The 115,343-nt window shown below is 35.7% G+C and carries 118 protein-coding genes, 2 pseudogenes and 1 riboswitch (1 of these 121 cut by a window edge); of the genes and pseudogenes, 76 read left to right on the top strand and 44 right to left on the bottom strand.

Features of this window, described 5'->3' with window-relative positions:
- Positions 1-1,114, bottom strand: the 5' portion of a protein-coding gene (locus RTP99_RS17905; RefSeq protein WP_000748681.1) for an MFS transporter. Its footprint begins 68 nt before the window's first position; 1,114 of the gene's 1,182 nt are visible here — the first part of the coding sequence; the start codon lies at positions 1,112-1,114; its stop codon lies beyond the left edge, outside the window.
- A gap of 140 nt (positions 1,115-1,254) precedes the next feature.
- Here RTP99_RS17905 and RTP99_RS17900 point away from each other — a divergent pair, with 140 nt between their 5' ends.
- The 3 genes from RTP99_RS17900 (at position 1,255) to RTP99_RS17890 (ending at position 3,028) form a co-directional block, all read left to right on the top strand.
- Complete coding sequence (locus RTP99_RS17900) at positions 1,255-1,716, top strand: MarR family transcriptional regulator (RefSeq protein ID WP_000386751.1); 462 nt, start codon at positions 1,255-1,257, stop codon at positions 1,714-1,716.
- Between the two features lie 127 nt (positions 1,717-1,843).
- Complete coding sequence (locus RTP99_RS17895) at positions 1,844-2,698, top strand: patatin-like phospholipase family protein (protein ID WP_000892678.1); 855 nt, start codon at positions 1,844-1,846, stop codon at positions 2,696-2,698.
- Between the two features lie 126 nt (positions 2,699-2,824).
- Positions 2,825-3,028 carry a hypothetical protein gene (locus RTP99_RS17890; protein WP_000432811.1) on the top strand — a complete coding sequence of 68 codons (204 nt, stop codon included), beginning with the start codon at positions 2,825-2,827 and terminating at the stop codon, positions 3,026-3,028.
- 97 nt (positions 3,029-3,125) lie between these two features.
- Here RTP99_RS17890 and RTP99_RS17885 read toward each other — a convergent pair whose 3' ends face one another.
- On the bottom strand, positions 3,126-4,427 hold the full coding sequence (locus RTP99_RS17885; RefSeq protein ID WP_000482726.1) for an NCS2 family permease: 1,302 nt from the start codon (positions 4,425-4,427) through the stop codon (positions 3,126-3,128).
- 201 nt (positions 4,428-4,628) lie between these two features.
- Between RTP99_RS17885 and RTP99_RS17880 the strand changes: the two genes are divergently transcribed.
- From RTP99_RS17880 to RTP99_RS17870, 3 genes are all read left to right on the top strand, one after another.
- Positions 4,629-5,495, top strand: a complete 867-nt coding sequence (locus tag RTP99_RS17880; protein ID WP_001136256.1) for an SDR family oxidoreductase — start codon at positions 4,629-4,631, stop codon at positions 5,493-5,495.
- A gap of 67 nt (positions 5,496-5,562) precedes the next feature.
- Positions 5,563-6,324, top strand: coding sequence for a L,D-transpeptidase (locus tag RTP99_RS17875; protein ID WP_000732021.1), 762 nt, complete (start codon positions 5,563-5,565; stop codon positions 6,322-6,324).
- Positions 6,325-6,428: 104 nt separating this feature from the next.
- On the top strand, positions 6,429-6,680 hold the full coding sequence (locus RTP99_RS17870; RefSeq protein WP_000834195.1) for a hypothetical protein: 252 nt from the start codon (positions 6,429-6,431) through the stop codon (positions 6,678-6,680).
- A 33-nt stretch (positions 6,681-6,713) separates the two neighbouring features.
- On the opposite strand, the gene RTP99_RS17865 is transcribed toward RTP99_RS17870, so the two are convergent.
- From RTP99_RS17865 to RTP99_RS17825, 9 genes are all read right to left on the bottom strand, one after another.
- A complete protein-coding gene (locus RTP99_RS17865; RefSeq protein WP_001115486.1) occupies positions 6,714-6,929 on the bottom strand; it encodes a DUF1540 domain-containing protein in 216 nt (71 codons plus the stop codon).
- A gap of 72 nt (positions 6,930-7,001) precedes the next feature.
- Complete coding sequence (locus tag RTP99_RS17860) at positions 7,002-7,421, bottom strand: thioredoxin family protein (protein WP_000721875.1); 420 nt, start codon at positions 7,419-7,421, stop codon at positions 7,002-7,004.
- 12 nt (positions 7,422-7,433) lie between these two features.
- Positions 7,434-7,853 (bottom strand): disulfide formation protein C, encoded by a 420-nt coding sequence (locus RTP99_RS17855; protein WP_000532254.1) that lies wholly within the window; start codon positions 7,851-7,853, stop codon positions 7,434-7,436.
- Positions 7,854-8,018: 165 nt separating this feature from the next.
- Positions 8,019-8,267: a YhdB family protein gene (locus RTP99_RS17850; RefSeq protein ID WP_001195458.1), complete on the bottom strand. Its 249-nt coding sequence runs from the start codon at positions 8,265-8,267 to the stop codon at positions 8,019-8,021.
- A 116-nt stretch (positions 8,268-8,383) separates the two neighbouring features.
- A complete protein-coding gene (locus tag RTP99_RS17845; protein ID WP_000761024.1) occupies positions 8,384-8,896 on the bottom strand; it encodes a PCYCGC domain-containing protein in 513 nt (170 codons plus the stop codon).
- A gap of 45 nt (positions 8,897-8,941) precedes the next feature.
- Entirely contained in the window at positions 8,942-10,051 is a 1,110-nt protein-coding gene (locus RTP99_RS17840) for a GerAB/ArcD/ProY family transporter (protein ID WP_000557314.1), read from the bottom strand.
- A 16-nt stretch (positions 10,052-10,067) separates the two neighbouring features.
- Positions 10,068-11,150 (bottom strand): Ger(x)C family spore germination protein, encoded by a 1,083-nt coding sequence (locus tag RTP99_RS17835; protein WP_000734944.1) that lies wholly within the window; start codon positions 11,148-11,150, stop codon positions 10,068-10,070.
- Positions 11,147-12,664 (bottom strand): spore germination protein, encoded by a 1,518-nt coding sequence (locus RTP99_RS17830; protein ID WP_046646345.1) that lies wholly within the window; start codon positions 12,662-12,664, stop codon positions 11,147-11,149. Before RTP99_RS17830 ends, RTP99_RS17835 begins: the two co-directional genes overlap by 4 nt.
- Before the next feature lie 125 nt (positions 12,665-12,789).
- Positions 12,790-13,386, bottom strand: coding sequence for a hypothetical protein (locus RTP99_RS17825; protein ID WP_000276995.1), 597 nt, complete (start codon positions 13,384-13,386; stop codon positions 12,790-12,792).
- Between the two features lie 232 nt (positions 13,387-13,618).
- On the opposite strand from RTP99_RS17825, the gene RTP99_RS17820 reads away from it, so the two are divergent.
- The 5 genes from RTP99_RS17820 (at position 13,619) to RTP99_RS17800 (ending at position 18,591) form a co-directional block, all read left to right on the top strand.
- On the top strand, positions 13,619-14,179 hold the full coding sequence (locus tag RTP99_RS17820; protein WP_000214810.1) for a nitroreductase family protein: 561 nt from the start codon (positions 13,619-13,621) through the stop codon (positions 14,177-14,179).
- A 114-nt stretch (positions 14,180-14,293) separates the two neighbouring features.
- Positions 14,294-15,712 (top strand): stage V sporulation protein SpoVR, encoded by a 1,419-nt coding sequence (gene spoVR / locus RTP99_RS17815; protein WP_001202715.1) that lies wholly within the window; start codon positions 14,294-14,296, stop codon positions 15,710-15,712.
- A gap of 109 nt (positions 15,713-15,821) precedes the next feature.
- Positions 15,822-17,093: a neutral/alkaline non-lysosomal ceramidase N-terminal domain-containing protein gene (locus tag RTP99_RS17810; protein WP_011040029.1), complete on the top strand. Its 1,272-nt coding sequence runs from the start codon at positions 15,822-15,824 to the stop codon at positions 17,091-17,093.
- 174 nt (positions 17,094-17,267) lie between these two features.
- Positions 17,268-18,239, top strand: coding sequence for a trypsin-like serine peptidase (locus tag RTP99_RS17805; RefSeq protein WP_000887283.1), 972 nt, complete (start codon positions 17,268-17,270; stop codon positions 18,237-18,239).
- Complete coding sequence (locus RTP99_RS17800) at positions 18,205-18,591, top strand: DUF2606 family protein (protein ID WP_000478580.1); 387 nt, start codon at positions 18,205-18,207, stop codon at positions 18,589-18,591. The genes RTP99_RS17805 and RTP99_RS17800 overlap by 35 nt, the downstream gene beginning before the upstream one ends.
- A 62-nt stretch (positions 18,592-18,653) precedes the next feature.
- Here RTP99_RS17800 and RTP99_RS17795 read toward each other — a convergent pair whose 3' ends face one another.
- Complete coding sequence (locus tag RTP99_RS17795; RefSeq protein ID WP_000372889.1) at positions 18,654-19,124, bottom strand: MarR family winged helix-turn-helix transcriptional regulator; 471 nt, start codon at positions 19,122-19,124, stop codon at positions 18,654-18,656.
- Positions 19,125-19,269: 145 nt separating this feature from the next.
- On the opposite strand from RTP99_RS17795, the gene RTP99_RS17790 reads away from it, so the two are divergent.
- The 10 genes from RTP99_RS17790 (at position 19,270) to RTP99_RS17745 (ending at position 25,130) form a co-directional block, all read left to right on the top strand.
- On the top strand, positions 19,270-19,854 hold the full coding sequence (locus tag RTP99_RS17790; protein WP_000247257.1) for a DUF3238 domain-containing protein: 585 nt from the start codon (positions 19,270-19,272) through the stop codon (positions 19,852-19,854).
- A 121-nt stretch (positions 19,855-19,975) separates the two neighbouring features.
- On the top strand, positions 19,976-20,560 hold the full coding sequence (locus RTP99_RS17785; protein WP_041184732.1) for a DUF3238 domain-containing protein: 585 nt from the start codon (positions 19,976-19,978) through the stop codon (positions 20,558-20,560).
- 191 nt (positions 20,561-20,751) lie between these two features.
- A complete protein-coding gene (locus tag RTP99_RS17780; protein ID WP_000456204.1) occupies positions 20,752-21,015 on the top strand; it encodes a metal-sensitive transcriptional regulator in 264 nt (87 codons plus the stop codon).
- 88 nt (positions 21,016-21,103) lie between these two features.
- On the top strand, positions 21,104-21,664 hold the full coding sequence (locus RTP99_RS17775) for a sulfurtransferase TusA family protein (protein WP_000023986.1): 561 nt from the start codon (positions 21,104-21,106) through the stop codon (positions 21,662-21,664).
- A 38-nt stretch (positions 21,665-21,702) separates the two neighbouring features.
- Positions 21,703-22,833 (top strand): MBL fold metallo-hydrolase, encoded by a 1,131-nt coding sequence (locus RTP99_RS17770; protein WP_001101326.1) that lies wholly within the window; start codon positions 21,703-21,705, stop codon positions 22,831-22,833.
- A gap of 27 nt (positions 22,834-22,860) precedes the next feature.
- Positions 22,861-23,091, top strand: a complete 231-nt coding sequence (locus tag RTP99_RS17765; protein WP_016716526.1) for a sulfurtransferase TusA family protein — start codon at positions 22,861-22,863, stop codon at positions 23,089-23,091.
- Between the two features lie 30 nt (positions 23,092-23,121).
- A complete protein-coding gene (locus RTP99_RS17760) occupies positions 23,122-23,481 on the top strand; it encodes a rhodanese-like domain-containing protein (protein ID WP_001092304.1) in 360 nt (119 codons plus the stop codon).
- A 14-nt stretch (positions 23,482-23,495) separates the two neighbouring features.
- Positions 23,496-23,792: a rhodanese-like domain-containing protein gene (locus RTP99_RS17755; protein ID WP_000661822.1), complete on the top strand. Its 297-nt coding sequence runs from the start codon at positions 23,496-23,498 to the stop codon at positions 23,790-23,792.
- 60 nt (positions 23,793-23,852) lie between these two features.
- The gene (locus RTP99_RS17750; RefSeq protein WP_000437732.1) at positions 23,853-24,332 is read left to right on the top strand and encodes a DsrE/DsrF/DrsH-like family protein; all 480 of its coding nucleotides are present in this window, start codon (positions 23,853-23,855) and stop codon (positions 24,330-24,332) included.
- A gap of 33 nt (positions 24,333-24,365) precedes the next feature.
- The gene (locus tag RTP99_RS17745) at positions 24,366-25,130 is read left to right on the top strand and encodes a sulfite exporter TauE/SafE family protein (protein ID WP_000060720.1); all 765 of its coding nucleotides are present in this window, start codon (positions 24,366-24,368) and stop codon (positions 25,128-25,130) included.
- 33 nt (positions 25,131-25,163) lie between these two features.
- Here the strand turns inward: RTP99_RS17745 and RTP99_RS17740 are convergent, their stop codons facing one another.
- The gene (locus RTP99_RS17740) at positions 25,164-25,604 is read right to left on the bottom strand and encodes a hypothetical protein (protein WP_000642359.1); all 441 of its coding nucleotides are present in this window, start codon (positions 25,602-25,604) and stop codon (positions 25,164-25,166) included.
- Positions 25,605-25,752: 148 nt separating this feature from the next.
- Positions 25,753-26,955 carry an LCP family protein gene (locus tag RTP99_RS17735; protein ID WP_000437424.1) on the bottom strand — a complete coding sequence of 401 codons (1,203 nt, stop codon included), beginning with the start codon at positions 26,953-26,955 and terminating at the stop codon, positions 25,753-25,755.
- 314 nt (positions 26,956-27,269) lie between these two features.
- On the opposite strand from RTP99_RS17735, the gene RTP99_RS17730 reads away from it, so the two are divergent.
- Entirely contained in the window at positions 27,270-28,268 is a 999-nt protein-coding gene (locus RTP99_RS17730) for a YhdH/YhfP family quinone oxidoreductase (protein ID WP_001016993.1), read from the top strand.
- 34 nt (positions 28,269-28,302) lie between these two features.
- Here the strand turns inward: RTP99_RS17730 and RTP99_RS17725 are convergent, their stop codons facing one another.
- Positions 28,303-29,958 carry a Na/Pi cotransporter family protein gene (locus tag RTP99_RS17725; RefSeq protein WP_000456263.1) on the bottom strand — a complete coding sequence of 552 codons (1,656 nt, stop codon included), beginning with the start codon at positions 29,956-29,958 and terminating at the stop codon, positions 28,303-28,305.
- A gap of 329 nt (positions 29,959-30,287) precedes the next feature.
- Entirely contained in the window at positions 30,288-31,490 is a 1,203-nt protein-coding gene (locus RTP99_RS17720; protein WP_000503267.1) for an MFS transporter, read from the bottom strand.
- A gap of 319 nt (positions 31,491-31,809) precedes the next feature.
- Between RTP99_RS17720 and RTP99_RS17715 the strand changes: the two genes are divergently transcribed.
- The 7 genes from RTP99_RS17715 (at position 31,810) to RTP99_RS17685 (ending at position 38,375) form a co-directional block, all read left to right on the top strand.
- A complete protein-coding gene (locus tag RTP99_RS17715) occupies positions 31,810-32,898 on the top strand; it encodes a DUF871 domain-containing protein (RefSeq protein WP_001253342.1) in 1,089 nt (362 codons plus the stop codon).
- Between the two features lie 76 nt (positions 32,899-32,974).
- Complete coding sequence (locus RTP99_RS17710; protein WP_000169844.1) at positions 32,975-34,915, top strand: BglG family transcription antiterminator; 1,941 nt, start codon at positions 32,975-32,977, stop codon at positions 34,913-34,915.
- 111 nt (positions 34,916-35,026) lie between these two features.
- Positions 35,027-35,347, top strand: a complete 321-nt coding sequence (locus tag RTP99_RS17705; protein WP_000131336.1) for a PTS lactose/cellobiose transporter subunit IIA — start codon at positions 35,027-35,029, stop codon at positions 35,345-35,347.
- Position 35,348: 1 nt separating this feature from the next.
- Positions 35,349-35,654 carry a PTS sugar transporter subunit IIB gene (locus RTP99_RS17700; protein ID WP_000275647.1) on the top strand — a complete coding sequence of 102 codons (306 nt, stop codon included), beginning with the start codon at positions 35,349-35,351 and terminating at the stop codon, positions 35,652-35,654.
- An 81-nt stretch (positions 35,655-35,735) separates the two neighbouring features.
- Positions 35,736-37,046, top strand: coding sequence for a PTS sugar transporter subunit IIC (locus RTP99_RS17695; RefSeq protein WP_001013055.1), 1,311 nt, complete (start codon positions 35,736-35,738; stop codon positions 37,044-37,046).
- A complete protein-coding gene (locus RTP99_RS17690; protein WP_000900026.1) occupies positions 37,022-37,300 on the top strand; it encodes a hypothetical protein in 279 nt (92 codons plus the stop codon). Before RTP99_RS17695 ends, RTP99_RS17690 begins: the two co-directional genes overlap by 25 nt.
- Complete coding sequence (locus RTP99_RS17685; protein WP_000440037.1) at positions 37,290-38,375, top strand: DUF871 domain-containing protein; 1,086 nt, start codon at positions 37,290-37,292, stop codon at positions 38,373-38,375. Before RTP99_RS17690 ends, RTP99_RS17685 begins: the two co-directional genes overlap by 11 nt.
- A gap of 150 nt (positions 38,376-38,525) precedes the next feature.
- On the opposite strand, the gene entC is transcribed toward RTP99_RS17685, so the two are convergent.
- From entC to RTP99_RS17665, 4 genes are all read right to left on the bottom strand, one after another.
- On the bottom strand, positions 38,526-39,911 hold the full coding sequence (gene entC, locus RTP99_RS17680) for a cell wall-binding protein EntC (RefSeq protein WP_041184644.1): 1,386 nt from the start codon (positions 39,909-39,911) through the stop codon (positions 38,526-38,528).
- A gap of 590 nt (positions 39,912-40,501) precedes the next feature.
- A complete protein-coding gene (locus tag RTP99_RS17675; protein WP_404841256.1) occupies positions 40,502-41,653 on the bottom strand; it encodes an ABC transporter permease in 1,152 nt (383 codons plus the stop codon).
- 26 nt (positions 41,654-41,679) lie between these two features.
- On the bottom strand, positions 41,680-42,354 hold the full coding sequence (locus tag RTP99_RS17670) for an ABC transporter ATP-binding protein (protein WP_000609103.1): 675 nt from the start codon (positions 42,352-42,354) through the stop codon (positions 41,680-41,682).
- Positions 42,351-43,454, bottom strand: a complete 1,104-nt coding sequence (locus tag RTP99_RS17665; RefSeq protein WP_000728821.1) for an efflux RND transporter periplasmic adaptor subunit — start codon at positions 43,452-43,454, stop codon at positions 42,351-42,353. The genes RTP99_RS17670 and RTP99_RS17665 overlap by 4 nt, the downstream gene beginning before the upstream one ends.
- Before the next feature lie 211 nt (positions 43,455-43,665).
- Here RTP99_RS17665 and RTP99_RS17660 point away from each other — a divergent pair, with 211 nt between their 5' ends.
- The 3 genes from RTP99_RS17660 (at position 43,666) to RTP99_RS17650 (ending at position 46,361) form a co-directional block, all read left to right on the top strand.
- Positions 43,666-44,400 carry a YwaF family protein gene (locus tag RTP99_RS17660; protein ID WP_000454446.1) on the top strand — a complete coding sequence of 245 codons (735 nt, stop codon included), beginning with the start codon at positions 43,666-43,668 and terminating at the stop codon, positions 44,398-44,400.
- Positions 44,401-44,488: 88 nt separating this feature from the next.
- Positions 44,489-45,355, top strand: coding sequence for an ABC transporter permease subunit (locus RTP99_RS17655; protein ID WP_016716541.1), 867 nt, complete (start codon positions 44,489-44,491; stop codon positions 45,353-45,355).
- A 1-nt stretch (position 45,356) separates the two neighbouring features.
- The gene (locus tag RTP99_RS17650; protein ID WP_000269937.1) at positions 45,357-46,361 is read left to right on the top strand and encodes an ABC transporter permease; all 1,005 of its coding nucleotides are present in this window, start codon (positions 45,357-45,359) and stop codon (positions 46,359-46,361) included.
- 44 nt (positions 46,362-46,405) lie between these two features.
- On the opposite strand, the gene brnQ2 is transcribed toward RTP99_RS17650, so the two are convergent.
- The 4 genes from brnQ2 to RTP99_RS17630 all read right to left on the bottom strand — a co-directional run bounded on the left by brnQ2 (position 46,406) and on the right by RTP99_RS17630 (position 49,009).
- Complete coding sequence (gene brnQ2, locus RTP99_RS17645) at positions 46,406-47,722, bottom strand: branched-chain amino acid transport system II carrier protein BrnQ2 (RefSeq protein WP_016716543.1); 1,317 nt, start codon at positions 47,720-47,722, stop codon at positions 46,406-46,408.
- Positions 47,723-47,939: 217 nt separating this feature from the next.
- Positions 47,940-48,509 (bottom strand): spore coat protein CotJC, encoded by a 570-nt coding sequence (cotJC, locus tag RTP99_RS17640; protein ID WP_000265273.1) that lies wholly within the window; start codon positions 48,507-48,509, stop codon positions 47,940-47,942.
- Positions 48,510-48,521: 12 nt separating this feature from the next.
- Entirely contained in the window at positions 48,522-48,785 is a 264-nt protein-coding gene (locus RTP99_RS17635) for a spore coat protein CotJB (protein ID WP_000194493.1), read from the bottom strand.
- Between the two features lie 8 nt (positions 48,786-48,793).
- The gene (locus RTP99_RS17630; protein WP_001046257.1) at positions 48,794-49,009 is read right to left on the bottom strand and encodes a spore coat associated protein CotJA; all 216 of its coding nucleotides are present in this window, start codon (positions 49,007-49,009) and stop codon (positions 48,794-48,796) included.
- Positions 49,010-49,042: 33 nt separating this feature from the next.
- Between RTP99_RS17630 and RTP99_RS17625 the strand changes: the two genes are divergently transcribed.
- Positions 49,043-49,471, top strand: a complete 429-nt coding sequence (locus tag RTP99_RS17625; protein ID WP_116733372.1) for a VOC family protein — start codon at positions 49,043-49,045, stop codon at positions 49,469-49,471.
- Between the two features lie 14 nt (positions 49,472-49,485).
- Positions 49,486-50,265, top strand: a complete 780-nt coding sequence (locus RTP99_RS17620; protein ID WP_000440981.1) for a DUF2935 domain-containing protein — start codon at positions 49,486-49,488, stop codon at positions 50,263-50,265.
- Between the two features lie 17 nt (positions 50,266-50,282).
- On the opposite strand, the gene ku is transcribed toward RTP99_RS17620, so the two are convergent.
- A complete protein-coding gene (ku, locus tag RTP99_RS17615; RefSeq protein ID WP_312366674.1) occupies positions 50,283-51,095 on the bottom strand; it encodes a non-homologous end joining protein Ku in 813 nt (270 codons plus the stop codon).
- Positions 51,096-51,435: 340 nt separating this feature from the next.
- Between ku and RTP99_RS17610 the strand changes: the two genes are divergently transcribed.
- The 4 genes from RTP99_RS17610 (at position 51,436) to RTP99_RS17595 (ending at position 53,159) form a co-directional block, all read left to right on the top strand.
- Positions 51,436-51,717 carry a YkvA family protein gene (locus tag RTP99_RS17610; RefSeq protein WP_000733844.1) on the top strand — a complete coding sequence of 94 codons (282 nt, stop codon included), beginning with the start codon at positions 51,436-51,438 and terminating at the stop codon, positions 51,715-51,717.
- A 10-nt stretch (positions 51,718-51,727) separates the two neighbouring features.
- Positions 51,728-52,333, top strand: coding sequence for a DedA family protein (locus RTP99_RS17605; RefSeq protein WP_000435017.1), 606 nt, complete (start codon positions 51,728-51,730; stop codon positions 52,331-52,333).
- A gap of 98 nt (positions 52,334-52,431) precedes the next feature.
- Positions 52,432-52,800: a DUF3992 domain-containing protein gene (locus RTP99_RS17600; protein ID WP_001277532.1), complete on the top strand. Its 369-nt coding sequence runs from the start codon at positions 52,432-52,434 to the stop codon at positions 52,798-52,800.
- A 20-nt stretch (positions 52,801-52,820) separates the two neighbouring features.
- A complete protein-coding gene (locus RTP99_RS17595; protein ID WP_000528442.1) occupies positions 52,821-53,159 on the top strand; it encodes a DUF3992 domain-containing protein in 339 nt (112 codons plus the stop codon).
- Positions 53,160-53,222: 63 nt separating this feature from the next.
- On the opposite strand, the pseudogene RTP99_RS17590 reads toward RTP99_RS17595, so the two are convergent.
- Positions 53,223-53,641: pseudogene (locus tag RTP99_RS17590) on the bottom strand (S-Ena type endospore appendage).
- 304 nt (positions 53,642-53,945) lie between these two features.
- Between RTP99_RS17590 and RTP99_RS17585 the strand changes: the two are divergent.
- The 3 genes from RTP99_RS17585 (at position 53,946) to RTP99_RS17575 (ending at position 56,872) form a co-directional block, all read left to right on the top strand.
- Complete coding sequence (locus tag RTP99_RS17585; RefSeq protein ID WP_000442462.1) at positions 53,946-56,405, top strand: LamG-like jellyroll fold domain-containing protein; 2,460 nt, start codon at positions 53,946-53,948, stop codon at positions 56,403-56,405.
- Positions 56,406-56,485: 80 nt separating this feature from the next.
- On the top strand, positions 56,486-56,689 hold the full coding sequence (locus RTP99_RS17580; protein ID WP_000391504.1) for a hypothetical protein: 204 nt from the start codon (positions 56,486-56,488) through the stop codon (positions 56,687-56,689).
- A 12-nt stretch (positions 56,690-56,701) separates the two neighbouring features.
- On the top strand, positions 56,702-56,872 hold the full coding sequence (locus RTP99_RS17575; protein WP_001174849.1) for a hypothetical protein: 171 nt from the start codon (positions 56,702-56,704) through the stop codon (positions 56,870-56,872).
- A 28-nt stretch (positions 56,873-56,900) separates the two neighbouring features.
- On the opposite strand, the gene bcaP is transcribed toward RTP99_RS17575, so the two are convergent.
- Positions 56,901-58,304 carry a branched-chain amino acid transporter BcaP gene (gene bcaP, locus RTP99_RS17570; protein ID WP_000838699.1) on the bottom strand — a complete coding sequence of 468 codons (1,404 nt, stop codon included), beginning with the start codon at positions 58,302-58,304 and terminating at the stop codon, positions 56,901-56,903.
- Between the two features lie 161 nt (positions 58,305-58,465).
- On the opposite strand from bcaP, the gene RTP99_RS17565 reads away from it, so the two are divergent.
- The 9 genes from RTP99_RS17565 to RTP99_RS17525 all read left to right on the top strand — a co-directional run bounded on the left by RTP99_RS17565 (position 58,466) and on the right by RTP99_RS17525 (position 66,249).
- Entirely contained in the window at positions 58,466-59,689 is a 1,224-nt protein-coding gene (locus tag RTP99_RS17565) for a cation:proton antiporter (RefSeq protein WP_373696334.1), read from the top strand.
- Between the two features lie 204 nt (positions 59,690-59,893).
- The gene (locus RTP99_RS17560) at positions 59,894-60,208 is read left to right on the top strand and encodes a hypothetical protein (RefSeq protein ID WP_000704954.1); all 315 of its coding nucleotides are present in this window, start codon (positions 59,894-59,896) and stop codon (positions 60,206-60,208) included.
- Positions 60,209-60,237: 29 nt separating this feature from the next.
- The gene (locus RTP99_RS17555) at positions 60,238-61,101 is read left to right on the top strand and encodes a MurR/RpiR family transcriptional regulator (protein ID WP_000648180.1); all 864 of its coding nucleotides are present in this window, start codon (positions 60,238-60,240) and stop codon (positions 61,099-61,101) included.
- Between the two features lie 154 nt (positions 61,102-61,255).
- Positions 61,256-62,140 (top strand): N-acetylmuramic acid 6-phosphate etherase, encoded by an 885-nt coding sequence (murQ, locus tag RTP99_RS17550; protein ID WP_000892335.1) that lies wholly within the window; start codon positions 61,256-61,258, stop codon positions 62,138-62,140.
- Positions 62,141-62,164: 24 nt separating this feature from the next.
- Positions 62,165-63,529: a PTS transporter subunit EIIC gene (locus tag RTP99_RS17545; protein WP_000711321.1), complete on the top strand. Its 1,365-nt coding sequence runs from the start codon at positions 62,165-62,167 to the stop codon at positions 63,527-63,529.
- A gap of 48 nt (positions 63,530-63,577) precedes the next feature.
- The gene (locus RTP99_RS17540; RefSeq protein ID WP_000901933.1) at positions 63,578-64,642 is read left to right on the top strand and encodes a DUF871 domain-containing protein; all 1,065 of its coding nucleotides are present in this window, start codon (positions 63,578-63,580) and stop codon (positions 64,640-64,642) included.
- Positions 64,643-64,802: 160 nt separating this feature from the next.
- Positions 64,803-65,207 (top strand): DoxX family protein, encoded by a 405-nt coding sequence (locus RTP99_RS17535; RefSeq protein WP_046646383.1) that lies wholly within the window; start codon positions 64,803-64,805, stop codon positions 65,205-65,207.
- 155 nt (positions 65,208-65,362) lie between these two features.
- A complete protein-coding gene (locus RTP99_RS17530; RefSeq protein WP_001123573.1) occupies positions 65,363-65,764 on the top strand; it encodes a nuclear transport factor 2 family protein in 402 nt (133 codons plus the stop codon).
- Positions 65,764-66,249: a PRK06770 family protein gene (locus RTP99_RS17525; RefSeq protein WP_000898004.1), complete on the top strand. Its 486-nt coding sequence runs from the start codon at positions 65,764-65,766 to the stop codon at positions 66,247-66,249. The genes RTP99_RS17530 and RTP99_RS17525 overlap by 1 nt, the downstream gene beginning before the upstream one ends.
- A 34-nt stretch (positions 66,250-66,283) precedes the next feature.
- Here the strand turns inward: RTP99_RS17525 and RTP99_RS17520 are convergent, their stop codons facing one another.
- Positions 66,284-67,195 (bottom strand): DMT family transporter, encoded by a 912-nt coding sequence (locus RTP99_RS17520; protein ID WP_001146281.1) that lies wholly within the window; start codon positions 67,193-67,195, stop codon positions 66,284-66,286.
- A 205-nt stretch (positions 67,196-67,400) separates the two neighbouring features.
- Between RTP99_RS17520 and RTP99_RS17515 the strand changes: the two genes are divergently transcribed.
- Together RTP99_RS17515 and RTP99_RS17510 are read left to right on the top strand one after the other, a co-directional pair.
- Positions 67,401-67,895, top strand: coding sequence for an Lrp/AsnC family transcriptional regulator (locus RTP99_RS17515; RefSeq protein ID WP_000446104.1), 495 nt, complete (start codon positions 67,401-67,403; stop codon positions 67,893-67,895).
- Between the two features lie 128 nt (positions 67,896-68,023).
- Positions 68,024-68,479 (top strand): N-acetyltransferase, encoded by a 456-nt coding sequence (locus RTP99_RS17510; RefSeq protein WP_000686654.1) that lies wholly within the window; start codon positions 68,024-68,026, stop codon positions 68,477-68,479.
- A gap of 66 nt (positions 68,480-68,545) precedes the next feature.
- On the opposite strand, the gene RTP99_RS17505 is transcribed toward RTP99_RS17510, so the two are convergent.
- Positions 68,546-69,316 carry an SDR family NAD(P)-dependent oxidoreductase gene (locus RTP99_RS17505; protein ID WP_000878069.1) on the bottom strand — a complete coding sequence of 257 codons (771 nt, stop codon included), beginning with the start codon at positions 69,314-69,316 and terminating at the stop codon, positions 68,546-68,548.
- Positions 69,317-69,454: 138 nt separating this feature from the next.
- On the opposite strand from RTP99_RS17505, the gene RTP99_RS17500 reads away from it, so the two are divergent.
- From RTP99_RS17500 to RTP99_RS17480, 5 genes and pseudogenes are all read left to right on the top strand, one after another.
- Positions 69,455-69,814 carry a MerR family transcriptional regulator gene (locus tag RTP99_RS17500; protein ID WP_000288057.1) on the top strand — a complete coding sequence of 120 codons (360 nt, stop codon included), beginning with the start codon at positions 69,455-69,457 and terminating at the stop codon, positions 69,812-69,814.
- 413 nt (positions 69,815-70,227) lie between these two features.
- Positions 70,228-70,572: a DMT family transporter gene (locus RTP99_RS17495; protein ID WP_000796013.1), complete on the top strand. Its 345-nt coding sequence runs from the start codon at positions 70,228-70,230 to the stop codon at positions 70,570-70,572.
- A gap of 2 nt (positions 70,573-70,574) precedes the next feature.
- Positions 70,575-70,890, top strand: a pseudogene (locus RTP99_RS17490) (DMT family transporter).
- A gap of 152 nt (positions 70,891-71,042) precedes the next feature.
- The gene (locus RTP99_RS17485; protein WP_041184468.1) at positions 71,043-71,621 is read left to right on the top strand and encodes a TetR/AcrR family transcriptional regulator; all 579 of its coding nucleotides are present in this window, start codon (positions 71,043-71,045) and stop codon (positions 71,619-71,621) included.
- Positions 71,622-71,833: 212 nt separating this feature from the next.
- Complete coding sequence (locus tag RTP99_RS17480) at positions 71,834-73,036, top strand: MFS transporter (RefSeq protein ID WP_000742972.1); 1,203 nt, start codon at positions 71,834-71,836, stop codon at positions 73,034-73,036.
- A 33-nt stretch (positions 73,037-73,069) separates the two neighbouring features.
- On the opposite strand, the gene RTP99_RS17475 is transcribed toward RTP99_RS17480, so the two are convergent.
- Complete coding sequence (locus tag RTP99_RS17475) at positions 73,070-73,408, bottom strand: winged helix-turn-helix transcriptional regulator (RefSeq protein ID WP_001059476.1); 339 nt, start codon at positions 73,406-73,408, stop codon at positions 73,070-73,072.
- A 169-nt stretch (positions 73,409-73,577) separates the two neighbouring features.
- On the opposite strand from RTP99_RS17475, the gene RTP99_RS17470 reads away from it, so the two are divergent.
- Both RTP99_RS17470 and RTP99_RS17465 read left to right on the top strand, forming a co-directional pair.
- A complete protein-coding gene (locus RTP99_RS17470; protein ID WP_000511567.1) occupies positions 73,578-74,117 on the top strand; it encodes an ester cyclase in 540 nt (179 codons plus the stop codon).
- Positions 74,118-74,140: 23 nt separating this feature from the next.
- The gene (locus RTP99_RS17465) at positions 74,141-74,689 is read left to right on the top strand and encodes an NAD(P)H-dependent oxidoreductase (protein ID WP_011040036.1); all 549 of its coding nucleotides are present in this window, start codon (positions 74,141-74,143) and stop codon (positions 74,687-74,689) included.
- Positions 74,690-74,761: 72 nt separating this feature from the next.
- On the opposite strand, the gene RTP99_RS17460 is transcribed toward RTP99_RS17465, so the two are convergent.
- Positions 74,762-76,501 (bottom strand): SgrR family transcriptional regulator, encoded by a 1,740-nt coding sequence (locus tag RTP99_RS17460; protein WP_000699847.1) that lies wholly within the window; start codon positions 76,499-76,501, stop codon positions 74,762-74,764.
- A 105-nt stretch (positions 76,502-76,606) separates the two neighbouring features.
- On the opposite strand from RTP99_RS17460, the gene RTP99_RS17455 reads away from it, so the two are divergent.
- Positions 76,607-77,863, top strand: coding sequence for an MDR family MFS transporter (locus RTP99_RS17455; RefSeq protein ID WP_000508216.1), 1,257 nt, complete (start codon positions 76,607-76,609; stop codon positions 77,861-77,863).
- Between the two features lie 44 nt (positions 77,864-77,907).
- Here RTP99_RS17455 and RTP99_RS17450 read toward each other — a convergent pair whose 3' ends face one another.
- The 4 genes from RTP99_RS17450 to RTP99_RS17435 form a co-directional block, all read right to left on the bottom strand.
- Complete coding sequence (locus RTP99_RS17450) at positions 77,908-78,111, bottom strand: hypothetical protein (protein WP_001063872.1); 204 nt, start codon at positions 78,109-78,111, stop codon at positions 77,908-77,910.
- Positions 78,112-78,350: 239 nt separating this feature from the next.
- The gene (locus tag RTP99_RS17445) at positions 78,351-78,866 is read right to left on the bottom strand and encodes a type 1 glutamine amidotransferase domain-containing protein (protein ID WP_000037556.1); all 516 of its coding nucleotides are present in this window, start codon (positions 78,864-78,866) and stop codon (positions 78,351-78,353) included.
- A 267-nt stretch (positions 78,867-79,133) separates the two neighbouring features.
- Positions 79,134-80,333 carry an ABC transporter permease gene (locus tag RTP99_RS17440; protein ID WP_000021411.1) on the bottom strand — a complete coding sequence of 400 codons (1,200 nt, stop codon included), beginning with the start codon at positions 80,331-80,333 and terminating at the stop codon, positions 79,134-79,136.
- 60 nt (positions 80,334-80,393) lie between these two features.
- Positions 80,394-81,818: an amino acid permease gene (locus RTP99_RS17435; protein WP_001186313.1), complete on the bottom strand. Its 1,425-nt coding sequence runs from the start codon at positions 81,816-81,818 to the stop codon at positions 80,394-80,396.
- 147 nt (positions 81,819-81,965) lie between these two features.
- A riboswitch (Lysine riboswitch) is annotated at positions 81,966-82,148 on the bottom strand.
- Between the two features lie 200 nt (positions 82,149-82,348).
- On the opposite strand from RTP99_RS17435, the gene racE reads away from it, so the two are divergent.
- Positions 82,349-83,176 carry a glutamate racemase gene (gene racE / locus RTP99_RS17430; RefSeq protein WP_000109660.1) on the top strand — a complete coding sequence of 276 codons (828 nt, stop codon included), beginning with the start codon at positions 82,349-82,351 and terminating at the stop codon, positions 83,174-83,176.
- A gap of 51 nt (positions 83,177-83,227) precedes the next feature.
- On the opposite strand, the gene gapN is transcribed toward racE, so the two are convergent.
- The gene (gene gapN, locus RTP99_RS17425) at positions 83,228-84,667 is read right to left on the bottom strand and encodes an NADP-dependent glyceraldehyde-3-phosphate dehydrogenase (protein ID WP_312366653.1); all 1,440 of its coding nucleotides are present in this window, start codon (positions 84,665-84,667) and stop codon (positions 83,228-83,230) included.
- A gap of 590 nt (positions 84,668-85,257) precedes the next feature.
- Between gapN and RTP99_RS17420 the strand changes: the two genes are divergently transcribed.
- From RTP99_RS17420 to RTP99_RS17400, 5 genes are all read left to right on the top strand, one after another.
- Entirely contained in the window at positions 85,258-87,018 is a 1,761-nt protein-coding gene (locus RTP99_RS17420) for an ABC transporter ATP-binding protein (protein ID WP_000493206.1), read from the top strand.
- The gene (locus RTP99_RS17415; RefSeq protein ID WP_000116626.1) at positions 87,015-89,015 is read left to right on the top strand and encodes an ABC transporter ATP-binding protein; all 2,001 of its coding nucleotides are present in this window, start codon (positions 87,015-87,017) and stop codon (positions 89,013-89,015) included. Before RTP99_RS17420 ends, RTP99_RS17415 begins: the two co-directional genes overlap by 4 nt.
- 272 nt (positions 89,016-89,287) lie before the next feature.
- Entirely contained in the window at positions 89,288-90,091 is an 804-nt protein-coding gene (locus tag RTP99_RS17410; RefSeq protein ID WP_312366649.1) for an amino acid ABC transporter substrate-binding protein, read from the top strand.
- A complete protein-coding gene (locus tag RTP99_RS17405) occupies positions 90,078-90,776 on the top strand; it encodes an amino acid ABC transporter permease (protein ID WP_014893277.1) in 699 nt (232 codons plus the stop codon). Before RTP99_RS17410 ends, RTP99_RS17405 begins: the two co-directional genes overlap by 14 nt.
- 28 nt (positions 90,777-90,804) lie before the next feature.
- Positions 90,805-91,539, top strand: a complete 735-nt coding sequence (locus tag RTP99_RS17400; protein WP_000623600.1) for an amino acid ABC transporter ATP-binding protein — start codon at positions 90,805-90,807, stop codon at positions 91,537-91,539.
- Positions 91,540-91,590: 51 nt separating this feature from the next.
- Here RTP99_RS17400 and sasP read toward each other — a convergent pair whose 3' ends face one another.
- On the bottom strand, positions 91,591-91,794 hold the full coding sequence (gene sasP / locus RTP99_RS17395) for a small acid-soluble spore protein, SasP family (RefSeq protein WP_000013338.1): 204 nt from the start codon (positions 91,792-91,794) through the stop codon (positions 91,591-91,593).
- Between the two features lie 355 nt (positions 91,795-92,149).
- On the opposite strand from sasP, the gene RTP99_RS17390 reads away from it, so the two are divergent.
- Complete coding sequence (locus tag RTP99_RS17390; protein ID WP_000510468.1) at positions 92,150-92,395, top strand: hypothetical protein; 246 nt, start codon at positions 92,150-92,152, stop codon at positions 92,393-92,395.
- Positions 92,396-92,411: 16 nt separating this feature from the next.
- On the opposite strand, the gene RTP99_RS17385 is transcribed toward RTP99_RS17390, so the two are convergent.
- Both RTP99_RS17385 and RTP99_RS17380 read right to left on the bottom strand, forming a co-directional pair.
- The gene (locus RTP99_RS17385; protein ID WP_000658080.1) at positions 92,412-93,872 is read right to left on the bottom strand and encodes a YheC/YheD family endospore coat-associated protein; all 1,461 of its coding nucleotides are present in this window, start codon (positions 93,870-93,872) and stop codon (positions 92,412-92,414) included.
- A 20-nt stretch (positions 93,873-93,892) separates the two neighbouring features.
- Positions 93,893-94,945, bottom strand: coding sequence for a YheC/YheD family protein (locus tag RTP99_RS17380; protein ID WP_000242720.1), 1,053 nt, complete (start codon positions 94,943-94,945; stop codon positions 93,893-93,895).
- A 134-nt stretch (positions 94,946-95,079) separates the two neighbouring features.
- Here RTP99_RS17380 and RTP99_RS17375 point away from each other — a divergent pair, with 134 nt between their 5' ends.
- Together RTP99_RS17375 and RTP99_RS17370 are read left to right on the top strand one after the other, a co-directional pair.
- A complete protein-coding gene (locus tag RTP99_RS17375; protein ID WP_116733330.1) occupies positions 95,080-96,216 on the top strand; it encodes a DUF445 domain-containing protein in 1,137 nt (378 codons plus the stop codon).
- 142 nt (positions 96,217-96,358) lie between these two features.
- On the top strand, positions 96,359-96,715 hold the full coding sequence (locus RTP99_RS17370; protein WP_000164605.1) for a YlbF/YmcA family competence regulator: 357 nt from the start codon (positions 96,359-96,361) through the stop codon (positions 96,713-96,715).
- Positions 96,716-96,755: 40 nt separating this feature from the next.
- Here the strand turns inward: RTP99_RS17370 and RTP99_RS17365 are convergent, their stop codons facing one another.
- Both RTP99_RS17365 and RTP99_RS17360 read right to left on the bottom strand, forming a co-directional pair.
- Positions 96,756-97,376, bottom strand: coding sequence for an NDxxF motif lipoprotein (locus tag RTP99_RS17365; RefSeq protein ID WP_000760458.1), 621 nt, complete (start codon positions 97,374-97,376; stop codon positions 96,756-96,758).
- A gap of 17 nt (positions 97,377-97,393) precedes the next feature.
- Positions 97,394-97,954: a DUF1700 domain-containing protein gene (locus RTP99_RS17360; RefSeq protein WP_001042961.1), complete on the bottom strand. Its 561-nt coding sequence runs from the start codon at positions 97,952-97,954 to the stop codon at positions 97,394-97,396.
- A gap of 388 nt (positions 97,955-98,342) precedes the next feature.
- Between RTP99_RS17360 and alsS the strand changes: the two genes are divergently transcribed.
- The gene (alsS, locus tag RTP99_RS17355) at positions 98,343-100,031 is read left to right on the top strand and encodes an acetolactate synthase AlsS (RefSeq protein ID WP_000103516.1); all 1,689 of its coding nucleotides are present in this window, start codon (positions 98,343-98,345) and stop codon (positions 100,029-100,031) included.
- 16 nt (positions 100,032-100,047) lie between these two features.
- Positions 100,048-100,806: an alpha-acetolactate decarboxylase gene (gene alsD, locus RTP99_RS17350; protein WP_000215033.1), complete on the top strand. Its 759-nt coding sequence runs from the start codon at positions 100,048-100,050 to the stop codon at positions 100,804-100,806.
- Positions 100,807-100,842: 36 nt separating this feature from the next.
- Here alsD and RTP99_RS17345 read toward each other — a convergent pair whose 3' ends face one another.
- Entirely contained in the window at positions 100,843-101,199 is a 357-nt protein-coding gene (locus RTP99_RS17345) for a hypothetical protein (RefSeq protein ID WP_001214378.1), read from the bottom strand.
- Positions 101,200-101,220: 21 nt separating this feature from the next.
- Positions 101,221-101,838 carry a DNA-3-methyladenine glycosylase gene (locus RTP99_RS17340; protein WP_001148789.1) on the bottom strand — a complete coding sequence of 206 codons (618 nt, stop codon included), beginning with the start codon at positions 101,836-101,838 and terminating at the stop codon, positions 101,221-101,223.
- Between the two features lie 134 nt (positions 101,839-101,972).
- Here RTP99_RS17340 and RTP99_RS17335 point away from each other — a divergent pair, with 134 nt between their 5' ends.
- Together RTP99_RS17335 and RTP99_RS17330 are read left to right on the top strand one after the other, a co-directional pair.
- Entirely contained in the window at positions 101,973-102,845 is an 873-nt protein-coding gene (locus tag RTP99_RS17335; RefSeq protein WP_000640423.1) for a Cof-type HAD-IIB family hydrolase, read from the top strand.
- A gap of 385 nt (positions 102,846-103,230) precedes the next feature.
- Positions 103,231-107,757 carry a SpaA isopeptide-forming pilin-related protein gene (locus tag RTP99_RS17330; RefSeq protein ID WP_225991146.1) on the top strand — a complete coding sequence of 1,509 codons (4,527 nt, stop codon included), beginning with the start codon at positions 103,231-103,233 and terminating at the stop codon, positions 107,755-107,757.
- A gap of 57 nt (positions 107,758-107,814) precedes the next feature.
- On the opposite strand, the gene RTP99_RS17325 is transcribed toward RTP99_RS17330, so the two are convergent.
- On the bottom strand, positions 107,815-109,554 hold the full coding sequence (locus RTP99_RS17325) for an S-layer homology domain-containing protein (protein WP_000728367.1): 1,740 nt from the start codon (positions 109,552-109,554) through the stop codon (positions 107,815-107,817).
- Between the two features lie 257 nt (positions 109,555-109,811).
- Here RTP99_RS17325 and RTP99_RS17320 point away from each other — a divergent pair, with 257 nt between their 5' ends.
- The 3 genes from RTP99_RS17320 to RTP99_RS17310 form a co-directional block, all read left to right on the top strand.
- Positions 109,812-111,302, top strand: a complete 1,491-nt coding sequence (locus RTP99_RS17320; protein ID WP_001998823.1) for a coproporphyrinogen III oxidase — start codon at positions 109,812-109,814, stop codon at positions 111,300-111,302.
- A gap of 273 nt (positions 111,303-111,575) precedes the next feature.
- Complete coding sequence (locus RTP99_RS17315) at positions 111,576-113,132, top strand: fatty acid--CoA ligase (protein WP_000281997.1); 1,557 nt, start codon at positions 111,576-111,578, stop codon at positions 113,130-113,132.
- A gap of 613 nt (positions 113,133-113,745) precedes the next feature.
- The coding region (locus RTP99_RS17310; RefSeq protein ID WP_396161192.1) for a Cna B-type domain-containing protein at positions 113,746-115,343 on the top strand (1,598 nt) is incomplete at its 3' end.

Raw genomic sequence — 115,343 nt, 5'->3', positions numbered from 1 at the left:
TAATTGCACCTATGAAGAAAATCCAAAAGTAATTTTGATTAAATAAAAGAAATCCACCTATAAGTGGCCCTGTGCCCATACCAAGATAGCGGATGAAGTTGTACATACCGATAGCAGTTGCGCGTTCTTGTACGAATTCTTCCGTTAATAAAGTAGTGTGAGTTGGCATAGAAAGGCCCATACTAAAACCGTACAATGATGTAACGATAATGATAAATGGGATATTGATGCTATATGTGAAAGAGAATAAAGTGACACATATAATATTGAAGAAACTAGTAATGAATAAAGTTTGCTTTGTTGTGAGGCGCTTTTGCAAAAACTTGTAGCAATAACTTCCTAACATAATAGAAAGGGACATCGGTACAAACATAAGACCAATTTCACTTGCAGTTAAGTGAAATAAATTTGTTAAAATGCTCGGTAAAAAAACGAGGAAGCAAAAGTAAATACAAAATTGAATAAAGCCAATAAGAGTAATAGAAAATCCAGTTTTATTTTTTAAGATAAACCAGTAATTCTTTTTTGATTGCGGTTGCTTACTTACAGTTGGTTTTGTTTCTGGAAGTAGTGAAATGTTTATCATTAATAAGAGAATGCCAAGTATAGATAAAAAGAGAAATACGGATACATGGCCGTTTATACTGCCGAGATAACCACCAATGAGGGGGCCAATCGCAGGTGCAAGAGCAAGTAACATTTGATAAAGGCTCATTGCTTCTCCTCGTTCTTTTCCTTCAAACAAATCACCAATAATCGTTGCTGAAACTACAGGTATAGCCGCTATTCCTATAGCTTGAATAGCTCTAAAAAAGAGAAATAAATAAATGTTTGCCGAAAAAGCACATCCGATTGAACCAATTGTACTAATGACTAAACTAGGGATAAGGACGGATTTTCTCCCTTTTGTATCAATTAAAGGTCCATATACGAGCTGCATAATTGCAAGAATGAATGTGAAAAGTGAAACTGTGACATTTACAAGATAAGGAGAAGTATGAAAAGAACCTTGAATCATGGGCAAGATAGGTGTGTAAATATTTTGAGCGAAGGAACCGAGTAAGGCACTAATACAGACAACATATAAAATGAAATGTAGTTTGGATTTTTTCATTATGTTAACCTCCTTCTTTTTTAGTTTCCTCGGAAACTAAATTTATTTTAACATGTTTTTCTAACTTGTAAATATGAAAAAATGATTTTAAAATGGTATATAGTTAAATTGTTTCTTTGGAAACTTAGGGGGCGAATAGATTGGATTATACAACGAAACAAATGGAAATACTTTCGAACATTCGTACACTTTTGCATAAAAGAGAAGAACATTTGAAAGGACAAAATGAGAAGTTTCTTCGTGAGACAGGTGTAAGTGGTATGTCTTTATCTGAGTTACATGTAATCGAGTGTATCGGGAAGAATGGTCTGATGAATGTAACGGCAATTACGATAGAAATGGGAATGACGAAGGGCGCAATCTCTAAAGTTTGTACAAAGTTGTTCCAAAAGAAATTCGTTGAGAAGATGCAAATGTTAGACAATCAAAAAGAAATTTTCTTCCGTTTAACGGAAAGCGGAAATGAAATATATAAAGCTCATGATAAATTGCATAAACAAGCTGAAGAAAAGTGGCTGTTACTCTTAGATAGATATACGAAAGAAGAACAAGATTTTATTCAAAGGTTTATAAAGGATGTCTCCAATCATTTGGAAATATAATTGGAAGAAAAAATTCCGTTTTCTCAAGTCTTTTAAATATAATTTCTGAAAGAACTCATATATAATAGAAACAGATACTTAACATGGTGAATAATTAAAGGGTCAATTATATAGAGGAGAGAGTAACATGCTTGAAAATACAGGGTTAGTATTAGAAGGCGGCGGTATGCGTGGTGTATATACGGGTGGGATATTAGAATACTTTATGGAACAAGATTTATATTTTCCATATGTAATCGGTGTATCAGCTGGTGCTTGTCATGCAGCGTCGTATCTTTCCAGACAAAGAAATAGAAATAAAACAGTAAATATTGATTATGCATCACATCCGAAATATTTATCGTATAAAAACTTATGGAGAAAACGTCAGCTATTTGATATGGATTTTATTTTTCATGAAATTCCAGAAAAGCATGTGCCGTTTGATTTTGAAACATACTTTAATAGCCCCGAGCGTTTCCTTGTAGGAACGACGGATTGTGAAACAGGGCAGTCTGTTTATTTTGAAAAAGAAGGAACGAATGACGATGCACTAAATTTATTACAAGCTTCTAGTTCATTACCTTTCATTGCACCAGTAGTAAATTATCGTGGTAAGCAATTATTAGATGGCGGGATTTCAGATCCAATTCCAGTTCGTAAAGCACAGGAAGATGGATTTAAAAAATCAGTCGTAATTTTAACAAGAAATCACGGTTACGCAAAGAAAAAATCAAGATTTGGGTGGATTGCTGCGAAGGCTTATAAAAAATATCCGAATCTTGTTAACACGATGCTAAATCGCTATGAAGTGTATAATGAAACACTTCACTACATTGAAAAAGAAGAACAAGCGGGTAATTTATTTGTTATTCGTCCAGAAGTACCGCTTCAAGTAGATCGTATGGAAAAAGATACAGCAAAACTACAAAATCTATATGAGCAAGGCTATGAAGATGCAAAGAGACAGTTTGCAGATTTAAAAGCGTTCTTGCAAAAATAAGTATTAGGCTGTGGAGAAGAAATTCTCTGCAGCCTTTTTATTATTGGTTTCAATGCTGAATGTTGGTTATACACGTTTTTAGATTATGGTATAATATGGATAAAAGTATGTGGAGAGGTGATACATATGGAAAATGTATATAAAGGGCTTAGACATACTGGATTTATTATGATGCTTATTTTTGGTGGGGTATTTTTACTGCGCTGGTTCATTCATGATGAAATGCTACTGGATCAGCTTATTGGATTTAGTGTAGGAATGGTAATGGTTGTTTCGTCAGTTTTCATTCAAAAGTATAGTAAAGAATTACAGGTAGAAGAGAAGTATTAAATGGTTATAAGCTCCTTCATATTTTGGAGGGACCGTTATAGTTTGAATGATTGTTATAAAAGAAAAGTAGAGCATCGGATTTCGATGCTCTACTTTTTTAATGTGGTAAGAAAATTAATTGATAAGCGAACAAGATTCCAAATACATACACAAGCGGGTGAACAGCACGGAACTTACCTTTTGCCACTTTCATAAGTGGGTATGAAATAAATCCAAGTGCGATACCTGTTGCGATACTTGATGTAAGTGGCATGCTTAAGATTACTAAGAATGCTGGGAATGCTTCATCAAATGCGTCCCAATCGATGTGGCGAACTGAACCCATCATAAGACTACCAACGATAATTAATGATGGTGCAGTAATAGCTGATACACCAGAAACGGCACTTACTAATGGTCCGAAGAATGCTGCTAGTGCGAATAAAACAGCTACTGTAACAGTTGTTAAACCAGTACGACCACCAGCTGCAACACCAGCAGATGATTCAATGTAAGCTGTTGATGGTGTTGTTCCGAACATAGAACCGATTGTTGCTGAGAATGAGTCAGATAGAAGAGCTCGTCCAGCTTTTGGAAGCTTTCCATCTTTCATAAATCCACCTTGTTGAGCAACGCCAAGTAATGTACCTGTTGTATCGAATAATGTAACAAGGAAGAATGAGAATACAACGCCGTATAATCCGTAGTTAATTACATCAGATACAGCAGTAATTGGATTTGAAACGATAATGCCTTCTGGTAAGCCAGGCATTGATGTAACACCGTTTGAGAATGATAATTGTCCCGTGAAGAAAGCGATAATACCAGTTAATAGCATACCGATAAATAGTGCGCCATTTACATTTAAAGACATAAGGACAATTGTAATTCCAAGTCCAGCTAATGCGAGTAGTACTGGAGCAGAGTGAAGATCACCCAGTCCAACTAAATTTGCTTCATTTTTTGTAACGATACCTGTTAAACGTAAACCGATAAAGGCGATGAAAAGGCCGATACCAGCAGTAATTGCATGTTTTAAGTTTTCAGGAATTGCTTCCATTAATTTTGTACGGAAAGATGTGAATGATAACAAAATTAAAATCATACCTGCTACGAATACAGCAGAGAATGCAATTGCGAAAGTCATGCCTTCATGAGCTTTTACAACAGAGTAAGAGAAGTAAGCATTTAATCCCATACCTGGTGCAATTGCGATTGGTAAGTTTGTAAAGATCGCCATAAATAATGTTCCGACAACAGCAGCGATAATTGTTGCTGTAAATGCTTGTTCAAATGGAACACCTGCATCCCCAAGGATAACTGGGTTTACGACAATGATATATGCCATTGTTAAGAAGGTAATAATACCTGCCATAATTTCAGTTTTAATAGAAGTTTTATGTTTTGAAAGGTTAAACATATAAACATCCTTTCTGTTTACGAATAATTTTCACAACAGTTATATATAATATTCGTTTTTTATCTATTTTGCAATAGTTTTGCATAAAAAGTTTACAACAATTCATATTTTGTGTCTTAAATTCGAATATTAATCGTAACTTGATGTGTGAATTTCAGTTTTTATTATGCACATTATAAGGAAAAGGAGTTGAAAGAAGCTATGCCACAGCAAAAAAACTTTATAACAATGCCAGCGCAACATCAAAATAAACAACCTGGTATTGAATCATTAATGAATCCTCTACCACAGTTTGAAGATCCAAATTATAAAGGTAGCGAAAAGTTAAAAGGAAAGAATGTATTAATTACAGGGGGAGATAGTGGAATTGGACGAGCTGTTTCTATCGCTTTTGCGAAAGAGGGAGCAAATATTGCGATTGCTTATTTAGATGAGGAAGAAGATGCTAATGAGACGAAGCAATATGTCGAGAAAGAAGGTGTAAAGTGTATATTGTTGCCGGGTGATTTAAGTGATGAACAGCATTGTAAAGATGTTGTTCAAGAGACCGTTCAGCAGCTAGGAAGTTTACATGTTTTAGTAAATAATGTCGCGCAGCAATATCCGCAGCAAGGATTAGAGTATATTACAGCAGAACAGCTAGAAAAGACTTTTCGTATTAATATTTTTTCTTATTTTCATGTTGCGAAGGCTGCACTTTCTCATTTAAAGCAAGGAGATGTCATTATAAATACAGCGTCTATCGTTGCATACGAAGGAAATGAAACGTTAATTGATTATTCCGCAACGAAAGGGGCAATTGTTGCTTTCACAAGATCACTTTCTCAGTCATTAGTGCAAAAAGGGATTCGTGTAAATGGTGTTGCGCCAGGACCAATTTGGACACCACTTATTCCATCGAGCTTTGATGAGAAAAAAGTATCACAGTTTGGAAGCAATGTTCCGATGCAAAGACCTGGCCAACCATATGAATTAGCACCAGCATACGTATATTTAGCGTCTGATGATTCATCCTATGTTACCGGGCAAATGATACACGTAAATGGGGGCGTTATTGTAAATGGATAGTTTTCATTTATAAGAGCAAAGTAAAGTTAATTCCACTTATTATAGTGGCGCTAGGGGAGGGATATAGATGAAAAAATTATGTTTTGTCATACTATTATTTTTCATCCTACCGGTTAGTGCCTTTGCTAATACAGATCATCTAATATTAGTGAACCTTACGACAAACCAATTATCTTTTTTTGAAAATGGAAATTATACAAAAACATTCCCCGTAACAACTGGAAGAGATCGTACCCCTACACCTGAAGGTAATTTTTGTATTATAACTAAATTTAAAAATAAAGAATACCATCGGAAAAAAATAGCTGGTGGTGCACCGAATAACCCTCTTGGTACGAGATGGCTTGGACTAGATAAAAATGAATATGCGATTCATGGGACAAATCGGGAATGGACAATTGGAAGTAGGGAATCAAATGGCTGTATTCGTATGCATGACAGGGATATACAGTGGTTATATGACCGAGTTCAATTACAGACGAAAGTAATCATTTCTCGGTTTCATACGAGCCCGGAATATGAAGCGAATAAGCTTGGTTATCGTGTTGTGAGCTGGAATGGTCGTAAAGTAGAAGAAGAGCAAATTGGTATGCTTACGTTAGTAGATCGCGTGGATATATATTGGCAAGAACCGAATGGACAGCTAACGAAAGTGAAAATGGTATTGCCAAACGAAAGGTATGCAGTGTACTCAAAACGAAAAGATGGAATATATTATATAGGAAACAATTTGTATATAGTGGATGAAACAGGAGAAAAAATTCGTTATGAGCAAATCCCTTCTTCAGCTTTAAGTAATATATATAAACGGAAATATAATGTTCCGTAATAGGCTACCGTATGATAGACGGTAGCTTATTTCTACTTCGAGTTTAACTGCAACTATTGTATTTTGCTGAATATAATACAGTACAGATAGGGGGCGGTTACATTATGAAAAGTGAATTTGCGTTTAAAGTTTTCTTAGTAACGACCTGTTTATTTATTGTGTATTTATATGCGTTTCTCGTTTTTTCTTTTTATGTTCCATATGTTGATTTAATATTGTTCTTCGGATTTATTTGGGCGTTTGTTAAGGCGAGAGAAGGGGAGAAGAGTATATATCGGCGCATTACCTTATGCGGGACGGCCGTTCTCGTTATTTTATACTTTTTTATTATGCATGATTTTTGGAGGGGGATGTAAAAAAGCATACGATTAATCGTATGCTTTTTATGTTTAATATTTTGGCTTAAATGTATGACAACAAGTCTCTACACTTGTTGCTACAGAACTTTCTAGCGTCTCGTTCGTTAAAACTGCACTTGTATACGATTCATTTTCAGTTTGACCCGTTTCATCCGCATCTGGCTGAACGATAATCGCACTTGCTTGACAAAAGTTGCCTTGTCCCCAAAATGAACAATTGGAAACAGAACATCTTACTTCTGGCATAAAACCCCCTCCTTATACATTAGTTTGGAATTTTACGTCCATTTCATGTGTAGAAGGAGTTTCCTTTTCTCGTTATTTTTTCGTTTGTTCAAACCATTCTTTGAACTTTTCTTTTGATTGTTCTCCGCTAATACGGCTTACTTCTTTACCATCTTTAAAATGAATAATTGTCGGTGTTCCTTGGATATTGTATTTATCCCAAGGCTCGTTTAAATTTTCAATATCAATTACTTTCATATCAACATTTAAATCTTTCGCTAAAGGTACAACAATAGGAGAGACCTTTTGACAATGAACGCAAGAGGTTTGATAAAAATAAATCGTTTGTTCTTTTTTATCTTCTATATTTTTATTGAGATCCTCAAGAGAAATTTTATTTGAGTAGTAATCTTTTTCATTTGTCGATGCGTTTTTCTTTTCCATTTGTGCTACAGCAAACATTGCCGCAAATAAAACGATAATAATACCGCCAAATATAAGTATTTTTTTCATTCTTTCATCTCCTTATTTGTTTTTAATGACAATAAAGCTACAAACAGCGATTGTAATAAAGCCGATAAGTGCTAAAAACGGGATTGTCACAAAGCCGAACCAGTTTATGTATTCTCCCGTACATGGTACACGGCCGCAAGCTGCCCCGGCAGCTGAAAATGCTGCGATCTTTTGAATTGCATAGTGATATAAAGAAATACAAGCACCGATACTTGCGATTGGTAAAGAATAATTTGCGATGCGATAGTCTTTTTTTACTACAGCGATACCGAGCCATAAAACGAATGGATACATAAAAATACGTTGATACCAACAAAGGACACAAGGCTCAAATTTCATGATTTCGGAAAAGTATAGACTCCCTAGTGTAGCAATAAAAGAAGCTCCCCACGCGGTAAATAAAGCATATTCTTGCTTTTTTTCTCGTCCCATATTTTATACCTCTCTTATAATAGTTACATACTAAATTATAGTATGAAGTGGTACAGAAAAGAAAGAAAAAATATGTTTATCAATAAAAGTTTTATAAGGGGAAACTTTTATTGATATGAACATTTTAAAAAAGCGCTATTCTCCAGAAGAGAATAGCGCTATAGTTTACATTTGAATTTGCTCTACTTCTTCTATATGTGACTTTTGGGATGCGTGGTCAATATATTGAAATAGAAGCTGCAATTGTTTATCAACTTCTGGCAGTTCTTTACTGTATTGATAAGCGTGTAAAAAATGCTCAATACGCTTAGAAAATAATTGATCGTTCGTTTGAACCATGAGAACGAGTAATTTATCCCAATTACAGCAATACGTGTAATAGAGAGCTTTATCATAATCGTTATATGTTTGCACTGTGTACCCTCCTTACCGAGAGTTATATATAGTGTGTGATAAGTAAGGAGAAATACACTTGAAAGAATTTGTTAAGAAAAAAAGTGAATGAAAAAAACGAGGTGTGTCCTCGTTTTTTAAGCTTTTGGCATTGGCGTAGGTGTTGGTTTGCCATAGCCTTCTTTGTATTTATTATCGATATAGTTACGAATTTCAAGCGTTGTTTTTCCTTTTTGTTTCATGGAAGCAGATTCAACTGCGATTTCTAGGCAATTGACGCAAGTCGTTGCATGAGAATCCCAAACAACTTCACCATTCTTTTTAATTTCACGAATAAAACAATTTTTATTATTTTTATGTCCTACACTTTCACCGCAACCGCAGTAACATGGAATCCAATCTAATAGCTCTGCATTTTGTCCAGCGACAGTGTAGATGTCTTTCATTTGTGGATCAAGCTTGTCTAGGAATGTAGGAAGTGTGTCGATTCCTTTTGTTTTCTCTTGAATGTCAGCTTGCTGAGTGTGCGATGCGTGGTCATGTTCCTCTTTTTTTGATTCAGAAGATTTTTGGTCATTTGTACCAGTACTTCCGCATCCAGCAAGAATTAAGCTTAGTACTGCAAGTAAAGAAAATACATATTTTTTCATTCGCTTGTCCCCTTTACAAATGTATTAATCAAATTGTATCAGAGATTACGGTGTATCGGTTGAAGATTTTTTCGACTGATTTTTGAAGCGCCATCTTAGCGAATGGAATAGAAATAAAATTGGGATATAAGCGTATACAATATATAAACCAGCTTGAGATAGTACTGTGTTTAATGTGTTTATACTTTCACGGTTTGTGAAAAGTAGAGAAATTGAAAATATGATAAAAATAAAGAACGGTAATGTAAATGTAAACGAAATATGAAAGGAACGCTTCATCGTTTGGCATGATGACCAAATAGTTAAGCAAAGGTTTGGCAAAATAATTAAAAACCAAATAAAAATAATAATGTATTCAAAGCGTTGAATAAAAGGGACCTTAATAATTTTTAACATTGTTAAAGTAGGCCAAATAGTACGGTTTAATTGTCCTTCGCTATAATACATAAAGGATACGATGGCTAAAATTACATAAATTAAAGTGCTAAAAGCAATTCCTGCATGGGCCCATCTCTTTAAAGATTTTCCTTTTTCAATAAATGGATAGAAGATAAGAATTGTTTCAAAGCCGAGAAACTCTAATGCAGATTGTTTTGCAGATATAAGCATGTCAGTAGGTGAATGTGTAAAAATAGGTAAAATATTACGGAAATGAGCGTATTTCATTGGATAGATTAAAAAGAATACAACGAAAATAGGAAGAATGACTCCCCAAAAGCATATTCCAGTCACAGAACGAAATCCACCTTTTATAATGTAGTAAGTCACTAATAAAAACATAAGGGTAAGTTTCCATAATTTAATGGTAGGAAAAATCCAAACTTGTATGACTTCCATATATGTACGAAGAACAGTAAGGCAGAATAATAAGCAATAAAGAGTGAAAATGACAGAAAATATAGAGCCAATCCATTTCCCGAAAGTTGTTGTATGAATGCTAATTAAATCTCCATCTTTTTCTAACATTTTTAACATACAAAACAGCACAATATGAGTTGCAATTCCCGCAATAATAAGAGAAATCCAGGCATCATAGCCAGCATTTTTTAAAATTACACGTTGATATCCTAGAATTCCTATTCCGATTTGAAGAGAATGCAACAAAATAAATGCAAAATATGGAGAGACAGTCTTTGTTTTATTCATTGTATGCATTGCTTATTTCACCTCACTATTCCCCGATTCCAGATTGAACAATGTTAATATCTAAATTTACATCAATGTCTATATTTTGATACATATTTCGAATTTGTTTTATATTCCATTTTCTCGTATGACTTCTAATTTCATCACGTATTCCTAAAGGATCAATTTCCTTTTCTTGAAATTGTTTTATTAACCCTTCACAGTCTTTTTCAACATTTCGCTCAATTTGTTTTTTTATATAATTGATATTTCTTTTTTTTCTTAAATCAATCCAAGTAGGAGAGTTTTTAATTAATCCATCTAATTTTAAATTGATTTTTACTTTTGGTATGTCACCAGTTTGATCTATATCATATTTACTTTTCCCAGCTAAATCTTGTATGACAACCATACCTTTATGTTTATTCTTTTTTATCGCTGCTTCGTAACGTCCATTTTTCGTAGGATTAATAAGTAATTTTGTTAAAACAGAATGTCTTTTATCTGTATACATGACCACTTTATCGTCTTTTAAGAAAGCAAGTCCTTTGACAACGACGGAATGATTAGCGTCCGTTTTAATATATGGGACATAGGCATCACATACAGAAGAATAGTAATTATATAAAAAAACGTTCAATGAGGTTTGTGGAATGTTCTCATTTCGTATATTTTGCTCAAGTAAATCAACAATGGATAATGAACCATTTTGTTTTCCACGATTTAAAAGCTCTTCAGCTGATCCATCTACAATTGCTAGTTGTACATCACGCCCGATATTTGGATCACGTTGTAAGTTAGTAATAATTTCTCCCATTCCTCGTTCTCCTAGAGTTTTTCCGAATAGGACGACACGCATTTGACCTACAACAACATTGTGAGGAGATTTCGCATTTAATCGTGAAGCAATAGTTTCAAGTGAACGGGCAGATGTTGATTGGGTTTCTGGTTTAGACTTCACACCATGTGTATACTCTGGAAATAAGATAGTTCCTTGGAATCTTTTGTTTTTTGTGATGTCAAATCCAGCGACATGAATAATACGCTGCGTATCCACTATATACGTTTGTGTACAGCCAGTTTGTAGAAAAAAGAAGATCATGATAAGGTGCAATAAGAGTTTTTTCATTCACCATCACCATCACGTTTTTGCTTCGCTTTGCTTGGATTATAGCGCCATTTAGATTTTGGCCTAAGAAAAGAAGGTCTTTGTGCCGTTTGACTAAATGGTAATCTAAGAAAACCTTCTGCTGTACCTAAACCACGAAATGGATATAAAGGTAATAAATAAGGTGATCCAAGTGATTTTAATTTAATTAAATGAGCTAAAATAAATACAAATCCAACAATAAGCCCTAATCCTCCGAATGCGCCGGCTAAAAGAATAAGCGGAAAGCGTAACAAACGGATCGTAGAAGACATCTTTACAGTCGGTGTTGTGAAAGATGCAAGGGCAGATAAAGCAACTGCAATTAATAAAATCGTACTCGTTAAAGCTGCCTCAACGGATGCTTGACCAATTACAATTCCACCAACAATTCCAATCGTTTGCCCAACTTTTGTCGGTAAACGTGCTCCCGCTTCACGAAGCAATTCGATTGTAATTTCTAAGAAGAGTGCTTCTAGAATAGGCGGGAAAGGTACGTTCGCTCTCGAAAAAATAATAGGGCCTAATAAGTCGGCAGGAATCATTTGATAATGATAAGTTAAAGCCGCTGTATAAATAGCGGAGGAAAAAAGAGAAAATATAGCTCCGAAAAAACGAATAACACGAAAGAACGATCCAATCATCCACGGTAAATAATAGTCTTCTGGTGAAATGAAAAAATCTAGTAATGTTGTCGGTCCGGATAAAGCATAGGGGGAGCCATCTGTTAAAATTAAAACTTCCCCGCTAATTAATGCAAATATAGCTCGATCTAATCGTTCTGTAGGTAGTAGAACAGGAAAAGGTGAATTGCTATTATCACTAATAAATTGTTCAATCATAGTCGCATCAAATGGGACATCAAAATCAATATTTTCTAGTCTTTGTATTGCGATGTTGATAAATTGTTCATTTGTAACTCCTTCAATATAAGCAACTGCTACCTTCGTTTTTGACATAGATCCAACGATAATTTCTTTGAAAATGAGTTGCTCTGTTACGATATTTCGGCGTAATAAATGTATATTTGTATCAATATTCTCAACGAAACCAACTTTAGGACCGATTACACTATATTCATTTTCTGTATCGTTATATAACCGTTTTCCTAGAACAGTACTCTCTGCACGAATTAAAGCATATTGATCGGGATTCGAATTGTTTTTTAAACGTATTAATATATATCCACCTAATAATTTTTCGCGAATATCATCAATAGAAGGAGAGGTAATGATGTCTTCAATAGAGACAATATTATATAAATCAGAGATATTTTGAATGTGTTCTGCTTTCTTTTTTATAGGAGTTAAAATAAATTGTTTAATAATAAGTGCTTCCACGACAGATTTATAATAAAACAAGCATAATGTTTCATCTTCAAGTACGTTATAAGAGACAAAATCGCTAGATTCTTTCATGGTTTGTATAAATTCTGGAATAGAACAAATTGTTTTTGTATTAGTCTTTTTTGATTTCTTAGATAATAAACCGAACATTTTCTCACCCCTAACATATATCATTTCCTTGTGTTAGTTTTTGGGAAAGACGGGAATTTATACTTGAAAATTGAAAGTTCATAAAGAAAAGGAAGAGTATTGAAAAACTCTTCCTTTTTGGCGTATTAATTTGTTTTCTTTTCCTTAATAGACTTTACTAATTTAATCATTTCTGCTCGTATATCTTCTTTTTTTACGTTTAATTTTTCGGCAATTTGTTTCATATCCATTCCGTCTTTTTTCATTTTTAGCACATCATCAAGGGGAGTATTACTTTTTTGAGAGATGATTGTTAATACCGTGAGCTGACGTAATCCGATATTATATTCTTTCATTTTTTGTTTTAGCCCGTCTGGTGTAGATTTTTGCATATTTGCTAATTCTTGCAGTAGCGCCTTTTTCGTTTCTTTATTCATATGATGCTTTTTCAACTTACTTGGATCTACCCCGAAATGCTCAGCTGTTTTCTCCCAAGATTTATTTTGCTTATAGTAAGCTAAAACGTCCTTAATTTCTTTTTTACTCATTCTTGCAATGTGGGCAGCTCTCCAAATTTCATGTTTGTTATAGCCGAGTTTTTCGAGCGATTGCATTTCTTCTTCTGAAATTGGTTTATGATGATGCAATGTTACTTCTTTTGGCGTAGCAGCGAAAGTTGGGAAGACGGTTGTACCGAATAATAATGCTGCCATAGTCATACTTACTGCGATTTTTTTGTACATATAAACTCCTCCTAGATAGATGATGTGGAAAACTGTACACATATCATTTCCATAAAATGTGAAATACTTGTGAACAAATCAAGTTTTTTTATTCACAGTATGAAATGAAGTTTTTGGGAGTTTTCCAACATAAAACATTGATTAATAGTAAAAAACTAAGGTATAATCGAAATTGAAAATCAATATCAATAATAAACGTATACATATAGATAAAAATAAGGGAGAGAAAAATATGACTACATATACTTCCATCGCAAATGTGATTAAAGAAAGACGTTCTGTTCGTACATTTACAGATAAAGCAGTAGACAAAGAGTTGTTAATTGAACTATTAAACGACGCAACGTGGGCACCGAATCATAAACATCGTGAACCATGGAATTGTAAATTATACATTGGAGAAGGTCGTCAGAAATTAGTGGACGCAGTATTAAACTCTTTCACAGAAGAAGAAAGAGCGAAACGCGGTAAAATTTTATCAGATCGTTTCTTAAGCACACCTGCACAAATCGTTGTGTATATAAATGAAGATCCTCGTCAGATTCAACGCGACGAAGATTACGCTGCAACATGCGCATTTATGCAAAACTTCCAACTTCTTGCTTGGGAACGTGGATTAGGTTGTGTTTGGAAATCAGGCGGATTAAACTACAATCCATTATTTATAGAAGGACTTGGTTTAACAAGAGGTCAACGCATCGTTGGAATTCTTCACCTTGGCTATTTCGATAAAGCACCAGAAGGAAAAGCTCGTACACCGATTACAGAGAAGATGGAGATTATTGAAGGTTAATAGATGAGACATTCTCGTTTTTACGGGGGTGTCTTTTTATTATGCAATCAATCCTCATGAAAGCTTGTTCTCAATCATACACTTTCTTAAGGGAAAGTGTAAGGAGGGAAAATAATGAGAGCAAGTGACGATAAAGCACTGCAATATGCGATTGCGGAAATTACGGAAATTGCGACTGGATTTGGGCTTGATTTTTATCCGATGCGTTATGAAATATGTCCAGCGGAAATTATTTATACATTTGGTGCATATGGGATGCCGACGCGGTTTTCACATTGGAGTTTTGGGAAACAGTTTTTCAGAATGAAATTACAATACGATTTAGGTCTTAGTAAAATATACGAACTCGTTATTAACTCTGATCCATGTTATGCCTTTTTATTAGATACGAACTCGTTAATTCAAAATAAATTAATCGTAGCGCACGTGTTAGCGCACTGTGATTTCTTTAAAAATAATATTCGTTTTTCAAATACGAAGCGAGATATGGTAGAAAGTATGTCAGCGACAGCTGAACGGGTGAAAGCGTATGAGCATAAGTACGGAAAAGAAGAGGTAGAAACATTTTTAGATGCCGTACTTGCCATTCAAGAGCATATTGATCCGTCGCTCATGCGTCCAAAACTTGCATGGAGTATTGATGATTTAGAAGAGGAAGAAGTAGAAAAGAAAAAGGTATCGCAATACGATGACTTATGGAATTTAGATAATCGAAATAAAAAGAGGGAACGCTCCAATGTGCGTAAAAAGAAGAAAATCCCACCACAACCGGAGAAAGACTTACTCCTCTTTATTGAAGAATATAGCCGTGAGCTAGAAGATTGGCAGCGAGATATATTAACGATGATGCGTGAAGAAATGTTATATTTCTGGCCACAGCTTGAAACGAAGATCATGAACGAAGGCTGGGCATCATACTGGCATCAACGCATACTTCGCGAAATGGACTTAACATCGGATGAAGCAATTGAATTTGCGAAATTAAATGCGGGCGTCGTTCAGCCATCCAAAACAAGCATTAATCCATACTACCTCGGTATTAAAATGTTTGAAGATATTGAGGAGCGCTACAACAACCCGACAGAAGAAATGAAGCGACGAGGTGTCAAACCAGGATCTGGTCGTGACAAAATCTTTGAAGTACGCGAAATCGAATGGGACGTATCGTTTTTAAGAAACTACTTAAATAAAGATCTCGTAATGAGAGAAGATATGTACTTATTCCAGCGTCAAGGAAAAGAATATAAAGTAATAGATAAAGAGTGGGAACATGTGCGTGATCAACTCGTAAATATGCGGACAAATGGTGGCTTCCCGTACTTGGTAGTAGAAGACGGGGACTACTTAAAGAACGGAGAATTGTACATTAAACATAGTTACGAAGGAATTGAGCTCGATTTAAAATACTTAGAAAAGGTATTGCCATATCTTCATCAGCTATGGGGAAGAACGGTGCATATGGAGTCGATCGTGGAGAGTAAGGGCGTTGTGTTTTCTTATGATGGGAAGATGGTGCATCGGAAGTATGTGTGACGGAAAGAACGGACATAGAATGCTATGTCTGTTCTTTTTTATTTGGAAAAAGGTAAAATATGCTATTCTTAAACAAAAGGGAGTTACATAGAGAAATGGAGCGATTCAAATGAGCAGAATAGGGGTATGCAAGGTGGATATTACGCCGCCTATAGGTATTGATTTTGTCGGATATCATAGAGAGACAGGAATAAATAATATTGAAGAACGTATTTATGGGACGGTTTTTGTATTTGAAAAAGGTGAAATGAAAACTGTGTTTATAAGTATTGATAATATTGGGATGTTAGTAGAAGATACGAATATGATTCGTGAGCAAGTAGCGAGTGAACTTCATGTGCCGTTTGAGCGAATAACGGTTGTTTATACTCATACGCATTCCGGTCCAGAGACGGTCGGTGATAATCCGCTCGTACAGTCGTATAAAACGATTTTAGTAAATAATGTAGTGCACGGTGCGGTTACTGCGAATAACAACTTGAAGCTATGTGAAGTTGGCTGGGGTGTTACGACAGGTGATATTGGGGTAAACAGAAGAGAGAGAACATCTGATGGAAGAGCAAAGATGGGAACAAATATAGATGGTGTTGTAGATAAACGTATTGGCATGTTAGCAATAAGAAATGCTGAAACGAAGGAGCTATCTGGTATTGTAGTATTTTGTATTGCGCATCCGAATGTTTTAAAAGGTGATAGTGATGTATTATCAGCAGATTATCCTGGAATGACGAGAGAGATTCTTGAGAAAATCGTAAACTGTCCTGTTATGATTGTGCAAGGAGCTGCTGGTAATGTGAATGCGAAGTATAGAGGTTCAAAGGAAGCGTTAAAACAAATGGCTTACACGCTTAGTGGACATGTATTAACGATGTTGCCAACAGTTACATACAGCCCAATTGTAAATTTAAGAACAGTTTCGAGTACGATGCAAATGAAGTTGAAAGATATTCCTGGAATAAATGAGATACGAAGCATGGCTCAATTAGCAGAGAAACAGTGGGGCGTGAATACGGATGAATGGCTTACTATCGTTTTAGAAAAATATAAGCAAGGTATTCGGCAGTTACGTATTGATTTAGAAGTGCAACTGTTTCAAATTAATGATGGTATATTCTCTGGTATACCGATGGAACCTTTTTCAGAGACTGCGTTAGAAATGAAAGAGAGTCTTCAAAATGAACTAGCTTTCTTTGGTGGATATACGAACGGATATATTGGTTACTTACCAACGAAAGAAGAATTCGCATATGGTGGATATGAAGTGGAATTAAGCCCTGTAGTGTATGGACCGGTTACGAATTTATTGATGCCACTGGAGGAAAATACTGCGGAGCTGATTGTGAAGAAGGTTACGGGTTTATGTAATAAAGTAAACCTTTAATGAGACAGATTTTTGAACGCAGAGTAAAGAATATGACTAATTGTGTGATTTTGTTAAGTCAATGTAATTAATAATGATTATCATTATTAATTACATTGACTTCTAAAAAAAGAAAAACTAGAATTTATAAAGGGATCTTCAATTGTTCGCTATCATTTGTATAGGAGGTAAGTTATGTTGGATAGCTTTATTTCTATAAGATGTAGGTTGGCTCTTTATAGTTTTGGTGTTCTTTTTATCTTTTTTTGTACAGTATTTTTAGTGAATCAAAAGGTGTATGCAGAAGATGTACCGTGGACATCAGTTTCCAATGAGGGAGAACGTGTACTTTTTCAAGAACAATCTTTGTATAGTAATGATCGAAGGGGAGAAGATCTTGTTTCACCTTCATTTGAAGGGCGTAAACATGGTGGGGAAGATTGGGGATACTTATTAAGAGACAGTAATTTTAATTATTCATCTAATATCCTTACACATTCTATAATAGGAAGAGATGATCGAATTAGAGTTACTGATACAACTTTGTATCCTTATAGGGCTATAGTACACTTAGTAATTCAATTTAATGGACAAGAGGTTTATGGGTGTACAGGAGCGCTAATTAGTAAAGATACAGTATTTACAGCTGGGCACTGTGTTTACAATAAAAAGCTTGGTGGATGGGCAAAAAATGTTATTGTGACTCCTGGTAGAAATGGAAACCAAGCACCGTATTTGCCTTATAGTTGGACAAAGCTTTATTCAGTAAGTGGATGGACTGATGATGGAGATTCGGAATTTGATTATGGAGCCATTAAATTAAATGGATCTCCTGGAGATTATACAGGTTGGTTAGGATATAGAACTACTAATGTAGAGTCTCCAAAGGGGTTACTTGCAGTAGTTCCAGGGTATCCGTGTGATAAAGTAGGAAATGAAAAATATACTATGTGGACAGATTATGGACCAATTGAAGGCACTAGTCCTAGAATTTTAACATATAAGATGGACACTTATGGATGTCAAAGTGGAGCACCTGTATATCATGACTATTCTCGTACGGGTGTAACAATAATAGCTACCCATACAGTAGGAAGGAATTCTTGGAATTCTGGAAACCGGGTGACAGATGATGTTTTTAATAATCTTAAAAAATGGTCTGAATAAATATAATAAGTTTATATGGATTTTATGTTGTATATTGGTCATTATCATAATGTCTAGTTCTATAGCAAATAATGAAAAGAAGTTTAGTAAGATTGTTAATTCTGTAACTTTTCACGTGAAAAATAAAGAAAAACAGCCAATAAAAGATTTTGAAATTATACTTATGAAAGATGAATCACCTGAGCCGAGTAAAGAAATTGGGATTTCAATAGGGAAAACGGATGAAGAAGGGAAAGTTATTTGGAAGAATGTGAGGAAGGGAAATTATATCGTATTTTTACCAAATAGTGAGACGCAAATAGTTAGGGTTAATGATAGAGATGAAACGAGAGTAATAAATATATTATTGTAGAAAACGAATCCATTTTGAAAAAGAATAATCAAAATGGATTCGTTTTTATATGGAGTTTTTGTTTACCAGACAGGTCGTATATTTGATGATAATTTTCCTGTATTTTCTTTCGTAACGAATGTTGTTAAATCTTCTTTGAGCATTTGCATTCGTTCAGCACCTATGTTTTCAATCCATTGTTGCTCTATTTCAGCTACTATTTTTTCTTTTGCTTTCAATACTGACAAACCACGTTCGGTTAAAACAATGATTTTCCCTCTTTTATCAGTAGGATGTGTTTTGCGTGTAACGTAGCCACTCTTCTCAAGAGAATCCACCATTTTACTTACAGCTTGTTTTGAAACCCCTAAATATTCAGCTAGTTCTATACCCGTTGCTCCATTAGGTAGAATGCGTTTGAACATAAAACCATGTGCTGGCCTAATATCTTCAAATCCCAATTCATTTAATTTGTCATGTAGTTCAGTAATTAATGTGCTAAATGATAATGATAAAAGCGATGTAAGATCTAACTCGTTAAATGTTTGATCCATGTATATAACCTCCGTATTTGTAGTCAATTAAGTTGACTATATATGATACTTATTGTACTATGCATAATATAGTCAATCAAATTGACTATATTATGTTGTAGAACAAATAATGATTTATATAATATAGAATCAATGGAGGTTTCACATGGTTAATATCGTAAAAATTAGAGGGAGTGTATTTGCACCGTATGCATTGCTGAAGCCTATTAAGGATGCTGCAACAGGAAGAGTGTTTGAATACGCTGGAGATGCACGTGAATTTACACCGTACGCTGTAAATACAAAGCGTTCAAGATTGGAACAAGAAGTGATTGTTGATTTTTATAAAAGAGAAATTTTCACATATGCAGATGCTTGCATCGTTACTGTAAAAATTACAAATCCAGATGGCTCAATTGAGTATCAAAAGGGAGAAACAAGTACAGAAAACATCGCATGTACTAATATTGTATGGAGTGAAGATGAAGTTTCATTTGAAATGAGAGCAAGTGCAAGTAATCCGTTAAATGCGGCGGCACCCGCAGCTGATTATTTGTTGGCTATACGAGTTAATAAAAGTGGTACTTTGCATGTTGAAGGTGTACATGATGGTTTCCCTTGCTATGAATTTTATAAACAAGTAGATTTTGGTTCGTTTGAATCAATATATACACATGATTTCAGAGAAACAAATGATACTCCAGCAGCACTAGCTGGAGAAATGGAATATAACTTTAAAACGAAAATATAGCACCATTTTTATGAAGGAAGTAGCCAACATAAAAGAGAAAGGCTTTAATTATGTAGCTGAAATGGTGGATTTTTTATTAAATAATGCAGTATATAAAATTAGAATTATAGAGGTGTTTTTTATGACTAATATCGTAAAAATTAGAGCCAGTGTATTTATTCCAATGTCTTGGACTGAAGCTAAGAAGGATATGGAAACAGGACAAGTAATCCAATTTGAAGGTGATTCACGTGAATTTACACCACATGCGGTAAATACGATGCGCTCTAGAGTGGAGCAAGAGGTAGTAGTGGATTTTTATAAAGAAGAAGTGTTTTCATATGCGAATACGGGTATTACGACAGAGAAGATTACGAATCCAGATGGTTCGGTGAATAAAAGAACTGGAAAAGCGAGTACGGAAAATATTGTGTGTACTGATATCGTATGGAATTCCGGTGGTGTACAATTTAAAATAAGTGCGAGTGCAAGTAATCCATTAAATGTATATGCACCTCCTGTAGATTATGTATTACATGTCTGTGTGAAAAAGGATGGTACTATCGATGTTCAAGGAGAGCATGATGGATTCCCTTGTTTTGAATTTTATAAGCAAGTAGATTTCGGTACATTTGAAGAAATATATACACATGATTTTAGAAAAACGGGCGATACAGCGGCAGCGTTAGGTGGAGAAATGGATTATAGTTTTAACAAGAGTTTATAAGAAGTAAGATAATAATGCAGTGTAGTTGAGAAATGCAAAAGCTAATACAATCAGTAGCTTTTGCATTTTTACTATACCTTAGAAGGTTTCAAAAAATAAAACGCTTTACAATATACCCTTAAGGGTATATGATATTATACAAAGTTACAAAGTAATGTATAATATAGTTATAATTACGGAGGTGGTCTATAGTGGAATACAATCAAGATATGAAAAATAGATTAAAACGTATTGAAGGCCAAGTTCGTGGTGTGCTTCGTATGATGGAAGAAGGAAAAGATTGCCGAGAGGTTATTACACAGTTAACGGCATCTCGTTCTGCACTTGATCGTACAATTGGACTTGTTGTTGGAACAAATTTAGAGCAATGTTTACGTGAGCAGTTTGAAAAAGGTAATGGTTCAAATGAAGAGTTAATTAAAGAAGCTGTTCAATTACTTGTAAAAAGCCGATAATCTGTCAAACGTAAGAGTTGACAGATTTTCAAAAACATTTTAATATACCCCTACAGGTATATGTATATAAATTGTGGAGGAATCGACTATGAGTATAAAAGTGGATATGAGTTTAGATTGTAAAGGTTTGGCTTGTCCGATGCCGATTGTGAAAACAAAGAAGGCGATGGAAGGATTGACGTCAGGACAAGTGATTGAGATTGAGGCAACAGATAAAGGGTCTACAGTAGACATACAAAGCTGGGCGAATAAAGTAGGGCATCAATATATCGGGACGAAACAAGAGGGCGATGTTTTGAGGCATTACGTTAGAAAAGCACATGAACATGAATTGAATGAAGTAGCGAAGTATCCTCTTACAATTACGAATACGGAGTTGGAAGAGATATTATTAAGTGATGAAGAGTGTATTGTATTAGATGTTCGAGAAGCAGCGGAATTCGCTTTTGGTCATATACCATCGGCTGTTTCCGTGCCGTTAGGAGAGTTAGACAGTGCAGCTTTAGATCAGACGAAGCAAATTTATGTTGTTTGCCGAACTGGTAACCGTAGTGATGTAGCTTGCCACATGTTGAAAGAGAAAGGTTATGTAAATGTGAAGAATGTCATTCCAGGCATGTTAGAGTGGCAAGGGAATATAAAGAATTAAAATTTTTTAAATAAAAATATACCTATGGGGGTAATTGGATGAATGTTAAACCGTTACAAGCGAAAGATGTTGCAGAGAAAGTTTTATTCGGAGAGTTGTTTATTTTAGATGTTCGTAATGAGGCGGATTATGAAGATTGGAAAATTGAAGGAAAAGAAGTTACTTCAATGAATGTGCCGTACTTTGATTTATTAGAGGGTGTAGATCATATTGCAAGTGAATTGCCTAAAGATAAAGATGTTTTAGTAGTATGTGCAAAAGAAGGGTCTTCTATATTTGTGGCAGAGCAGTTAACAGAGGCTGGGTTAGAAAATATTTATTATTTAGCTAGTGGTATGAAGGCTTGGAGTGAATATGTAAAGCCTATAAAAGTTGGAGATTTAAAAAATGGCGGAAGTATGTATCAGTTTAACCGCCTTGGAAAAGGTTGTTTATCTTATATGGTCGTTTCAAACGGTGAAGCAGCAGTTATTGATGCAGTAAGAACAGTTGAAGCGTATGAAGAATTTGCGAAAGAGCATGGTGTTACGATTACGAATGTAATGGATACGCATTTACATGCAGACCATATTTCTGGAGGACGTAAGCTAGCGGAAAAAGTCGGTGGTACGTATTGGTTACCGCCAAAAGATGCGGAGGAAGTTGTTTTCTCATACGAACCGCTTGTTGAAGGAACTGTTATTACGGTGGGGGGTACTAAAATTAGAATTGACGCATTATACTCACCGGGGCATACGATTGGAAGTACATCATTTATTGTAGATGATTCCTATTTATTATCAGGCGATATTTTATTTGTGGATTCAATCGGGCGTCCAGATCTTGCTGGGAAGGCTGAAGATTGGGTAAGTGATTTACGTAATACTTTATATAGCCGATATAAAGAGCTATCTCAAAATTTAGTTGTGTTACCAGCTCATTATTCAAAAGTAAGTGAAATGACCGAAAGTGGTATTGTTAGCGCAAAATTAAAAGATTTGTTTGCGAATAATGCAGGGTTAAATATTGAGGATGAGGTAGAGTTCCGTAAAACTGTAACAGAAAACTTACCACCTCAGCCAAATGCATATGAAGAAATCCGTCAAACCAATATGGGTAAAATTCACCCAAGTGTGGATAAAGAGCGTGAAATGGAGATTGGTCCAAATCGTTGTGCAGTGCACGAATAATGAAATAAATAAAAAATGGAGGAATAGATGATGAATGTAAAACAAGTATTAGATGCAACAGGTTTAGCATGTCCAATGCCGATTGTAAGAACGAAGAAAGCGATGGATACTTTACAAACGGGAGAAGTGTTAGAAGTACATGTAACGGATAAAGGGTCTATTAAGGATATTCCAGCATGGGCAAATAAAAGTGGTCATGACATTGTAAAGCATGTAGAAGAAGATGATGTGCTGAAGTTTTGGATTAAGAAGGCGTAGTAGTTTTATAAATATAGAGAGGTTGGTTATATGAATACAATACTAAGTACGCTTTTCATTGTATTTGCTGTAGCATTTGTTATTTCACGTTTTTTACCAGTTAAAGGTGTTCAAAATATAAGTGGAAAACAATTAAAGAATATAGCGGGAAAAAAGGGGAAACAACTTATCGATGTTCGTACAGTAAGTGAATATAGAGGAAATCATATGAAAGGATTTCAAAATATCCCTTTAAATGAGTTAGCTAGTAGAGCAAGTCAGTTAGATAAAAATAAGGAAGTAATCGTTATTTGTCAGAGCGGGATGAGAAGTAAGCAAGCAGCAAAAGTATTAAAGAAATTAGGGTTTCAGCACGTTATCAATGTTTCAGGCGGGATGAATGGTTTGTGAGGAGGAAATGTAAAGTGAAAGAAATGACAGTAAAAGAAGTGGAAGAAAAATTGTTACGTAAAGAAGAAGTAAATATCGTGGACGTACGTGAAGTAGAAGAAGTAGCTGAAGGGAAAATTCCAGAAGCGTGTAATATTCCACTAGGACTATTGGAGTTTCGTATGCATGAGTTGGATAAAAAGAAAGAGTATATCATCGTTTGTCGTTCTGGCGGAAGAAGTGCACGAGCAGTTCAATTTTTAGAGAGCTACGGTTTTCAAGCAATCAATATGGTAGGTGGTATGTTAGCGTGGGAAGGGAAAGTAGAATAGGGTGAAACGATTTTTTATAACAATAAAAATACCCCTATAGGTAATTGGAGGGAAAACAACATGGAACAACAGAAGAAAACAACAATCGTTTTATTTAGCGGAGATTACGATAAAGCGATGGCTGCTTATATTATTGCAAATGGTGCAGCGGCGTATGATCAAGAGGTAACTATATTTCATACTTTTTGGGGATTAAATGCTTTAAGGAAAGATGAGCATGTGAAGGTAAAGAAAACTTTCATCGAAAAAGTATTTGGAAAGATGATGCCGCGTGGTGCTGACAAAATGGGATTATCGAAAATGAATTTTGCCGGTATGGGGCCAAAGATGATGAAAGGTATTATGAAAAAACATAATGCGATGCCTTTACCAGATTTAATAGATTTGGCGAAAGAACAAGGGATTAAACTTGTAGCTTGTCAAATGACAGTAGATTTATTAGGGTTAAAAGAGGAAGAGATTATGGAAGGGGTAGAGTTTGCAGGAGTAGGAGCTTATTTAGCAGATGCTTCGGATGGAAATGTGAACTTATTCATTTAAATCACCTTCTTTTTAGAAGGCGGGGGATATAAGGTGAGTTTAGTCGTATTACTCTTTATAATTGGGTTTATAGGATCGTTTATATCAGGAATGGTTGGAATTGGCGGTGCGATTATTAATTATCCGATGATCTTATACATTCCGGTATTGCTAGGATTTACTGGCTATACTGCACATGAAGTAAGTGGTATTACAGCGGTGCAAGTATTCTTTGCAACTTTTGCAGGGGCATGGGCCTATCGGAAAAGTAATGATATGGATAAAAAGTTAGTTATGTATATGGGAGCTAGTATATTAATAGGAAGTTTCATAGGCAGTTTTGGTGCTAACGTATTAAAGGAACATACGGTCAATGTTGTTTATGCAGCGTTAGCCACAATGGCTGCTATTATGATGTTCGTACCGAAACGAAATAATGGTGATGAAGTAAAATATAATAAATGGTTAGCAAGTTTGTTAGCATTTATTGTAGGAGGCGCATCAGGCATTATAGGTGCTGGAGGTTCGTTCCTTTTAGTTCCGATTATGCTAGTTATTTTAAAATTGCCGATACGTACAACGATAGCAACCTCTATTGCTATTACGTTTATTTCTTCAGTAGGAATTACGACTGGAAAAGTGATAACTGGGCAAGTAGTTGTAGTTCCAGCCCTTATTGTTGCGATTGCAAGTATCTTTGCTGCGCCGCTTGGAGCGCGAGTTGGGAAGAGGATCAATCAAAAAGCACTGCAATATATGTTATCGATTTTGATTGTAGGAACTGCTATTAAGATGTGGGTTGATATGATATCGAAATAAAAGGATGGCGCTGCTTGCAGCCCATCCTTTTATTTACGCCCAAATCACTTTCATTAAGTTTTTATATTCGTCATTTGCTAATTTATATAGCATTCTCGTATGTTCAAAGACAAGTGCTGGATTAAAGTTTGGTTCTGAGAATGCAAGAGATGTTGAAATGTCAATTGCATTTTGCTTGTTTAATGTGAATTTTGCAAAGCGATAAGATGTGTTTAATTCATTAATAACGTGCAAAATATCATTTGTTGCTGTTGCATCAGGTACGTGAGCAACATTGAAGCAGTATATATCTACAGTAGGATGTTCGTTTTGGAAAGCAGCGATAAGTTGAATTTTTGCGCCAGCTTCTGTCTCTAACCCTACTGAAAAATGAACAGAACCATCATTTTCATCTATATTTTCTTCCATGTATATATCGTTTGACTTTAAGTAGTCTTTAAAATCTGAGATGTTATGTTTTACTGCAGCTTTCATATGTATGAGCCCCCTGATAATTGGAATAGATTGCTACTATTTATTATAATTTAAAAATATTAAAAAAGATAGTTAGAAAGTTCTGATTTTTGATTGTGACGGAATAAAAAGAAGCAGTACTCTACCTCCATAGAGAACTGCTTCTTTATTATTCATTGTCGTTAGACGATGTTTCTGTATCTTCATTGCTATTTTTATTTTTCACTTCATTGTTACTTGATTCGCGTTCACTTGAATTTTCAGACTTAGATTCTTTTGTTTTCTCTGTACTTGTTTTTTTCGAATCAGAGTCTGTTTTTGTATATGCAGGTAATCCAAGGTGCGTACGAAGATCGTTTGTAACTTTTGCTAATTCTTTTTTATCTGGATTGTAGTAATACGTTCGGCCGCCACCAGCAGATTTGCTACAAGTATCATCACCTTTTGCCATGTAGCAGTCTTCACCTTGAATTTGTAATTTTTCAATTTCTGAATCCGATCCGTACTTATAGAATGAAAGCATATCATCGAATGTTAAGTTTGTAACGAATTGTCCGTTAATATCATCAATGATGTTACCAACTTTTGTTACAGATCCAACGCTTGTTAGTTTCTTTAAAATTGCTTCAATAACGAGCTGTTGACGTTGCCCACGCATTGCATCACTATCGATGTGGCGTGTTCTAGCAAGAGCAAGAGCTTCTTCACTATTTAGCTTTTGAACACCTTTCTTCAGGTGAATTGCATCAGCATTATCATTACTATCTTGTTCCGTAAATTCAACGGGTACATCAACTTCAATGCCGCCTAAATCGTCGACAATTTTCATAAATGATTTAAAGTTAAACTTTACAAAGTAATCAACAGGAACATTTAGTAATTTTTCAACTGCATCAATACTTGCTTGTGGTCCACCATCTTTTCCATTTTTAGTAGAACCGTATGCATGAGCGTGTGTAATTTTATCTTTTTTCTTTTCCACTGGAATATACGTATATGTATCTCGTGGAATACTTAATAGTTTTACAGTTTTGCTATCTTTATTAAACGTTGCAAGTAATAGTGCGTCCGTTCTTATAGCATCACCATATTCTTTCCCACGGACATCGCTTTCATCGACACCCATTACTAAGACAGAGACATTGTTTGTAATAGGTTTTACAACTTTATCACGTAAATCAGATTTATCACCGCGTGCTAAATCGTGTGCGGCATTTCGAACAGCAGAAGATGCTTTATTTACTAAAAACCAAGTATAACCGCCACCTACTATTAAAAAGAATAGAATAACGCTTATAATAATTTTTGTTTTTTTCTTACTTTTTTTCGGTTTACTGCGTGTATTTTCTTGCAAAGATGGGTTTTGCTCCATTTCCTGTACTCCTTCATTTGGATTGAAATACGACACTCATATCCACTTATTATAATGAAATTTGACGAAAAAAAACATTACAAAACATTTACATTTCGTAAAAATTCAATTTATTTATAAAAAGTCAGATTTTTTATATTTTATTTTTGAGATGTAGAATAAGTATAAGTTGTTTTAGTGGAAATGAAAATATGTATTGTGAGAAAGTAATAGAGAAGTAAGATTTGTTGAAATATAGCCATGAAGAAATGAGTAGGTTTAATTATTTCTTCTATATAATAAAGAAGAAATTTACGGATAAAGGAGAGGGCATAATGAATCATACATCATTCCGAGCAATTGTTGTGAACGAAACAGAAAGTAAGCAGTTTGTAAGAAACGTTGTCGAGAGAGAAGTAAGTAGTTTACCTGAGGGAGACGTATTAATAAAGGTTCATTATTCTTCACTAAATTATAAAGATGCTCTTTCAGCTACAGGTAATAAAGGTGTTACGAGAACATATCCTCATACGCCAGGAATTGATGCAGCAGGAGAAGTTGTGAGTAGTGAAGATGAAACCATTAAAGTAGGAGATCGAGTCATTGTAACGGGATATGATTTAGGGATGAATACTTCTGGTGGTTTTGGAGAATATATTCGCGTGCCGGCATCTTGGATTGTACCTTTACCAGAGGGAATGTCATTAAAGGAAAGTATGATGTACGGGACGGCAGGTTTTACAGCCGCTTTATCAGTATATAAGCTTATTAGAGCAGGAGTAACGCCTAGTATGGGCGATGTTTTAGTAACGGGTGCTACAGGCGGTGTAGGAAGTGTAGCTGTAAGTATTTTAAGTAAGTTAGGGTTTAGCGTAGTAGGAGCGACAGGGAAAATGGAAGAGGAACAGATGCTACTACGTCTAGGAGCGAAAAAAGTGATGCATCGCGCGGAATTGAATGATGAATCAGGAAGACCAATGTTAAAAGGAATATACGCCGGGGTTATCGATACTGTAGGTGGACATATGTTAGAAACAGCTTTAAAAACGGTAAAGTATGGCGGGTGCGTAACGACATGCGGTAATGTGGCAGGCCAGCAATTACAAACAACGGTATATCCGTTTATTTTACGAGGTATCAGCCTGTTAGGGATAGATTCAGTGCAATGCCCAGTGGATGTGAGAAGAGATGTGTGGACGCTCCTAGCCAATGAATGGGGAAATAAAGAGTTACGATCTTATACAGAAGAATGTACATTAGAAGAATTAGATGAGAAATTTACACTTATATTGCAAGGAAAGTTAAGAGGAAGAACGGTTGTAAATATGAAATAAAAAAAGAGACGCTCACGTGAGCGTCTCTTTCTTATTATAATGATTGTTTTAAATTGACTTTACCTTGTTCACCTAAAACACCATCAGCGATATTTACAGCGTGATCGCCAATACGCTCTAAGTTACTTACCATATCAACGAAGATGATACTTGCATCACCTGAACAGCTACGTTCGTTTAGACGTAATACGTGACGTTTACGAAGAACACGTTCCATTTGATCGATTTTACGTTCTTTTGCAATAACAGTTTGAGCTAGTTCAGTATCGAAGTTTGTTAAAGCTTCAACTGCGTCTTGTAATGTTGAAATCGTTAACTCAAGCATTTCATTTAGTTCAGTTAGTGCCTCGTCTGATAGGGAAACACGGTTTGAGATTTGGAAATCTACAAGTTCTACAAGGTTTTCTACATGATCACCGACACGTTCAATATCTCCAACAACACCTGCTAGAACTGAATGCTTCTCAGAGTCTGTCGGTGAAAGTGGTTTTTCTGAGAGTAAAACTAAATACTCGGTAATCTTTTTATCTAAATTGTTAATAGCTCCTTCTAATTGAGTAGCCATGTCAGCGTGTTTTTTGTCTTGTGTGTTTAAAAATTGGTTTGCTTCTTTTAATCCATGTAATGAAAACTCAGCCATACGAATAATTTCTTTTTGTGCTTCTGTTAAAGCAATAGCTGGAGATTGTTCAATAAAGATTGGATTTAAATGTTGCGGTTTGAAATCAATAGCAGCATCTTCACCACGAATAATTTTCGTTACAATCCATGCTAATACAGCGATGAATGGGAACTGAATGATTGTATTCGTTACGTTAAATGTTCCGTGTGCAAATGCAATTGTCATTTCTGGATTTAAGTTTAATGACGTTTGGAAATATTGAATTAAATTTGTAAAAGGTATTAATAAAATCGTAAAGATGAGTGTACCGACAATATTAAAGATAACGTGAACCAATGCTGCACGTCTTGCAGCAATTGAAGTACCGATTGCTGCTAATACTGCTGTAATTGTTGTACCGATATTATCACCGAATAATACAGGAAGGGCAGCTTGTAAATCGATTGCACCTTGACCGAATAGTTCTTGTAAAATACCGATTGTTGCACTTGAACTTTGTACAATTAAAGTGAAGACTGTACCAACAACAATACCTAAAATTGGATTATCACTCATGCTAACTGTTAATTCTTGGAATGACTCTAAAGAACGAAGAGGCTTCATACCGGTGCTCATTAGTTCTAAACCGAAGAATAACATACCAAAACCGAATATAACTTGACCTAAAGAATGTACTTTTTTATTTTTAAAGAAGAATAGTAAGATAGCTCCAACTGCCATAATTGGAAGAGCATATTCTCCGATTTTAATTCCGATAATAAATGCAGTAACTGTCGTACCGATGTTCGCACCCATAATAACACCGATTGCTTGTCTTAATGTCATAAATCCAGCACTTACGAGTCCGACTGTTAAAGCGGTTGTTCCTGAACTTGATTGGATTAATACAGTAACTAACATACCTGCTAGTACACCCATTAGTGGGTTTGTTGTAAAGCGATCTAGAATATCGCGAAGACGATCTCCAGCAGCTTGTTGCAGTCCATCGCCCATGTATTTAATCCCGAATAAGAAAATACCTAATCCACCAATGAACTGGAAGATCATATCTTGAACATTATATTCCACGCATTCCACTCCTTAAATTTCATGTACGATGTAATTATTAACTGAACCTTGAGGCACTGTAAACGGTTTATCCGTAAAATTTACACTAAATTTACAAAGGGAAGAAAAGTTTACAATTCCTTAAAGAAATGGCTGTATTTTATTGGTTTTTATCTTGTATAAATCTTAATTTTGTAAAGAAATCACACTTTTTAGAATAGTATTGTTCGGTTGAATATGAAGGAAAGCGTCTGCGAGTTCATCGTATATTTTTTGATGAAAGTTAAAAAAATATGTAGGAAAATGCATGTAGTTTTATAACATCAAAAATACGAAAAAAGCCACTGAAATTATCCAGCAGCTTTTTCTCTGTTTTTATTTCTATGCTTTTGTTTTTTTACACTTGTGATGTAAATGAACAGGAAAGCAATAAGTAGTAGAGAGGAATAACGATATACAGTTGCGTAGTTTGTAAAATGTGCAATGAATCCAAAAATAATTGCGCCAGCACCAATTCCTAGGTCAAATGCTGAGAAGAATGTAGCTGTTGCAACTCCTCGGCGGTGAGGTGCTACTCGGTCGATCATCCACGCTTGTAGAGCAGGTTGAATCGCTCCAAATCCACTTCCGTAGCATGCTGCCGCAATAATTAAACTTGGAATTGTAGTTGTATACGACAATAAAATAATACCTATAAACGTAATAATAACTCCTGGAATAATAACGAATGTATGACCTTTCGCATCATATAATTTTCCAGAAAACGGCCGAGTGACGGCGATTGCAAGTGCATTAAATAAGAAGAAGAGGCTTATATCAGCAATTCCGACTTCCGTAGCAAATAATGTAATAAAGCTCCCAATTCCTCCGTACATTAATGTAATACATAATATTAATAATGAAGGAAGTAAAGCTTTACGTTCAATAAATCCATCAAGGAAGGTACCAGATGTTTGCTGTGGTGATTGCGGCGATTTTTTGATTTGAAGTAGTTTCGTTAATATTAATGAAACAATTGTACAGGAAAGTGCACATAAAAAAAGAATCGTGAAGTTATATGTTTGCATAAGCCAAAGTCCGATAAGTGGACCGAGCGCCATTGCAATCGTTCCAGAAAGACCGAAATATCCCATGCCTTCACCACGGCGAGCTTGCGGAATTAAATCTGAAACGACAGTTCCATATGTAGTCGTTGTAATACCAAAACCAGCTCCGTGTAAAATTCGAACTGCAAGCAATAGGAAAACAGTTGAAGCGAAAAGGTAACTACCCATAGCGAGTAAACAAATAGCAGTACCGATCATTAAAATGATTTTTTTGCTAAATTTTTGCAAGGCATTTCCAGTTAGCGGTCTAACAAAAAGTGCCGCAACAGTAAACATGCCGACAACGAATCCGATATTGGAACTTGTACCTCCAATTTCTTTCACATAAACGGGTAAAGTAGGAATTAACATTTGAAATCCTAAAAACATACATAAGTTTGCTAGAATTAGCGCGACAAATTCTTTCGTCCATAACGGTTCTCGTTTTACGAGTATTGCTTCTCCCATGTATTCATCCCCTATATAAAAAATTTCTCTTTTCTTTCGAGTATATGTATTGGCCAATGTAACAGTCAAGGAAGGTGCCTTGAAAACGTACAACAATTTTCGAGGTAAAAAACTGACAAATTTGTGTAAAAGCTACACAACTATGAAAAAAAGTTGTAAAGTATAGATGTATAGACTTGTAGTTGTTATGAATGATAGAAATTATTTTTTCTTTAAAGAAAGCGGATTCAAAAAGTAGTGAATGAGAAGGGGATATATACTTTTTCACTACATATATTTGAAAAGGTTTACAAAACAATGAAGAAAGAGGCGTGTACATATGAGACGATTAGGTATTTCTATTTATCCAGAGCATTCAACAGTAGAGAAAGATAAGGAATATTTAACATTAGCAAGTAAATACGGATTTACACGTGTATTCACATGCTTATTGTCTGTAGATGGAGAAAAAGAGAAAATTATAGAAGAGTTTAAAGAAACGATCTCTCATGCAAATGCATTAGGGTTCCAAGTATTAGTTGATATTAGTCCAGCTGTTTTTGAACAACTAGGTATTTCGTATAATGATTTATCATTCTTCCATGAACTAGGTGCGTACGGTATTCGTTTAGATGTTGGTTTCTCAGGATTAGAAGAATCAATTATGACTTACAATCCGTATGGCTTAAAAATTGAGATTAATATGAGTAACGGTACGAAGTATGTAGATAATATTATGAGCCATAGACCAAATCGTGAAAATTTAATTGGTTGCCATAATTTTTATCCACATCGTTATTCTGGATTATCATACGATCATTTCATTACATGCTCGAAACAATTTAAAGATTACGGTATGAGAACGGCTGCTTTTATTTCATCATTTGATGCAACATATGGACCTTGGCCCGTAACAGAAGGATTATGTACGTTAGAACAGCATCGTGAACTACCAATGACAACACAGGCGAAGCATTTATTTGCGACAGAATTAATTGATGATGTTATTATTGCGAACGCTTATGCATCAGAAGAAGAATTACAAGCACTAGGTGCATTAAATAAAGAGAAACAAACATTTGATATAGAGTTATATGATACAACGACAGAATTAGAAAGAATTATCGTATTAGACGAACCTCATTTTTATCGCGGGGATGTATCTGAATATATGATTCGTTCGACACAAAGCCGTGTGAAATATAAAAAAGAAGAGTTTAAACCTCATAATACACGTGAAATTAAGCGCGGCGATCTTTTAATTGATAATGAGCAATATGGCCAATATAAAGGTGAATTGCAAATTGCATTAAAAGATATGGTGAATACAGGAAAAACAAATGTAGTTGGTCGAATTGTAGAAGAAGAGATTTTCTTACTAGACTATTTACAAGCATGGGATAAATTCGGATTTACATTAAAGAAATAGATAAATTAAAAAAGGAAAAAACTACTGACCTCAGCAGCTTTTTCCTTTTTATATATAAATTGCGAGAGGAAGAGCTATGACAAAGGTGCATCAGCGATTAGTTTCTATTTTAGAGGAGTTTTTAGAAGAGAAATCGATGTTAAATCGAGCTTTTTTAGCGAGCCGTTTACATGTATCAACGAAGACGATTCAAAAAGATATAAAATTATTAAATGATATATTGGAAGAAAACGGAGCGAAAATTGAATCGCAAAGAGGGACTGGATACGAACTAGAAATTATACAAGCGAAGAAGTTTGAAGAGTTTTGCGTGAGTCTATTTCAAAAACAGACAGAAAAAATCCCGACTTCTTATGAAGAAAGGATAGCTTACATTCTGCAACGTATTTTAACGACAGATGGGTATGTGAAGCTTTCACAGCTAGCAGAGGAGATTTATGTAAGTAAATCGACTGTAAATTTAATTATGAAAGATGTGACAGATATATGTGGTCGCTATCAATTACAAATTGAAAAGAGACCTTATTATGGTATACGTATTGTCGGAGAGGAGTTTCATATTCGTTCTTGTTTATCACAATACGGTTTACCGCGTTATGATCATACTCCGTTTCACGAGCAATTTGAGCAGAATGATACATACTTATCGTTACCTCATATACCGCTTATCCGTTCGGTTATATTAAAGTATATCGAAGGAGGAACGATATATTTATCAGATATAGAAATTGATAATTTAGTCATTCATATTGCAATTGCATTAAAGCGTTGTGAAGATCAACATTATATGAAAGGACTACATGCAGAGCAAGCTGAACTTATAATAAAGAAAGAATATACAATTGCGAAAGAGATTTTAGGGGATTTAGAGAAAGAGTTGCATCTTTCATTTCCCGAAGAAGAAGTTTTATATGTGACGATGCATTTATTAAGTACTGCTGTTACAGCGAAAGATCGTTATGAAAATGTGGAAGAACTATTAGGAAAAGATCTATATGCATTCATGCAACATATTCTTTTTAAAGTAGCGGAAGAACGGAATCTTATTTTTTATTATGATGAAGAATTATTATTTGGGTTTGGTGTTCATTTAAAAACGTTATTAAATCGTTTGAAGTATAAGTTAAATACGAGAAATCCTCTTTTGGCAGAAGTGAAAAAGAATTATCCGTATGCTTTTGAAATTGCGGTTCTCGTTGGAGATATAATTGGTGAATATACGGGAGAATCGATTCCGGAAAGTGAAATTGGTTATATTGCGATTCACTTCGGCGGAGCGATGAGTCGTTTACAGGAACAGAATCAAAAGAAAAGATGTTTATTAGTTTGTGCAACTGGTCAAGGAAGTGCCCAACTATTGAAATATAAAATTCTATCACAGTTCCGAGATAAATTAGAGATTGTAGGGATTACAGGTTATTATCAATTGAAAGTAGAAGATCTCTACAAAGAAAAGATAGATTGTATTATTAGTACGATGCATATACCAAGTGGTTTACCTGTGCCTGTTATAAAAGTAAATTCAATATTTGATGATAAAGAGATTCAGTCAATTGGTCAGCAGTTATTTGCGCATGTGAATACTAGTGTGCAACAATATATGAAGGAAGATTTAATCTTTTTAAATCACAGTGCTTCTACAAAGGAAGAGGTTATCCAATTTTTATGTGAGAAAGCTGCTGAGAAAAATTATGTACCAGAAAGCTTTTATGACTCTGTTATGGAAAGAGAGAATACATCCCCTACAGCAGTTGGGAATTTAGTTGCGATTCCACATCCGATGCAGTTATTAAGTGAGAAAACATTTTTGATGTTTTGTACACTTGATAAAGCGGTTGAATGGGGAGATAAGAAAGTACAAGTTATTATTTTATTTAGTGTAAAGCGCAATAATAATGAAGATTTACAAAAGCTTTATGATTTTTTATATGATATTATGTCTAATCAAAATACGATAGAGAAATTAGCTCAGGCTGAAGTGGTTGAAGATTTTCAAGAGATATTATTATCGTTATAAGAGAAGTATATAAAAACTTCCGTTACACAACGGAAGTTTTTTATGTTTAATTGTATGCGTTTTCATAATAAGATAACAATATAGAAAAAAGATAGCTTGGGGGAATTTAAAATGACTGATATGCAAACACCATTTGCGTTAATTTTACATGGTGGCAACGCGAGAAGCGCGTCACTTGAAGCAATTGCTTTTGCAAGACAAGGAGATTTTGAGAATGCGAGTGAAAAGATGACACTTGCTAGGGAAGAAATTTCAGCAGCTCATCGTATTCAAACAGACTTAATTCAAGAGGAAGCAAGAGGAAATCATGCAGAAATCAGTTTACTGTTAGTGCATGCACAAGATCATTTAATGAATGCAATTACAGTGAAAGAACTTGCTGAAGAATTTATCACTCTTCATAAACGAATAGAAGAGAAAGTGACAGTATAAGATGTACATTTTATTATGTTGTGCAGCAGGCATGTCAACGAGTATGGTTGTAAGAAAAATGCAAGAAGAGGCAATGAAACAAGGGAAGGATTATAAAATTAAAGCAGTTGATTCAGAACTTGTGAAACTGGAAATAAAAAATGCTGATGTTGTTTTAATTGGTCCGCAAGTGAAATATTTATTTCCAGCCGTAGAGTTTCTTGCAAATTCATACAATATACCAGTTGCGATTATAGACCAACGAGATTATGGCATGTGTGATGGTTTGAAAGTACTGAAACAAGCAGAACAATTAGTTTTAGCATAATTATATTTTTTAAATATAAACATTATAATGTTATAACTTTATTTCATCCTTTCATAGAAAAGAGAAAGAGGAGGGGTTTTGATGAATGGTTTTATGAGTTTTATGGAACAAAAGATTATGCCAACAACACAAAAGATTGCCGGACAGCGACATTTATTAGCAATTCGAAACGGGGTTATTTCTACATTACCTTTAACGATTGTCGGATCATTTTTCGTTATCTTTTTAAACTTACCAATTGATGCATATATGGAGTGGATTGCACCGTTTCGCCATATTTTAGATATTCCATTCCGATTTACAGTAGGACTAATGGCGTTATACGCAGCATTTGGGGTAGGGGCTTCACTCGCGAACTTTTATCAGCTCAATCAGTTAAGTGCAGGGTTATTATCTGTACTCGCCTTTTTACTAGCATCAGTTGAACCAATTCAAATTACGAAAGCCGTACCAGGTGTTATTGATGCAGGTAGATACATTTCAGTAGGAACATTAAGTGCAACATCTTTATTCGGCGCAATTGTTACAGCTTTAATTGCAGTAGAAATTTATCACTTTATGATTAAACATAATATCTCAATTAAATTACCAGATAGTGTACCACCAGCAGTTTCAAATTCGTTTGCAGCATTAATTCCAACGTTAGCAGTTATTCTTTTATTCTGGGGCATTCGTTACGGTTTGAAATTTGATGTAAATACAACAATCACATATTTAATCGCACCACTAAAATCAGTATTAGTAGGAAATAATTTATTCGGCGGTTTATTAACAGTATTCTTAATCGTATTCTTCTGGTCATTCGGTATACATGGCCCTGCGATTTTAGGACCGATCATTCGTCCAATGTGGGATTCAGCAATTCTTGAAAATATGGAAGTATTCACAGCTACAGGAAATGCACATCAATTACCAAACCTATTTACAGAGCAATTTATTCAATGGTTCGTATGGATCGGTGGATCAGGATCGACGTTAGCTTTAGTTATTATGTTTATGTTCTCTAAATCTAAGTTCTTAAAAGAGTTAGGTAGATTATCATTCGTGCCAGGCTTATTCAATATTAATGAACCAATTATTTTCGGGGCACCAATTGTAATGAACCCAATCCTAATTATTCCGTTCGTAATTACACCGTTAGTGACAACGACAGTATCATATTTCGCAGTTGTTTCAGGTATGATTCCGATGATGATGGCGAAATTGCCATTTACGATGTTAGCGCCAATTGCAGCGGTTATTAGTACGGACTGGACAATTATGGCTGGTGTACTTGTACTTGTTAACTTTGTTATCTCATTCGTTATTTACTATCCGTTCTTCAAAATGTATGAGAAACAACAATTAGCAGGAGAGGAGAAAGAAAAATGCTCGGAGCAATTATCATCTTAATTACATTTGTAGCGGGGCAGTGTATTGCACATTATTCAAAATGGGTACAAAGTAAATCGTTATTAATTTTACTATTAGTATCAATTGTATTTATCGGTAGTTCAATGGGTGCCTATGTAATGCTAAGCTTACAATCACCGTACGTAATTATTGTACCAACGATTTTATGTGCAACATGTTTATCTGCAAAATATAGATTTACGAGCATGGCATTAATACAACGTGTGAAGGAGATGCAAAAGCATGGAGCGTAAATTAGGAATTTCACTTTATCCAGAGCATTCAACGAAGGAAAAAGATATGGCATACATTTCGGCAGCGGCACGCCACGGTTTTTCAAGAATATTCACATGCCTATTGTCTGTGAATCGTCCGAAAGAAGAGATTGTAGCTGAATTTAAAGAAATTATTCATCATGCAAAAGATAACAATATGGAAGTTATTTTAGATGTAGCTCCGGCTGTCTTTGATCAGCTTGGTATTAGTTATAGTGATCTATCATTTTTCGCAGAGTTAGGTGCAGACGGTATTCGATTAGATTTAGGGTTTGACGGATTAACTGAAGCGAAAATGACAAATAACCCGTACGGCTTAAAAATTGAGCTAAACGTAAGTAACGATATTGCGTACTTAGAAAATATTCTTTCGCATCAGGCAAATAAGTCAGCTTTAATTGGTTGTCATAACTTCTATCCGCAAAAATTTACTGGACTTCCATACGAATATTTCATTCGCTGTAGTGAACGTTTTAAAAAACACGGTATTCGCACGGCAGCGTTTATTACGTCACATGCAGCTAACATCGGTCCATGGGATATTAACGACGGATTATGTACATTAGAAGAGCATCGTAATTTACCAATTGAAGTACAAGCGAAGCATTTATGGGCGACAGGGCTAATCGATGATGTCATTATCGGAAATGCTTATGCGAGTGAGGAAGAGTTGGAGAAAATAGGAAATTTAAATCGCTACATGTTACAGTTAAAGGTACACTTTGTAGACGAGGCGACTGAAGTAGAGAAGAGAGCCACGCTGCAAGAATTACACGTAAGACGCGGCGATATAACAGAATATATGGTACGTTCTACAGAAGTACGTAAGAAATACAAGGACTATGACTTCCCGGTGCGCGAAAGTGTACGACAGGAAAGAGGGCAAGTTGTAATTGGAAACAATTCATTTGGTAAGTATAAAGGTGAACTACAAATCATTCTAAAAGAAATGCCGATAGATGAACGGAAAAATATTGTCGGTACAATTGCAGAAGAAGAGTTATTCTTACTAGATTATGTAGGAGCTTGGACGCAGTTTACTTGTGTGGAATAGGGGAGAGAAGGAGAGGATGCTGTGGCATCCTCTTTTTTCTGTTGAAATGGTAGTCTATCGTATATAGAATTGGACGGGAGTGAAGGAGAAAGAATGTAAGAATCATAAAAAAAGAGTCAGCCTCAATGAGACTGACTCTTTTTTTACTAACTAGTTTAATACTTTAACTGTAACTGTTTTACGTCCCCAGCTACTTGATGAACCTTTATCTGGCATTAAAACGTCGATTTTATTACCTTTAATAGCTCCACCAGTATCACCAGCGATTGCTACTCCGTAACCTTCAACCCATACTTTTGAACCTAATGGAATGACACTTGGATCAACCGCGATTAGTTTCATGTTTGGATTAGCTGTTAAGTTGTGACCTAAAGCTGATTTTACTTGGTCGCCTGCTTTATAACCATTTTCAAGTGGATCTGCTGTATAAGCTGTTGCTACAACGCGTAACTCACGAGAAGATGATGGTGCACTTGTTTCAGTTTCTTTTGCGACAGGTTGTTGTGTAGCTGGTTTTTGAGCTTTAGCCGCTGCTTCAGCTTCTGCCTGAGCTTTAGCTGCTTCACGAGCCTTAGCTGCCTCCTGAGCTTTAACTGCTGCTTGAGCTTCAGCTTCTGCCTGAGCTTTAGCTGCTTCCTGAGCTTTAACTGCTGCTTGAGCTTCAGCTTCTGCCTGAGCTTTAGCTGCTTCACGAGCTTTAGCTGCTTCTTGAGCCTTAGCTTCTGCTTGAGCTTCAGCTGCTTCTTGAGCTTTAGCTTCTGCCTGAGCTTTAGCTGCTTCACGAGCTTTAGCTGCCTCTTGAGCTTTAGCCGCTGCTTGAGCTTCAGCTGCTTCGCGAGCTTTAGTTGCTTCCTCCGCTTTAGCTTTTGCTTGAGTTTCAGCTACTTCACGAGCTTTAGTTGTTGCCACGGCTTTAGCTGTATCTTGAACTGTAGTTGTTTTTTCAGCTTTAACTACTGGTTGAATTTTAACTGGAGCTTTACCTGTTAAGTAAGGAACGTGAACATAAGCTGTTTTTCCGTTATATTCAAATTGGATCCAACCATTTTCAACTTGGTGTGTTGTTTCGATTACGTCATCTTGTTTCAATTTACCAAGAATCTCTGAGTCTGTGTTTGCACCAGCACGTACGTTTAATACGTTAGCTGTTACGTAGTAAGTGTCTTTTGTGTAGTCAGCGCTAATGAAAGCTTCTTTACCGCTATTCAATTTCACTTTTGACCATCCGTTTTCTGTATGTAAAACGTTAACTTTATATCCATCTAATAATTTTCCTACAACTTTTGATTCAGTAGTTGGGTTTTCTCGTACATTTAGTACATCAGTCGTTACGATTGTTTCTGCTTTAGCAGATGTTGTGAAAATCCCAAGACCAAAAACCGCTGCTGTTGCTATACCCATAAATTTTTTCATAATAGCCTCCATTGCATTTGTTTTCGTTGACCTCATTATAGCAACCATTATTTTCTTATTTGCGAAAAACATAGAATTACAAAGCTTTCGTAACGGCTCATTAATATTCTGTAATAATTCCAGTAATATCCTAAAAGCGCTTTCTTATAGTTTTCAGGGGAGGTTTGAGCATGTGATACATAAAATAAAGAGTATTTCAATTTCTAATAGATTAATAATGTTTCCTAAGTATTACATAATTGTTTCGTAGACATTACAAAAAAGGCGTATTTTGTTGTTGGAGCAGGTAACTAGTTATGTAAAAATAACTATTTCAGTTGTAGAGAAATAGAAATAAGGTGAAATTTAATAAAAAATCGCTATAATTGTTACAAAATAAGTCGAGGTATGGAAAAAATTACGCCTTGATTTTGGTCTAGCACATAGTATTTTTGCAATAATAGGATTCTATCATAGCTTTAGTAGGTTAAAATAATGAAAAGTGTTGATAACGTGAAATATATATAATAGAAGAAACACGATTTAATAGATAAAGTGAAACTTTAATCAGTGGGGGGCTTCCACTGATTATTAGTTGAACCAATCGGACTTTTATGGGCAGCCCGACCCCCACCTAACTTCTTTGCTTTCACTGAATTTTGAGGTGGGGGTCTTACTGCCCATTAAAGCGGGATAAATAAAAAACGTAGGAGTGTAAACTCCTACGTTTTTGTTTATTCATATCGTAAACATTCAATTGGATCCAGTTTTGCAGCTTTGTTAGCTGGCAGTAAACCGAATATAATACCGATTAACATGGAAATACCTACTGCAAGAAGTCCAAGTTCTTTTGAGACAACGAGTGGCCATCCAGCAAAGATGGAGACGATCCAAGCGAAGAAGATGCCGAGCATGAATCCGATAAAACCACCGAGTCCTGTTAAAATACAAGATTCAATTAAGAATTGTGTCAATACTTTACCACGCGTTGCACCAAGAGCTTTACGAATACCAATCTCACGTGTACGCTCTGTTACAGATACAAGCATAATGTTCATTACACCGATACCACCAACAAGTAAGGAGATAGCGGCAATACCACCGAATACCATTTTCATCATACCGATTGATTCATCTAATTGCTTCGTAAATTCACCTAAGTCTTGTGCTTCGAATTTGTGCTCAAACTTAGGAGCTTTCATTTCGTTTAAAACAGAAACGGCTTGTTTTTCTACATTTTTACGTTCTGTCGGAGAGGTCATTGTTAATCTTACAGAGTCATACTCAGTTACTCCTGAAATGACAGGAGCGTTTTCAAGTGATGTATAACCTTCAGGCATCGCCATTCCAAATTCGTTTTTTGTTTCGTATACACCGACTATTTTATACGGCTTTCCTTTTATATCTGTGTATAAATTTGATTCCCAACCATTAAACAATTTATTGAAAGCTTCTTCATTTAATATAACAGCAGGGATTGCTTGGTTTAATTCGCTGTCGTTTAATTCACGACCGTGAACTAATTTTATTTTTGAATCTGTCATAAAGGCGCCTGTTCCACCTTTTAAATCAAGATTTACATCTTTTGAACCGGCAGATGCTTTCACTTTCATACTTACATCTGGATACACATCTTTAACTCCTGACACAGTTTGCAGACGGTTTAGCATATCAGGTGTGATTTTTGCACTATCTGTTCCGTAATCGGGATTTTTGTAGTAAATGGTTACTTCATTATCTTTTCCTTGGCCTAATTCTTCTTTAAACTTTGCATTTGTGCCATCACCCATTGAAATGATAGTAATAATGGCACTAATACCGATAATAATTCCTAGCATCGTTAAGATAGAACGCATTTTATGGGCAAAGATAGAGGAAAGGGCCATGCGTATATTTTCACTCGTGTTCAAAATTAACCTCTCCAATCTTGGACGATATTTCCGTCACGAATTACAATTTGACGTGCTGCAGCTTCCCCGATTTCACGATCGTGGGTAATCATAATGATTGTTGAGCCTTGTTTGTTTAATTCGTAAAAGAGATCCATAATTTGTGTACTCGTTTTCGTATCAAGTGCGCCTGTCGGTTCATCGGCTAAAATGAACTTTGGATTATTTACGATTGCACGTGCAACAGCGACACGCTGTTTTTGTCCACCTGATAATTCGTTCGGTAAGTGAGTAGCACGATCAGCTAAACCTACTTTTGTTAAAGCAGCTAATGAGCGCTCACGTCTTTCTTTTTTATCAACTCCAGCGTAAATAAGAGGTAGCTCTACATTTTGAAGTGCTGTAAGTCTCGGTAATAACATGAAGTTTTGGAATACGAATCCGATCTCCTTATTACGAACGCGTGCAAGTTCTGTTTCAGACATGTTTGAAATATTTTGCCCAGCTAGTTCGTACGTACCTGTCGTCGGTTTATCTAAACAACCGATAATGTTCATTAATGTTGATTTACCAGAACCAGATGGTCCCATAATAGAGGTGAATTCTCCTTGGTTCAGTGTTACGTCAATACCGTGTAATATTTGAACGGATTCTGCACCGTTTTGGAAGGATTTTGTGATGCCTTTTAAGTTAATCACTGGGCGACAACCTCCATACCATCTTTTAAGTCTTTTTCCGGTTTAGAGATAATTTCCTCTCCTTTTTTCACTCCAGAAACTTTTGCTTCACTATCAGTTTCGAATTCAACAGTAACTGCTTGTTCTTTCGCTTTACCGTCTTTTACGACGAAGACAACATTTTTGTCACCTTTTTTCACGATGCTGCTTTTTGGAACAATTGTGCCAGTTGCTTCGCCAGATTTACTTGTTACGTAAACGTGGAAGCCGTTTTGTAATTCTTCACTATTATCTAATGTGACAGTGAATTGATAGTTAGAAACTGTCTTGTTTTCATCCATACTCTTTAATGGTGTAGAACCAATTTCTGTTACTTTTCCTGTCCAAGTCTTACCAGCGACCGTTTTTGATGAAACAGTTACTTCTTGCCCAACTTTCATACTAGCAAGCTCATATTCAGAAAGTTGACCTTTTACTTTAAATGGGCCAGCGTGACGAAGTGTAATGCCGCTCATACCTGTTTTTTCATCAGCGATTTTTACGATATCATCAATTACGCCATCGGCAGGGCTCGTTACAGAAAGTGTGTTTACTTTCTCTTTTGCTGCTTTAATCATCTCATCAGCTTTTTCAACTTCAAATTTCTTCATTTCAAGTTGTGATTCTAATTGCTGTACTTCAATTTCTGATGCTTTTAATGCTTCAGCAGGAAGGCCTGCATTTTTATCTTTTTGTAATTTTTGTTTCGCAGCATCAATTTGCTTTTGGAACAATGTTACTTCTTTTTGTGCCATTTTCTTTTGCATTTCTGCTTCTGTTACACCTTGTTTCGCAGTAGGGTCATTATATTTAAAAAGGAGTTGCCCTTTTTTCACTTCATCACCTTTTTTTACAGCTAATTCATACGTACCTTTTGTTGGATCAAATGAAATTGTTTCAATTCCGTTTGGAATGACTTCACCGCCAAATTTTTGCGCGTTTTCAATCTGTTTTTCTGTTACTTTATATCCGCTATATGCCATTGCTACTTCTGAACCGCCGCCAGCAAATGCAAAGTATGATCCAGCTGCAATTCCGATTGCTACTACACTAGTAATTAACACTTTATTTTTCTTCTTCATCTATTTATCACCTTTTCGTTCGTTTTAGTATCTACATTAAGTATAGAAGAGGTAAAGAATCTGACAAATCGTTTTAGCTTACAATAACCTTACAGTTTTGTAAGGTATGAATATGTAAATGTAAGGTAGAGCTTGTCCCAGCGTAAGCAAATGAATTGACTCGTTGTTTCTTTCTTACAATAATATTGTATGAAGGAGAGGAGGAAGGAAGATGGAAGTTTATTTTAGTGCGCATCCATTAAAACCGTTTATTCCCTACTCAAGGCAACATGCCATTATATTATTTATTCTGTTGGTGGGAATCGTTTTTTTATATCAATACCAAGATGTATTACGTCAAAATGAGTGGAATATAACGGTTCGATATGCGATTGCATTTCTATTTATAGGGAGTGAAATTGGACTTCATATGTGGGAGTGGAAAACAGGGATTTTTGAGCTAGCCACTTCATTACCGTTTGAGTTATGTACAATTAGTTTATTGTTAGCGTCAATTATGATCATAACGAAAAGTTACCGTATATATGAGATTGTATTTTTTACAGGAATTATTGGTGCATCACAAGCCATTTTAACGCCAAACTTGCAGTATGCTTTTCCGCATTTTCGGTTCATTGAATATTTTATCGCGCATATATTGCTCATTTGGGCGCCACTCTTTATGACTTGGGTGGAAGGATATCGTCCGACAGTACAATCTATTAAACGCACAATGATATTTTTAAACATATTGATTCCGATTGTTTCGTTTGTAAATTACAAAACAGGTGGTAATTATATGTTTTTAGCTCATAAGCCAGAAACAGCTTCATTACTTGATATGTTAGGACCACATCCTTACTATATTATTTCATTAGAACTCGCAGCGCTTATTGGATGTTTTATTTTATATATGCCATTTGCGAAAAGAGAAAAACAGTTACACAAAGAATCGTTAGGGTCATAACCTAGCGATTTTTCACATGCTAAATATTTACAATTCAGAAAATTAAGAATAAAATTAAAGGGTAAATTATAGAGAGAGAAGGGCGAAAATGGTCAAAAAAGTATTTTTGAACGGGATGGAAGTGACGATTCAATTTCTTATTTCGATTTTGGGTATTATTTGTTTAGGGACATTGCCGAAACTATTTTATGGATTTGAGCTGCATGCATCACAATACATAAAGAGTTTACAAGAAGTGTTTGTGAATTTAATGGACATCACCAATTTTAAATATGTGGGAGATAAATTTTTATTTCCGCAGCTGTTCGTCCATTATAAAGAAACGATTATTATTTTTTTAGCTGCTTTTTTTATTTCATTATTTGTAGCATTTTGTATTGTTTATGTCATTATGAGTAGTTCACCGCGTATACAACATCGAATTAAATCATTTCTTATCTTGCTAGAATCCATTCCAGATATCCTTCTTATTTTAGTATCACAAATTTTAGTTGTATGGTTTTTTAAACAAACAGGTTTTTTACCTTTTCAAATTGCTTCAATTGGAGGCGAGTCGATTAGGGGGTTGCCAATATTGTGTTTGAGCATCCCGACTACGATTATGTTTGTAAAAATGGTCGTGCTTCGTTTTGAAAATGAACTAGAAAAAGATTATGTACTATTTGCTAAGGCGAAAGGGCTGGGGCGCTTTCATATTTTAAATCGTCATATTTTACGAAATGTGTTGCTTAGTACATTATTCTTTGCGAAAACGAATATCTTTTTTATGTTATCTAATTTATATATTATAGAATGGATTTTTAATACGGGTGGTATTTTTATGTTTTTGAAATCGTATGAGGGTATTAGAGTTGAAGTTTTTATCGTGAGTGTACTGCTTATTTATATTCCGATTTTTATTTTATTTAAATTGTTTCATTATCTTATTCCGGCTGCGATGAAGGAGAGATTATAATATGTGGACGTATATAAAACGTGATAAAAGATTTTGGATAAGCATTGGGTTTCTTCTCCTATTAGTTCTTTTGAGCATCGGAAATACGATATGGAATGATGGACATATTAGACAAGTTACATTGCAATATGATGCGGATGAAAATCCGCAAGTACCACCGTTTTCACCTTCATTACAATTTTTACTCGGGACAGACCGGAAAGGGTACGACCTGTTACATTTAGTCATTGAAGGCGCAAAGTGGACGATTGGTATATCTATTTTAATTGCGGCACTTCGAATGGTAATAGGTGTGTTTTTCGGTGTCGTCCTCGGAACGTACATAAAAAGAGGTTTTTCAAAAATTGAGGCTTTCTTTGATAGTTTTACAGTTATTCCGACAGTTATGATTGCGTATTTTTTTCTTCAATTTGCAAGTACATTTGGAAGTGGGGAGGAAACAACAACCTTTTTTGAAAGGGCTTCGTTTCAAGTTGTCTTACTTGTAATGCTTGTAATGCCAGTTATTGCACTGTATGTTGCGAAGGAAGTTCGTAAGTTACGAACGGAAGAATTTGTTGATGCTGCGCGCATATTAGGTGGATCGAGAAGACATATTGTTATAAAGCATCTTTTCCCGCATCTTTATATGACGTTTATACTTGTATTTTTTCAGCAGTTTACGCAGACTCTTACTATTTTACTGCACTTAGGGTTACTAGAAATATTCTTTGGCGGAACGGTTAAGTTTTTTGGACCGATAGAAGAAATAGAATCTTACACACATGAATGGTCAGGGCTAATTGGAGTCTATTTTAGATCATTAACAGTGAATCCGTGGATTCCTCTCGTTCCGATTACATTTTTTGGACTTACTATTTTTTCAGGAAATATGATTGTAAAAAGTATCGAAGAGGCGATGATGAAAGTAAGGTTAGGAGGAGAGCTAAAGAAGGATGTTGTAGAAGAGGAACAATCTGCTGTGCAGTCAAAAGAAGAGTTATTTACTTTTAAACATACGATGTGAAAATAAAAAGAAGCAAGCATGTATTTCATGCTTGCTTCTTTTCTTTATTTTGTAGAAACTTCACCTTCAGCTTCTGATTGGGGAATATAGTAACCGATTATACCACCGATGATTGCTGGAATAATCCAGCCAATTCCTAAGTTATAAAAAGGAATGGTGTGTACGATATTCGCAATAAAACTTGGTATCATTTCCACATTATCAAGTGCGTGAATACAGCTAATAATGAATGCTGCGATCATTGCTCCGATGTAGACAGAAGGTTTACGTTTCGTATATTTATCAATAAATGATACGAAAATTAAAATGATTGTAATTGGATATAAAATAATTAATACAGGTAATGTAATTTTGATTAATAAACTTAAACCTAAGTTTGAAATCACGAAGCTAAAGATACAAACGTATAGTACAAGCTTTTTGTAAGAAACATTTGTTAGTACTGTTGCGAAATAGTTTGCAAATGCACTTACAACACCGATTGCTGTCGTTAAACAAGCGAAGATAATGGCGATACTTAATAAAACATTACCGCTTGTCCCAAAGAAGTGATACATAACAGTAGCTAATAGTTGACCACCGTTTTCGAATTGCCCTAAGTTTCCGTTTGAAGCTCCGATATAACCGAGTAAGAAATAAACAATTGTTAAGAATAGAGCAGCGATGCTTCCGCAAATGATTGTATATTTTGCGATAGATTTCTTCTCTTGTATACCGTTTTGACGAATTGCATTTACAACGATTGTTGATAGTACGAGAGCACCGATTGCATCTAACGTTAAAAACCCTTCAAGAAATCCTTTGAAAAATGGAATTTCTTTATAGTCACCAACAGGTTCTGCAAACGTTCCTGGTGAAAGAATTGCTTTTGTTGCCATAATTGCAATAATTCCAAGTAAAATGGGCGTTAATATTTTTCCGATATGATCTACTAATTTTGATGGATTTAATGATAAGAAGTAGACGACTGTAAAGAAAATCGCACTAAAAACTAACATAGAGTACCATTGGTCTGGGAAAAGTGGTGCAATCCCAATTTCGTAAGATACAGATCCAGTTCGTGGAATAACAAATAGTGGGCCGATTGAAAGATAAATAATGATAGCGAATACTGCTGCGAATTTTGGATGAACACGGCTTGCTAACGTGTTAAAACTACCACCGGCAAGGGCAACAGCAACGATAGCTAGTAAAGATAAACCGACGTCTGTAATAATAAATCCTGTAATGGAGATCCACATGTTCTCTCCAGAAGAAAGTCCAAGGAGTGGCGGGAAAATCATATTACCAGCACCGAAGAAAACTGCGAATAGTAATAAACTAATCGAAAGTATTTGCGCTGGTTTTAAAGTTGTACGCATATAAAGAAAATCCTCCTACTGAGTGTTTTTGTCGAAAATTCAAACAATTTGTCGAGTAACTGTTATTATTTTAAAGGTCTGATGACTAGAAAGCAATAGGGAATTTTGAAAAAATTAAAAAATAATGCATTAAATCGAATAAATATACTATTTATATGTTTAATAGGAAGGATTTAACTTATAACGTAAAAAAACACATATCCCTAGGATACGTGTTTTAAAAAAATATTTTTTTATCACGTTCTTCTTTTAAAATTTCAACCGCTTCTCTGAAACGTTGTGAATGGACGATTTCTCGTTCACGTAAGAAGCGTAGGCTGTCATTTATATCTGGATCATCTGATAAGTTAATAAGCCATTGATATGTTGCGCGTGCTTTTTCTTCAGCCGCAATATCCTCGTATAGGTCGGCAATTGGATCACCTTTAGCTTGTATATAGGTTGCAGTAAATGGAACACCAGCAGCGTTATGGTAGTGGAGTGCACTATCATGATCAGCGTAATGAGGGTCAAGACCAGCAGCTTTCATTTGTTCAGGAGTCGCATCTTTCGTCAGCTTATAAACCATTGTAGCAATCATTTCAAGGTGAGCAAATTCTTCTGTACCAATATCGGTAAGGAGACCAATGACTTTATCAGGAATTGTATAACGTTGATTTAAGTAACGGAGTGCAGCAGCTAATTCCCCATCTGCACCGCCATATTGCTCAATTAATAATTTTGCAAGTGCTGGATTACAAGTTCCTACTTTAACTGGGTATTGTAATTTTTTTTCATAAATCCACATAGTTTCTCTCCTTTATATTTGCCATGGCCAAGGACCTTTGCTCCATTCCCAAGGGGCATTAGAATAGCTGTTTCCAAACTGTTGGAGTGGCCCGTATTTTTCTTCCATCTTTTGTTTTAATACTCTTCGTTTATAGGAAAATTCATTAAATTGATTAATAGCAGCAGTGTCATCTGGATGTGTATCTAAATAAAGAGTGAGTTCGACTAGTACAAAGTCTAGTTCTTGAAGCTCCAGTAACAGCTGATAATATTCTTCTGGTAGCGATTGAGTCACGTCAGTAGTCACCGCCCTTTTTTATAAGGATTTTCATAATAGTCATAAAAAACAGGCCATAAAGTTCCTTTTTGGAGTGCTTCTTTTGGCGTAAATTGCGGTAAGTTTGGTGGTTGAAAGCCTAAAAATAAATTAGGAGGAGTAGAATAATATTTTTTTCCGATAGGAGGACAAGGATCGAGAGGACTATGATAGGGCACAAATGATCTCATATATTTATTCACGAATAAACCTCCTTACATGTTCATTACTACGTATTGTATTCAGACATAATGAGCATTTATGACACATATAAAAAAGTAATAGGTACGGGGGGAATGAATGTGGAGACTGTGAAACAATTCATTGTATTGGAAGTGAAAAACTTAAAGGAAACGTTGTATTTTTACGAAGGGATTTTAGGAATCAAACCTAGTTTAGAAAGACCGCAATTAGATATAACAGGGGTTTGGTATGATTCTGATTCAAAGAGAATTAGTTTTGTCATGAATCGCGTGTTAGGTGGACGGGAAAAAAGTGTTACAGATTCATGTGAGGATTTAACGTTTACGATTTCTAACATAGAGAAATTGAAAAAGAAGCTAGCGTTTTATGAAATTTTATATACAGAAAATGAATGTGCGAGGAGTATTGTAGTACAAGACCCAGATGGATATAAACTTCAAGTAGTAGAGAAGGGTGAATAAACGGAGGGGATTTAGTGGAGAGAAATTATGAAGAAAGTGCATTGTTTGAGCATCAATTTTGGCTAAAGGTACTTACTGATCATGCGCAGTTTTTACTTGATGCGTTAGCGCCGAAGGAAACAGAGGATATAAAGAAAGCTACTTACTTTGTTGAAACATTTACGAATCTGTTAAATAAAGTTCGGAATGTAAATCTGATGGCATTCTCAAAAGAGGCTGAACAAGCAGCTAAGGAAATACGAATGTTTAAATTAAATATTATACAGAAACAGTTGGAAGGAAAAATTACAATTCATTTTACGCCAACTTTTATCAATCATATGGTAAATGAAGTAGAGGAGTATATAACGGTTTTAGAGTTTTTAAAGAAAGGGGAAGTTCCGCCTGTTTTTCATGAACTGCACTATCATCTCGTTTGGTTAACGGATGCGGCTGGTCATGCGGGTTCTATTTCTGGTGGGCTAGATCTTGTTGAAAAAAGATTAAAAGAGAAAAGTGAAGAATTTACGAAGCATTTTGAACAATTTTACTTAAAGGCGGTTGAGATGACTGGATATTTACGAACGGAGCTTCATCATTTTCCAGCATTAAAGAAGTTTACAAAAGATGTTTCACTTGAATTGAAATTATTTTCACATTTTTTACATGAAGTTGAAGAATTGGAGTTATCAAATGAAGTATTAAGTACATTATCAGCTAGAATGGCAGACCATATGGCAAGAGAGGAATGTTATTACTTATTAAAATTGGCTCAATCGTCTGGACTTGAAATGCCAAAATGTAATCCGCTTTAAAGAAAAAGAGGTCAATTTTATTTGGCCTCTTTTTCTGTTTTATTGTCTCTTTTTATTTTTGCTTGTTCAATACTTGCCTGTAATGTCTCCATAATATTGATGATGTTTGGAGCAGGAGAGGTTGTTTCCGTTTTTTCCTGTTGTTCAATTTTATTTTCGATTAATTCGGTAAGAGCTTCTTTATACTCATCTGTATACATTTCTTGTTCAAAAGGATTTGTAAGATGATGGATTAAATTCATTGCTGCGGTGAGTTCTTGTTTTTGAATCGGATAATTTTCGTTACTTGGTAAGTTAGGTGTATTTGTTATATCGCGAATTTCATTAGGGTAGTGAATAGTTTGCAACATAAGTCCATCTTCAAAGTTACGGATAATAGCTAAATGTTGTTTTTTTCTAATAGCAATATGAATAAGCCCAAGTTTATTTGTACGTTCAAGAGCTTCTTTTAATAACAAATATGATTTTTCATGTCCTGGGGTAGGGCCTATAAAATAAGAGCGGTCATAAAGAACAGAATCGATTTCGTCATTTTGGACAAAAGATATAATACGAATGGATCGTGGTTCGTGAGCTTTTTGCAACGCAGCTAATTCTTTTTCATCCATAATAATGTATTTATGAGGTGCATATTCATAGGCTTTTACAATATCTTTATCATCAATGTCTTCATCCGTACAATCAGGAGCGAATTTTTTATATTTAATAGGTGTTAAGCATTCTTTATGGAGACTTAAAAATTTTATATCGTTTTCTTCTACGGCGCTATATAGTTTAATTCCTATATTTAATAGTCCAAGTGAAAGCGCACCTTTCCATACTGTATGCAAATGAAGCCTCTCCTTTCATTCAAAAATGATTATGTATATTATGAGATAGTAAGAAATTTCCTATACGTTTTTTGTTTTTTACGGAAGGGCTTGGGATATAAAATATATTGACAAGCCCTCCAAAATATTTTAATGTGATTGTATAAAATTGTGTATATAAAGGGGAGTAACTTATTACAGTAAAGTCGTCATTACAGGGAGAAACCCTCGGCTTTATTGGCAACGTTTCGTTGTTAGTGAGACCTTTACCAGCAATGGTAAAGGCCCCTTATTGTCTTTTTTAGGACCCTTACCATATTTGGTAGGGGCCTTTTTGTATACAAAGAGAGGAGAAATAAAAATGAAAAAACTGATTAGTAGATTAAGAGTTGTATTTCATGTTCGCCGATTTGTTCCATTCCTATTTGACTTTTTTACTTCAAAAGAGGTTTCAATAAAGAAGAAAATCTTATCCATTGCTTTTTTAGTTGGTTATGTAGCGATGCCGCTTGATTTAATTCCAGACTTCTTACCGTTCATCGGTATTTTAGATGATATTGGGATTGTGTTATTTATTTTGAACCGAATTGTAAAAATGGCCCCAGTTCAATTACAAGAAAAGCATAACGTAAATGTAGGATAGGAGTTAAAATATGGAGCAAATTATTTTAGATATAATCGAGTTTTTAAAGCAGTTTTCTTATTTTGGAGTTGTATTGGCTTTAACGTTTGAATTTATTCCAGCAGAAGTCGTTTTGCCTATGGTTGGATATTGGGTGTACGAGGGTGATATGAATTTTTGGCTAGCTGTATTAGCTGGAACGCTTGGCGGAACGACAGGACCGTTAACATTATATGCACTCGGTTATTACGGTGGTCGTCCTCTATTAATAAAGTACGGGAAATACTTCTTTATTAAAGAAGAACAAATTCAAAAAGCAGATGATTTCTTTGAGAAATATGGACCAGTTGTAGCATTTGTTGGACGCTTTGTACCGGGAGTTCGAACGCTTATTTCTGTTCCTTGTGGTATGGCGAAAATGAACATATGGAAATTTAGTATTTATACATTTGTAGCAATGTTCCCGCTAACGACTTTATATGTCTATTTTGGAATGAAATTAGGTCCGCATTGGGAAAAGGCTGCGGATGTTGTTGGACAATATATGCTACCTATATTAGGAGGCGTTATTCTTATCGTGGCTAGTATCTTTGTCTATAAATATATGAAAAAAAGAAACAAAACGGAATCTATCTAGTCATATGAATATTTTTTGAAAATAGATGAATAGTACAGGCAAAAGACTCTAAAGGACATACACATATAGGGAATAAAAAAGAGAGAGGGGAAACAACTATGTCTTGTGAGTGCTCAGGGGCAGCGTTAACTTGCTGTCCAGATAAAAATTATGTGCAAGATAAAGTGTGTAGTCCGTGGTCAGGAACCGTAGTAGCGACTGCTATTACGAATGTGCTGTATAACAATAATATTAATCAAAATGTAATTGGAACAGGATTTGTTCGATATGATGTAGGACCAGCAGCAATAACATTAACAGTTCTTGACTCAGCTGGTAATACACTTGATACTCAAACATTAAATCCAGGAACTAGTATTGCTTTTACGTATCGTCGTTTTGAAACAATTGAGGTAACTTTACCAGCCGCAACAGCTGGAACATATCAAGGTGAATTTTGTATCACGACGCGTTATCCACTTTCATAGAAGAATAGGAGAGGGCTAAAATGGGGAATTCTAGTTTATCTTGTTGCTCCAATAATACGCTTGTACAAGATCAAGTATGTATAGATTGGTCCGCTACTGGTGCGGTAACGGAAACGGTGTATACGAATAATATTACGCAAGATTTATATGCATCAGGTTATGTGAAATATGATGTAGGTACAGCTCCAATTACGGTGAATTTTTTAGTAGGAGCGACAGTGGTGAATACAATTACTGTACAACCACAAAGTAGTGGATCCTTTACAGTAAGGTACTTTACTACAATTCAAATCGTAACGACAGGAACGGGAGTAAGCCAAGGACAATTATGTTTAACGGTACGTTATCCAATTTCATAAGAAAAAGCATACCAAAATGGTATGCTTTTTCTTATAGTTTGTAAGTTGAGGTCATAAATCATTTTAAAAGCAAAATGAGAATTGACAACAATATTTTCCTTCTATATACCGAATTGGATTATTTGGGAGATTAATAATTGCCACAGATTGTAATGATTGACCTGTATATGACATTGTGTTGCCAGGATAGACAGTGAAAGTATTTGTCACCTGCCAATAATTTGAACCGTAACCGCTTCAGTACTACTAGTGCTATTATACACAGAAATATTACCCGATATTTTAAGTACACCATCTCCTTCCCATAAGATTAATGTAGAACCTTCAGAAGGCGATGGAATTTCTTTTGTTATAAAAAAATTACCAGCGAATTCATTGTTGACTAATTCACAAGATGGTGGGTCAGGGGGAGTAGGTGGATCATAGGGAGGGCAAATGATAGATAAAGGGGCATAACAGCCGATATTTTTTTTACAAGCCATTAATAGCTCCTCCCTTCATAGTTTCTTTTTATTACTATTAAATGTGGCAAAACGATAGTTGTGTTAATAAAGGGGCAAAAATTTCAGGAAAGTTTGTTTAATAGGCGTCCAACTCATAATCATGAATAAGAGTCTGTTAGACAAAAGATGGTTGTATAAGATAATACAAATAATGTTGGATGTTACAGTAAATTGACTGTATATTTACAAAAATTAAATAAATTTTATTTGTAATTTATATGAAGTTAATATGTGTTCAGTACAATAATCATTGTAATTAATTGATTATATGAGGAGGATTCATGTGGAAAGAACAGCTTTACGAAAAGTAAAAGGACTTATTGGATTATTAATGGTTTTTGTATTAGCGTTCGTATCATTTCCGTGGAGTACATCAGTTAAAGCGGAAGAGAAAAAGCAAGAAAAGGCACCGAGTGAGAAGAAGATAGTTTTTCCAGTTGTAAGTGATGTACATATTAAGAATAGTGGAACGGATGATACGTTTCGCTGGAAACGAGCAATCGAGCAACTGAATACACTTGCACCTAAACAAGATGCGTTTGTAATTGTGGGAGATTTTACTGATTCAGGATCGGTACAACAATATGATCGTTTCATGCAAGTGTATAATGAAAATGCAAATAAAGATGCCGTGCGAATGAATTCTCTTGGTAACCATGATTATTGGAACGGTTTATCTGTAGAGGGCGCACAGAAGCGTTTCTTAGAAAAAACAGGAATGGAATCGATTTACTATCACAAAGTGGTGAAAGGTTACCATTTCCTTGTTATGTCTCCGGAAGATGGGACAACTCATGGATATTATTCAGACAAGCAAATTAATTGGTTAAAAGAAGAAATGGCAAAGGCACAAAAAGATGATCCAGAAAAACCAATTTTCGTATTTTTACACCAACATATTAAAGATACAGTATATGGTAGCCAAGAGTGGGGAACAAAAGATAGTGCAAAAATTAACGAGGTGTTGAAAGCATATCCACAGGTTATTACGTTTTCAGGTCATTCACATTATCCGTTAGATGATCCAAGATCGATTCATCAAAAAGACTTTACATCAGTTGGTACATCTTCAGTAAGTTATATGGAAGTTGAAGGTGGTAAAGTACAAGGGAATATCCCACCAGGAGCTAGTACATTAAGCCAAGGGTTATTAGTAGAAGTAGACGATAAAGAGGTAACGATTAATCGCCGTGATTTCCATACAAATTCTTGGACAGGCGAGCCTTGGAAAATTAAATTACCAGCAAAGAAAGAAACATTTACACATGTAGAAGATCGTGATAAAGAAAAGCCTTACTTTGCAAAGGATGCAAAGATTGCGGTATCAAATGTAACAGAAAATGCAGCAACAGTAACATTCCCACAAGCACTGGATAACCTTCTTGTTCATTCTTATCGCGTACAAGCTAGAGATAAGCAAACGGGAGAAATAAAGAACAAATTGTTGGCATTCTCAGAGTTTTATCGTGATCCAGTGCCGAAAGAGCTCACATTTACACTGGCAGGGTTAGATGGTGGGAAAACATATACACTTGAAGTAGTTGCGATTGATTCATTTGGCAATGAAAGTGTACAACCATTAACGGCGGAAATTACTACGAAAAAAGATAATATTGACCCGAATGTGAAAGTTCCAAAGGCTGATGTTTTCGATGTGAACTTTGCAGATGGTACATTTAAAGACAATTCACCGTTTGGTACAAAAGGTGATGTGAAGGGCAATGTGACTATTGAATATGATAAAGCATTGAAAAAGAATGTTATGAAATTAAACGGAAAAGCAAACACATTTGGATACCTTCCATTTTCAGCAGCACAAAAAGAAAAAGTTGTAAATACGTTTACGTTAGAAACAGTATTTGCAATGAATGAAATTCGCGGACAAGGTATTTTGCAAAATACAGAGAGTGGCGGAATTGGTTTTGAATCTACAGGAAGTGGATATGTTGAATTATGGGCTCACATTGGCGGCAGTTATAAACGTGTTGGCGTTCAATTAGAAGCAAACAAAACATATCACTTAACAGGAACGTATAACGGAAGTGAAGTAGCTATTTATGTAGATGGTAAAAAAGTAAATAGCCAACCGGCTACAGGAAAAGTGTATCATCCAAATGTACCATTTGCACTTGGAGCGGATCCTGATAGCAATGGGAATGGTGGTATTCCGTTAAATGGACAAATCGCGCTTGCGAAATTATATAGTAAAGCGTTAAGTTCTTCAGAAGTATTAGCAGCGTACAATGAGTTTTCTAACCGTACGAAGTTAGAGCAAGTAAATGCGTTATTTGAAGAACTTGGAAAAGTAAAAGAAGTGTTAGCTGGTACGTATGAGTTTGGGGATAAGCCAGGTCAATATTCAAAGGAAGCATTTCAAGAATTAGAGAAAAGCTATAATAATGCAAAACAAGTGTTTGAAAATGTAGCGAGTACGGGAGAACAAATTGTTCAAGCATATAATGAATTAAAAACTGCAAATCAAACATTTATACAATCTAAAGTAGTAGAACAACCGAAAACATTGAAAGAAAAATTACAAATGAATATTGAATCTGCAAAAGCAGTAGTGAAAAAAGCGCAAGCTGCAAATGTAACGGACGGTTCAGTGAAATCATTGAGTCAAAAAATTACAGTGGCAGAATCTGTGTTAAAAGATGCGAAAGTAAAGGATGCACAGGTAGAAACGATGAATCGTACATTAGAGTATGCGATTTCACTCGTTGAAAAAAGCATAAACAAATAAGAGAGAAGAGAAAGAAGCTTATCATGATAGGCTTCTTTTTTGTTATACTAAAAGTAGCATAGAATGAAGGAGCGAATAATTTGGAAGAGAAAAAGTTAAAAAGAATTCTTGAATATGTATGGATCGCGGTTGTGCTCCTTGTAGGATATTATTTCTTAAAAGAAAAAAGTATATGGGTTTTATTTTTAATGACGTTTTTATTAGCGGGTTTAGGCACGTTATTTATTAATTTCTTCTTTGATAGTTTAAATGCATGGAAGAAGAAAAAGAAGGGAACGAAGTAAAGGAGGGAATATATGCAAAAGTGGAAGCTCATATATCAGGTGATTATTTTCTTAGTGCTTGTAGGTATTGGAATTATTAAATACGCAACGCTAATAGGGAATTGGGCATCGTTTACAGCTTGCATCGGCATATTTTTCATTTTACAATCGTTAACGAAAAAATATAATAGCACAGAAAGATAGCTCGCCGTTTTATTGGCGAGCTATTTTGTTATGCTTTTTTCTGTTCATCGTTTGCTTTTTCAGTAGCTAAATGACTATGTTTTCTAGAGTAGAAGAAATAGAAGCATAAACCGACTATAAGCCAAGCTATAAAGCTAATCCATGTCGTTTTAGATAAATTAGCCATTAAATATAAACAGCAAAGAATAGCGACAACTGGTAATACAGGTACGAAAGGTGTACGGAATCCGCGTTTCAAGTCAGGGTGTGTTTTTCGTAAAATAAGTACTGCACAGCAAACGAATGTGAAGGCTGTTAATGTACCGATATTTACTAAATTCGCTAATACGTGCAGATCTAAAAGTCCTGCTAATAAAGCGGCAACAACACCAGTAATCCACGTATTTAATAAAGGGATTTTCACTCTTTTATTTACACGTGCTAACGCTTTTGGAAGTAGGCCATCGCGGCTCATCGCATATGAAACGCGAACTTGTCCATACATAACGACTAAGAGAACGGTTGTCATTCCAGTCATCGCTCCAACAGCGAGTAGTCCTGCAATCGTATCTTCCCCAACGAAATGCAAGGCAAACGCAACTGGATCAGAAACATCTAATTGTGTATACGGAACCATACCTGTTAAAACGAAAGATACAATCATGTATAAAACAGTACAAATAAGAAGGGAACCGATAATGCCAATTGGTAAATCACGCTGTGGTTTTTTCGTTTCTTCCGCAGCGGTTGCGATTGCATCAAAGCCTAAGAAGGCGAAGAATACAGTAGCAGCTCCAGTAATAATACCGTCGTATCCGAATGGGATGAACGGTGTCCAATTTTCAGGTTTTACATATTTTGCACCTGCTACGATAAAGGCGATAATAACTGCTAACTTGATCAGAACCATAATATTATTAATGCGTGCGCTTTCACGTATACCAAAACTTAAAAGACCGGTAATGATGAGTAAAATACAAACAGCTGGTAAATCAATGAGACCACCTTTTCCTACGCCAGGTGCCGAGGCGATTATGGCGGGCAGATGGATGTTAAATCCTTGTAGTAAAGACTGTAAATAACCAGACCAACCGACAGCTACTGCTGCGACTGCCAGTAAATATTCGAGCATTAAACACCATCCGACGATGAAGGCGACGACTTCCCCGACTGTCATGTATGCGTAAGTATACACACTTCCTGAGACAGGAATAGAAGAAGCAAATTCGGCATAACAAAAGGCTACACAAGCACAAGTAAATGCAGCAATAAGAAATGATAACATAATACCAGGACCAGAATGTTTCGCTGCAACAATACCTGTTAATACAAAAATCCCTGTGCCAATTACGGCGCCAATTCCTAAAAACGTTAAATCAAGTGCGGTTAATGTTCTTTGTAGTTGTCGTGGTGATTCAGTAGTAATCGCCTTTTTTCGTAATAATGATTTCACTTTGGACTCTCCCCCCGTTTTTCATTTCCATAACTGCGAATGTAGTATGAGCCCACTAGAAAAGAGTATGTAAGGAAATCGAGGTACAGTTATGGTGCGTAGTTTTTTAAAATTGCTGGATTAATCTTAATATAATTCAGAATATTTTGTCAAATAAAAATATGACAAATAAAATGCGGATGAATAGGAGAAACTACTTGCAGGGATGGACGAGGGTTAACGACCCACTGATTAAAGTTAAAGTAGGAGAAGATGCTATGTTATTTTATTTTGAACTTGTCGTCATTTTACTTTGTACGAAATTAGCTGGTGATATTAGCGTAAGGCTTGGCCAGCCTTCTGTACTTGGTAAATTAATTATCGGTATTATTATCGGTCCAGCTGTACTTGGTATTATAAATAGTTCTGAACTGATTGATGAGCTGAGTGAGATTGGTGTTTTACTCCTTATGTTTATGGCTGGACTTGAAACAGATTTAGAAGAACTAAATCGGAATTTGAAATCATCATTTGCAGTAGCAGCTGGTGGAATTATTTTTCCTTTCATCGGTGGTTATGTAACAGGATTGCTGTTTGGACTAATACAATCTCATGCAATTTTTTTAGGGTTATTACTTTGCGCAACGTCAGTTAGTATTACAGTGCAAACGCTAAGAGATTTAGGAAAAATGAATACGAGAGAAAGTACAACGATTTTAGGTGCTGCCGTATTTGACGATGTGATCGTCGTTATTTTATTAGCGTTTGTTATGAGTTTTTTAGGAACGCAAGATGTGAATATAACACTTGTTATCGTAAAGAAAATTATTTTCTTCGTCAGCATCGTTTTTATCGCATGGAAAGTTGTTCCGTGGATTATGAAAATGCTTGTACCACTTCGTGTAACAGAAGCTCTAATTAGTGCAGCTCTTATTATTTGTTTCTCTTTTTCGTATTATAGTGAAATGATGGGGATTGCAGGTATTATTGGCGCATTTGCAGCCGGAATTGCCATTTCTCAAACAGAGTATAAGCACGAAGTAGAACATAAAATTGAACCGATTGCGTATGCGATATTTGTGCCAGTGTTCTTCGTAAGTATTGGAATGGAAATTACATTTCAAGGTATTGGAAGCCAGCTCTGGTTCATTATCATTATGACGCTTATTGCGATTTTCACAAAGTTAATTGGATCAGGTTTAGGAGCAAGGCTAACAGGATTCAACCTTCAATCTTCTATTAGTATCGGAGCTGGGATGGTATCACGTGGTGAAGTAGCGCTTATCATCGCAGCGAATGGACTTACGGCAAATTTATTAGCGAAAGAAAATTTCACAGCGATTGTTATTGTCGTTATATTGACGACGATTATTACGCCGCCGCTTTTGAAGAAGTATTTCGTATAGTGAGGAAGGGCTTATCTGACGTGGATAAGCTCTTTTTTTATCCCATTAAAGTCCGATTGGTGAGAGCTGATAATCAGTGGGGGATGAAGAAAACCCCCACTGATTAAAGTTTCACTTTATTGGAAAAAGCAATAGTCATATAGCGTGAATGGGTTGTAATTATGGTAAAATCTACGTATATGATAAGTCGAGGGGAGAAAATGTGTGAAGATTACGAAGGAGAAGGTTATCGGTGTAATCGTACTTATTGCCGTATGTATACCATTTACTGCATGGAAAGAATCAAAAGTGAAAGATTTTCCGGTTTCTATTTTCTCGGAAGAAGCAGATGGTGAGTACGACCAGAAGCTGAAATATACTGCTTTTTTACCTGATGTTGCGATTTGGATGAAAGGTTGGGAAAAGAAGTGGACAGAAGGGGAAAGAACTGTTTATCAAAAAGGGAATCGCATTGTAAATGTGTTTCATCCTCCTGGCGATAATGGTTTTTACCTTCTTGAAGCAAGAGAAAATAAGTAAACGCAACCGTAAGAAGTGGAGGTTAAATAGTGAAAGCTTCAACGTTACTATTTAAAATTGAAAGTAATATGGATCAATTTTCACCAGCTGAAAAGAAGGTTGCCATGTACATAACGGAGAATGCAGAGATTGTTCCGAACTTAACGACGAAAGAAGTGTCAACGAATGCAGGCGCAAGTGAGGCGAGTGTTGTTCGCTTTTGTAAGTCGATTGGAATCGGAAGTTTTAAAGCATTTAAAATCGCGCTCGTTCGCGAATTAACGATTGCTGATTATAATATTAATGATTTTTCAGTGATGAATACGGAAGATGGACCGTACGACTTGTTTAATAAAGTTACGTATGTGAATAAAGCTGCAATTGAGGCGAGCGTGACGGCGATAGATAAAAAAGAACTTGAAAAAGCTGCAGATCGTATTGTAAATGCCGATAAAATTATCTTTTACGGAGTAGGCGGATCAGCTACTCCGGCGATGGACGGAGCTTATAAATTTACAAGGCTCGGATTTACAGCGATGATGCTATCTGATTTTCATATGATGTTGCCACTTGTGACGAATTTAAAAGAAGGCGATATATTTGTGGCAATTTCAACATCTGGTCGTACGAAAGATGTACTTGAAATGGCGCAATATGCGAAGAGACAAGGTGCAACAGTTATTGCGATTACGAAGCTTGATCAATCATCACCGTTATATAAAGAGGCAGACATTCGTCTTTGTATGCCAGATGTAGAACAAGATCATCGTATTGCAAGTATTGCTTCAAGAATGACGCAATTGAACATGATAGATGCTCTATATGTGATTACCTTTAATCGTATTGGTAATAAAGTGCTGGATCAATTTATGGAAACAAGAGAAGAAGCTTTGCGATTACGGAAGCTAAAATGAGAAGATGGGGAAACCCATCTTTTTTTGCATACGGACGGACATAAATTCGTCATGAAAAGAAATTAAATTTCATAAAATAATAAAGTAATATTGATTTTAAATTTCTTAAAGTTATAATTAAAGTATGAAATTAAATTTCAAAGTAGGTGGGAATATGTTAGAAAATTTATCGACAGAACACCGTAATGAAAAGACGATGAATTTAGATGAGATGAGCATAAAAGAAATTCTGCAAAGTATGAATGAAGAAGATCGTACTGTTGCGTTAGCAGTTGAAAATGAAATAGAGCAGATTGAAAAAGTTGTGCAGACTGTTATTAAATCTTTCGAAGAAGAGGGTCGATTAATTTACATTGGGGCTGGTACAAGTGGCCGTTTAGGTATTTTGGACGCAGTGGAATGTCCGCCGACATTTGGCACAGACGATAAAATGGTGCAAGGATTTATAGCAGGTGGATTGAAAGCGTTTACTAAAGCGGTAGAAGGTGCAGAAGACCGTGAAGAGTTAGCGGACGAAGATTTAAAAAGTATAGGATTAAATGAGAAAGATACAGTGATTGGAATTGCAGCAAGTGGTCGAACTCCTTATGTTATTGGTGGCTTGAAGTACGCGAATCGTGTAGGAGCGAGTACAGCGAGTATCTCCTGTAATAAAAATGCTGAAATAAGTAAATATGCAAAAATAAATGTGGAAGTAGGAACAGGCGCAGAAATTTTAACAGGCTCAACGCGTTTGAAAGCTGGTACAGCGCAAAAATTAGTACTCAATATGATTTCAACAGCATCTATGATTGGTGTAGGGAAAGTATATAAAAACTTAATGGTAGATGTGCAATCTACAAATGAAAAATTAGTAGAACGATCAAAACGAATTATTGTGGAAGCAACAGGTGTTAGTTATGAAGTAGCAGCGGAGTATTATGAAAAAGCAGAACGTAACGTGAAAGCTGCGATTGTTATGGTGTTGTTGCAGTGTGAGTATGGGGAAGCACTGCAGAAATTAAAAGAAGCGAAAGGGTTTGTGAAAAAGGCACTATAAAATAATAGGGAGGGGGATTCTATTATGAAGAAAGAAGAGAGAATGGCCAGAGAAATTTCAGAGCAACTTGGGGGAGTAAAGAATATTCGTGGCATTGCTCATTGTATGACGAGACTACGGTTAACGCTTCATGATGAAAGTAAAGTGAACATGGACCTTTTGAAAAAAGTTGAAGGGGTTATGGGCGTTATTGAAGATGAGACGCTTCAAGTTGTTGTTGGTCCGGGAACAGTAAATAAAGTAGCAGCTGAGATGGAAGGTTTAACAGGACTCCGAATTGGTGAAGTGGCAGATCATCACCTTGAAGATCTTGGGCAAGAGATGAAGTCAGAGATTAAGAAGAAAAATAATACACCGGTGAAAAACTTTTTAAGAAAAATAGGAAGTATTTTCATTCCATTAATTCCGGGTCTTGTTGCATCAGGTATTATAAACGGGGTCGCTAACTTTGCGAAAAATGCAGGTGCTGATCCGAATGCAACGTGGCTACAAATGTTGCTACTCATTGGCGGCGGTATCTTTACATTCTTAGGCATTTTAGTCGGCTGGAATACAGCGAAAGAATTTGGCGGGACACCGGTTCTTGGAGCAATTGCTGGTATTTTAATTTTCAACCCGGCGATGGCGACTGTAAAATTATTTGGTGAAGCGCTCGTACCCGGACGGGGCGGATTGTTTGCCGTTATTTTTGCAGCGTGGCTTATGGTTGTAGTAGAAAGACAAGTTCGAAAAGCTGTGCCAAATGCAGTTGATATTATCGTGACACCGCTTATTACTGTGTTAGTCGTAAGTATCGTAACGATGTTAGCCATTCAGCCGGTAGCAGGTTTCTTATCTGAAGGAATTACAAGCGGCATTAATGGTATTTTAAATATTGGCGGCGCGTTTGCGGGAGCAGTACTTGCAGGAACATTTTTACCGCTCGTTATGGTCGGATTACATCACGGTTTAACACCGATTCATATGGAGTTTATTAATCAAACGCACGTAACACCTTTATTACCAGTACTCGCAATGGCTGGAGCTGGTCAAGTAGGTGCAGCAATTGCGATTTTTGTAAAAACAAAAAATAAACGACTTCGTAACGTAATTAAAGGGGCATTACCAGTTGGATTTTTAGGAATTGGCGAACCGTTATTATACGGGGTTACATTACCACTTGGAAAACCGTTTCTTACAGCTTGTTTAGGGGCAGCTGTCGGTGGTGCATTCCAAGCAGTTATGAAAACAGCTGCACTCGGAATTGGTGTATCAGGATTATCATTAATTCCGTTAATTGCTGATAATAAATATTTACTATATTTCCTTGGATTAGTAGTGGCATATACTTTCGGATTCATCTTTACGTACTTCTTCGGATTTAAAGAAGAAATGGCAGAAAACATATAGAGAAAGGGATTCCTTTCTCTTTTTCTATTCATGGAAAGGGAGATTCATATGCTAGGAGTATCAATTTATCTTTCAAAAGAGCGAGTAAAGAAACAAGAAGAATGGCTAAAAGTAGCGAAGGAAAACGGGTTTTCATCTATTTTTACATCACTTCATATACCAGAAGATGACCCTGGTACATATAAAGAGCTAATTCAAATACTTGGGAAGCAGGCTCTTGAAAATGAAATGGAGTTAATGGTCGATGTTTCTCCAAAATCGTTACACCATTTAGAAATGACATACGAAAATGTGGAAGAGTTAGTAGAGTGGGGCATTACTGGTTTACGAATGGACTATGGCATCACGCCGAAAGAAATCGCGCGCGTATCCCATAAAATGAAAGTAGCCTTAAATGCGAGTACGATTACAGATTCATTGTGGAAAGAGTTAATCACTGAAAAAATACGGGTAGAGAATGTAGAAGCGTGGCATAATTTTTACCCGCGCCCAGAAACAGGACTAGCAAAGTCCTTCTTACAAAAACAAAATGAATACTTACATGAGTGCGGAATAAAAACGATGGCATTTATTCCAGGGGATGGGGAGAAACGAGGCCCGTTATATGAAGGCTTACCAACGTTAGAAAAGCACCGCAATATGCGCCCGCTTGAAGCGTACTTAGAACTTGTACAAGCTTGTGGTGTCGATAAAGTGTTAATTGGGGATATAAGCGGAAGTGTAGAAAGTGTACAAGAGATAGCGAGTGCGAGTAGAGGGATTATTCCGTTGCGGTACAAATCGTTTATAACTGATAAAGAAGTATTAAAAATGGTAGAGCAAGTGCATACGAATCGATTAGATCCAGCTCGTGATGTCATTCGCTCAGTAGAATCGCGAGAAGAGCATAAAGTGATTTTACAGCCTATGCATACAATTGCAAGAAAGAAAGGCAGCATTACAATTGATAATGAATTGTACGGTAGATATGCTGGAGAGATGCAAGTTGCTATACATGATTTGCCTGCAGATGAGAAAGTGAACGTTGTTGGCATGGTTGTAGAAGAGGATATATCTTTATTGCCGTATGTTGGTGCTGGAAAAATGTTTCAACTTTTTTGTGTAATAGAATAAAAGCTTGAATTAGCGCTATTTTGTAAGAAAACATTATCCGTAAAAGGGATAATGTTTTTTGTTTTCTTTAAAAAAGTATTTGACGAATGAAATGAAATACCGTATTGTTTTGACTTGTAAATAAAAGTTCACCATAACAAAACAAAAAGGAGAGAAAAAAATGAATCAATATATTGGGAATTTAATTATTCGTATCGTGTTAGGAGTAACGTTCTTTGCACATGGTTTAGCGAAGTTTCAATCAGGTATCGATAACGTAGCAGGATGGTTTACAAGCATTGGCTTACCAGGCGGTCTTGCATATGGCGTAGCAACAGTTGAATTAGTTGGTGGTATATTATTAATTATCGGTTTAGGCGTACGATATGTAGGATTGCTATTCGCTCTTATTTTAGCTGGAGCTATCGTAAAGGTAAATGGAGCAGCAGGTTTATTAGGAGATGGAAAGAATCCAGGATATGAATTAGATCTTGCATTATTATCAATGGGTGCGTATTTATTCGTTGTAAAAGCAGAAGGATATATAGATCGTTTCTTAAAAGAGAAAGTAATGAAAACGAAGTAAACTTATTTATAAATTGTTGACTTGAATCATTATTGTAACTATAATGATTACAACGCGTAGAGTAAGAATACAACAATTTAAATATTTTTTTACACGCAGTGTAACAGTTGTAGTTACACTGTGTGTAAAAAATAAATAAAACGGGAGGAAGTAACATGCCTAAAGCAAATTTAGAAATTATTCGAAGTACATATGAAGGATCAGCTTCTTCGAATGCAAAACATTTAGCAGAAGCTCTCTCTGAAAAAGTAGAATGGACGGAGGCAGAAGGGTTCCCGTACGGGGGAACTTATATCGGTGTAGAAGCAATAATGGAAAATGTATTTAGCCGATTAGGATCAGAATGGAATGATTATAAAGCGAGTGTAAATATGTACCATGAAGTAAGCGGAAAAGATGTGATTATTGCTGAAGGTATGTATTCAGGAGTTTATAAAGACACGGGAAAATCATTTGAGGCAGAATTTGTTCATGTATGGCAACTTGAGAACGGTAAAATTGTGAAGTTTAAGCAGTATGTAGATAGTCATCTTGTTAGGGAAGCGATGAAGAGTTAATGCTTTTTAAATGGATCGTAAGTATATGCATTACAATTATAGTAATTTTCTCGTCTATAGTTGGCGGAAAGAAATTGCTTGCATATGTGGAAAAAGAAAATAAAAATATTCAAACCCAGCAAGCGGCAAACGAAAAAGAGAAGAAAGTTGCAGAAGAATCTCCACAAGTTAGTGAAGGTGAAATTATTTCTACTATGCACAAAATGGTACACCAAAAGGTAAAATCCTCTGAAAAATGGGGATTTGTAGAAATGACAAACAAGGAAATTTCTAATGTGAAAAGAGATATTGAAAATAGTAAAGGTTTTCAATATAAAATGAAGTTATTTTCTATTATAAATAGATGGGAAAAAGGAGATTTTTCTCAAACTGTTGAGGAGCACAACTTTTTATGGAGCCTTCAAGGTGGAGATACTGGCAAGGCAACAGAACGTTTATCACCAGAAGAGGAAAAGCAGTATATAAAAGAAATGAAGAATAAATAAAAACATCGCCAACTCAGATGACGATGTTTTTTCATTACGAATGTTTTCGTATTAAAGCTCCAGTTGGCTGAACAGTAACTGTTTTGAAATGAGAAAATAAATAACATCCTGTTACAACGATCATTGTCCCTACAATTTGTATCCATGTTAGTTCTTCACCGAGGAACAGGAATGCTAAAATAGCGGTAAAAATTGGATTAAAGTTTAGAAAAATACCAGATGTAGTTGCTCCTAATTTTTGTACGCCAACATTCCAAAATACCATACAAAGAACTGTGGAAATGAGTCCTGTATATAAAAGTGATGTTATAAAAGAAGTGTTGATATTTGTAACAGTGAAGCTTCCAGTGTTAAATGGCAGTAATAAAATAACGCCGAAAATACCAGAGTATAATGTGGCCATGAGTGGTGTCGTTGTTTTTGTTGCCCATTTACTACAAACAGAATAGATTCCCCAAATGCAAACAGCCGCAATCATCCATAAGTCACCACTATTAAAATGTAGTGAAAATAAAAGTGCAAGGTTACCTTTTAATAGGACGAGGATCACCCCGAAGAATGAAAGAATCATAGATAAAATTTGAAGTGTATTTACTTTTTCTTTTAGAAATAAGACAGAAAATAATGCGATTGAAATTGCGTTTAATGTAGAAATAAGCCCTACATTTGTTGCGGATGTTTTTTCTAATGCTAAAAATTGAAAGATGTTAAAAAGAGCGACCCCTGAAATCCCCATGAGTATTAACGGAAGTATCGCCGCGCGTGGTGGAATGATTTTCTTTTCTTTAAACCATACCATCGGTAATAAACAAACAATCGCAATCATCCATCTTAAACTTGTAAGTGTCATTGGAGATGCGTGATCAACGAGTGATTTTCCAACGACAAAGTTTCCTCCCCATAATAAGCTCGTTAGTAATAGTAAAAAGACATAAAAATAAGGCATATTAAAATCCCCTTTGTTGTAATCAATGTGAATTTTAAATAATTTTAGCATTTTTCTTCTGTATGTAATATATTCTTTTGTATAATGAACAAAAGTCGATAAAATATTTTGTTTTAAATAGTGTTTTAGAAATGATGTTCAGTTTTATATAAGTTGTAAGGTGTTTTTTCGAATAATCATCGGTAAGAAAAAAGGGGGAATTGTAATGGAGTCGTCAGTTATTAAAGTGTTGGATGATTTGGACGTACAAATTTTAGATATATTGCAGAAGGAGTCACAAGTAAGTAATGCAGAGCTTGCACGACGCGTTAATTTATCACCAGCTGCAATGCATGCAAGAATTAAAAGGTTAGATGGAGAAGGATTCATTGATAAGCAAGTAGCTATTTTAAACCAAGAAAAGCTTGGTTTTGATTTGTTATGCTTCATTTTTATGAGTACGAATATTCATCAATCGGATAAACTTGAAGTGCTGGAAAAAGAATTAGAAGCGATGCCTGAAGTGTTAGAATGTCACTGCTTAACAGGAGAGTATGATTATTTATTAAAGGTTGCAAATCGTGATCGTAAAGAATTAGAGCAGTTTATTAGAAAGCTAAATAAGCTTGGTATTACAAAGATACAGACGAGTTTAGCACTTCGTGAAATTAAATATTCGACCGTATTACCGATACGAAATGAGGGACCGAGCATCGATTAGATCGCTTGGTTTTTTGTTTGTATAAAGTGATTGACGAGACGAAAAGAGAGATGTATTATTATATAAAAATATGTATTAAAATTCACTTTAAGTTATAAATATTAATATCGGGGACAAGGGGATAGAATATGAAAATCTGTAATGCGGTTACGAGTGATGTGAAAGAAATTTATAATCTCATTGAGATTTACGCAAAAGAGGGAGTGGTTTTACCGCGTTCTCTTTTATCTCTCTATCAATATTTACAATGTTTATATGTTATGAAAGAAGAGGGGGAAATCATCGGAGTTGCTGGTTTACATGTATTAGGAGAGGACCTTGCAGAAGTACGATCGTTAGTCGTTTCGCATACATATGCAGGAAAAGGGATTGGACGTATGTTAGTAAACCATGTAATAAATGAGGCGGCGAAAATAAAAGTGAGTAGAGTTATTTCTTTAACATATGAAACGGAATTTTTTCAAAAGTGCGGGTTTGATTTTGTGAATAGAGATGCTTTCCCAGAGAAAGTATGGATTGATTGTAGGCATTGTCCAAAGGTTGATTATTGTGATGAGGTGGCGATGATTCGGTATGTTGGGTGAATTTTTCAGACAGAAAAAATCCCACTATTATTTACGTAATAGTGGGCATCTGTGTTTTAGGGGAAATTAAGAACTTGAATTCGTTTTTCTTACTGCAAACTTAAAAATGGGGTTTTTAAGTTCATAGTTATAAGTAGAACCATCGACAAGCCCTACAACTTTATCGCTATCGTAAAGATCGAGCATAAATTGTGCCATTTGTTTTGCAGTGTGGAATTTCGGTACAACATTATCGTATTGGAATTCATCAATATCAAATGAACGCTTTGCAAATTCTGTTTCAGTTGCAGCTGGAGCTAAAACTTTTGCTTGCAGTTTTGCGCCTTGTTCCCTCAATTCGTGAGACAACCCTTCTGTAAATGCACTTACGTAGAATTTCGTAGCACAGTACGTAACAGCGTTAGCAACAATCGTGTATCCACCGCCCGATGAAACGTTAATAAGCTGTGTTCCATCAACCATGGAATAATCTCGAACGAAAAGAGAAGAAAGTATCGTTAGTGCTTCTATATTGACATGCAACATCTTCTCTATTTTATTTAAATTTTGTTTGGCAATTGAAGCGAAATTACCAAAACCTGCGTTGTTAATCCACGTTTCAATTTGAAAAGTTTGTAGGCTTTCATAAAGCTTATAAACATTTTCTGTGATGGACAAATCCGTTCTTCGAATGACAACATCCAATTCTGGATTCATTTCGTTAATTTTTAATTTTAATCTGTCTAATTCTTCTTGTCTTCTAGCTACAAGTATTAAGTTCTTTCCGCGAGATGCAAAGGCTAAAGCTGCTTCATAACCGATTCCAGAACTTGCACCAGTAATAACAGTGTATTTCATATAAAATCCCCCTAAGTTCAAATGAATTTATTATAGTTAGATTTTATTTGTTAGAGTATACTCTAAGTCAAATGTTTTTTTATAAATTTGATAAGGTCGTAAAATATATGAGGGTAAGTATGTGGAGGGAGTTAGAGTATGTACACAATTAGCGAGGTGGCTAAATTAATAGGAGTAAGCACTCATACATTACGTTATTATGAAAAGGAAAATATATTAATTGCAAATCGTAATACAAATGGAAATAGAGTGTATGATGAATCACATATAACATGGTTGCAGTTTGTAATGAAATTAAAACAAACGCAAATGCCAATAGCGAAAATAAGGGAATACGCCAGGTTATATTTAGAAGGAGAGCATACAACTGAAGCCCGTTTACAGCTCCTAGAAGATCATAGGAAATCTATTCAAGATCAAAGAGAAAACTTAGTAATTACAGAGAAGATGCTTGAGAATAAAATTATTGCATACAAGGCCTCTTTGGAAAATAAATAGAAAACAAAATCCGCTCCTTAGTTATAGGATAAACATGGATTTGATCTCATAGTGTGTTGGCAAATAAAAAAGAGCAGCTAGCAAAAGCTAACTGCTCTATTCAAGGGATCTCTCCAAGGGGGAGTGGAGAAAATATTATGTTACTAGCAGTATTGACAGATTATTAGGAAATATACAAATCTGATGAAAGAAATTTTAAATAAACTTTCGGCATTGACAGTTTTTAAAATATTCATGTACAATATATATGAATGACATTCAGTCATTTCCTGTGAAAGCGTGTAGTTAGTTTGGAAACGGAACAAATATAAATGGTAAATGAGGATGATAGTTGTTTATATAATAGTAGTGATGAAGGAGTATATTTTTTTAAAACAAAAATGACTGATAGTCAGTCATAAGAGGTGAGAGGTATGAAGAATAGAGCTTGGTTATATGTCATATTAACATGCATCTTTGAAATTTTTTGGGTGTTTGGTTTTAATACGGCCGATACTTGGTGGCATTGGATTATTATTTTAGGCGTTATCGCTGTTGATTTTCACTTCCTTTCTAAAGCGTGTGAACATCTTGCAACAGGGACTGTATATGCCATTTTTGCCGGAGCTGGTACGGTAGGTACTTTCTTAATGGATGTATTCCTTTTCGGCGGAAGTTTTAGTGTAGGGAAATTATTCTTTATCGTGATGGTTGTAGCCGGCGTTATCGGTTTAAAACTAGCTGATAATAAAGAAGAAACTATGGAAGGAGCTGCTTAAGGATGGGTTGGTTTTTCGTATTTTGTGCTGCAATTAGTGAAATAGTCGGTGTGATCGGTCTTAAAATGTATAGTAAAGATAAAACGTTAGCAAATGGTGCACTTTATATAGGTGGGTTTGCTACATCCTTTGCATTCTTGTATACATCTTTCTTATTTTTACAAGTAAGTGTCGCGTATGCGGTTTGGATTGGTATTGGAACAGCAGGTGCCGTTTTATTAAACATGTTCCTGTTTGGTGAGTCGAAAAGTAAAGCACGTATCATTAAGTGTAGCTCTTATTGTATGCGGCGTGACAGGGTTAAAGGCTCTTTCTTAAAGGTATTTGGTGTTTTTATCTCCTAATTTTTGGTTAGGAGATTTTATTATGAAAAAAATGATTTCCTCGCAAAGTTCACTATCATTGACAGTACAATCGATTATCTTATAAAATGAGTGACAGTCATTCAATACGCGTGTGAAAGGGTTTAGATGATGAATAAAAAAGAGAAAATTGTCTATGCAGCTATTGAAGTGTTTCAGGAAAAGGGCGTTGAAAAAACGAAGATTTCTGATATCGTGAAATTGGCTGGCATTGCACAAGGAACTTTCTATTTATATTTTCCTTCTAAGTTATCTGTTATGCCTGCAATAGCAGAAGTGATGGTTGAGAAGATGATCCTTGCAGTGAAAGAAAAAGTGCAAAATGATGCGCCTTTTTCAAATAAAGTTACGCAAGTAATAGATGCGGTGTTTCACTTCATAGCGGAATATCGTGAAATACAAGCTTTAATGTATGCAGGTCTTGCATCTACGGAACATATAAAAGAATGGGAAGCTGTGTATGAGCCTCTTTATATGTGGCTAAGTGAATTTTTAAGTGGGGCGAAAGAAGCTGGTGAAATTCGTGATTCGGTTCACGCAGAGCGAACAGCGAAGTTATTTATCGCTCTAGTTGAATCAGCAGCAGAACAAGTGTATTTATATGATCATAAAGATGATGAGCAAGTTGAGCTACAAAAGGCAGAAGTACTAGATTTTTTAACACATGCATTACATATAAAGAAATAGTGAGATGAACCTGTCTGAGAAGGTAGGTTCATTTTTGAGGAAAACTGAATGATAGTCATTCACCTAATGCGTATGTATGTGTGGAAGGATACAGTGAAATTCTAACGAGTAGGGGCATCTCTACTCATGATTAGCCCACAAATAGCAGGATAAAGAAAAAGCTTCTTGGGCATTATTTTTTTGAGGGGAGCTTACGGGAAGAGGTGTTGAAAGTGAAGAAACCGATAAAAGAACAAAAGGTGGTATTGGTCATTCTTTTGAGTAATATATTTATCGCTTTTTTAGGGATTGGATTAATCATTCCGGTTATGCCGTCCTTTATGAATGATATGGGTTTAACAGGTAAGACGATGGGATATCTCGTTGCAGTGTTTGCAATGGCTCAGCTTATTGCTTCACCTATTACAGGCCGATGGGTCGATCTTTACGGTAGGAAGAAAATGATCATCATTGGATTATTTATTTTTGGTGTTTCAGAGCTTCTTTTTGGATTAGGAACAGATGTATGGATGCTATATGCAGCGAGGGTGTTAGGCGGAATTAGTGCTGCGTTTATTATGCCTGGTGTTACTGCATATGTTGCGGATATTACATCTATGCAGGAACGTCCAAAGGCGATGGGATATTTATCTGCTGCTATTAGTACCGGCTTTATTATAGGTCCTGGAATCGGCGGATTTATTGCAGAATACGGTATACGTGTGCCGTTTTTCGTTGCAGCAGCAATTGCTTTTATAGCATGTGTAATTTCGATCTTTATTTTAAAAGAACCGTTAACGAAAGAAGAGCTTGCAGAGATTTCTTCTAATACGAAAGAATCAAGCTTTATTGGTGATTTAAAGAAATCATTACATCCAATGTATGCAATCGCATTTATTATCGTATTTGTACTTGCATTCGGTTTATCAGCGTATGAAACTGTGTTTAGTCTGTTTTCTGATCATAAGTTTGGATTTACACCGAAAGATATTGCGGCAATTATTACAATTAGTTCAATCTTTGGGGTAGTTGTGCAAGTGTTTATGTTTGGTAAATTGGTTGATATATTCGGTGAAAAAGTGTTAATTCAAATATGTTTAATTGTAGGTGCAGTATTAGCGTTCGTTTCAACGGTAGTCTTTAATTATTGGATTGTACTTCTCGTTACGTGTTTCATTTTCCTTGCATTTGATTTACTTCGTCCAGCTTTAACGACGTTTTTATCAAAAGCAGCTGGAAAAGAGCAAGGGTTCGTTGCTGGTATGAATTCGACTTATACGAGCTTAGGAAATATCGCAGGACCAGCGATGGGCGGAATATTATTTGATATGAATATTCATTATCCATATGCCTTTTCAGGAGTTGTTTTAATAGTTGGTCTTGCTATTACATTTATGTGGAGAGAGAAACAGTTGGCTGAAAGTTTTGCGAAGTAATAAACCCCCTTACGACGGTAAGGGGTTTTTGTTTTATAAGCTTAATCCAAACCGTTTTAATTCAATAAATATCCCCTCTAATTGCTTTCCTTTATCCGTTAATGTGTACTCTACACGAGGCGGAACTTCTGGATATACTTTTCTCGTTATAATGCCTTGAGACTCTAATTCTTTTAGTCGAAGCGATAATGTTTTTGGACTAATACCATCCATTGATTTTTGTAAATCACTAAAGCGTAATGTTCCTTCGATAAGAAGATCACGAATGATTAAAAATGTCCATTTCGTACGAATTACATCAAGCGTTTTAGCGATAGGACAAGGTATGCCAGGTAAACCTTTCGTTAATTCAACTGAATCTATATTGTTCATGGAACTAGCCTCCATAAAATTTTTTTGGCTGAATTTTCTTTATAGTATCACATAACTATACTTTTGGTAACTATATGAAAAAAATATCACTACTTCCATAAAGGAAGTTAGTGCATATACAATAGCAATACGAAATACAAAGGGTTTAGATGAGGAGGAGGTGATTTTCATGGGGATAAAAAAGTTGTTTAGATTCCTTAGTTTGTTTGTTGTTTGTATTGTACTTGTAGCATGCGGCGTGGAAGAAAAAACGGAAGTCCAGTTATTAAAAGAAATGCCAAAGCCAAAAGCGATGACAATTGATCCCTCATTAAGTCAAAAGGAGGCGACCGAAATGGTTCATGCAGCGCAGCGTTTTTATGCATTTTGGGATACAGGTAAAGAGGAGCTTATTCCGCAGACTGTTACTGAAAATTTTTTCGATCATACATTGCCGAAAGGGCGACCACAAGGCACGGAAGGATTAAAATTTGCGGCGCAAAATTTTCGTAAAATCGTTCCTAATATACATTGCGAGATTGAAGATTTATTAGTCGTTGGTGATAAAGTAACAGCTCGTCTTTCTTTTACAGGAACGCATAACGATAAAAAAATCGATTTTTTTGCAATTGATATTTTACATGTAAAAGACGGAAAGATTACAGAAGACTGGCATTTAGAAGATAATCTTACGCTGAAACAACAACTTGGGTTAATAGCTGAGGAGTAAATTATATAGGGGAGAGAAAAGTGATGAAAAATATATTTATTATAAATGGACATGAAAAATACGGTACGAAAGAAGGACGATTAAATAAAACGTTAGTTGATTATATGGTAACGGTATTAAGTGAGAAGCATCATGTGAAAACAACAACGATTCAAGATGGCTATAGTATTAAAGAAGAACAAGAGAAGTTTTTATGGGCTGATGTGGTGATTTATCAAACGCCAATTTATTGGTTTAGTGTACCGGGCTTATTTAAAACGTATATGGATGAAGTGTATGAATACGGTTTGTTCTTTAAAGGTGCAGATGAATATGGAACAGGTGGTTTATTAACAGAGAAAGAGTATATGTTCTCTACAACTTGGAATGCACCTGAAAATTCTTTTGGAGATAAGACGAAGTTCTTTGAAGGGGAAAGTCTAGAATCAACGCTTAGTCATTTACACCGCGTGCAGAAGTTTCTTGGTATGAGCCCGTTAAAGAGCTTTGCTTGTTATGATGTGGTGAAGAATCCGGATATTGAGCAGTATTTATTGAACTTGAAAGATCATTTAGATGGAGTAATTAAATAATAGTTTATACTTGTATGTGAAGAAGGTACTACTAAGGATGTAGTACCTTCTCCTTTTATAAAAACTCATACTTTAATACGTAGATGGCTGTATCCATAACTTCGCAAAATTTGCCCAGCCGAATGAATCAATTGTTACATTTTTTAAAGCAGAAGGATATGTTTTTCTTTTTAAAACGTGATAGTTAAATAAAATGATTTGTTCTGTTTGTAAAAATTCTTCGATCTCATACATGAGCTCATAGCGCTTCTCTTTATTTTCTTCTAATAAAAAGGTATCAAGTAAGCAGTTAATTTGTTTTTCATAGTGCGGGTCCATGAACCGATTTACGAAGCAACTTTTATTTTTAAATACATTTAAGAATGCAAGTTCATGATCGGCAGCAAATACTTCTCCCATGAAAATAATATCGGCATGTTGATCGATAGAACGGTTCATATAATCTGAAACGAGAAAGGGGTGAAGCTCTACTTGTATACCTAAACTTTCACATCGTTCTTTTAGGAAATATGCATCATTTGCACTATCTTTAAATGCGAAGAAATAAATGTGTATCGTTTCTCCATTATAGGTGCTCTTCTTTAAATACTCTTTCGCTTTTTTTAAAGAGTAGGACCTTGTAGGACTTTTGCGGCTTCTTTCAGGGAAAAAGCTTGATGCAGCAATTGTCCGTCTTCCTTCTATGCTACGAAGTATCGTTTCAACGTCATATAGTTCTCTCCAAGCCTTTCGAAAGTAAATGTCGTGATGAGGACCAGATTTTGTAAAGTTGAAGCTAGCATAAATACAACCTATTTCTTCTATTTGTATATTATGCCTTTCATTTTTCTCTTCATTTGGTAGTTCATAATCAGCATCGATTTGTACATGATCAGGAATACCCCAAAATTCAATACGGTCTAATAAAGCGCGCTCTTTAAAATAATGAGTGAACGCTTCGAGCACGATATTATCTTCAGAGTAATGAGCAAGTTTGAAAGGTCCAGTACCTATGTAATGATGAGTTTGGATACTCACATCACGCGGTAAAATTGCTAGTTGTATGGAACTTACATAGTGTAAGAAAAATAAATTTGGTTTTGCTAAATGAAATCGAATTTGCAGTGGTGATGGCGTTTCAATTTGAACAATTTCTTCTGTTAACCATTCAAAAGGAGAGTGAACTTCTTTTAGTCTTTCAAATGAAAATTGTACATCTTTAGAAGTTAAAACTGTTTCGTTATGAAAATGAATGTCCTTTCGTAAATAAAAAGTCCACGTCAGCCCGTCTTCACTTAATTCCCACGTATGCGCAATGTGTGGTTCCATTTTTTCCGTAACATCGTTATAAACGACTAACGTGTCAAAAATTTGACCCGTAAGATGGCTCTCTGTAGTTACAGCTACAAAAGCCGGATCTAATGGGAATAGCTTTCTCGATATAGGGATCTTTAATATGTCGTACATATCATTTGAAGGTTCGTATCCAAAATGATGATGTAGTTTATTTTCTATCTTTTTTTGAAGTGCAAGGGGTAGGGGTTCTTTTAAAAGAAGAAAGATATCTTTTAATTTTTCTTGCGCTAACAGTTCATCTGTATAGGACTCAATCGCTTCTACGAAATTATGTATAAATAGAATTTCCGTTTTATTCCCGCGGCCTCGCCCTGGAGTCCAGTGAATTAATTGCTCCTCGCTCATTTTCTTTAATAAAATCTTTACGTTTTTCGTACTGCAATATAAAACATCCGCTAATTCTTGTAAGCTATTTCGCATATGTTGTTGATCTTGTGCATGTAGTCTTAGTCTAATGTAATAGTCCATAATTTTCATATATACACTTCCTTCTATTATAAAAGGGGAAACTCTTTAGAATATTCTAACCTTTTTCTTCCTTTTTTTCAAAGTAAAATAAGTAAGCATAAGGAGGGGGAAACAATGGGATTTTGGAGTATGCATCGAAATATAAAAATTAGAATTATAACTTCGTTTTTAACACGTACTGTGTCCACGATGATTTTTCCATTTATGGCGATTTATTTTTCAATAAAGTTAGGTAGTGCGATTGCTGGTGCTTTACTACTCATTAATGTCATAGCTTCATTAGTAATTGGTTTATACGGTGGATATGTTGGAGACCGGCTTGGGCGTAAAAAGGTGATGATTATCGGTCAAAGTATACAAGTCATTTCCATTGCTTGTATGGGAGTTGCGAATTCGGATTATGTAGATTCACCGTGGTTAACATTTGTATTTATGCTAGTGAATAGTTTAGGATCTGGACTTATGAATCCTGCGACAGAGGCGATGTTAATTGATGTGAGTACACCTGAAAATCGAAAAGTGATGTACAGTATTAATTATTGGGCTATTAATTTATCCATTGCGATTGGAGCGATATTTGGAGGGCTACTATTTGAAAACTATAGATTACAATTGTTTATCGTATTAACAGTAGTTGCAATTATTACTTTATATGTGATGGCTGTATATATGGAAGAGGTGTATGTAGCTAGAAAAACAGTAGAAAAGAAAAATGTATTAAAAGATATGGCAGATAGTTATAAAGTCGTAATGAAAGATAGAGCGTTTTTAATTTTTTGTGCAGCAAGTATATGTACGTTATCTTTAGAGTTTCAGATTAATAATTATTTAGGAGTACGTTTGCAGAAGGAATTTGAAACGGTGCACTTTTTATTCGGGAATGGTGTTACGTTTGATTTAACAGGTATTCGCATGCTGAGCTGGATTTCTGCAGAGAACACCATTTTAGTTGTGTTATGTTCAGCACTTCTTATTAAAATGCTGAAAAGCTTCAACGATTTGAAAATCTTATATGTAGGTTTATTCATTTATACGATTGGCTTTACAATACTTGGAACGAGCAATAGCTTATGGATTTTATTAATTGCAGGGCTTTTCCAAACTGTGGGAGAGATGATGTATGTGCCAGTACGTCAATCTATTATGGCAGATATGGTGCCAAATGAGGCGAGAGGTTCATATATGGCGATTAACGGAATGGTCTTTCAAATGGCAAAAATGAACGGGGCATTAGGTGTTATGCTAGGTTCATTTCTTGCATCTTGGGGCATGAGTGCTCTGTACTTTATCGTTGGTATGAGCAGTATTTTATTATTTATGAAAGCGATTGGGAGAGAGAAGTATGAGGAGGAGGTTTCTCAAATTGGATAAAACGATATGAAAAGCGATGCTAGAAATCGCTTTTCATATGGCTTTTAAAACGGATCAACTTCAGCTAAATCAGGATTGCTATTTGGATTTGTTAATAAGACTTTCAGCTCACCTACTTCAGAGAGCGCAACGAGGATATAACCACTAATAAGGACGACGAGTCCGATGACCCTTAATGTTTGCAGTGTAATGTCACGGCTATTGTTTTCGGAATTGTCTTGGGGCGTTGAAGGTGGATTGTTATTCATGATTAAGGCTCCCATCTTTTTTTATTTATATATGTGTAAAATTATTATTTAACTTATGGATAGGAATCGTATAGTCATTTTCACTATATGAGAAATGCCTATGAAAAGTGATTAGAAATTTGGGGACGAAGAAGGGGGGAATCCATAGGTCATTAAAAATGACATTCCTTTTTATTTTTCATACAAATAAAAAGGTTAACCAAAGTAGCTAAACAGCTATTTTGGCTAACCTATAATAACTATCCTAGTATACGCAATGATTCTTCAATAAACGCTGGGATATCTTCAGGTTGTCTACTTGTTACTAGCTGATTTTGGCATACGACAACCTCTTTGTCATGAAAATTTCCGCCGGCATTTTTCAAGTCGACCTCAATGGATTTATATCCAGTCACATCGCGTCCTTCAAGTGTTTGTGCAGTGATGAGTAATTGAGGTCCGTGACAAATAGCAAAAACAGGTTTTTTCGTATCCATAAATGATTTGCTAAAGCGAACGAAACGTTCATCTGCACGAAGTATATCTGGGGAAAATCCGCCTGGTATGAAGAGGGCATCAAAGTTCTCTGGAGAAACATCATCGATACCTTTATCAATTACAACTTCACTTTTTCCTTGTTTACCGTGTACCGTTTTACCTTTTTTTGCTTCAATAGTTGTTAATTCATATCCCTTTTGTTTAAAAGCTTCTGCTGGCTCTGTGTATTCTGTGTCCTCGAAATAATCTGTTATTAAAGTAGCAATTTTTTTACTCATTCTAATCCGCTCCTTATATTATATTATCGGTTCCAGAATCGTCTTTGAGCAATGCGTCGTATTGTCTATTTATTTAATCCCCCCAGTTCATTTCCCTTGTTAATTTAATACATACCCTCTTTATTAGGACGTAAACATGTATTATCATTTTTTTATGTGAAAATCATAAAAATATCGATTGTGCCGGTGATTCTTGTTTGAGAAGGAAAAATAAAAAGCTAAGGAGAGAATTTATTCTCTCCTTAGCTTTTAAGATAATTCTTTTCGTTAAAACGAGGGAACGCGTTGCTTCGTTTTTGGTACAATAATAAATTTGATCCAAAGTAACCCGATAATCATAATGATAAGGCTATGTAAAAATTGACCTGTAGCAATGAGTATAACAATTGAAAATACAATGAGTTGAATACTTAGCAATATAAAGATTAAGTGAAGAAATTGATTCATTCGTTTCTCAGTATGAATTGGATATAATGCTGCAATAATATTTCCCGAAAAATATTTCCATAGGGAACGAAGCTGCATAGAAATCATATATAGGACGATATATGCGATAGCGCCTTTTACGTAAATGTTTGGTATAAAATATAAGGCGAAGGCACCGATCAATCCTAAACGAATATATATACCGAAATAATCATTCCCGCGTAAAAAAGCTAGTGTATGTAAATAGAAGAAAGTTGCTCGTTTTTTATGTAATAAAGGTTCAATCCAAGTTGTAAGCCATTTTCTTTTATTTACTTGCTTATTTAGTTGCGGAACATCGGTGAAGATGCTAGCAAATTGATAAAAACGAACGTTCATTTTTTCTTCTTGTTCAATTATGTAATCCCACGGTATTCGTTTTGTAGGCTGCTTTTTCGTATATAGAAGCAGGAAAGCAAGCAGTAAAAGTAATCCGCCTAATATGAGAATGTTTGCTGAGTAAAACAGCATGTAAATGATGAGTGCGTTACAAGTAATACGAATAATGAACCATATGCCGTTTTCATGACTATCACGCCACATCCAATGTATGTACATGTTCCAAGCTTTCGTAATCATTAAAACGATAAAGATTGTACATAAGAAAGGTACAGTTACTTGCAATGATTGTAGCGCAAGTGGAACGAGAATAAGGAACGTAAATAATAATGGGAAAAGCTGAATGATATAATTGTATAGAAGAGATTTTTTGAAATAAGATGTTAATTTCTCTTCTAGTGCTAGTAAATAGACAGCATCAGGTTTTTGAATAAATGTACGGATCGGGCATCTCGTTATAATGAATGTAAGTACAATCGTGATGAGTAGTAAAGATATTCCTTTAGAAGGAGATGCTTTTAGAAACTGAGCATAGTAGTATGCACCAACGCATGAAATAAAGATAAAGCTATATAGTAAACCGTTAATCATACGTGCAAAGTATGTAATGATATTTTGCATATGTTGTTGGAAGCGGCTGCTCCATAGTGATTCAATTGACATGTTTTTCACCTCTTTGTTCTATTATATATGTTTTACAAAAGAAAAAACGAGCAAATTGCGTTATGCAACTTGCCCGTTTTTCTTTTCGTTATTTTTTTTCTGATCACGATTCATTAATGGATAGAAAGCAAAGCCGATTACGAATAAACCAATTCCGAGAAGGAATGTTTTTATATCGGCTGCTCCTGTTTTAATAACCCATAGTGCGTAGCAAAGTGCAATCACTGCGACTATGCCATCTGTAATTCTTGCCCGCATTTCATTTTTATACGTTTCACCAGTTGCGACTAGTTTTAACTGGAAGATTGGTGAAACGAGATATGGAATGAGGTAGGCCAGTGTTGATACGGTAATAACGAATGTATAAGCTTCCGCAATTGTTCCTGATAATGTTGAGAATAAGAACACTTGCGACATAATGTTTGTTAATCGTAATGAATAAATTGGACTTCCTTTTTTGTTTGTTTTTGTGAAGAAGGAAGGGAAGAAACCTTCTTTTGCTGCTTGATACGGTACTTCTGAGCTTAATAAAATCCAGCCTAAGATGGAACCGAATAGGGAAGTAAGAGCAAGTAATGCCATCAATTTCCCGCCGCCATGACCCATTGCAGCATTTAGTGCGTCTGCTAATGGACGTTCAGAAGTTTGTAATTTATCAATGTGAAGTACACCCATTGTTAAAATTGTAATTCCTAAGTAAATCGCAACTGTAATAAGTAATCCCGCAACTGTTGCGCGTTTTACCGTTTTTGGAGAAACGGCACGGTTTGATAAAAGAACCGCTGATTCAATTCCGATAAATGCCCAAAGCGTCGTAAGAGCAGCTAAGTTTACTTGTGAAAGAAGGCCATGTGATACACCTGATTTATCGATCATCGGTGTGTACCATTGTCCAAACTTAGAAGCTTCGAATGCAAATAACGTAACGACGATGAATAATAGGAATCCAGTTACTTTCGTTGTTGTTGCTAAGAAGTTTAGCTTTCCAGCTCCGCTTACACCGTTTGTTAATATAATATGAGTTCCCCAAAGTAAGATGGAACAAATCGTAAATGTAATTAGTTTTCCGACTTCTACATTAAAAGAACCGATTGAAAATAGTAGTCGTGTATCTTTCATAATCGGGAAGAAGAGAGATAAATATCCCGCAAATGATGTAATGATGGCAACGTTACTTGCCCAGTTTGCAACCCAATATCCCCATACCATACTGAAACCAGCCATTTTTTTCTTTTTTGGTGTTGAGAATAAAGCATATGCATGACTTTGTGGTCCTGTCGTTAAATCAGGACGACGAATTGCTAAATTACCGAAAACAAGAGCTAGCATTAAAACACCAAACCCTGTTGTTAACCAAGCTAAAGTGACACCGAGAGGGCTTGCTGTTTGTGCCAACGTACTTGGCACCATGAAAATACCAGCGCCAACCATGTTACCGACAACGAAAGCTGTTAGTACCCAAAAGCCCCATTTTTTTTGTTGCATAGAAAATACCTCCAAAGTTAGTATAACCAAGTCAAGCGAGGAGATATGTATGTCTTCCTGAGTCAGGAAGAGAAGTCCCAAACAAAACAAAAAAAGCACGTAATTTGCCGTTACATGCTTTCTATCTTATAAGAAACCCACGACATACCTCTCGATAGCTCTCCACAAACGAAACGTTTGTGACAGTTCTGCACTTATTCAATGCAGACCCAGCAAGCGTGCATGGTGGACACGGGCTTACTTCGGCAATCATTCCTTTCTCATTCGTTCATCAATGCCACTACATCTCCTGAAATGATACTCTTAATGACTGCAACCTCTACCTCACCGAGATACGAATGAGGATTTAAATATTAATTTAACGTATTTAAGAGTAACAAATGAATTTTTATACGTCAATGGATATAGTAATAATCAGATTATAGAGAAGAGTTTGTTATTAAAAGTAAGAGGGATTATTATGCAATATTGAATTTTCATAATATAATAAATGTTATTGGCGCTAGATGATTGAAAAGGGGATGAAGTATATGTCTGTATGTCATAAACATTCAGTAATAGGTGTGTTAGATTCGGGAGTTGGGGGATTAACAGTTGCGAGCGAAATTATAAGACAATTGCCTAAAGAGAGCATTTATTATATTGGTGATAATGAGCGTTGTCCGTATGGGCCAAGAAGTGTAGAAGAGGTACAATCTTTCGTATTTGAAATGGTTGAGTTCCTCAAACAGTTTCCGTTAAAAGCTCTAGTTGTAGCATGTAATACTGCTGCAGCTGCTGCATTGACTGCGCTACAAAAAGCACTTTCTATTCCAGTTATTGGCGTTATACATCCAGGAGCAAGAGCGGCAATTAAAGTGACGAAGAAAGGGAAAATCGGGGTAATTGGAACTGTAGGTACGATAAAATCTAATATGTACGAAAAAGCATTGCATGAGCTTGATACATATTTGAAAGTGCATAGTCATGCGTGCCCGACTTTAGCTACAGTTGTAGAAAATCAATTAGAAGATACAGCATATGTAACCGAGCAAGTGAAACAAGCTTTACTGCCATTAACGAAAGAAGATATAGATACGCTAATTCTCGGATGTACGCATTATCCACTTTTAGAGTCCTATATTAAAAAGGAACTAGGAGAGAATGTAACGATTATTAGTTCTGCAGAAGAAACAGCAATAGAGTTAAGCACAATTTTGCAGCACAAAGGAATTCTGTCTGACAATTTGAATCCGGTGCATCGATTTTTTACAACAGGCTCTGTTTCATCATTTGAACATATTGCGGAGAGATGGCTAGGATATCAAATTTCTGTAAAATGTGTGAATTTACCTATGGAAAAACAACTCGTGAACTAAACTATATAAAAAGAAGCTGATCTAATTTAAGATCAGCTTCTACATATAAGATTAAACTAAGTTTAATACAGTTACTTTTTCACGTGTCATAGACTCAAGGCTCTTACGAATACCTTGTGCGCCCATACCTGAACCTTTTACACCGATGAATGGGAAGTGGTCAGGGCCGCGCTCTGTGCGTCCATTAATTTGAACAGAACCAGTTTCGATTTTGTTAGCAATTGCAAATGCTTTGTTAATGTCTTTAGTGAAGACACTTGCTTGCAGACCGAACTCTGATTTGTTAGCAATTTCAATTGCTTGCTCATCTGAAGAAACACGGATGATTGGAAGGATTGGGCCGAATGGCTCTTCCCAAGCAACTGTCATGTCTTCTGTTACATGGTCAATTAATGTTGGGTAAATTAAGTTACGCTCACGTTTGTTACCGATAACGATCGTTGCCCCCTTTTCTACAGCATCGTCAACTAAACCTTGAACGAAATCAGCAGATTTGTCGTCGATTAATGGAACGATTGTGCTGTCTTGTTCTGGAGATCCAACTGATAGTTTAGCTACTTGCTCTTGTAATAAGCCAACAAGCTCGTCCGCTACGTTTTCGTGTACAAGTACACGCTTAATAGCTGTACAACGTTGACCAGAGTAAGAAAATGCACCGCTTACGATATGGTTTGCAGCATCTTGTAAGTCAGCATCTTCACGAACGATACCAGGGTCTTTACCACCAAGTTCTAATACAAGTGGAATCATTGCAGCTTTTTTCGCTAAATGTTTACCTGTGTTTGTACCACCTGTGAACGATACCATATCGATGCCTTCGTGTTCTACTAAGTAGTCACCAATTACAGAACCGCGTCCTGTCGCTACGTTCACAAGACCTTTTGGAAGGCCAGCTTTATGAAGTGCTTCCACCATTTTAATACCGCTAATTGCACCTTGAGTTGCTGGTTTGAAAATAACAGCGTTACCCATAATTAATGCTGGCGCGAGTTTTGCAGCAGATAAGTTTACTGGGTAGTTAAACGGCGCGATTGCTAATACAACACCAAGTGGTGCGCGTTGGATAATCGCAAGTTTAGATTTTGTACCGCCCGGGAAGCTATCGCCCATCATGCTTTCTCCGTGCATATGTAAAGCTTCTTCGATTGTGTAACGAATGAAGTCAGCTGTACGAACAACTTCTTTCTTCGCATCTTTATATCCTTTACCGACTTCTTTCATAATGATATCGGCAATTTCATCTTGCATATTTACGAGCTCATCAGCCCATTTATATAAATATTTTGCGCGATCTTGCAGAGAAGCTTCCGCCCATGATTTTTGAGCTTCTTTTGCAGATGCAATTGCTTCATCTACTTCTCCGCGAGTAATTGCTTGTACTTGTCCAATTACTTCGTGTAAGTATGGAGATGGAATTTCGATTGTTTCTCCTGAAGAGCTTTCTCTCCATTCTCCGTTTAAATAAAATTTGTACGTATTGCTAGTTGTCATGATTAGTCCTCCTAAAATAGCAACTTGTAAGAGTGAGTATAAGGTGATTGTAGGGGGTTTGATAACATTTTTCAAATGAAATGTTTGTGAAAACGATTTCTTATTTCTTTTTTATTTTGTATGCCCTTTCTTGCAGAATATTCCCTTATTTCAAAATGATGTAGCGTATATTTTCGTTCGGTCTGTAAAAAAATAATTGACAGAATACTCAATAAAGTTGTAAGATTATAAATGGAAAATAAATGAAGGGGGTGTGCGTAATGATTGTAATCGTAAATGTAATGGGCTTAGCTCTATTAAATGGCAGAAAACATTCATATCATTACGCAACCCGTACGGATATATAGGGCATCTTTGTCTTATAAAAAGCGTACGTTGCGTATATCGTAACGTACGCTTTTTATGCATTGTTGTGCATATCGTCAAGCGGCGGTATGCTTTTTTTTGTTTATTTTCCATGTTACTAAATAAAATTTTGGAAGGTGGAAAAATGTGATGAGATTGTATGGGTTACGAAATGTAAATGTGATGGGTCTGGATAGTGGATAAAGAAACGAGAGGTAAACGAGAATGAGAAGGGAGAGGTTATATTGTTTTCAGTATTACTAAAGTTAAGATGGTTTTTTAAAGAACATTGGAAGAGATATAGTATCGCCATTGGTGCACTTTTAATTGTAAATATAGTTGAAGTTATTCCTCCGAAAGTACTCGGGGTTACGATTGATAATATAAAAACAGGAACGTTATCAAACGAAGCTATTATACAGTCTATTCTTATTTTAATAGGGGTCACGATTGTTGGATATGGTCTCACTTTCGTTTGGCAACATCAATTGTTTGGCGGTGCATTCGTACTTGAGAAAACGATGCGCTCTAAATTCATGGGGCATTTACTTAAAATGACGCCGACTTTTTACCAAAAAAATCGTACTGGCGATTTAATGGCGAGAGCGACAAATGATTTAAAAGCAATCGCTATGACAGCTGGTTTCGGTATATTAACGCTCGTAGATTCGAGTTTATATATGCTTACAATTGTCTTTATGATGGGATTTACAATTAGTTGGGAGCTTACATTTGCGGCACTTATACCGCTTCCGATTATGGCGTATGCGATGAATATATATGGAAAGAAATTGCATGAAAGATTTACAGTTGCGCAAGATGCGTTCGGTGATATGAACGATAAAGTACTTGAGTCAATAGCTGGTGTGCGCGTGATTCGTGCATACGTACAAGAAAATGCAGATCAAGAAAGATTTCATCATTTAGGAGATGACGTCTACGAAAAGAATATGAAGGTAGCAAGAATCGATGCACTATTCCAACCAACTGTGAAAATGCTTGTTGGTCTTAGTTATTTAATTGGTTTAGTGTACGGTGCATATCTTGTATTTCAATCAAAGGTGACGCTTGGGGAACTCGTTTCATTTAACGTGTATTTAGGGATGATGATTTGGCCGATGTTCGCAATTGGCGAATTAATCAATGTTATGCAAAGAGGAAATGCTTCATTAGACCGTGTAAATGAAACGTTAGCGTATGAACCAGATGTAAAGGATCCGAAACATCCAAAGGTTGTACAAGAGCCGGATTATATTCAGTTTGATGATGTTACCTTTTCATATCCTTCATCAACTGAAACAAATTTAAAGAAGGTTTCGTTTACATTAAAACAAGGAGAAACGCTTGGTGTTGTCGGGAAAACAGGAAGCGGAAAGACGACGCTTGTCCGTCAGCTTCTTCGTCAATATCCGCTTGGAGATGGGGATATTGCAGTCTCTGATGTGAGGTTAGATAAAATGACGAATGAAAATGTACTCGGCTGGATTGGATATGTACCGCAGGAACATATTTTGTTCTCAAAAACAGCGAGAGAAAATATTTTATTCGGAAATAGGGAAGCGACGGAAGAAGAACTCGAGAAAGCGATTGAAATCGCGGCGTTTAAAAAGGATTTAGAGTTTTTACCAGAAGGGTTAGAAACGCTCGTTGGAGAGAAAGGTGTTTCTTTATCAGGAGGACAAAAACAAAGGATCTCGATTGCGCGAGCTGTTATTCAAAATCCAGAAATTTTAATCTTGGACGATTCTTTATCAGCTGTTGATGCTCGTACGGAAGCTGCGATCATTGACAATATAAGAACAGAAAGAAGCGGAAAGACGACGATTATTACGACGCATCGTTTATCTGCCGTACAACATGCGGATTGGATTCTCGTTATGGATGACGGGCAAGTAATAGAAGAAGGTACGCATGATCAGCTTGTTAAGAGTGGAGGCTGGTATGCGGAGCAGTTTGAAAGACAACAAGGGGAAAAAGAAAGTGCGGATAGTGGGGTGAAAATATGAGCGTTTCAAAACGATTGTTTCAATATGCGATGAAGGTAAAAGGGACGATTTTTGCAGCGATGCTAATGTTATTTATTTTCGTCATCGCAGAGCTTGCGGGTCCTTTCGTCGCGAAAACGATGATTGACGATCATATCGTTGGAATAGAGAAGCCTTGGTATGAAACAGAAAAGAGTGAAGAGGCTGTTTCGTATAATGGCGCCTTTTATAAGCGAAGCGATCGCTTCCAGGAAGGTGAGAAAAAAGGAAAAGAAGTACGTGTGATGCAAGTCGGTTTTCAATATTACTTTGTACCGAATAAAGTAAATCTGGAAGGGTCACGGACTGTAAAAGGTGATATGATTACCGTTCAAAACGGTAAGGCGGTGCAAGTGTATAAAGCGAAAGCATTGACGAAAGAAGAAGTGTTTGCGTTTTATAAACCAGAAATAAACCGTCTATTATTACTTGGTGGTGGATACTTCGCTTTATTAGTAGTCGTATCCTTGTTTGCATACGGAAAGCAGTTTTTCTTACAGAAGGCGGCGAACAAAATTATTCAAATTATGAGGGAAGATGTCTTTTCTCATATTCAAACGTTGCCGATTCGTTATTTTGATCATTTACCAGCAGGGAAAATTGTATCGCGTGTAACGAATGATACGGAAGCCATTCGTGATTTATATGTAACGGTACTTGCGACATTCGTCTCTAGTATCATTTATATTATCGGGATATTTGCGGCTTTATTTTTACTCGATGTAAAATTAGCAACGATATGTTTACTTATTATCCCGATATTAATCGTTTGGGCAATTCTTTATAGAAAGTATGCGTCTGTATACAATCATAAAATGCGTTCACGTTTATCTGATATTAACGGAACAGTGAATGAATCCATTCAAGGGATGCCAATTATTCAAGCGTTCCGTCAAGAGCGCGAAACGAAAAAAGAGTTTGATGAATTAAATGGAGATTATTTTAAGTATCAAAATAAAATTTTGAATTTAAATGCAGCAACTTCGCATAACTTAGTAGGTGTATTAAGAAATATCGCTTTCACAGGTGTAATCTGGTATTTCGGTGGTGCTTCATTAAGTGCTTCAGGCATCATTTCTCTAGGGATACTGTATGCGTTCGTTGATTATTTAACACGATTGTTCTCACCGATTACAAATATGGTGAATCAGCTTGCTAACTTGGAACAATCGCGTGTTGCATCAGAGCGTGTTTTTGAATTGTTAGAGGAAAAAGGAGAAACAGTAGAAGAAGAACGTATGCCTCGCTTACAAGGAAATGTGAAGTTTGATAATGTGTCGTTTTCTTATAATGGAAAAGATGAAGTGTTAAAAAATATTTCTTTTGAAGCGAAACAAGGCGAGACAGTCGCGCTTGTCGGTCATACTGGATCAGGAAAAAGTTCCATTATGAATGTACTTTTTCAGTTTTACGAGTTTGAAAAAGGAAAGCTTACGATTGATGGTCATGATGTAAAAGAGATGCCGAAACAAGCAACTCGTGAACATATGGGAATTGTACTGCAAGATCCGTTTTTATTTAGCGGAACAGTAGCATCTAATGTAAGTTTAGAAAATGAAAACATTTCAAAAGAGCGCATTGTAAAAGCGTTGCGTGATGTTGGTGCGGAAAGATTTGCGAACAATATAAATGAAGAAATTACGGAGAAAGGAAGTACCCTTTCAACCGGAGAACGTCAGCTTATATCGTTTGCTAGAGCACTTGCATTTGATCCAGCCATTTTAATTTTAGATGAAGCGACGTCTAGTATTGATACAGAGACGGAAGCTATGATTCAACAAGCATTAGAAGTTGTGAAAAAAGGAAGAACGACATTTATTATCGCTCACCGACTTTCAACGATTAAAAGCGCAGATCAAATTATCGTGCTTGATAGAGGGACGATTTTAGAAAAAGGCTCTCATGATGAACTAATGAAAAAGCGCGGGCGTTATTACGATATGTACAAAACGCAAATGGAAGGGAACCAGAGCGCTTAATATGTATGGCGGAGAACTTGTGATTTTCACAAGTTCTTTTTTTAATGAATCAGGGCAGTTAAATAAGAAGTATTATTTTACCTTTCGTACAATAAATGCTATATTAAAAAATGTTACTTATTTTTTGTATGTGGTGTTATTTTTCCCTTTTGTTTGATTATGAAGAAAAAGGATAAACTAAATAAGAACATTTTCATTGAAAAATTGTTCAAGATTGCATACAATCAATATAGTTTTTAAATTCCTATCAGAATACTTGGAGGATTATCATCATGAAAAAATTATTTTCAGTACTTGCAGTAACTACATTAGCAATCGGGATTGTAGCGGGCTGCGGTAAAGAAGAAAAAAAAGATACAGCTAGTCAAGACGCGTTACAAAAGATTAAACAAAGCGGTGAACTTGTAATTGGTACAGAAGGTACATATCCACCATTTACGTTCCACGATTCAAGTAATAAATTAACTGGATTTGACGTTGAATTAGCAGAAGAAGTTGCAAAACGTTTAGGCGTAAAACCTGTATTTAAAGAAACGCAATGGGATAGCTTACTTGCTGGTTTAGATGCAAAGCGTTTCGATATGGTTGCAAACGAAGTTGGTATTCGTGAAGACCGTCAAAAGAAATATGACTTCTCTAAACCGTATGTTTCATCTTCAGCGGCATTAGTTATTGCAAAAGATAAAGATAAAGATAAACCTGCTACATTTGCTGATGTAAAAGGATTAAAAGGAGCACAATCTTTAACAAGTAACTATGCAGATATTGCTAAGAAAAATGGTGCGGAAATCGTTGGTGTAGAAGGATTTAGCCAAGCGGCAGAATTATTAGCTTCAGGACGCGTGGATTTTACAATTAATGATAAATTATCAGTGTTAAACTATTTAGAAACGAAAAAAGATGCAAAAATTAAAATTGTAGATACAGAAAAAGAAGCTTCAGAAAGTGGATTTTTATTCCGTAAAGGTAGCACTAAGCTTGTACAAGAAGTAGATAAAGCGTTAGAAGATATGAAAAAAGATGGTACGTATGACAAAATAGCGAAAAAATGGTTCGGTGAAAATGTATCTAAGTAGTGCATTAGTTTCAGATCGATTGTCTACTTGGATGGATATTATGCAGTCTTCCTTCATGCCTATGCTGAAGGAAGCTGTTTTTACGACAATTCCATTAACGCTAATTACATTTATTATCGGCCTTATACTTGCGACGTTAACGGCGCTTGCACGTATTTCAGGTAGTCGTATTTTACAATGGATTGCTCGTATCTATGTATCTATCATTCGCGGAACGCCACTTCTTGTACAGTTATTTATTATTTTCTATGGTCTTCCAACTCTTAATATTGAAGTTGAGCCATATACAGCAGCAGTTGTTGGATTTTCATTAAATGTTGGTGCGTATGCATCTGAAATTATTCGTGCTTCGATCCTTTCCATTCCGAAAGGGCAGTGGGAAGCAGCTTACACAATTGGGATGACGTACCCACAAGCGTTAAAACGTGTTATTTTACCGCAAGCGACGCGCGTATCAATCCCGCCGCTTTCGAATACATTTATTAGCTTAGTGAAGGATACTTCATTAGCATCGTTAATTTTAGTAACAGAAATGTTCCGAAAAGCGCAGGAAATTGCGGCAATGAACTATGAGTTTTTAATTGTTTATTTCGAAGCAGGTCTTATTTATTGGGTTATTTGTTTCTTATTATCAATCGTACAACAGATGTTAGAAAAGCGTTCAGAACGCTACACATTAAAATAATCCTTTTACAAAAGGAGTTTTTGTTTTTATGATTTCAATTCAGCACTTACAAAAAAGTTTCGGAGATAATACCGTACTAAAGCATATAGATTTAACAGTTGAGAAGGGCGAAGTTGTTGTTATTATCGGACCGTCTGGATCTGGTAAAACGACATTCTTACGTTGTCTTAACGTGTTAGAAACGCCAAACGCTGGTCATATTCGTATCGGTAATAAAGAACTCGACTTCTCTCAAAAAGTAACGAAGAAAGATATTGTCAATCTTCGTACGCAAACAGGTATGGTATTCCAGCACCATAATCTATTCCCGCATTTAACAGCACTTCAAAATGTAATGGAAGGGCTCGTTACAGTGAAAAAGATGGGGAAAGAAGAAGCGAAGAAAAAAGCAAACTATTTCCTTGAAAAAGTTGGTCTTGCGGATAAAGTAGACTTATATCCGTTCCAACTATCAGGCGGACAACAACAGCGCGTTGGAATTGCTCGCGCGCTTGCGATGGAGCCGGAAGTGTTACTATTTGATGAGCCGACGTCAGCACTTGATCCTGAACTCGTTCAAGAAGTTCTGAAAGTAATGAAAGAACTTGCTAAAGAAGGCATGACGATGGTCATTGTAACGCACGAAATGCGCTTTGCGCATCAAATTGCAAACCGCGTTATTTTCATGGATGGCGGTGTCGTTGTCGAACAAGGTACACCAGAAGATGTATTTACAAATCCAAAAGAAGAACGTACGAAGAAGTTTTTACAAATGTTGCAATAAATGAAGGAAGGTCTCAAGGCATATGCCTTGAGACCTTTTTGCCATATATATTTATTTGTGGAATCCGCCAAGGCTTTGCTCAGCCATTGCAACTAGACGTTTTGTGATTTCGCCACCAACAGAACCGTTAGCACGAGCTGTAGAATCTGCTCCTAATTGTACACCAAATTCTTGAGCGATTTCGTACTTCATTTGGTCGATTGCAGCTGTTGCTCCTGGTACTACTAATTGATTTGAAGAATTTTGGTTTGCCATAGGAATATATCCTCCTTAGAGTTATAAAAATTTTTTGGTTGGACTAGCTGGAGTTGAACCAGATTGTCGCCCCATTTGGCGCTAATCCATCGGTAATTAAGTTTGTACTCATAGTATGGATGTTACCTAGAAAGATATACGAAATAATAATTTGTAAATTTTGTAAAAAAATCTTAGTGATTTCGTAAATTATGAAATAAGAGTAATCGTTTTATTTTTTAGAAAGAAGGTAAAACTAAGAGCGATATAAAATATATTTTTCTTTTTGTATCCTGCTATTTTGAGGAGAATGTAAGTAAGAATGGGGCAAGCTGCTCCTATACGTAGCTAGATACAATTATATGGAGGAATCGTGATGGGAATTTGTCCGCTTTGTAACGCATTAGAATCACAAACATATTCTTGTCAAAATTGCCAAAGTATACTCCAAGATTATGGGAAGGCTGTAGATTACATAGACGATTATAGTGCGTATATGGACCAAGAATTATTGAGTGCAGTAGATGGATTAACACATAATAATTCAAATGAATATTGCAATCATATTTTTTATTGCGGAGTATGTAATGTGGAAACAGAGGTTGTCGTAAAACTTGTGTAAATAGAAAACTTCCACCTTATGAATGGGGTGGAAGTTTTTGTTTTTGTATTTGTGAGTGAATCATAGGGGACGGGATATGCTCGTTGTTTGAGGAAGTCTCTGATTTTATTTGAGACATTTTTTCTTTTGTATCGCGCAAAGAATGTTCAGTTAAGTAGATGGCATATTCGTAAAATAATTGGCGCGTTAGTTCACTCTGTTCTTTTAACTTGGCATCTTGGAATACAGTTCGCCCTGGTTTAGAGTTTGCTTCAAAGAGCCACGGGTTTTCCTGCGTGTCTAAACCGATATCAAAACCGATTTCTCCAATATTTCCAGTTACTTGTTCATCGAGCGCGTAACTAATTTGTAAGGCGGTATGTTTTAACTTATTTTCAATTTGAATTTGTTTCGTTGAATCTGGAAAAAGTTCTTGTAGCAATTTCGTATCGCCACCGCTATTTACATGCGTTGTTAAGCTACCTTTGCCAGCAATTTTTGCGACGATTGCACTGACCATCCATTGGCCGAAATGATTTTTATTTGTATGAATGCGGAAATCAACAGGTTGCCCATCGAAGCGTAGCAAGGAGATACCTTGTTGTACGATAAACTTTTTTAAATCATGTCCTTTTAACACATGGTTCAGAAGTGTTTCTAATGATTGGTACTTTCTTAGTTTATTTTCTTCATTTTCGCGATAACGACAGTAGTAGCAATTCTCTGTTTGGGAATAAAATATTTGATGAATGTTTCTACCGAAGCTACCATGAACCGGTTTCATGTAAATGGATTTATACGTTCCGAGAAATCGTTCCACTTGTTCGAAGTGCTGAAATGTTTCTGTGTTTGGTAATAACGGCATAATGGATTCATCTTTCATAAGAAGTTGATGCACTTCCCATTTATTAAAAAAACCTGGATTAAACCATGGAATCGCATAGTCATGCTCTAACTTTCTTTTTGCTCTTACAATCGGTTTATAACTTTCGGCTTTCCGATTTGGTAATCGATCGTAAATGACATTCGGTAAAGGGACTTTTTTCTTTATCCACTTTTCCTCTTGAAAGAAATACCCTTCAATTGTTTCGTCTTCCCAGTCTATATGTTGCACACCAAAAACGAATACAAATGGTCGTAAGGTGAATGGTGGCGTTAGTAACTCGCCAAGAGAAATTGAACGGTTCCCTAAAGGATTAGAAGCGCCATCGTTAAAACCAGTTGTGAAAATCCCGATTAATGGTCCGAAAATAATCGTTTGGTTTTGTGTGAATGCATGGATAGTAGTGGAATGAGGAAGTAAAAGTTTCTCTGCAATTTGTTTTCCAATAATGATTTCGCGAGTAAAGGAATAATGAATTTTTACCTCTTCACTTGCAACATGGCGTAGGCCGAAGGAAAGGGATGTAATTGGTGGTGTGATGGAAAAAATATAAGGTAAAGTAATACTATTTGGATGCTCATCTGAAATATTTAATGTATATATGTGCTCTTTCAAAATAGACTTACCCCCTTTCTTTATGGTGTAAAGCGACTAAATTGTAATGGTCCGTGATATATTTTTTCGGCTAATGAATCACTATGGCGAATGTAATGTTCGTACGGGGGAATCGTGTTGACATACATAAGCCAAATTGCCCCTTTTTGATCCATAATAGTGGAAAGCTCTAGCTCGAATAACGAAGAATAAGATTGATCTAGTGTTTGAAATACTTCATTTATAATGTCTTGTAAAGCGTCCTGTAATAATTGTACACCGGTACTAGATAGTACGTATTTAATTTTTGAAAATGCATGCAGAGAGGAATCATCGGTTACCGAAAGTAAAAGTTGATTCGGAAATGAACTTTTTTGTATAAACTGACCGATAACGTTCCACTTCTGTTCTTTATTTTTTTGTAAAATGGTCCGAATATGGAGCGGGTATGTTAATTGATTTGGTGGTTGCAGCATTATATGGGTGATGTAACGTGCTGATCGTATATTAGATTTGTACCAAGAAATAAATTCATCGGTCCGTTTAATGGGAGTAGAAATATGATAGGCATCATTTATCGTATCAATATGAAATGTTTTATTTTTATAAACGATCCGGTACAGACTTTCATTGGAATGTGCGTTAGTAGGACGTATAATAATATCTTTTGTTTTTAATAACAGTTTGAAAACGTTGTGTATCGTTGCTATTTCAAATTTTGGTATATAAGGTGATAATTTTTTATTCGTGAGAAATACATCATGTAGTTCGCTTAAGTCAATGAGTGTGTTATTTAAAAAGGTAGTGGAAGGACGGTTGTGTAGTGAGTGAATAATTGATTTTGCCTTGTCGAAGTCCGTTTCCTCGTTAAAAGAAGAACGATCATATATATAAGAAGGAATAGGGAATGTTTGCTCTTTCCATTTTCCTGTATCTGTATCATAAATCAGACCAGAAATAAGATCTGTTTTAGGATCAATACAAAATGGCGTAAACTGTGCAACGACATTATGATAAAGCCGAGCGCGTTTAGCGATTTCGGTGTAATACGCTTGCTCATAATGAGGCTGAGAAGTTAAAATACCGAGAACCAACGAAATCACTCCTTTACTAACAAAATGTTGACATAATAGGCGAAGCTATATATTGCAAATACGTTTTTATACCATTATACTTTTGTCCGTATGATGATATGCTATAGTTTTGGAGAAGCGAAAGGTTGATTGTAATGAATATATGGTTAAGTATGTTAACGACGACAGGGCTCGGAGCAATTATTGGAGGGTTCACAAATCATTTAGCAATAAAAATGTTATTTCGTCCTCATCGCCCTATGTATATTGGGAAGTTTCAAGTGCCATTTACACCAGGATTAATTCCGAAGCGCCGTGATGAGCTTGCTGTTCAATTAGGGAAAATGGTTGTAGAGCATTTGTTAACGCCGGAAGGAATCGGAAAGAAGTTAACGAATGAAGAGTTTCAAAAAGGTTTAATCCACTGGGCACAAGTAGAAGTGGATAAAGTAATGACGAATGAACAATCACTGCGAAATATGTTAGAAAAATGGAACGTAGCGCATGTAGAAAAAGAAGTAACTGAGAAAATCGAACAGGTAATTACAGAAAAGATTCAGGCATTTTTAGAAGAGTACTATACATATACATGGGAACAAGCTTTACCTCATTCTGTTCACGAGAAAATAGAGAGTGCGATTCCAAATGTTTCGGCATTTATTTTAGGGCGAGCAACTCAGTTTTTTGAGAGTGAAGAAGGGAAAACACGTCTTTCAAAAATGATTGATGATTTCTTTGCTTCTCGCGGGACATTGCTTAATTTAGTCGGAATGTTTTTAGGGAATGTAAGTGTAGTGGATCGTGTGCAGCCAGAAGTCATTAAGTTTTTAGGGCAAGATGGCACAAAGCAGCTTTTAACTGATGTACTGCAAAAAGAGTGGGAAAAGTTAAAAGGAAGAGATGTAAAAGAAGTAGAAACGTTTGTAGAAAAAGAAATGATTGTAAGCTCCATATTGTCTGCAGTTAAAGTGGAGGAAACAGTGAGTAAGTTTTTAAATCAATCTGTGCAGCAAGTATGTGAACCGGTTCGAGAAACAATGATAGAAAAGGTAGTCCCGAGTGCAGTAACGAAAGTCTTGAAGTGGGGAGCAAAAAACGTAGAAAGTATACTAAATAAGCTCCACTTGGCGGAAATTGTCCAGCAAGAGGTATCTACATTTTCAACGGAGAGACTAGAAGATTTAGTGCTGTCCATTACAAAAAATGAACTAAAAATGATTACGTATTTAGGTGCCTTATTAGGCGGTATGATTGGAATTGTGCAAGGATTATTACTGTTGTTTCTTAAATAATAAGATATGTACATACAAATAAAAGTGAAATTTCTTCACATCTCTTGCATAGTTTGATATGGTAAGAAGAGGTGCGTATGTAAATGCACGTAAAAGGCAGTGCGTATGATAAGCGCTAGCCTTCTAAAGGAGGAAAAATAAAATGACAAAAAACATTCATGATGTAGCATATGAATTACAAAAAGCAATCGCTGAAAACGATGACTTCAAAACGTTAAAAGAGAGCTACGCAGCAGTTCAAGCTGATGCTGCTTCAAAGAACTTATTCGATGAGTTCCGTACAATGCAACTTAGCCTACAACAAAAAATGATGCAAGGCCAAGAAATCACTGAAGAAGACAACCAACAAGCACAAGAAGTTGTAGCTCGCATTCAACAAGATGCTAAAATCACAAAGTTAATGGAAACTGAGCAACGCCTAAACGTTGTAATCGGCGACGTTAACAAAATTATCATGAAGCCACTTGAAGAGTTATATAGCGCGCAACAACAAGCGTAATGAGAGAAGACGCCCCTTGGATGGGCGTCTTTTTTGTTTGTTATTTGTGGAAATACTCCGTCTCAATCTCCTTCTTCTTCAAAAACTTTTCAATTTCTTTTTGCTTCCTACCATTCACTTTCTCAAAGCGTTTTGTAAAAGAAAAATCAGTCTTGAACAAGTTGCCATCTTCAGCAAGTTTGTCTAATTCTTGCTCTAGTTCTACTGAAAGTGCCGTAGACGATGAAATATATTCATGAATTTCCTTCGAAGGCTGTTTGTAATCAGCAGGAATCGTATTGTTACTAATAAAATGATGGAAGTTCGCATCGTTTTGTTGAGCTAAATCTATTAGTTTTTGTAATTTCTCTCGGTCGGATTCAGTAACCTTCTCGTCAGACATGGCTGACGAAAGTGGAACGATGTTTTCGTATAACTCCCAGCTATAATCTATATAATTTTTTATATTTCGTTTCATCTCGTCTTCATTAATCGTTTCATTCTTTTTTGAAGAAGTGAATATCGTTTCTGGAATTTTAACCGTAACATCTTTAATAGATTGTACATCGTCTAATTTATTATATCGTGTATCATTTGCTTCATTAGATTGTGTATCGTGTGAACAAGCTGGTAGCAATAAAATTGTAAGTGACATGAGTGGGTATAACATATACTTTTTCATCTTAATCTCCTTTTGCATTAGTGTCTTTGTAAAATAGCTATATTCCATTTCAAATACTTTACTAAAAGTGCATATAGATGTTTGATCATTTGATAACTTATGACGGATATGAGTAAACCGAAGCAAAAAGCGATAAACACATTATAAACATCGGAGTAACTAATTTGATGAAACCCTTTAAAAAATCCTAACCCTATTAATAAAATAGGTGAAATGATTAATACTGGAGTAGCAATGATAAGTGCTAGAATAATCGGTAATAAAAAGAGTAGTACGAAAAAGGCGATAAAGATAAAGGCAAAGTTTAAAACACTTAAGCTCATAACAGAAAATAGTGCAGTTATCATATTTTTGAAGCTGCGTTTCTTGTCAGCATTGCTTATTGCATAGGAAACATTCAGTTCTTTCGCGATCGTTTTAGGGTTTCCTAGTTTTCTAGCAATTTCTTCTTCACATTTTCCGTCTTGTTTACCACTAATAAAATGAGTTTCGTACTCTAAAATAATATCTTTCTTTTCTTCATTAGGCATATTTCGCAGGGAAGAACTAAGTTGTTCTAAAAATTCACTTTTGTTCATAATAATCACTTTCCTTTATAGAATGATGAATGAAAGCTGAGAATCGTATCTTTTGAAAAGGGGGCTGCGAATTACAATTAATGGGTATTCCATTATTTACAAATATATCATTTAGTATTATTCTTTGCAAGGTACTGATATTTTTTTAATACTGTGATGAGGTGGAGGTTTTTTCAGCTTTTTTCGAGGAGATATAAAAATATTATTTTAGGATAAGTAAAGGATTGTAAGCGCATTCTCTAGTTGTTGTCAAAATAATGTCAAATTCATATTGTTGGAAAAATAATGAATTTGTAATATAATGATAAATGATAATTCACCACGTTAATTAACTAGGTGAAATTAAAAATCTTTATTACACAAATTATGAAACAAAGGAATGATTAGTTTGAGTACAGGTGTAAAAGCAAACGACGTGAAGACAAAAACAAAAGGAGCAGATCTTGTTGTTGATTGTTTAATTAAACAAGGTGTTACACATGTTTTCGGTATTCCAGGAGCAAAGATTGACTCTGTATTTGATGTACTGCAAGAAAGAGGACCAGAGTTAATTGTTTGTCGTCATGAACAAAATGCAGCATTTATGGCAGCTGCGATTGGTAGATTAACAGGAAAACCGGGCGTATGTCTTGTAACTTCAGGACCAGGGACATCAAATTTAGCGACAGGTCTTGTTACTGCGAATGCGGAGAGTGATCCCGTTGTTGCTTTAGCTGGTGCTGTTCCACGTACAGATCGATTAAAACGTACGCACCAATCTATGGATAATGCTGCACTATTCGAACCAATCACAAAATATAGCGTAGAAGTAGAGCATCCTGATAATGTGCCAGAAGCATTATCAAATGCATTCCGAAGCGCGACTTCCACAAATCCAGGAGCTACTCTAGTAAGTCTGCCGCAAGACGTTATGACCGCGGAAACGACTGTAGAGTCTATCGGTGCGCTTTCTAAGCCACAGCTTGGAATCGCTCCCACACATGATATTACATACGTAGTAGAAAAAATAAAAGCAGCGAAATTACCGGTTATTTTACTCGGTATGAGAGCAAGCACAAATGAAGTGACGAAAGCCGTTCGTGAATTAATTGCGGATACAGAACTTCCTGTCGTTGAAACATATCAAGCAGCTGGTGCGATTTCACGTGAGTTAGAAGATCATTTCTTCGGCCGCGTTGGACTATTCCGTAACCAACCAGGTGATATTTTACTAGAAGAAGCAGACCTTGTTATTTCTATCGGTTATGACCCAATTGAGTATGATCCGAAATTCTGGAATAAACTTGGAGACAGAACGATTATTCATCTTGATGACCATCAAGCAGATATCGACCATGATTACCAACCAGAGCGTGAATTAATTGGTGATATCGCTTTAACTGTAAATAGCATCGCGGAGAAATTACCGAGACTTGTATTAAGTACGAAATCAGAAGCGGTGTTAGAACAATTACGCGAGAAATTATCAGAACAAGCAGAAATTCCAAATCGTCCTTCAGAAGGTGTTACGCATCCACTTCAAGTCATTCGTACACTTCGTTCTTTAATTAGTGACGACACAACCGTTACATGTGACATCGGTTCCCATTCTATTTGGATGGCGAGATGTTTCCGTTCTTATGAACCACGTAGATTATTATTTAGTAACGGTATGCAGACGTTAGGTGTTGCACTTCCTTGGGCAATTGCTGCTACTTTAGTAGAACCAGGTAAAAAAGTAGTTTCCGTATCAGGTGACGGTGGTTTCTTATTCTCAGCGATGGAGTTAGAAACGGCGGTACGTTTAAATTCTCCAATCGTCCATCTTGTTTGGAGAGACGGCACATATGATATGGTTGCATTCCAACAAATGATGAAATACGGCAGAACATCCGCTACAGAGTTTGGCGATGTTGATCTTGTGAAATATGCGGAAAGTTTCGGGGCGTTAGGTCTTCGTGTTAACACGCCTGATGAATTAGAAGGTGTATTAAAAGAAGCACTAGCAGCAGACGGCCCTGTCATTATTGATATTCCAATCGATTACCGTGATAACATTAAATTAAGCGAAAAATTATTACCAAACCAATTAAACTAATGGAGGCAGATTTGAGATGACGGTTGCGCAATTAATTGATATTGATGCAAAAAGAACGAAAATGAGTAACGAAGTATATCAAACATCTACAATGCTTGCGCTATTAGATGGTATATATGATGGTGTGATTAGCTTTGAGGAACTAAAAGAACATGGTGATTTCGGTATCGGCACATTTGATCAATTAGATGGTGAAATGATTGCGTTTGATAACGAATTTTATCATTTACGTTCAGACGGTTCAGCAGAAAAAGTAGAGCCAGAAGAAACAACACCGTTTGCGACTGTAACGTTTTTTGAAAAAGAAATGAGTTATACGATAGAGCGTCCGATGAATCGAGAAGAAGTGGAAGCATTATTACATGAATTAATGCCGAGTAAAAACTTATTTTATGGTATTCGAATGGATGGTATGTTCCGCGAAGTAAGAACGAGAACTGTTCCAAAACAAGAAAAACCGTATACACCGCTCGTTGAAGTGACGAAATCACAACCAATCTTCTCATTTGAAAATACAGAAGGTACGCTTGCTGGATTTTGGACGCCAGATTATGCGCAAGGTATTGGTGTAGCTGGATTCCATTTACATTACATTGATGATGAAAGAAGCGGAGGCGGACATGTTTTCGACTATGTTGTTGAAAACTGTACAATCCAAATTTGTCAAAAAGCTCATATGCATTTAGCACTTCCAGAAACAGCTGACTTTATGGCGGCTGAATTATCAAGAGAAAACTTAGAGGATAATATTGCGACTGCGGAAGGTGCGGAGTAAAAAGAGAAGCCGATTCGGCTTCTCTTTTATTTTGGGTTACTCCCGATATGTGGAACAATGCTCATCAGAAATAGAATAGTTCTCTTTATCAGTTAAGGCTGATACTTCTACTAATTGATGCCCAAGTCCATCCCATACGGTAACAGTATATAAGGAGGGCCATTTAATATTCCCACGAGCTAGTCGGAAAGAATAATAATCGTTGTCTGTTGTTACTAAAATTTTGTTATAAATAATATTTTTCGTTTTTCTATTTTGCAAAATAAGAACAAAGTCTAGTTTATCTTCTTCTTTTGGAATTTGTAGTATTCTTGCTACAAACATTCCATTTGGATTTTTCTTCGTTTTATATACTTTTTCTAATTCTATTTTTAGTTCAGGTTTACCCCTCATAGTCTCTCCCTTTACATATGTTTATTTCTTTGAAACAAACGGATGTCCCTCATAATAAAAACGCCACGGATAATGTACAGCTTCTTCTGCATAGTCGATATTAATACGAGGACCTGCTGTTATTTTATATTGTGATGATATGTGTTCTTCTTCTCGGACGAGTTCAATATGTAATGTGTCACTTTGTAATGAGACGCCTCGTTCTTCTAAAGTAATTCCGAGTGCACGGCATAGTTTGCCAGGTCCGTTCGTTAAATTTTTATACTGCGCCTTTGTAATGTCGGTTTTGTTGTAGCGCGCTAGTTTTATTTCTTCAATCCCGTCTACCGGTTCCAGGGCTCGAATGAGCACTCCTTGTGGGGTACCAACTGGCGCTGTAATGACGTTAAAACAATGATACATACCATAAATCAAATATACGTAAGCATGTCCCGGTGCACCAAACATGACTTCTGTACGGTCCGTTCGTCTACCTCCGTAACTATGTGCTGCTTTATCATCGGGACCTTTGTATGCTTCTACTTCAACAATGATTCCACTTCGCTTTATTCCGTCTACAATATGAACAAGTTTCTGTCCGAGTAATTTTTTTGCGACTTCTAACGTATCGCCTTCATAAAAGGAAGGAGGTGCCTGCATTGTACTATCTCCTTTACTGAGTGTATATGTATATAGTAAACCAAATTTTCAGTAGAAATTCTAACTCGTTCTATTTGCTACATTTATTTCATAAATTATGGATAGAGTACAACAGCGAAGAGGGGGAGTGCGACATGATTTATCGCTTACTAGCTCTTAACATAGATGGGACACTACTATACAACAACGGAAAAATTGCAAAAGGATTACGTGAAACAATTGAATTTGTGAAAAGAAAAGACGTATATGTTACATTATTTACGAGCCGTAATTTTCAATCTGCTCATAAAGTAGCAAAGGCGTTAAAATTAGATTCTATATTAGTGACACATGGTGGTGCTTTCGTTTCAGCAACGTTAGATAAGCCGTACGTTCAAAGAAGGTTATCGGAAGAGAAGACGTTTAACATTGTGCAAGTATTGGAGCACTTTGATTGTAACGTCCGTATCTCTCATGAACGGTTTTCAATTGGAAATCGTGAGAGAAATACACCAAATTTAATTGCGCGTACTGTGTTATCAAGTGCTGATCCGTTATTTTATCCAGTTCAATTTGTAGATTCGTTAGGTGATGCGCTTCGTGATCATCCAGTAGCGGCGCCAAAAATTGATGTTCTTTTCCAAACGAAAGGTGAAAAAGAAAGAGGGCTAAATACATTAAGAAAAGCGTTTCAAGATATAGAGTACATTGAGTGTGATTCAAAACGAATAGAAATTTTGCCGCAAAATGTATCAAAATTACGCGGATTACAATTGCTTGGAGAGCATTTGAATATTTCGCTAAACGAAATGGTTGCCATTGGAGATAGCTTGGAAGATTTAGAGATCATTGAAAATGTGGGTCTCGGGGTAGCGATGGGGAACGCGCCTGTAGAGGTAAAACAAGCAGCCGACTGGATTACACGTTCAAATAGTGAGAACGGCGTAGAGTATATGATTAAAGAACATTTCCGCAAACAATTCCCGCTTCCGTTTTTGAAGAATCATAAAAATACACCGAAACGATGAAAGAAAAACGTAGCTTTTGAGCTACGTTTTTTTTGTTGAACGTATTAAAAGGAATGAAAACGTTTTAGATTATGAATTGTTTATGAAATCTATACAATTCACTTGAATACTCTGAGAAACTATTGTAGAGTGAATGATGTTGCCAAAATAGTTACACCATATGAAATATTCTCCAGGTTAATTTTGTTGAGCTCCATATGTAAAAAATACTTCCGCATGATAGTTTCGTTTACGTATTATTTCAAAAATGAATTGTAGTAATTTTATTAAGCAGTTGTAGAGTTTCTTGTTTTTATTTAAATGGATGATTTTAGGTAATTGTGAGTAAGGCTGGGTACATATGAAAGATGCTTTTTGTTTGGTTTTAGGAAGTTTAAAAGGGGGAATGAATTTCTTGAGGAAATCATTTAATCAAAAAATAAAAAAATTAAGTAGTAGTTTTATAGTTGTATTACTAGTATGTATGAATTTTTTAATCCATTTACCGTATAAAGCAGAAGCAGCTACAACAGAATTAAAAGGTTTAGGTGATGTATCTTATTACAATGCAATCATTTTTGGAGATCATAGTGCAACGAGTGCGGATATTGAGGGTGCGATGGCTGTTCAAAAAAATATGAATGCATCAAGTTATACAGTCGTAGCGGCTGCAACGGGAGCGAATAATTTAGCTGGAGCGACATGGGTAGATGAAGGATATCCGTCATTATTACTAGGTGGTCAATTTACGAAGGCGGGGACAGGACAAGTAATTATCCAAGATGGAACAGTGGCTATGACAAAAGATGGTGACCCAGAAGGTGCAATGAAATCATCATATGACCGTATCTCTTATAAAGAGCAAGCAGAGATTGATGCTAAATTTAAAGAGTTTAGAAAAGACATTAATAGTGTAATTGAGGATGCGGGTCAATTACATACTGATAAACCAAAACCGGGTATGACCTTTGGAATCGGTGAAGATGTAAAGAATTCTAATATTTACGTTTCTTCAGGATTAAAAGGGCAAGAACCATTCAATGTAAAGGATGTTTATCTTCCAAATGTAAATAACAAAGATTTTATTGTTATTCATTCAGATGCAGAAGAAGTTAATTTTGGTGGCGGTGCAATCCTGTATGATACAACAGATAAGGGCGGGTTCACATTAGTTAATACATCTCAAGCATATGACCCTAATTCCTTTTTTACTGAGTTAGCTAGTAAAGTCATTTGGGTGTTCCCTAATGCTAAAAAGATAACAACTAAAGGATATGGTGTAGTAGGAAGTGTATTTGCGCCTAATGCAGTTGTAGAGACAAAGGGTGGATCTATTAACGGACAAGCCTTTGTTGGTGGATTACACCAAAGAGATGGATTTGAGGTTCATAATTTTAAATTTAACTGGCCAAAGTGGAAAAAGCCGGCAGCTGAAAAAGGAAATTTACAGATTAAAAAAGTTGATGAAAACGATGAAAACATTGTTTTAAAAGACGCAAAATTTGATGTTATAGACAAAGATAATAATGTTGTGGCTACTGTTACAACAAACGAAAAAGGTATTGCGGAAGTTAAAGATTTACCATTTGGTGATTATTTTGTAAAAGAAATTAGTGCACCAGAAGGATATATAAAAGTTGATACACCAGTAAAAGTAACAATTGATAATACAAACATAATTGAATTTGTTATGAAGAATACGAAAAAAGTAGAAAATGGTCAATTTAAATTATTGAAAAAAGATAGTGAATCTGGTCAACTTCTGCCAGGTGCAAAATTTGATGTTATCGATAAAGATGGGAAAGTTGTGGAAACAATTGTTACAGATGATAAAGGTGAAGCCTTATCGAAACAACTTCCAGTTGGAAGCTATACATTAAAAGAAGTAGAAGCACCGAAAGGATATGAATTATCATCTAGTTCAGTTTCTGTTGATGTAGAGGTTAATAAAGTAGTAACTGTAGATGTGGTGAATAAAAAGATCCCCGAAAAAGTAACAGGTCAATTTGAAATCGTGAAAGTAGATGCGGAAGATAAAACGAAAGTATTATCAGATGCAGAATTTGAAGTGTATAAAGATGGTAAAAAAGTAGATACGTTACGAACAGATAAAACTGGTAAAGTAGTTTCTCAGAAATTAGAACCAGGAAAGTACACATTAAAAGAAACGAAAGCACCACAAGGATATAAATTGCTAAAAGAAGAAATTGAAGTCGTTGTGGAAGCAAACAAAGTAGTACAAGTACAAGTAGAAAACGCAAAAGAACTAGGAAGCTTACAAGTAACCAAAAAGGATGCAGAGAGTGGAAAAGTTCTAGAAGGCGCAGAATTTAGACTAAAGAACGAAAACGGTCAAGTAGTTGGAGAAACGAAAACAACGAATAAAGACGGCGTTGTGAAATTCGAAAACTTAGTGCCAGGAAAGTATACGTTAGAAGAAACGAAAGCACCGGAAGGCTACAAAGCAGTAGAAGTAACAGTAGAAGTAAACGTAGTAGCGAATGAAGTAGTAAAACAAGAAGTTATGAACGAAAAGTTAACAGGTCAATTTGAAATCGTAAAAGTGGATGCAGAAGATAAAGCGAAAGTATTATCAGATGCAGAATTTGAAGTGTACAAAGATGGTAAAAAAGTAGAGACGTTACGAACAGATAAAACTGGTAAAGTAATCTCTCAGAAATTAGAACCAGGAACATACACATTAAAAGAAACGAAAGCACCACAAGGGTATAAATTGCTGAAAGAAGAAATTGAAGTCGTTGTGGAAGCAAACAAAGTAGTGCAAGTACAAGTAGAAAATGCAAAAGAACTAGGAAGCTTACAAGTAATCAAAAAGGATGCAGAGAGCGGAAAAGTTCTAGAGGGTGCAGAATTTAAGCTGAAAAATGAAACTGGTCAAGTAGTTGGAGAAACGAAAACAACGAATAAAGACGGTGTTGTGAAATTCGAAAACTTAGTGCCAGGAAAGTATACGTTAGAAGAAACGAAAGCGCCAGAAGGTTATAAAGCAGTCGAAGTAACAGTCGAAGTAAACGTAGTAGCAAATGAAGTAGTAAAACAAGAAGTTATGAATGAAAAAGTAACAGGTCAATTTGAGATTATAAAAGTAGATGCGAATGATAAAGCGAAAGTATTATCAGATGCAGAATTTACAGTATATAAAGATGGTAAAAAGGTAGCGGAACTGAAAACAGATGAGAGTGGAAAAGTGATGTCACCAAAATTACCATTAGGTGAATATACAGTGAAAGAAACGAAAGCACCAGAAGGTTACAAGCTTTCAAATAAAGAATGGAAAGTAACAATACAAAACGAGAAAGAAGTAGTAAAAGTAGAGGCGGAAAACGAAAGAATCTTAGGTTCTCTACAAATTATTAAGACGGATGATAAAGATCAAGCGAAACGTTTATCGGGCGCAGAATTCACATTGAAAGATGCGCAAGGGAATGTTGTAAAAGAAGGAATTACAACAGATAAGTCTGGAATTGTTAAAGTAGATGGACTAGTGCCTGGTGAATATACGTTAGAAGAAACAAAAGCGCCAGAAGGTTATGAGTTAACAAAACAAGTAATTCATGTAACAGTTGACGGTGAAAAAATTGTTGATGTAAAAGTAACGAATAGTAAGAGTCTTGGTCAATTCGAAATCGTAAAAGTAGATGCAGAAGATAAAGCGAAAGTATTATCAGACGCAGAATTCGAAGTGTATAAAGATGGTAAAAAAGTAGAGACATTACGAACAGATAAAACAGGTAAAGTAATCTCTCAGAAATTAGAACCAGGAACATACACATTAAAAGAAACGAAAGCACCACAAGGGTATAAATTGCTGAAAGAAGAAATTGAAGTCGTTGTGGAAGCAAACAAAGTAGTGCAAGTACAAGTAGAAAATGCAAAAGAACTAGGAAGCTTACAAGTAATCAAAAAGGATGCAGAGAGCGGAAAAGTTCTAGAGGGTGCAGAATTTAAGCTGAAAAATGAAACTGGTCAAGTAGTTGGAGAAACGAAAACAACGAATAAAGACGGTGTTGTGAAATTCGAAAACTTAGTGCCAGGAAAGTATACGTTAGAAGAAACGAAAGCACCGGAAGGTTATAAAGCGTTAGAAGTGACGGTAGAAGTAAATGTTGTTGCAAATACAGTAATAAAGCAAGAAGTATTAAATGAAAAAGTGAAAGAAAAAATTAAAGGTCAAGTAGAAATTACAAAGGTAGATGCTACTGATACAAATAAAAAATTAGCAGGCGCAGTGTTTGAAATTTTGAAAGATGGAACAAAAATAGACACATTAACAACAGATAAAAATGGTAAAGCAACTTCGAAAGAACTAGAGCCAGGAGATTATATTTTAAAAGAAGTTCAAGCGCCAGAAGGTTATGAGTTATCTGATAAGGGAATTGAATTTACGATTTCTAATCAAAAAATTGAAGTAGTAAAACTTCAAATTACAAATGAAAAAGAAACAAGCAAAGGTCCAGAGAATCCAGGTGGAGAAACAGAAACACCAGGTGGAGAAACAGAAACACCAGGTGGAGAAACAGAAACACCAGGCGAAGAAACAGAGAAACCAGGTGAAGAAACAGAAAAGCCAGGTGAGGAAACAGAAAAGCCAGGCGAAGAGACAGGAAAACCGGGTGAAGAAACAGAGAAACCAGGTGAAGAGACAGGAAAACCGGGTGAAGAAACAGAGAAGCCAGGTGAAGAGACAGGAACATCAGGTGAAGAAACAGAGAAGCCAGGTGGAGAGACAGGAACACCAAGTGAAGGAATGGAAAACGTAGATAAAGAAAAACCTACCTTACCAGAAAAAGGACAAGGTGCGTCTCATGCACAACTTCCAGCTACAGGACATGATATGAATTATCTACCATTCATTGGTTTTGCTCTTGTTTTATTAGGAATACGTCTTAGATTTATGATTAAAAATAGTTAATAGTTTTATAAAAGGCATAAGAGAAATGTTATCTCTTATGCCTTTTAGTTTTGTTGTTTAAGCTTCAATAACCTTAAGCATTCGATTTAAAAATGCGGCTGCTTCAGCACGTGTTGCTGTGCCTTTTGGTACGAATTCATTTCGTTCGTTACCTTTTACGATTCCGTATGCGTAAACATTTTGTAATGCCTTTTTATCGTATGCTAAATCTTGGTCAGTGAATGGTAATTTCACTTCTTTTCTATAAATCCAGTTATATTCTAATGCACGGTCAATCATAATAACAGCTTCATCACGCTTTATTGTAGCGGTTGGATCAAATTTATTATTCCCACGGCCACTAATGATACCTGCGCTAGCAGCACGATTAATTCCATCTACTAAAGATGGGTGTGCTTCGTTTAAGTCTGTAAATTTAGCGTTTCCAGCAGGTAAATTTAAAGCTCGCGACATTAAATTTGCAAACTCAGCTCGTGTCACGAGGCGGTTTGGCCAGTAAGAACCATTGCCGTCACCGAACATGATTTTTCTAGCAGCTAATTGACGAATGTCTTGCTCATACCAACCACCTGTAATGTCGTCTTTTTCATGAGGGACTTCTGGCGGCGGCATAACATCTTTACGATGTTCATTATAGTAAGCGTTCGTGCCCTTTAAGAAAGCATCCCATTGTCCGCGCTGAATCATAAATGCAGGGCAGTTTTTTCCGCTCCAAAATTGATGCTTTTGAACGTGATCTAGAGATATGTTTAATTCATTCATTAAAAAAGCAGCTAACTTGCGCGCATTTTCTACCGCTTTCGTATAATTTCCATCACTATTCACAGCAATTTCAATTCCGATAGATTCATAGTTTCCAGTTTTATTTCCGGCATGCCACCCAACTTCATTTAGCGGAAGATGTTGATAAATTTCTTTGTCATCTACTGTAAAATGCCAAGACGCTGAACGATCAGTATTTCCGCGAGCTTGATTATCTAAGTACTTCGCATGGTTTAAAGCGTTCGCACCTTTACTTGTATTAGCAGTTTCATGAATTGTAATGTATTTCGGTTCCATTGCGTAGCCAGGACGAATATTTTCATTCCCTTTTGGAACAATCATTTCTTTAAATGTAACACCATAAACGTTATTTGTAGGTAAATGAGATGGTGTTTTGAAGAAAGTTGCGCTTCTCTTTTCGACAGCACTTGTTTTTTCAAATAATGATGCTTTCGTACCGTCGAATGTAGCTGAAGGAGCATAAATCCATTTCTCAGTTCCGTTCATTTGAATGTTAAACCAATTCCCAGCTTGTTCAGTAGGAGTTACTGTTTGTGGCTGTAATTTCGTTTCTTCTTTAAACGATTGGAAAGGGAAGGAATATACTGATGCTTCTTCTGTTACAATTAGTTTTTGATTCGAGAGTTTATGAATCTCTTGTACTTCTAAACTATTATTTCCCTTATTAACCCAGCCAGCACCAGATGTAGTTTGAACGTAATAGGCATTATTTTTTTTCTTTGTTGCCTTTACTACTGGTTCAGTAATTTCAATATTTGTTTTCGTTTTTAAGTCATTTGAATCGTATAGTGGAAGTTTTGTTGATAAGTGGAGAAGATATTCACCTGAGATTTCAAGGTCGTTTTCTTCGTCATGTCTATGCTGTTTTGCATGTTCTTCAATGCTTTTTAAAGCTTGCTCATCCGTAGACAATTCCGCAGTTTTCTCTATGCTTTCCGCGAATGAATGGATAGGTGCTACAAACGTTTGTAATGCTAAAGATAGTGCTAAAATATTGTAAAGCTTTTTTTTCATAGTTGTTTTAACACGTGATAGTCTTTATGTCGTGTTAAGAGTCCTCCTTTATATGTATTTAAATTAGTAGCAAGTACTAATACGTTCTAGATTGTAACAAGAGTATATTCTAATGTCTATACAACTAGAGAAAGTTCATTAAAAATCAATATTCAGTTTGTTTTAAATAGGATATGAAAATAAGGTAAAACCTTCTGTATTGACCTGCAAACGCCCTTCAAGTAAACTAAAGAGAGTTTGCAAATGAAAAGGTGATAATGTTGTTAATTTCAATTAAAACGTTACAAGATGATCGTTTTTTACGTCCGCTACAAAATATTGGCGGCTTATTTTTTGAAGATAGTACGATTGGATTTGAACAAGAGGAAGCAAATCTTATCGTTGATATACACATTGAAGAGAATGTGAAAGCATCAGCTCGTTTAACAGATGTTGCGACTGGAAATGTGTATGAAGAAACATTCGCAAAAGATTTATCTGCTTTTACAGATGAAAAAGAGCGTATGAAGCAAGTGAAGCACGTTGTTTCTTATGTATATCTTTCTGTTCTTCAGCAGTTAACTGGTATTGAACAAAGCTGGGGTATTTTAACTGGAGTTCGTCCAACGAAACTTCTTCATAAAATGCTTCAAAATGGTATGTCAAAAGAAGAAGCACACCAAGAACTTCGTGAAAGTTATTTAATTCATGAAGAGAAAATTGAACTTCTTCAACGTATCGTTGATTGTCAATTAGCGGTAGTTCCGGATTTATATCGTTTGAAAGAGGAAGTAAGTATTTATATCGGTATTCCATTCTGCCCAACAAAATGTGCATATTGTACATTCCCGGCGTATGCAATTAACGGACGCCAAGGTTCTGTTGATTCATTCTTAGGTGGTTTACATTATGAAGTTCGTGAAATTGGTAAGTTTTTAAAAGAAAAAGGTGTAAAAGTTACAACGATTTATTACGGCGGCGGTACACCGACAAGTATTACAGCAGAAGAGATGGATATGCTGTATGAAGAAATGTATGAAGCGTTCCCAGATGTGAAAAATGTGCGTGAAGTAACAGTTGAGGCAGGTCGCCCAGATACAATTACGCCAGCGAAGCTAGAAGTGTTAAATAAATGGAACATTGACCGTATTAGTATTAATCCGCAGTCATACCACCAAGAAACATTAAAAGCAATTGGACGTCATCATACTGTAGAAGAAACAATTGAGAAGTATCATTTAGCTCGTGAAATGGGAATGAACAATATTAATATGGATTTAATTATTGGTCTTCCTGGTGAAGGGTTAGATATTTTCAAGCACACGTTAGATGAAACAGAAAAGTTAATGCCAGAGTCATTAACAGTTCATACGTTATCATTTAAACGTGCTTCTGAAATGACGCAAAACAAACGTAAATATAAAGTAGCAGGTCGCGAAGAAATTACAGCGATGATGCACGAAGCAGAAGAGTGGACGCAAAAGCATAATTACGTACCATATTACCTATATCGTCAAAAGAATATTTTAGGTAATTTAGAGAACGTTGGTTATGCAATGCCGACGCAAGAAAGTATTTACAACATTGTCATTATGGAAGAAGTACAATCAATTATCGGACTTGGTTGTGGTGCATCAAGTAAATTTGTTCACCCGAAAACGGGAGCAATTACGCACTTTGCGAATCCGAAAGATCCAAAATCATATAACGATGGCTTCGTAAAATATACAGAAGATAAACTGAAAATTTTAGAAGAGCTATTTGCATAAAAAGAAAGAGGTTATTCCGAGTCGGAATAACCTCTTTTTTTATTGTCAGTTTTTGTCGGTAAGTCGATATATTTGAAAAATCGCTGATATAATTCAAGTTGCGTCGATATATCCGGAAAATCGCCGATATAATTTCACTTACCGCCAAAAGCGGAACTGTTTGTAAAACTATGTCGATAATAATTAGAAAAATTAGTCAAATCATTAAAGGACAATGTCTACTTATGGACGAAATGATAGATTTATGAAAGAGAAAAGGGGGAAATTGTTGGCATGTACATGACGATAGGGAGAATTTTCGATTTATCTGTTGGTAAGTATCCGAATAAAGAGGCATTAGTGGAACCAGAAAAAAATATTCGCTGGACGTATAAACAGTGGGATGAGCAAATAAATAAAACGGCGCATGCTCTATTAGAAGAAGGGGTAAGAAAGGGCGATACGGTATCTGTTTACTTATATAATTGCCGTGAATTTGTAAACGTTTACTTAGCCTGTGCAAAAATTGGAGCGATCTTTAACCCGATCAATTTCCGCTTAAAAGCAAAAGAAGTATCTTATATTCTCCAGGACGCATCCTCGAAAGTAGTTGTTTTTGAAAAAGCAGTTGAGCCAACCGTGGCTATCATTGAACGAGATTTTCCGAATTCGTCTTTTTGGTATGTAGAAGACGATACACCTTCTTATGCTAGCTCCTACCATGAAAAAGTAAATGAAGCATCTTCCAAAAAAGTAGATATTGAAATTGGTGAAATGGATTATTGTTCTATGCTGTATACGAGCGGTACGACAGGTCATCCGAAAGGTGTATTACATCGTCATCGCGAAATGGCTGAGCATAGTATGATTTGTACGTATTTCCTAAAATATAATCGAGATAGTATTGGGCTTGTTGTAGCACCGTTATATCATTGCGGGGAGTTGAATGCTGGAATTATACCGCGCATTCAAGTTGGTGGAAAGAATGTTATTTTACATCATTTTGACACAGAAACAGTATTACATACAATTCAAGAAGAGAAGATTACGACGTTTTTTGCAGCGCCGACGATGTGGAATATGCTGTTGCAAAAAGATTTAGCGAAGTACGATTTAACTTCGATGAAGATTGGTATATATGGCGGGGCTGCGATGGCTCCAGCGTTAGTGAAGGAATGTAAAGAACGTCTTTATATTGATCTTGTACAAATTTATGGAATGACAGAAATGGGACCTGTTGTTGCGTTTCTCGTAGAAGAGGATCAAATTACGAAAGCAGGTTCAGCAGGAACACCGTGCTTTAGTCATGAAATTCGAATTGTGAAACCGAATGAAGATGTACCAGCAGAACCAGATGATGTATTGCCTCCTTATGAAGTAGGGGAGATTATTTTACGTGGTCCAACTATGATGGCTGGTTATCATAACCGAGAAGAGGCAAATGCAAAATCGATGTATAAAGGGTGGTATCACTCTGGTGATTTAGGTTACTTCGATAAAGACGGCTATTTATTCGTCGCAGATCGCGTGGATGATATGGTGATTAGTGGCGGCGTTAATATTTATCCACGTGAAATTGAAGATTTCCTTCATAGTCATCCTGGTATATTAGATGTTGCCGTGCTTGGTGAGCCGGATGAATTATGGGGAGAACGTGTTGTGGCAGTTGTTGTGAAGAAAGATGAAACAATTACAGAAGCTGATTTAGAAACGTATTGTAAAGAAAGTGATGAATTAGCAGATTATAAACGTCCACGTCATTATTTATTTGTGGATGAACTTCCTCGTAATGCAAGTGGGAAATTACAAAAATTTGTCCTGAGAGAGTCGTTGAAAGGCGCCAAAAAGTAAGCGGTAGAGCGGTTGTCTATACAGATAAAGCTACCTTTTCTAATACGAAAAGGTAGCTTTATTTTTTTTAAAACGATTAAAAAAATGGTATCTATCTTCTAGTTAAATTCTCTTTTATTATTATGTTAAAATACTTTTTATAGCATTGCGCTTTGATAAAAAATGCCGTATATTCCGTTTTAAATAAGGATTTAGTACAGTGTTTAGGTGAGTTTTATAGATGTTGAAATAATAATTTTAGTAAGAGTGGAATAAAGCTATGAGAGGAGAATTATCGCTGAAAGATAAAGAAAGTCAGTCGTCAGATGACCTCATGAATAAAATGGTCATTTAGTATATTTTGGCAGCATGAATATAGTAACAAATTAATATGTAAATGAACAGTCTTGTAATGTATTTTTATTGGGACTAGTATTTATTGTTGGCTGCCCGAAAAAAGTAAAAATAACGCAATATAAGTTAATGAATTGTGCTGTTTATTACTTTATGTGTAGAACTAACGATGGTTTGATGCTGCAAATAATCTTTAGTCCGTACCCCCTTAGTTTAAGGGGTATTTTGGGTGGAATGGGTCTCATGGCAAAAAAGATTAACAATTAATATTGGAGGTTTTATGAGTAAATATTTAAAAAGAATATCTGTGATTTGTTTTATTTTTACGGTTCTTATTGGACAAATTTTTATGCCTATTATAGGGCATGCTCAAGAATTAAATACGACAGGATTTGTGGATAGTTTTTCATTTGAAAAGACGAAATTAAATTATGGAGAAAAGAATACGATACATGTAAACTTTAGTGAAAAGCCTGGAAAGAAGATGAAATCTGGGGATACATTAACGTTAGCACTTCCACCAGAATTAAAAGGTTATAGTGGCACAATTCCATTAAAGGATGATTCAGGGCGTATTTTTGGTACGTGCCAGATTAATGCAAGTAATGTAGTTTGTACATTTAATGATACGGTAGAAAAGCTTGAAAATATTAGAGGGAACTTTAATTTCACTGTTCAAGGTACGAATGTTGAAGCCGGAAAGACGAAAGATGTACAAACGAATTTAGGGACAGATTTAGAAAAACAAATGGTAAGTATTACGCATCCAAAAGGAGAAGGTACAGAACCGGGGATCTTTTTCTATAAGTCTGGTGATATTCAGCCAGACAAAAGTAATGAAGTGCGTTGGTTTTTAAATATAAATTTAAAGAAACAATATTTACATGACAACATCGTTTTAAAAGATACGTTACAAGAAGGACAAACACTAAATAAAGATAGCTTTACCATCACTATCAATAATAAAGAATATTTGTCTCTTAAACAATTTCAAGACCGAGGTTATGGATACATTAAGCTTATTAGTGATAACTCATTTGAAGTTGTAATTTATAGGCATATGGCGAACGCTACGTCGTTTACCGTTTTCTATACATCAACGATTACTGATAGCGGGAAAAAGTTGAAATATCTACAGAATGACTACAAGCTTGATTATCAAATTTTATATGAGAAACCTAGTACTGAATCTAATAGTGTAAAGGTTGAAAATATATCATTTGGCGGCGGGGCTGAAGGGGTTTTACCTGCGAAAGGAACGCTGCAAATTGTAAAACATATTGAAGGAGACGAGAAAAAGTTTATTCCAGGTGTTTCTTTTAAATTGTTTACAGAGTCAGGACAGCAAATTGGTGATTCCTATACAACAAATCAAGACGGAATAGTTGAAGCACCAAACCTTACTCCAGGTAATTATTACGTACAAGAAATATCTGCTCCGAACTATGTAGAGTTTGATTCACAAGCGAAAATTCCTTTCACAATTAAGACGGATGCTACAAATGGAATAAAACTTATGGTTCCAAATAAGTTAAAAACTACATCTGTTGCAGGAACGAAAACGTGGGAAGGCGATAAAGTAAACGATCGCCCAAAAACGATTAAAGTAGATTTACTGCAAAATGGTAAAGTCATTGCAACGAAAGAAGTTACGGCAGAAAATGATTGGAAATATGAGTTTGGAAAGTTACCAGCAGTTGATAGTGAAGGAAAAGCTCATACATATGAAGTGAAAGAACAACCAGTATCAGGATATCAGTCGAAAGTGAACGGATATGATATAACAAATATAAAGATACAGGAAGCAATAGAAGTAGAAGAGCAAAATAAAGAAGAAACAACAGAAGAACTAGAAGACTTAGAAAAACCGGAAGAACC

Origin of the sequence: Bacillus sp. (in: firmicutes), from assembly GCF_031983925.1 — a bacterium.
In the GTDB taxonomy this organism is placed as follows: domain Bacteria; phylum Bacillota; class Bacilli; order Bacillales; family Bacillaceae_G; genus Bacillus_A; species Bacillus_A pacificus.
Note: the sequence above shows the minus strand (reverse complement) of the source record. Positions and strands in the feature narration are given on the sequence as shown.

Coding starts and splice junctions, on each gene's coding strand:
- RTP99_RS17360 (WP_001042961.1), bottom strand. CDS start 97,954: ATGAACAAAAGTGAATTTTTAGAACAACTTAGTTCTTCCCTGCGAAAT.
- RTP99_RS17775 (WP_000023986.1), top strand. CDS start 21,104: ATGAGTATAAAAGTGGATATGAGTTTAGATTGTAAAGGTTTGGCTTGT.
- RTP99_RS17685 (WP_000440037.1), top strand. CDS start 37,290: ATGGAGCGTAAATTAGGAATTTCACTTTATCCAGAGCATTCAACGAAG.
- spoVR (WP_001202715.1), top strand. CDS start 14,294: ATGAGAGCAAGTGACGATAAAGCACTGCAATATGCGATTGCGGAAATT.
- RTP99_RS17840 (WP_000557314.1), bottom strand. CDS start 10,051: ATGCATACAATGAATAAAACAAAGACTGTCTCTCCATATTTTGCATTT.
- RTP99_RS17830 (WP_046646345.1), bottom strand. CDS start 12,664: ATGTTCGGTTTATTATCTAAGAAATCAAAAAAGACTAATACAAAAACA.
- RTP99_RS17440 (WP_000021411.1), bottom strand. CDS start 80,333: ATGTCAATTGAATCACTATGGAGCAGCCGCTTCCAACAACATATGCAA.
- RTP99_RS17475 (WP_001059476.1), bottom strand. CDS start 73,408: ATGAACAATATAGATTCAGTTGAATTAACGAAAGGTTTACCTGGCATA.
- RTP99_RS17575 (WP_001174849.1), top strand. CDS start 56,702: ATGCAAAAGTGGAAGCTCATATATCAGGTGATTATTTTCTTAGTGCTT.
- RTP99_RS17870 (WP_000834195.1), top strand. CDS start 6,429: ATGAAAAGTGAATTTGCGTTTAAAGTTTTCTTAGTAACGACCTGTTTA.
- RTP99_RS17390 (WP_000510468.1), top strand. CDS start 92,150: ATGGGAATTTGTCCGCTTTGTAACGCATTAGAATCACAAACATATTCT.
- RTP99_RS17330 (WP_225991146.1), top strand. CDS start 103,231: ATGAATTTCTTGAGGAAATCATTTAATCAAAAAATAAAAAAATTAAGT.
- RTP99_RS17885 (WP_000482726.1), bottom strand. CDS start 4,427: ATGTTTAACCTTTCAAAACATAAAACTTCTATTAAAACTGAAATTATG.
- RTP99_RS17540 (WP_000901933.1), top strand. CDS start 63,578: ATGCTAGGAGTATCAATTTATCTTTCAAAAGAGCGAGTAAAGAAACAA.
- RTP99_RS17785 (WP_041184732.1), top strand. CDS start 19,976: ATGACTAATATCGTAAAAATTAGAGCCAGTGTATTTATTCCAATGTCT.
- RTP99_RS17705 (WP_000131336.1), top strand. CDS start 35,027: ATGACTGATATGCAAACACCATTTGCGTTAATTTTACATGGTGGCAAC.
- RTP99_RS17675 (WP_404841256.1), bottom strand. CDS start 41,653: ATGGCCCTTTCCTCTATCTTTGCCCATAAAATGCGTTCTATCTTAACG.
- sasP (WP_000013338.1), bottom strand. CDS start 91,794: ATGGCAAACCAAAATTCTTCAAATCAATTAGTAGTACCAGGAGCAACA.
- RTP99_RS17845 (WP_000761024.1), bottom strand. CDS start 8,896: ATGAAAAAATATGTATTTTCTTTACTTGCAGTACTAAGCTTAATTCTT.
- RTP99_RS17530 (WP_001123573.1), top strand. CDS start 65,363: ATGCCTAAAGCAAATTTAGAAATTATTCGAAGTACATATGAAGGATCA.
- RTP99_RS17715 (WP_001253342.1), top strand. CDS start 31,810: ATGAGACGATTAGGTATTTCTATTTATCCAGAGCATTCAACAGTAGAG.
- RTP99_RS17510 (WP_000686654.1), top strand. CDS start 68,024: ATGAAAATCTGTAATGCGGTTACGAGTGATGTGAAAGAAATTTATAAT.
- RTP99_RS17880 (WP_001136256.1), top strand. CDS start 4,629: ATGCCACAGCAAAAAAACTTTATAACAATGCCAGCGCAACATCAAAAT.
- RTP99_RS17700 (WP_000275647.1), top strand. CDS start 35,349: ATGTACATTTTATTATGTTGTGCAGCAGGCATGTCAACGAGTATGGTT.
- gapN (WP_312366653.1), bottom strand. CDS start 84,667: ATGACAACTAGCAATACGTACAAATTTTATTTAAACGGAGAATGGAGA.
- RTP99_RS17855 (WP_000532254.1), bottom strand. CDS start 7,853: ATGGGACGAGAAAAAAAGCAAGAATATGCTTTATTTACCGCGTGGGGA.
- RTP99_RS17810 (WP_011040029.1), top strand. CDS start 15,822: ATGAGCAGAATAGGGGTATGCAAGGTGGATATTACGCCGCCTATAGGT.
- RTP99_RS17515 (WP_000446104.1), top strand. CDS start 67,401: ATGGAGTCGTCAGTTATTAAAGTGTTGGATGATTTGGACGTACAAATT.
- RTP99_RS17525 (WP_000898004.1), top strand. CDS start 65,764: ATGCTTTTTAAATGGATCGTAAGTATATGCATTACAATTATAGTAATT.
- RTP99_RS17865 (WP_001115486.1), bottom strand. CDS start 6,929: ATGCCAGAAGTAAGATGTTCTGTTTCCAATTGTTCATTTTGGGGACAA.
- RTP99_RS17740 (WP_000642359.1), bottom strand. CDS start 25,604: ATGAAAGCTGCAGTAAAACATAACATCTCAGATTTTAAAGACTACTTA.
- RTP99_RS17595 (WP_000528442.1), top strand. CDS start 52,821: ATGGGGAATTCTAGTTTATCTTGTTGCTCCAATAATACGCTTGTACAA.
- RTP99_RS17795 (WP_000372889.1), bottom strand. CDS start 19,124: ATGGATCAAACATTTAACGAGTTAGATCTTACATCGCTTTTATCATTA.
- RTP99_RS17460 (WP_000699847.1), bottom strand. CDS start 76,501: ATGAAAATTATGGACTATTACATTAGACTAAGACTACATGCACAAGAT.
- RTP99_RS17455 (WP_000508216.1), top strand. CDS start 76,607: ATGGGATTTTGGAGTATGCATCGAAATATAAAAATTAGAATTATAACT.
- RTP99_RS17875 (WP_000732021.1), top strand. CDS start 5,563: ATGAAAAAATTATGTTTTGTCATACTATTATTTTTCATCCTACCGGTT.
- RTP99_RS17890 (WP_000432811.1), top strand. CDS start 2,825: ATGGAAAATGTATATAAAGGGCTTAGACATACTGGATTTATTATGATG.
- RTP99_RS17820 (WP_000214810.1), top strand. CDS start 13,619: ATGACTACATATACTTCCATCGCAAATGTGATTAAAGAAAGACGTTCT.
- RTP99_RS17565 (WP_373696334.1), top strand. CDS start 58,466: ATGACAAATAAAATGCGGATGAATAGGAGAAACTACTTGCAGGGATGG.
- RTP99_RS17545 (WP_000711321.1), top strand. CDS start 62,165: ATGAAGAAAGAAGAGAGAATGGCCAGAGAAATTTCAGAGCAACTTGGG.
- RTP99_RS17505 (WP_000878069.1), bottom strand. CDS start 69,316: ATGAAATACACTGTTATTACTGGTGCAAGTTCTGGAATCGGTTATGAA.
- brnQ2 (WP_016716543.1), bottom strand. CDS start 47,722: ATGCGTACAACTTTAAAACCAGCGCAAATACTTTCGATTAGTTTATTA.
- RTP99_RS17735 (WP_000437424.1), bottom strand. CDS start 26,955: ATGGAGCAAAACCCATCTTTGCAAGAAAATACACGCAGTAAACCGAAA.
- RTP99_RS17495 (WP_000796013.1), top strand. CDS start 70,228: ATGAAGAATAGAGCTTGGTTATATGTCATATTAACATGCATCTTTGAA.
- RTP99_RS17790 (WP_000247257.1), top strand. CDS start 19,270: ATGGTTAATATCGTAAAAATTAGAGGGAGTGTATTTGCACCGTATGCA.
- RTP99_RS17400 (WP_000623600.1), top strand. CDS start 90,805: ATGATTTCAATTCAGCACTTACAAAAAAGTTTCGGAGATAATACCGTA.
- RTP99_RS17325 (WP_000728367.1), bottom strand. CDS start 109,554: ATGAAAAAAAAGCTTTACAATATTTTAGCACTATCTTTAGCATTACAA.
- RTP99_RS17605 (WP_000435017.1), top strand. CDS start 51,728: ATGGAGCAAATTATTTTAGATATAATCGAGTTTTTAAAGCAGTTTTCT.
- RTP99_RS17315 (WP_000281997.1), top strand. CDS start 111,576: ATGTACATGACGATAGGGAGAATTTTCGATTTATCTGTTGGTAAGTAT.
- RTP99_RS17800 (WP_000478580.1), top strand. CDS start 18,205: ATGTTTTTAATAATCTTAAAAAATGGTCTGAATAAATATAATAAGTTT.
- racE (WP_000109660.1), top strand. CDS start 82,349: ATGTCTGTATGTCATAAACATTCAGTAATAGGTGTGTTAGATTCGGGA.
- RTP99_RS17650 (WP_000269937.1), top strand. CDS start 45,357: ATGTGGACGTATATAAAACGTGATAAAAGATTTTGGATAAGCATTGGG.
- murQ (WP_000892335.1), top strand. CDS start 61,256: ATGTTAGAAAATTTATCGACAGAACACCGTAATGAAAAGACGATGAAT.
- RTP99_RS17320 (WP_001998823.1), top strand. CDS start 109,812: ATGTTGTTAATTTCAATTAAAACGTTACAAGATGATCGTTTTTTACGT.
- RTP99_RS17500 (WP_000288057.1), top strand. CDS start 69,455: ATGTACACAATTAGCGAGGTGGCTAAATTAATAGGAGTAAGCACTCAT.
- RTP99_RS17405 (WP_014893277.1), top strand. CDS start 90,078: ATGTATCTAAGTAGTGCATTAGTTTCAGATCGATTGTCTACTTGGATG.
- RTP99_RS17710 (WP_000169844.1), top strand. CDS start 32,975: ATGACAAAGGTGCATCAGCGATTAGTTTCTATTTTAGAGGAGTTTTTA.
- RTP99_RS17655 (WP_016716541.1), top strand. CDS start 44,489: ATGGTCAAAAAAGTATTTTTGAACGGGATGGAAGTGACGATTCAATTT.
- RTP99_RS17690 (WP_000900026.1), top strand. CDS start 37,022: ATGCTCGGAGCAATTATCATCTTAATTACATTTGTAGCGGGGCAGTGT.
- RTP99_RS17730 (WP_001016993.1), top strand. CDS start 27,270: ATGAATCATACATCATTCCGAGCAATTGTTGTGAACGAAACAGAAAGT.
- RTP99_RS17770 (WP_001101326.1), top strand. CDS start 21,703: ATGAATGTTAAACCGTTACAAGCGAAAGATGTTGCAGAGAAAGTTTTA.
- RTP99_RS17660 (WP_000454446.1), top strand. CDS start 43,666: ATGGAAGTTTATTTTAGTGCGCATCCATTAAAACCGTTTATTCCCTAC.
- RTP99_RS17760 (WP_001092304.1), top strand. CDS start 23,122: ATGAATACAATACTAAGTACGCTTTTCATTGTATTTGCTGTAGCATTT.
- RTP99_RS17750 (WP_000437732.1), top strand. CDS start 23,853: ATGGAACAACAGAAGAAAACAACAATCGTTTTATTTAGCGGAGATTAC.
- RTP99_RS17370 (WP_000164605.1), top strand. CDS start 96,359: ATGACAAAAAACATTCATGATGTAGCATATGAATTACAAAAAGCAATC.
- RTP99_RS17375 (WP_116733330.1), top strand. CDS start 95,080: ATGAATATATGGTTAAGTATGTTAACGACGACAGGGCTCGGAGCAATT.
- RTP99_RS17600 (WP_001277532.1), top strand. CDS start 52,432: ATGTCTTGTGAGTGCTCAGGGGCAGCGTTAACTTGCTGTCCAGATAAA.
- RTP99_RS17895 (WP_000892678.1), top strand. CDS start 1,844: ATGCTTGAAAATACAGGGTTAGTATTAGAAGGCGGCGGTATGCGTGGT.
- cotJC (WP_000265273.1), bottom strand. CDS start 48,509: ATGTGGATTTATGAAAAAAAATTACAATACCCAGTTAAAGTAGGAACT.
- RTP99_RS17340 (WP_001148789.1), bottom strand. CDS start 101,838: ATGCAGGCACCTCCTTCCTTTTATGAAGGCGATACGTTAGAAGTCGCA.
- RTP99_RS17805 (WP_000887283.1), top strand. CDS start 17,268: ATGTTGGATAGCTTTATTTCTATAAGATGTAGGTTGGCTCTTTATAGT.
- RTP99_RS17610 (WP_000733844.1), top strand. CDS start 51,436: ATGAAAAAACTGATTAGTAGATTAAGAGTTGTATTTCATGTTCGCCGA.
- RTP99_RS17520 (WP_001146281.1), bottom strand. CDS start 67,195: ATGCCTTATTTTTATGTCTTTTTACTATTACTAACGAGCTTATTATGG.
- RTP99_RS17825 (WP_000276995.1), bottom strand. CDS start 13,386: ATGTACAAAAAAATCGCAGTAAGTATGACTATGGCAGCATTATTATTC.
- RTP99_RS17450 (WP_001063872.1), bottom strand. CDS start 78,111: ATGAATAACAATCCACCTTCAACGCCCCAAGACAATTCCGAAAACAAT.
- alsD (WP_000215033.1), top strand. CDS start 100,048: ATGACGGTTGCGCAATTAATTGATATTGATGCAAAAAGAACGAAAATG.
- RTP99_RS17435 (WP_001186313.1), bottom strand. CDS start 81,818: ATGCAACAAAAAAAATGGGGCTTTTGGGTACTAACAGCTTTCGTTGTC.
- RTP99_RS17665 (WP_000728821.1), bottom strand. CDS start 43,454: ATGAAGAAGAAAAATAAAGTGTTAATTACTAGTGTAGTAGCAATCGGA.
- RTP99_RS17410 (WP_312366649.1), top strand. CDS start 89,288: ATGAAAAAATTATTTTCAGTACTTGCAGTAACTACATTAGCAATCGGG.
- RTP99_RS17345 (WP_001214378.1), bottom strand. CDS start 101,199: ATGAGGGGTAAACCTGAACTAAAAATAGAATTAGAAAAAGTATATAAA.
- RTP99_RS17765 (WP_016716526.1), top strand. CDS start 22,861: ATGATGAATGTAAAACAAGTATTAGATGCAACAGGTTTAGCATGTCCA.
- RTP99_RS17365 (WP_000760458.1), bottom strand. CDS start 97,376: ATGAAAAAGTATATGTTATACCCACTCATGTCACTTACAATTTTATTG.
- RTP99_RS17415 (WP_000116626.1), top strand. CDS start 87,015: ATGAGCGTTTCAAAACGATTGTTTCAATATGCGATGAAGGTAAAAGGG.
- RTP99_RS17860 (WP_000721875.1), bottom strand. CDS start 7,421: ATGAAAAAAATACTTATATTTGGCGGTATTATTATCGTTTTATTTGCG.
- RTP99_RS17720 (WP_000503267.1), bottom strand. CDS start 31,490: ATGGGAGAAGCAATACTCGTAAAACGAGAACCGTTATGGACGAAAGAA.
- RTP99_RS17445 (WP_000037556.1), bottom strand. CDS start 78,866: ATGAGTAAAAAAATTGCTACTTTAATAACAGATTATTTCGAGGACACA.
- RTP99_RS17835 (WP_000734944.1), bottom strand. CDS start 11,150: ATGAAAAAACTCTTATTGCACCTTATCATGATCTTCTTTTTTCTACAA.
- RTP99_RS17695 (WP_001013055.1), top strand. CDS start 35,736: ATGAATGGTTTTATGAGTTTTATGGAACAAAAGATTATGCCAACAACA.
- RTP99_RS17485 (WP_041184468.1), top strand. CDS start 71,043: ATGATGAATAAAAAAGAGAAAATTGTCTATGCAGCTATTGAAGTGTTT.
- RTP99_RS17465 (WP_011040036.1), top strand. CDS start 74,141: ATGAAAAATATATTTATTATAAATGGACATGAAAAATACGGTACGAAA.
- RTP99_RS17335 (WP_000640423.1), top strand. CDS start 101,973: ATGATTTATCGCTTACTAGCTCTTAACATAGATGGGACACTACTATAC.
- RTP99_RS17470 (WP_000511567.1), top strand. CDS start 73,578: ATGGGGATAAAAAAGTTGTTTAGATTCCTTAGTTTGTTTGTTGTTTGT.
- RTP99_RS17535 (WP_046646383.1), top strand. CDS start 64,803: ATGAATCAATATATTGGGAATTTAATTATTCGTATCGTGTTAGGAGTA.